The 113,758-nt window shown below is 66.6% G+C and carries 102 protein-coding genes and 3 pseudogenes (2 of these 105 running past the window's edge); 60 read left to right on the top strand and 45 right to left on the bottom strand.

The genetic code is table 11. From position 1 onward, the window contains the following. From BLR51_RS07345 to BLR51_RS07310, 8 genes are all read right to left on the bottom strand, one after another. A protein-coding gene (locus BLR51_RS07345) for a CaiB/BaiF CoA transferase family protein (RefSeq protein ID WP_089845469.1) crosses the window boundary here: on the bottom strand, positions 1–21 show its start. The gene continues 1,218 nt to the left of window position 1, outside the view; the window shows 21 of its 1,239 coding nt (coding positions 1–21); it begins with the start codon at positions 19–21; the stop codon falls past the left edge of the window. Next, positions 8–1,018 carry a CoA transferase gene (locus BLR51_RS07340; protein WP_089845467.1) on the bottom strand — a complete coding sequence of 337 codons (1,011 nt, stop codon included), beginning with the start codon at positions 1,016–1,018 and terminating at the stop codon, positions 8–10. The genes BLR51_RS07345 and BLR51_RS07340 overlap by 14 nt, the downstream gene beginning before the upstream one ends. After that, complete coding sequence (locus BLR51_RS07335) at positions 1,015–2,016, bottom strand: ABC transporter ATP-binding protein (protein WP_089845465.1); 1,002 nt, start codon at positions 2,014–2,016, stop codon at positions 1,015–1,017. The genes BLR51_RS07340 and BLR51_RS07335 overlap by 4 nt, the downstream gene beginning before the upstream one ends. Beyond that, entirely contained in the window at positions 2,013–2,990 is a 978-nt protein-coding gene (locus BLR51_RS07330; RefSeq protein ID WP_089845463.1) for an ABC transporter ATP-binding protein, read from the bottom strand. The genes BLR51_RS07335 and BLR51_RS07330 overlap by 4 nt, the downstream gene beginning before the upstream one ends. Continuing rightward, the gene (locus tag BLR51_RS07325; protein WP_230795697.1) at positions 2,987–3,895 is read right to left on the bottom strand and encodes an ABC transporter permease; all 909 of its coding nucleotides are present in this window, start codon (positions 3,893–3,895) and stop codon (positions 2,987–2,989) included. Before BLR51_RS07325 ends, BLR51_RS07330 begins: the two co-directional genes overlap by 4 nt. Beyond that, a complete protein-coding gene (locus tag BLR51_RS07320) occupies positions 3,892–4,830 on the bottom strand; it encodes an ABC transporter permease (protein ID WP_089845459.1) in 939 nt (312 codons plus the stop codon). Before BLR51_RS07320 ends, BLR51_RS07325 begins: the two co-directional genes overlap by 4 nt. A gap of 10 nt (positions 4,831–4,840) precedes the next feature. Further along, complete coding sequence (locus BLR51_RS07315; protein WP_089845457.1) at positions 4,841–6,430, bottom strand: ABC transporter substrate-binding protein; 1,590 nt, start codon at positions 6,428–6,430, stop codon at positions 4,841–4,843. Between the two features lie 102 nt (positions 6,431–6,532). Continuing rightward, entirely contained in the window at positions 6,533–7,687 is a 1,155-nt protein-coding gene (locus BLR51_RS07310) for a mandelate racemase/muconate lactonizing enzyme family protein (RefSeq protein WP_089845455.1), read from the bottom strand. Between the two features lie 399 nt (positions 7,688–8,086). Here BLR51_RS07310 and BLR51_RS07305 point away from each other — a divergent pair, with 399 nt between their 5' ends. The 7 genes from BLR51_RS07305 (at position 8,087) to BLR51_RS07275 (ending at position 19,078) form a co-directional block, all read left to right on the top strand. Continuing rightward, on the top strand, positions 8,087–9,097 hold the full coding sequence (locus BLR51_RS07305; RefSeq protein WP_165616764.1) for a LacI family DNA-binding transcriptional regulator: 1,011 nt from the start codon (positions 8,087–8,089) through the stop codon (positions 9,095–9,097). 525 nt (positions 9,098–9,622) lie between these two features. Beyond that, positions 9,623–10,768: a plasmid partitioning protein RepA gene (gene repA, locus BLR51_RS07300; RefSeq protein WP_165616763.1), complete on the top strand. Its 1,146-nt coding sequence runs from the start codon at positions 9,623–9,625 to the stop codon at positions 10,766–10,768. Next, on the top strand, positions 10,758–11,687 hold the full coding sequence (gene repB / locus BLR51_RS07295; protein WP_089845449.1) for a plasmid partitioning protein RepB: 930 nt from the start codon (positions 10,758–10,760) through the stop codon (positions 11,685–11,687). Before repA ends, repB begins: the two co-directional genes overlap by 11 nt. 207 nt (positions 11,688–11,894) lie before the next feature. Next, positions 11,895–12,995 (top strand): helix-turn-helix domain-containing protein, encoded by a 1,101-nt coding sequence (locus tag BLR51_RS07290; protein ID WP_242656676.1) that lies wholly within the window; start codon positions 11,895–11,897, stop codon positions 12,993–12,995. 738 nt (positions 12,996–13,733) lie between these two features. Further along, complete coding sequence (locus tag BLR51_RS07285; protein WP_089845446.1) at positions 13,734–14,777, top strand: tartrate dehydrogenase; 1,044 nt, start codon at positions 13,734–13,736, stop codon at positions 14,775–14,777. Between the two features lie 832 nt (positions 14,778–15,609). Continuing rightward, positions 15,610–16,425: a Hint domain-containing protein gene (locus tag BLR51_RS07280; RefSeq protein WP_165616762.1), complete on the top strand. Its 816-nt coding sequence runs from the start codon at positions 15,610–15,612 to the stop codon at positions 16,423–16,425. Positions 16,426–16,432: 7 nt separating this feature from the next. Further along, positions 16,433–19,078, top strand: coding sequence for a tetratricopeptide repeat protein (locus tag BLR51_RS07275; RefSeq protein ID WP_089845442.1), 2,646 nt, complete (start codon positions 16,433–16,435; stop codon positions 19,076–19,078). Between the two features lie 132 nt (positions 19,079–19,210). Here BLR51_RS07275 and BLR51_RS07270 read toward each other — a convergent pair whose 3' ends face one another. From BLR51_RS07270 to BLR51_RS07250, 5 genes are read right to left on the bottom strand one after another with little or no spacing between them, the layout of a single operon-like run. Further along, positions 19,211–20,983, bottom strand: coding sequence for an ABC transporter ATP-binding protein (locus BLR51_RS07270; protein ID WP_089845440.1), 1,773 nt, complete (start codon positions 20,981–20,983; stop codon positions 19,211–19,213). Further along, positions 20,976–22,055: an ATP-binding protein gene (locus BLR51_RS07265; protein ID WP_242656675.1), complete on the bottom strand. Its 1,080-nt coding sequence runs from the start codon at positions 22,053–22,055 to the stop codon at positions 20,976–20,978. Before BLR51_RS07265 ends, BLR51_RS07270 begins: the two co-directional genes overlap by 8 nt. Further along, on the bottom strand, positions 22,045–22,743 hold the full coding sequence (locus BLR51_RS07260) for a response regulator (RefSeq protein ID WP_089845438.1): 699 nt from the start codon (positions 22,741–22,743) through the stop codon (positions 22,045–22,047). Before BLR51_RS07260 ends, BLR51_RS07265 begins: the two co-directional genes overlap by 11 nt. Beyond that, complete coding sequence (locus tag BLR51_RS07255) at positions 22,740–25,850, bottom strand: multidrug efflux RND transporter permease subunit (protein WP_089845437.1); 3,111 nt, start codon at positions 25,848–25,850, stop codon at positions 22,740–22,742. Before BLR51_RS07255 ends, BLR51_RS07260 begins: the two co-directional genes overlap by 4 nt. A 24-nt stretch (positions 25,851–25,874) precedes the next feature. Continuing rightward, positions 25,875–27,035 carry an efflux RND transporter periplasmic adaptor subunit gene (locus BLR51_RS07250; RefSeq protein WP_089845435.1) on the bottom strand — a complete coding sequence of 387 codons (1,161 nt, stop codon included), beginning with the start codon at positions 27,033–27,035 and terminating at the stop codon, positions 25,875–25,877. A 292-nt stretch (positions 27,036–27,327) separates the two neighbouring features. On the opposite strand from BLR51_RS07250, the gene BLR51_RS07245 reads away from it, so the two are divergent. From BLR51_RS07245 to BLR51_RS07220, 6 genes are all read left to right on the top strand, one after another. Beyond that, entirely contained in the window at positions 27,328–28,542 is a 1,215-nt protein-coding gene (locus tag BLR51_RS07245; protein ID WP_089845433.1) for a winged helix-turn-helix domain-containing protein, read from the top strand. Positions 28,543–28,961: 419 nt separating this feature from the next. Further along, entirely contained in the window at positions 28,962–30,506 is a 1,545-nt protein-coding gene (locus BLR51_RS07240) for a calcium-binding protein (RefSeq protein ID WP_089845431.1), read from the top strand. Beyond that, positions 30,503–31,438, top strand: coding sequence for a calcium-binding protein (locus BLR51_RS07235; protein ID WP_089845429.1), 936 nt, complete (start codon positions 30,503–30,505; stop codon positions 31,436–31,438). Before BLR51_RS07240 ends, BLR51_RS07235 begins: the two co-directional genes overlap by 4 nt. A gap of 97 nt (positions 31,439–31,535) precedes the next feature. Further along, positions 31,536–31,907: a COG4315 family predicted lipoprotein gene (locus BLR51_RS07230; RefSeq protein WP_089845427.1), complete on the top strand. Its 372-nt coding sequence runs from the start codon at positions 31,536–31,538 to the stop codon at positions 31,905–31,907. A gap of 40 nt (positions 31,908–31,947) precedes the next feature. After that, entirely contained in the window at positions 31,948–32,469 is a 522-nt protein-coding gene (locus BLR51_RS07225; RefSeq protein WP_089845426.1) for a sigma-70 family RNA polymerase sigma factor, read from the top strand. Continuing rightward, entirely contained in the window at positions 32,469–33,254 is a 786-nt protein-coding gene (locus tag BLR51_RS07220) for an anti-sigma factor family protein (RefSeq protein WP_089845424.1), read from the top strand. The genes BLR51_RS07225 and BLR51_RS07220 overlap by 1 nt, the downstream gene beginning before the upstream one ends. A 43-nt stretch (positions 33,255–33,297) precedes the next feature. On the opposite strand, the gene BLR51_RS07215 is transcribed toward BLR51_RS07220, so the two are convergent. Continuing rightward, positions 33,298–33,780, bottom strand: coding sequence for a MarR family winged helix-turn-helix transcriptional regulator (locus tag BLR51_RS07215; RefSeq protein WP_089845423.1), 483 nt, complete (start codon positions 33,778–33,780; stop codon positions 33,298–33,300). Positions 33,781–34,227: 447 nt separating this feature from the next. Here BLR51_RS07215 and BLR51_RS07210 point away from each other — a divergent pair, with 447 nt between their 5' ends. Further along, a complete protein-coding gene (locus tag BLR51_RS07210; protein WP_089845421.1) occupies positions 34,228–35,019 on the top strand; it encodes an alpha/beta fold hydrolase in 792 nt (263 codons plus the stop codon). A gap of 91 nt (positions 35,020–35,110) precedes the next feature. Here the strand turns inward: BLR51_RS07210 and BLR51_RS07205 are convergent, their stop codons facing one another. From BLR51_RS07205 to BLR51_RS07165, 9 genes are all read right to left on the bottom strand, one after another. Beyond that, positions 35,111–35,998, bottom strand: coding sequence for a DMT family transporter (locus BLR51_RS07205; protein ID WP_089845420.1), 888 nt, complete (start codon positions 35,996–35,998; stop codon positions 35,111–35,113). A gap of 209 nt (positions 35,999–36,207) precedes the next feature. Beyond that, complete coding sequence (locus BLR51_RS07200) at positions 36,208–37,425, bottom strand: MFS transporter (RefSeq protein WP_089845418.1); 1,218 nt, start codon at positions 37,423–37,425, stop codon at positions 36,208–36,210. A gap of 717 nt (positions 37,426–38,142) precedes the next feature. Then, complete coding sequence (gene hydA / locus BLR51_RS07195) at positions 38,143–39,639, bottom strand: dihydropyrimidinase (protein WP_089845416.1); 1,497 nt, start codon at positions 39,637–39,639, stop codon at positions 38,143–38,145. A 38-nt stretch (positions 39,640–39,677) separates the two neighbouring features. Next, on the bottom strand, positions 39,678–40,460 hold the full coding sequence (locus tag BLR51_RS07190; RefSeq protein ID WP_089845413.1) for an SDR family NAD(P)-dependent oxidoreductase: 783 nt from the start codon (positions 40,458–40,460) through the stop codon (positions 39,678–39,680). Positions 40,461–40,480: 20 nt separating this feature from the next. Continuing rightward, positions 40,481–41,422, bottom strand: coding sequence for an NAD-dependent epimerase/dehydratase family protein (locus BLR51_RS07185; protein WP_089845411.1), 942 nt, complete (start codon positions 41,420–41,422; stop codon positions 40,481–40,483). Further along, positions 41,422–42,882 (bottom strand): amidohydrolase family protein, encoded by a 1,461-nt coding sequence (locus BLR51_RS07180; protein ID WP_089845409.1) that lies wholly within the window; start codon positions 42,880–42,882, stop codon positions 41,422–41,424. The genes BLR51_RS07185 and BLR51_RS07180 overlap by 1 nt, the downstream gene beginning before the upstream one ends. A 2-nt stretch (positions 42,883–42,884) precedes the next feature. Then, a complete protein-coding gene (locus tag BLR51_RS07175; protein WP_089845407.1) occupies positions 42,885–44,186 on the bottom strand; it encodes a TRAP transporter large permease in 1,302 nt (433 codons plus the stop codon). Continuing rightward, positions 44,183–44,773 carry a TRAP transporter small permease subunit gene (locus BLR51_RS07170; protein ID WP_230795659.1) on the bottom strand — a complete coding sequence of 197 codons (591 nt, stop codon included), beginning with the start codon at positions 44,771–44,773 and terminating at the stop codon, positions 44,183–44,185. The genes BLR51_RS07175 and BLR51_RS07170 overlap by 4 nt, the downstream gene beginning before the upstream one ends. A gap of 81 nt (positions 44,774–44,854) precedes the next feature. After that, on the bottom strand, positions 44,855–45,898 hold the full coding sequence (locus BLR51_RS07165; protein ID WP_089845677.1) for a TRAP transporter substrate-binding protein: 1,044 nt from the start codon (positions 45,896–45,898) through the stop codon (positions 44,855–44,857). Between BLR51_RS07165 and BLR51_RS28435 the strand changes: the two genes are divergently transcribed. From BLR51_RS28435 to BLR51_RS07155, 3 genes are all read left to right on the top strand, one after another. Next, positions 45,897–46,028 (top strand): hypothetical protein, encoded by a 132-nt coding sequence (locus BLR51_RS28435; protein WP_278184853.1) that lies wholly within the window; start codon positions 45,897–45,899, stop codon positions 46,026–46,028. The genes BLR51_RS07165 and BLR51_RS28435 overlap by 2 nt on opposite strands. Positions 46,029–46,198: 170 nt before the next feature. Continuing rightward, entirely contained in the window at positions 46,199–46,939 is a 741-nt protein-coding gene (locus BLR51_RS07160; protein WP_089845405.1) for a maleate cis-trans isomerase family protein, read from the top strand. Positions 46,940–46,964: 25 nt separating this feature from the next. Further along, positions 46,965–47,678: a GntR family transcriptional regulator gene (locus BLR51_RS07155; protein WP_207543583.1), complete on the top strand. Its 714-nt coding sequence runs from the start codon at positions 46,965–46,967 to the stop codon at positions 47,676–47,678. Between the two features lie 50 nt (positions 47,679–47,728). On the opposite strand, the gene BLR51_RS07150 is transcribed toward BLR51_RS07155, so the two are convergent. Both BLR51_RS07150 and BLR51_RS07145 read right to left on the bottom strand, forming a co-directional pair. Continuing rightward, complete coding sequence (locus BLR51_RS07150) at positions 47,729–48,718, bottom strand: TerC family protein (protein ID WP_089845403.1); 990 nt, start codon at positions 48,716–48,718, stop codon at positions 47,729–47,731. A gap of 285 nt (positions 48,719–49,003) precedes the next feature. Continuing rightward, positions 49,004–49,924 carry an extracellular catalytic domain type 1 short-chain-length polyhydroxyalkanoate depolymerase gene (locus tag BLR51_RS07145; RefSeq protein ID WP_089845401.1) on the bottom strand — a complete coding sequence of 307 codons (921 nt, stop codon included), beginning with the start codon at positions 49,922–49,924 and terminating at the stop codon, positions 49,004–49,006. Positions 49,925–50,179: 255 nt separating this feature from the next. Here BLR51_RS07145 and atpD point away from each other — a divergent pair, with 255 nt between their 5' ends. From atpD to arcC, 13 genes are all read left to right on the top strand, one after another. Continuing rightward, on the top strand, positions 50,180–51,586 hold the full coding sequence (atpD, locus tag BLR51_RS07140; RefSeq protein ID WP_089845399.1) for a F0F1 ATP synthase subunit beta: 1,407 nt from the start codon (positions 50,180–50,182) through the stop codon (positions 51,584–51,586). Between the two features lie 8 nt (positions 51,587–51,594). Continuing rightward, positions 51,595–52,002 (top strand): F0F1 ATP synthase subunit epsilon, encoded by a 408-nt coding sequence (locus BLR51_RS07135; RefSeq protein ID WP_089845673.1) that lies wholly within the window; start codon positions 51,595–51,597, stop codon positions 52,000–52,002. Continuing rightward, the gene (locus BLR51_RS07130; protein WP_089845397.1) at positions 51,999–52,280 is read left to right on the top strand and encodes an AtpZ/AtpI family protein; all 282 of its coding nucleotides are present in this window, start codon (positions 51,999–52,001) and stop codon (positions 52,278–52,280) included. The genes BLR51_RS07135 and BLR51_RS07130 overlap by 4 nt, the downstream gene beginning before the upstream one ends. Further along, a complete protein-coding gene (locus BLR51_RS07125; RefSeq protein ID WP_089845395.1) occupies positions 52,277–52,543 on the top strand; it encodes an N-ATPase subunit AtpR in 267 nt (88 codons plus the stop codon). The genes BLR51_RS07130 and BLR51_RS07125 overlap by 4 nt, the downstream gene beginning before the upstream one ends. Further along, positions 52,543–53,223 carry a F0F1 ATP synthase subunit A gene (locus BLR51_RS07120; RefSeq protein ID WP_089845393.1) on the top strand — a complete coding sequence of 227 codons (681 nt, stop codon included), beginning with the start codon at positions 52,543–52,545 and terminating at the stop codon, positions 53,221–53,223. Before BLR51_RS07125 ends, BLR51_RS07120 begins: the two co-directional genes overlap by 1 nt. After that, positions 53,224–53,478, top strand: a complete 255-nt coding sequence (locus tag BLR51_RS07115; protein ID WP_207543582.1) for a F0F1 ATP synthase subunit C — start codon at positions 53,224–53,226, stop codon at positions 53,476–53,478. Further along, entirely contained in the window at positions 53,475–54,224 is a 750-nt protein-coding gene (locus BLR51_RS07110; RefSeq protein ID WP_089845391.1) for a F0F1 ATP synthase subunit B family protein, read from the top strand. Before BLR51_RS07115 ends, BLR51_RS07110 begins: the two co-directional genes overlap by 4 nt. Then, the gene (locus BLR51_RS07105; protein WP_089845389.1) at positions 54,214–55,713 is read left to right on the top strand and encodes a F0F1 ATP synthase subunit alpha; all 1,500 of its coding nucleotides are present in this window, start codon (positions 54,214–54,216) and stop codon (positions 55,711–55,713) included. The genes BLR51_RS07110 and BLR51_RS07105 overlap by 11 nt, the downstream gene beginning before the upstream one ends. Then, positions 55,706–56,515, top strand: coding sequence for a F0F1 ATP synthase subunit gamma (locus BLR51_RS07100; RefSeq protein WP_089845669.1), 810 nt, complete (start codon positions 55,706–55,708; stop codon positions 56,513–56,515). The genes BLR51_RS07105 and BLR51_RS07100 overlap by 8 nt, the downstream gene beginning before the upstream one ends. Before the next feature lie 101 nt (positions 56,516–56,616). Next, positions 56,617–58,062: a YfcC family protein gene (locus BLR51_RS07095; protein WP_089845387.1), complete on the top strand. Its 1,446-nt coding sequence runs from the start codon at positions 56,617–56,619 to the stop codon at positions 58,060–58,062. Continuing rightward, a complete protein-coding gene (locus BLR51_RS07090) occupies positions 58,059–59,282 on the top strand; it encodes an arginine deiminase (protein ID WP_089845385.1) in 1,224 nt (407 codons plus the stop codon). The genes BLR51_RS07095 and BLR51_RS07090 overlap by 4 nt, the downstream gene beginning before the upstream one ends. Before the next feature lie 39 nt (positions 59,283–59,321). Beyond that, complete coding sequence (gene argF / locus BLR51_RS07085; RefSeq protein WP_089845383.1) at positions 59,322–60,323, top strand: ornithine carbamoyltransferase; 1,002 nt, start codon at positions 59,322–59,324, stop codon at positions 60,321–60,323. Position 60,324: 1 nt separating this feature from the next. After that, a complete protein-coding gene (gene arcC, locus BLR51_RS07080) occupies positions 60,325–61,290 on the top strand; it encodes a carbamate kinase (protein WP_089845381.1) in 966 nt (321 codons plus the stop codon). 40 nt (positions 61,291–61,330) lie between these two features. Here the strand turns inward: arcC and BLR51_RS07075 are convergent, their stop codons facing one another. Then, positions 61,331–62,062, bottom strand: coding sequence for a Crp/Fnr family transcriptional regulator (locus BLR51_RS07075; protein WP_089845379.1), 732 nt, complete (start codon positions 62,060–62,062; stop codon positions 61,331–61,333). A gap of 202 nt (positions 62,063–62,264) precedes the next feature. Between BLR51_RS07075 and BLR51_RS07070 the strand changes: the two genes are divergently transcribed. The 3 genes from BLR51_RS07070 (at position 62,265) to BLR51_RS07060 (ending at position 71,331) form a co-directional block, all read left to right on the top strand. Next, positions 62,265–62,501: a hypothetical protein gene (locus BLR51_RS07070; protein ID WP_089845377.1), complete on the top strand. Its 237-nt coding sequence runs from the start codon at positions 62,265–62,267 to the stop codon at positions 62,499–62,501. A gap of 179 nt (positions 62,502–62,680) precedes the next feature. Further along, positions 62,681–62,881 carry a hypothetical protein gene (locus tag BLR51_RS07065; protein WP_089845375.1) on the top strand — a complete coding sequence of 67 codons (201 nt, stop codon included), beginning with the start codon at positions 62,681–62,683 and terminating at the stop codon, positions 62,879–62,881. Continuing rightward, positions 62,878–71,331, top strand: a complete 8,454-nt coding sequence (locus tag BLR51_RS07060; RefSeq protein ID WP_242656674.1) for a glycoside hydrolase family 94 protein — start codon at positions 62,878–62,880, stop codon at positions 71,329–71,331. The genes BLR51_RS07065 and BLR51_RS07060 overlap by 4 nt, the downstream gene beginning before the upstream one ends. A 51-nt stretch (positions 71,332–71,382) precedes the next feature. On the opposite strand, the gene BLR51_RS27695 is transcribed toward BLR51_RS07060, so the two are convergent. Then, a complete protein-coding gene (locus BLR51_RS27695) occupies positions 71,383–71,538 on the bottom strand; it encodes a hypothetical protein (RefSeq protein ID WP_165616761.1) in 156 nt (51 codons plus the stop codon). A 435-nt stretch (positions 71,539–71,973) separates the two neighbouring features. Between BLR51_RS27695 and BLR51_RS07055 the strand changes: the two genes are divergently transcribed. Genes BLR51_RS07055 through BLR51_RS07035 form a run of 5 tightly spaced genes read left to right on the top strand, consistent with a single transcriptional unit; the run spans position 71,974 to position 75,520 of the window. Next, positions 71,974–72,165 (top strand): Thivi_2564 family membrane protein, encoded by a 192-nt coding sequence (locus BLR51_RS07055; protein ID WP_089845373.1) that lies wholly within the window; start codon positions 71,974–71,976, stop codon positions 72,163–72,165. After that, positions 72,155–73,231, top strand: coding sequence for an MlaE family ABC transporter permease (locus BLR51_RS07050; protein WP_242656673.1), 1,077 nt, complete (start codon positions 72,155–72,157; stop codon positions 73,229–73,231). Before BLR51_RS07055 ends, BLR51_RS07050 begins: the two co-directional genes overlap by 11 nt. After that, positions 73,231–74,004 carry an ABC transporter ATP-binding protein gene (locus tag BLR51_RS07045; RefSeq protein WP_089845371.1) on the top strand — a complete coding sequence of 258 codons (774 nt, stop codon included), beginning with the start codon at positions 73,231–73,233 and terminating at the stop codon, positions 74,002–74,004. Before BLR51_RS07050 ends, BLR51_RS07045 begins: the two co-directional genes overlap by 1 nt. Further along, positions 74,004–74,900 carry an MlaD family protein gene (locus BLR51_RS07040; RefSeq protein ID WP_089845369.1) on the top strand — a complete coding sequence of 299 codons (897 nt, stop codon included), beginning with the start codon at positions 74,004–74,006 and terminating at the stop codon, positions 74,898–74,900. Before BLR51_RS07045 ends, BLR51_RS07040 begins: the two co-directional genes overlap by 1 nt. Beyond that, a complete protein-coding gene (locus BLR51_RS07035) occupies positions 74,897–75,520 on the top strand; it encodes an ABC-type transport auxiliary lipoprotein family protein (RefSeq protein ID WP_242656672.1) in 624 nt (207 codons plus the stop codon). The genes BLR51_RS07040 and BLR51_RS07035 overlap by 4 nt, the downstream gene beginning before the upstream one ends. A 299-nt stretch (positions 75,521–75,819) precedes the next feature. Here BLR51_RS07035 and BLR51_RS07030 read toward each other — a convergent pair whose 3' ends face one another. Further along, a complete protein-coding gene (locus tag BLR51_RS07030) occupies positions 75,820–76,245 on the bottom strand; it encodes a hypothetical protein (RefSeq protein ID WP_089845661.1) in 426 nt (141 codons plus the stop codon). A gap of 270 nt (positions 76,246–76,515) precedes the next feature. Here BLR51_RS07030 and BLR51_RS07025 point away from each other — a divergent pair, with 270 nt between their 5' ends. From BLR51_RS07025 to BLR51_RS07005, 5 genes are all read left to right on the top strand, one after another. After that, positions 76,516–76,830, top strand: a complete 315-nt coding sequence (locus BLR51_RS07025; RefSeq protein ID WP_242656671.1) for a hypothetical protein — start codon at positions 76,516–76,518, stop codon at positions 76,828–76,830. After that, positions 76,827–77,171, top strand: a complete 345-nt coding sequence (locus BLR51_RS07020; RefSeq protein ID WP_089845367.1) for a hypothetical protein — start codon at positions 76,827–76,829, stop codon at positions 77,169–77,171. Before BLR51_RS07025 ends, BLR51_RS07020 begins: the two co-directional genes overlap by 4 nt. Positions 77,172–77,290: 119 nt before the next feature. Further along, positions 77,291–77,824 carry a hypothetical protein gene (locus BLR51_RS07015; RefSeq protein ID WP_242656670.1) on the top strand — a complete coding sequence of 178 codons (534 nt, stop codon included), beginning with the start codon at positions 77,291–77,293 and terminating at the stop codon, positions 77,822–77,824. Between the two features lie 11 nt (positions 77,825–77,835). After that, positions 77,836–78,027: a hypothetical protein gene (locus BLR51_RS07010; protein WP_165616760.1), complete on the top strand. Its 192-nt coding sequence runs from the start codon at positions 77,836–77,838 to the stop codon at positions 78,025–78,027. Positions 78,028–78,079: 52 nt separating this feature from the next. Further along, positions 78,080–78,976: a transglutaminase family protein gene (locus BLR51_RS07005; protein WP_089845364.1), complete on the top strand. Its 897-nt coding sequence runs from the start codon at positions 78,080–78,082 to the stop codon at positions 78,974–78,976. 145 nt (positions 78,977–79,121) lie between these two features. Here the strand turns inward: BLR51_RS07005 and BLR51_RS07000 are convergent, their stop codons facing one another. Beyond that, on the bottom strand, positions 79,122–79,436 hold the full coding sequence (locus BLR51_RS07000; RefSeq protein WP_089845362.1) for an FCD domain-containing protein: 315 nt from the start codon (positions 79,434–79,436) through the stop codon (positions 79,122–79,124). A gap of 191 nt (positions 79,437–79,627) precedes the next feature. Here BLR51_RS07000 and BLR51_RS27690 point away from each other — a divergent pair, with 191 nt between their 5' ends. Beyond that, a complete protein-coding gene (locus tag BLR51_RS27690; protein ID WP_165616759.1) occupies positions 79,628–79,786 on the top strand; it encodes a hypothetical protein in 159 nt (52 codons plus the stop codon). A 27-nt stretch (positions 79,787–79,813) separates the two neighbouring features. On the opposite strand, the gene BLR51_RS06995 is transcribed toward BLR51_RS27690, so the two are convergent. Then, entirely contained in the window at positions 79,814–80,707 is an 894-nt protein-coding gene (locus BLR51_RS06995) for a helix-turn-helix domain-containing protein (RefSeq protein WP_089845360.1), read from the bottom strand. 99 nt (positions 80,708–80,806) lie between these two features. Between BLR51_RS06995 and BLR51_RS06990 the strand changes: the two genes are divergently transcribed. Next, on the top strand, positions 80,807–82,351 hold the full coding sequence (locus BLR51_RS06990; protein WP_207543581.1) for a GMC oxidoreductase: 1,545 nt from the start codon (positions 80,807–80,809) through the stop codon (positions 82,349–82,351). 11 nt (positions 82,352–82,362) lie between these two features. Beyond that, on the top strand, positions 82,363–83,211 hold the full coding sequence (aroE, locus tag BLR51_RS06985; protein WP_089845358.1) for a shikimate dehydrogenase: 849 nt from the start codon (positions 82,363–82,365) through the stop codon (positions 83,209–83,211). A 25-nt stretch (positions 83,212–83,236) separates the two neighbouring features. Here aroE and pdxR read toward each other — a convergent pair whose 3' ends face one another. Then, entirely contained in the window at positions 83,237–84,691 is a 1,455-nt protein-coding gene (gene pdxR / locus BLR51_RS06980) for a MocR-like pyridoxine biosynthesis transcription factor PdxR (RefSeq protein WP_089845656.1), read from the bottom strand. A 212-nt stretch (positions 84,692–84,903) separates the two neighbouring features. On the opposite strand from pdxR, the gene BLR51_RS06975 reads away from it, so the two are divergent. Further along, a complete protein-coding gene (locus BLR51_RS06975) occupies positions 84,904–85,554 on the top strand; it encodes an FMN-binding negative transcriptional regulator (protein WP_089845356.1) in 651 nt (216 codons plus the stop codon). A gap of 9 nt (positions 85,555–85,563) precedes the next feature. On the opposite strand, the gene pdxY is transcribed toward BLR51_RS06975, so the two are convergent. The 6 genes from pdxY to BLR51_RS06945 all read right to left on the bottom strand — a co-directional run bounded on the left by pdxY (position 85,564) and on the right by BLR51_RS06945 (position 90,564). After that, positions 85,564–86,412, bottom strand: a complete 849-nt coding sequence (pdxY, locus tag BLR51_RS06970) for a pyridoxal kinase (RefSeq protein ID WP_089845654.1) — start codon at positions 86,410–86,412, stop codon at positions 85,564–85,566. Positions 86,413–86,425: 13 nt separating this feature from the next. Next, positions 86,426–87,106, bottom strand: a complete 681-nt coding sequence (locus tag BLR51_RS06965; RefSeq protein ID WP_089845353.1) for an MOSC domain-containing protein — start codon at positions 87,104–87,106, stop codon at positions 86,426–86,428. Between the two features lie 80 nt (positions 87,107–87,186). Continuing rightward, on the bottom strand, positions 87,187–88,158 hold the full coding sequence (gene bioB / locus BLR51_RS06960; RefSeq protein WP_089845351.1) for a biotin synthase BioB: 972 nt from the start codon (positions 88,156–88,158) through the stop codon (positions 87,187–87,189). Beyond that, positions 88,155–88,712, bottom strand: a complete 558-nt coding sequence (locus BLR51_RS06955) for a biotin transporter BioY (RefSeq protein WP_089845349.1) — start codon at positions 88,710–88,712, stop codon at positions 88,155–88,157. Before BLR51_RS06955 ends, bioB begins: the two co-directional genes overlap by 4 nt. A gap of 81 nt (positions 88,713–88,793) precedes the next feature. Then, positions 88,794–89,462 carry a GntR family transcriptional regulator gene (locus BLR51_RS06950; protein WP_089845348.1) on the bottom strand — a complete coding sequence of 223 codons (669 nt, stop codon included), beginning with the start codon at positions 89,460–89,462 and terminating at the stop codon, positions 88,794–88,796. 76 nt (positions 89,463–89,538) lie between these two features. Beyond that, positions 89,539–90,564: a LacI family DNA-binding transcriptional regulator gene (locus tag BLR51_RS06945; RefSeq protein ID WP_089845346.1), complete on the bottom strand. Its 1,026-nt coding sequence runs from the start codon at positions 90,562–90,564 to the stop codon at positions 89,539–89,541. A gap of 229 nt (positions 90,565–90,793) precedes the next feature. On the opposite strand from BLR51_RS06945, the gene BLR51_RS06940 reads away from it, so the two are divergent. The 6 genes from BLR51_RS06940 (at position 90,794) to BLR51_RS06915 (ending at position 96,842) form a co-directional block, all read left to right on the top strand. Then, the gene (locus BLR51_RS06940; RefSeq protein WP_089845344.1) at positions 90,794–91,777 is read left to right on the top strand and encodes a substrate-binding domain-containing protein; all 984 of its coding nucleotides are present in this window, start codon (positions 90,794–90,796) and stop codon (positions 91,775–91,777) included. Positions 91,778–91,843: 66 nt separating this feature from the next. Then, positions 91,844–93,349: a sugar ABC transporter ATP-binding protein gene (locus tag BLR51_RS06935; RefSeq protein WP_089845342.1), complete on the top strand. Its 1,506-nt coding sequence runs from the start codon at positions 91,844–91,846 to the stop codon at positions 93,347–93,349. After that, entirely contained in the window at positions 93,342–94,334 is a 993-nt protein-coding gene (locus BLR51_RS06930) for an ABC transporter permease (RefSeq protein ID WP_089845340.1), read from the top strand. Before BLR51_RS06935 ends, BLR51_RS06930 begins: the two co-directional genes overlap by 8 nt. Then, positions 94,334–95,362, top strand: a complete 1,029-nt coding sequence (locus BLR51_RS06925) for an ABC transporter permease (protein WP_089845338.1) — start codon at positions 94,334–94,336, stop codon at positions 95,360–95,362. Before BLR51_RS06930 ends, BLR51_RS06925 begins: the two co-directional genes overlap by 1 nt. Continuing rightward, entirely contained in the window at positions 95,362–96,210 is an 849-nt protein-coding gene (locus BLR51_RS06920; RefSeq protein ID WP_089845336.1) for a sugar phosphate isomerase/epimerase family protein, read from the top strand. The genes BLR51_RS06925 and BLR51_RS06920 overlap by 1 nt, the downstream gene beginning before the upstream one ends. Next, positions 96,210–96,842: a nucleoside/nucleotide kinase family protein gene (locus tag BLR51_RS06915; protein ID WP_089845334.1), complete on the top strand. Its 633-nt coding sequence runs from the start codon at positions 96,210–96,212 to the stop codon at positions 96,840–96,842. Before BLR51_RS06920 ends, BLR51_RS06915 begins: the two co-directional genes overlap by 1 nt. Before the next feature lie 83 nt (positions 96,843–96,925). Here the strand turns inward: BLR51_RS06915 and BLR51_RS06910 are convergent, their stop codons facing one another. The 4 genes and pseudogenes from BLR51_RS06910 to BLR51_RS06895 all read right to left on the bottom strand — a co-directional run bounded on the left by BLR51_RS06910 (position 96,926) and on the right by BLR51_RS06895 (position 100,938). Continuing rightward, a complete protein-coding gene (locus BLR51_RS06910; RefSeq protein WP_089845332.1) occupies positions 96,926–97,879 on the bottom strand; it encodes a GlxA family transcriptional regulator in 954 nt (317 codons plus the stop codon). 41 nt (positions 97,880–97,920) lie between these two features. Continuing rightward, positions 97,921–98,826: pseudogene (gene proX, locus BLR51_RS06905) on the bottom strand (glycine betaine/L-proline ABC transporter substrate-binding protein ProX); the annotation flags it as partial. A gap of 108 nt (positions 98,827–98,934) precedes the next feature. Next, a complete protein-coding gene (locus BLR51_RS06900; protein WP_089845330.1) occupies positions 98,935–99,921 on the bottom strand; it encodes an ABC transporter permease in 987 nt (328 codons plus the stop codon). 15 nt (positions 99,922–99,936) lie between these two features. Further along, on the bottom strand, positions 99,937–100,938 hold the full coding sequence (locus BLR51_RS06895; protein ID WP_089845328.1) for a quaternary amine ABC transporter ATP-binding protein: 1,002 nt from the start codon (positions 100,936–100,938) through the stop codon (positions 99,937–99,939). 38 nt (positions 100,939–100,976) lie between these two features. On the opposite strand from BLR51_RS06895, the gene BLR51_RS06890 reads away from it, so the two are divergent. The 4 genes from BLR51_RS06890 to BLR51_RS06875 are packed head-to-tail and all read left to right on the top strand — an operon-like array spanning position 100,977 to position 105,356. Continuing rightward, entirely contained in the window at positions 100,977–101,627 is a 651-nt protein-coding gene (locus BLR51_RS06890; RefSeq protein ID WP_242656667.1) for a GntR family transcriptional regulator, read from the top strand. Beyond that, entirely contained in the window at positions 101,624–102,538 is a 915-nt protein-coding gene (locus BLR51_RS06885) for a dihydrodipicolinate synthase family protein (RefSeq protein ID WP_089845323.1), read from the top strand. Before BLR51_RS06890 ends, BLR51_RS06885 begins: the two co-directional genes overlap by 4 nt. Continuing rightward, complete coding sequence (locus BLR51_RS06880; protein ID WP_089845321.1) at positions 102,535–104,019, top strand: aldehyde dehydrogenase; 1,485 nt, start codon at positions 102,535–102,537, stop codon at positions 104,017–104,019. The genes BLR51_RS06885 and BLR51_RS06880 overlap by 4 nt, the downstream gene beginning before the upstream one ends. Beyond that, positions 104,016–105,356: an NAD(P)/FAD-dependent oxidoreductase gene (locus tag BLR51_RS06875; protein WP_089845319.1), complete on the top strand. Its 1,341-nt coding sequence runs from the start codon at positions 104,016–104,018 to the stop codon at positions 105,354–105,356. Before BLR51_RS06880 ends, BLR51_RS06875 begins: the two co-directional genes overlap by 4 nt. Before the next feature lie 50 nt (positions 105,357–105,406). On the opposite strand, the gene BLR51_RS06870 is transcribed toward BLR51_RS06875, so the two are convergent. The 4 genes and pseudogenes from BLR51_RS06870 to BLR51_RS06855 form a co-directional block, all read right to left on the bottom strand. Continuing rightward, positions 105,407–106,510, bottom strand: a complete 1,104-nt coding sequence (locus BLR51_RS06870; RefSeq protein WP_089845317.1) for a mandelate racemase/muconate lactonizing enzyme family protein — start codon at positions 106,508–106,510, stop codon at positions 105,407–105,409. Between the two features lie 44 nt (positions 106,511–106,554). Beyond that, positions 106,555–107,641, bottom strand: a pseudogene (locus BLR51_RS06865) (FAD-binding oxidoreductase). Between the two features lie 4 nt (positions 107,642–107,645). After that, a pseudogene (locus BLR51_RS06860) lies at positions 107,646–108,887 on the bottom strand (aromatic ring-hydroxylating oxygenase subunit alpha). A gap of 453 nt (positions 108,888–109,340) precedes the next feature. Then, positions 109,341–110,246, bottom strand: a complete 906-nt coding sequence (locus tag BLR51_RS06855; RefSeq protein WP_089845315.1) for a LysR family transcriptional regulator — start codon at positions 110,244–110,246, stop codon at positions 109,341–109,343. A 202-nt stretch (positions 110,247–110,448) separates the two neighbouring features. On the opposite strand from BLR51_RS06855, the gene BLR51_RS06850 reads away from it, so the two are divergent. The 3 genes in view from BLR51_RS06850 to BLR51_RS06840 are tightly spaced (at most 13 nt apart) and all read left to right on the top strand, a layout consistent with a single transcriptional unit that may run on beyond the window. Then, on the top strand, positions 110,449–112,014 hold the full coding sequence (locus BLR51_RS06850) for an ABC transporter substrate-binding protein (RefSeq protein WP_165616758.1): 1,566 nt from the start codon (positions 110,449–110,451) through the stop codon (positions 112,012–112,014). A gap of 12 nt (positions 112,015–112,026) precedes the next feature. Continuing rightward, positions 112,027–112,950: an ABC transporter permease gene (locus BLR51_RS06845; protein ID WP_089845311.1), complete on the top strand. Its 924-nt coding sequence runs from the start codon at positions 112,027–112,029 to the stop codon at positions 112,948–112,950. Between the two features lie 13 nt (positions 112,951–112,963). Beyond that, on the top strand, positions 112,964–113,758 hold the start of the coding sequence (locus BLR51_RS06840) for a dipeptide/oligopeptide/nickel ABC transporter permease/ATP-binding protein (protein WP_089845309.1). 1,194 nt of this gene lie beyond the right edge of the window; 795 of the gene's 1,989 nt are visible here — the first part of the coding sequence; the start codon lies at positions 112,964–112,966; the stop codon falls past the right edge of the window.

The raw sequence follows: 113,758 nt of genomic DNA, 5'->3' as shown, positions 1-113,758 counted from the left end.
CAGCCCTTCAAGCACAAGCATGGCGGCGCTCCTCCTGCGGCAGTGCGGGTGTTTCGCTCAACCGGAATGGCGCGCCCGGCAGCACGTAATCCCGGCCCCCGATGGTGACCCGGCGCCAGTAGCCGCGCGCGGCGAGATGGCGGCTTTCGCGGATTTCAGAGATCCGGTAGGCGCGGGCCGCAATGATGTTCATCGCCTGAAGTTCGGCCACAAAGGCATCGGGGTCGCGGTCGGCAACCTTGGCCTGCACCAGATCGAAAAACGCCCGCCAGTTCTGCTGGCGCTCCGCCACCTCGGCAAATCGCGGATCGGTCAGGCATTGCTCCAGCCCTGTCGCCTTGCACAAGGCGGCGAAGCGGTTGGAATAGACCCAGAGGCAGATCCACGCACCCCGGCACTTGACCTCTCCGGCGGGAATGTCCTGATCGCCGCGACGCCGGTCGGTGCCGTTGTAGATGGTCTGCAGCACATAGGGAAAACACATCGTCGCCGCGACTTCCGCCGCGTCGATGCGGATGCTGTCCCCGCCCGCCCCCTGCCGCCTCGCGCGCAGCGAGGCGAGGATCTGGACATAGGCCGCCTGCCCCGCCGCGAAGGAGGCGCGCTGCGCCACGCCATAAAGCGGCTCGCGCCCGCGGATGCCGTTCGAGATCATCATGCCCGACTGCGCCTGAAGCACGATTTCCGGCGCGCGCCAGCCCGCCTTGGGCCCGGTATCGCCAAAGCCGGTGATGCGCACGGCGAGCGCCTCGGGGAACCGCGCCCGCGCGGCCTCTGCCGTCTCGTCGGGCGCGCAAAGCACCACATCCGGATCTGCTGGACAGCCGCGCCGCTTGCGCAGGTTGAGATGGATGTCGAGCGCGCGGCCCGGCTTTGCCCCGGCGGCGATGGTCGGGGAGGCGGAGCCCGCGTCCCCCAGCCAGACCTCGGCGCCAAAATCGGCCAGCAGCTTGCCGCAGAACTGGCCCGCGACGGTGCCGGACCGGTCCAGCACGGTGATGTCGGTCAGCGCACTCATGCCGCGGTGCTCCGGTTCGCGATGGGATGGGGCATGGCGAAATGGCAGGCCGTCACGCGGCCCGGCTCGACCTCGCGCAGGGCCGGGCGTTCTTTCGCGCAACGGTCCTGCGCCAGCGGGCAGCGGGTGCGGAAGGCGCAGCCCGACGGCACATTTGTCGGGCTGGGCACGTCGCCTTCAAGGATGATGCGCCCGGTGCGCCGCGAGGGATCGGGATGGGGCGCGGCGGACAGCAGCGCTTCGGTATAGGGGTGATGCGGGGCAGAATAAATCTGCTCCTTCGTGCCCAGTTCGACGATCCGCCCCAGATACATCACCGCGACGCGGTCGGCGATGTGACGCACGACGGCAAGGTCATGCGCGATGAACAGGTAAGAGAAGCCTTTGCTTTCCTGCAGATCCTGCATCAGGTTGATGATCTGCGCCTGAATGGAGACATCAAGCGCGGAGACCGGTTCATCCGCCACGATGAAGGCCGGATCGACCGAGATCGCCCGCGCGATGCCGATGCGCTGGCGCTGCCCGCCGGAAAACTGGCGCGGCTTGCGGTCCATGTAGGCGGGCGGCAGCCCCACCTGCCGCAGAAGCTCCGCCACCTTCTCCCGCCGCTCCTTGCGGGTGCCGGACAGTCCGAAGGCGTCCATCGGCTCTGCGATGATGTCGGCAATGGTCCGGCGCGGCGACAGCGAGCCGAACGGGTCCTGAAAGACCATCTGCATCCGCTGGCGCATCCGGCGGATCTGCTCGGATCCCATGGCGTTCAGATCCTCGCCCTCGAAGTCGATCTTGCCGCTGTCGGGCTGGATGAGGTGCAGCAGCAGGCGGCCCAGCGTCGATTTCCCGCAGCCGGATTCCCCGACCACGGCCAGCGCCTCGCCCTTCATCACCTCGAAGCTGACGCCGTCGACGGCGCGCACGGGGGGACGTTTCGGACCAAGGCTCATGCTGGTATCGGCAAAGGTCTTGGTCAGGTTCTCGATCTTCACAAGCACGCTCATGCCACCGCCTCCATGGCCGTGGCCCAGCAGGCGGCGCGATGACTGGGGCCCTGCGTGACCATCGGCGGCATTTCGACCGCGCAGCGGTCCAGCCGTTTGGGGCAGCGCGCGCGGAACGGACAGCCTTGGGTGATCGTCCCTGCCGGGGGCACCGAGCCCGGGATCTGGTATAGACGCTTTCGCGTGTCGGTCAGTGTAGGCACGGATTGCAGAAGTCCTTGCGTGTAGGGGTGACGGGGCCGGGAAAACAGCGTGTGGACATCTGCGTCCTCCACAACATGCCCCGCATACATGACGACGATCCGCTCGCAGACCTCTGCGACAACGCCAAGATCGTGGGTGATAAGCAGGATCGCCGAGTTCAGCCGGTCGCGGATGTCGAGCATCATCGCGAGCACCTGCGCCTGAATGGTCACGTCAAGCGCGGTGGTCGGCTCGTCCGCGATCAGCAGGCGCGGATTGCAGGCCATGGCGATGGCCGCCATGACACGCTGGCGCATCCCGCCCGAGAACTGCCCGGGATAGGCGTTCACCCGCGCCTCGGGATCGGGCATCCCGACAAGGCGCAGCAGGTCGATCACGCGCTTGCGCCGCTCGGCGGCCGGCATCCGTTCGTGCAGCAGGATCGCCTCCTCGATCTGCGCGCCGATCGTCATGACCGGGTTGAGCGAGGACATGGGTTCCTGAAACACCATGCCGATCTCCTTGCCGCGCACCTCGGGCATGTCGCGTTTCGGCAGCGCCAGCAGGTCGCGCCCGCCATAGAGGATCTCTCCGGACAGGCGGGCGGCCTCGGGCACGAGGCGCAGCACGGACAGCGCGGTCATCGACTTGCCCGAGCCGCTTTCGCCGACCAGTCCCACCGTTTCACCGGCGCCGACCGTAAAGCTGATGTTATGGGCGACCCGCAGCGGTTTGCTGGCCGGTCCGAAGTCGACGCAGAGATTGCGGATGTCGAGAAGCGGTTCGGTCATTGGCTGGTCTCCGGGTCGAGAACGTCGCGGATCGAGTCGCCGATGATCGAGATCGACAGCACGACGATGGTGATCGCGAGCCCGCCTGCCACGATCGGCCATTGCGTCGTGAACATGGCGTTGAGCCCGTCGCGGATGATGTTGCCCCAGGACGGGTTCGGCGGCTGGGTGCCGATCCCGAGGAAGGACAGCGTCGCCTCGATGCGGATCGAGCTTGCCGACCACAGCGCCATCAGCACGACGATGGGGGCCATGATGTTGGGCACGATGTGGCGGAAGATGATGACCGGGGTGCGGACACCTGCGGCGATGGCGGCCTCTACATAGGGTTCCTGCTTGATCGCGAGGGTCGAGGCGCGCGAGACGCGGGCAAAACCGGGGGTGAAGGCGGCGGTCAGGACGACGACGATGTTCCAGAAGCTGCCCCCCAGCGCTGCCGCCACGAGAATGGCCAGAAGCAGTTCGGGAAAGGCCATCAGCATGTCGACCACCCGCGAGATGACGCGGTCGATCCATCCGCCGAAATACCCCGCAGAGACCCCGAGAATGGTGCCGATGCAGGCCGCAAAGACCGGCGACAGCAGCCCGAAGATCAGCGAGTTGCGCGAGCCGTGGATCATCCGCGACAGCACGTCCCGCCCGAACTGGTCGGTGCCCAGCCAGTGCTCCCATGACGGCAGCTTGTTGATCTGCAGGATCGACTGCCGCAGCGGGTCATAGGGCGCGATGAGCGGCGCGAAGATGGCGACGATCACGAAGAGGATGACCACGGCCAGCGCGATACAGGTCGAAGGGCGTTCGAACAGGGCACGCCGGACGGTGTCGAAACGGCCGGGTTCGGCGGCCAGCACCTCGCGTTGGGCGAGATCCTCGGGAGAGGTTTCCTCCATACGAAGGTCGGTCATGATTTCATCCGGATACGGGGATCGACGAAGACATAGACAACGTCCATCACGAGGTTCACGAGGATCACGAAGAAGGCGAACATCATCACCCCGGCCTGAATGACCGGGTAGTCGCGTTCGCTGATCGCGTCGATGAGCAGCCGTCCGATGCCGGGGCGGTTGAACACCAGTTCGACAGCCACCGACCCCGACAGGGTCGCAAGGATCGAGATGCCGATGCCGGTGGACAGCGGAAGCATCGCGTTGCGCAGCCCGTGGCGGTAGATCACCCGGCCCTCCCGCGCGCCCTTGGCCCGGGCGGTGCGGACATAGTCACGGCCCAGCACCTCCAGCACCGACGTGCGGGTGAGCCGCCCCATGAAGGCCGATTTCAGCATCGCCAGCGTCATCGCGGGCAACAGGATGTGGTGCAGGCCGTCCCAGAAACCGGTGCCCGCGCCATTGATGGGGAACCAGCCAAGCTGGAGCGAGAAGACGATCAGCAGGATCGCGGCAAGGTAGAAATCCGGGATCGAGTAGCCGATCAGCGAATAGATCCGCAGCGCGTTGTCGGGGGGACGGTTGCGCCGGGTGGCGGCGAAGACGCCGAAGGGAATGCCCAGACACAGGCCCATCAGGACCGAGACGATCGTCAGATAGATCGTGTGCGGCAGGTTCCGCGCGATCAGGTCGGCCACGGGCACGTCGGAAATGAACGACCTGCCAAAATCCAGCCGGATCGCGTCCCACAGGAAGTAGATGTATTGCAGGGGCAGCGGCTCGTTCAGGCCCATGCGCTCGCGGAAAAGCGCAAGCTGGACCGGGTCCGCCATGGGACCCAGCGCGGCAAGCGCTGGATCCCCCGGAAGAATGCGCATGGCGATGAACACCAGCGTCAAGACCAGAAACAGCGTGGGTATCGCGTCTCCCAGACGGTAGAGGACATATTTCGCCATGCGCTGTGCCTCAGGCCGTCGTGATCGAAGCGCGGCAGAACCGCCAGTAGGCGTTGCCGCCCGTGACTTCGTAGCCCAAGTCGATGCGCGGATTGCGCGCGACGACAAAGGACAGGGTCGGCAGCCCGAACATCGGCAGATCCTCCTGGATCTTCAGTTCGACCTCACGCCCCTTCTCGATATAGCCCTCGAAGGAGGTCGCCTGCAGCATCTCCTGCAGCAGCGGATCGACCCCGTCCATCTCCACGCCGTAATGCGAGTAATTGCCGCCGCCGGTGCCTTCGGCATTCATGTTGGCCGCGGAAGAGGCATAGACGTTGTAGACAAACAGCGGGACCGGCGGCAGCGACCACGAGTTGATGTTCAGCGTGTTCGCGTTCTGCCGGTTGGAGCCGTGATACGCCGAATGATCCATGATGGTCAGCTCGATGTTCACGTCGATGGCCCGCAGCATCTCCTGAATGATGAGATGCTGGGTGGAATAGTCCTCGCGCTTGGAGGTGTTCACCGGAATGGTGAGCCCGCCGCCAAACCCCGCCTCCTTGAGCAGCGCCTTTGCCTTTTCCGGGTTGTATTCGTAGCGCAGCTCCTCGGGCAGGTCCTCTTCGCTGAAGCCGGTCGGGTAGTTCGGCGGATTGAGCGTGTAGACCATCCGCGACATCGGCTGCAGGGCGTCGACGATCATCTGCTTGTCGATGCCATGGGCAATCGCCTGACGCACCATCTTGTTCTGCAGCGGATCCTTCGACAGGTTGAAGAACAGCGTGTTGAACGAGCCGGGCACGGTCATGTCGAACTGCAGATCCGGCTTCTGCTGCTGCATCTGCTGGATCCAGCCGGGCTGACGTACCCCTTCGGCCATGTCGACCTCGCCCGAGATCAGCGCCAGCGTCCGCGCCGTCGTGTCGGCGATATAGAGGCACTCGACCTTGGCAATATTCGCAGGCTCGCCCCAGTAATCCTCGAACCGGCTGAGGAAGATGCCCTGCTCGCTGTCGAACCGTTCCAGCTCGTAGGGACCGGTGCCCACGGCCTGCGTGGCGAAGGCCTCGCCAAGCTCTTGCTCGGCCTTCTTGGAGATGATCATCGTCCGCCGGGTGAAGACCGTCGAGCCGAGGAACAGCGGATCGGGGTTCTTCAGGGTGACCGTCACCTCGTATTTGCCGGAGGGCTCGGCGCTGACGATGTTCTCGTAATTCGAGCTGTCGACGCCTTCGTCGCGGGCCCGGATGAACGAACGCGCCACGTCCTCCGAAGTCATCTCGCCATAGCCGCCATGGAACTGCACGCCCTGACGCAGGGTGAACACCCATGTCCGCGCGTCGTCCGAGGTGGTCCAGCTTTCCGCCAGCCACGGTTCGAACTCGTCCGGGGTCTTGCCGAAATCGCCATCCGCGGGCTGCGCGAGGTATTCGAACACCTGCGCGGCGGCCCAGCTGTCGGCGCCTTGGGTGATCTGGTTGGGATCAAGCTTGCGCGGGCCGCCCGCGGAATTGGCAAAGCGCAGCGTGTCCGGTTCGGCGGCGCGCACTCGCGGCGCGTAGAGTCCTGTCGCGGTGGCCGCCATCGCGGTCCCGAGTAGGGTCCTTCTTGTAATCATCTGTCCTTCTCCTCCCTTGGTATGTCCCGCGCTCCCGGTGGTTTCGGTTCGGGCGGGCCGTGCGTCCCGGGACCAGCGGGTCCGGGTGCCTTGCGTGACGCCTCACATGCGGCGCCGATCAAGCTCCTCGTCCTGCACCTGCAGGCCCAGCCCCGGACCCTGCGGCACCGTGAACTCCCCATTCTCGGGCCGTGGCGGATTGCCGAAAGCCACATGCATCCGGTCATCCGGATCAGCGAATTCGGCGGGTTTGGTGTTGTGCATCAGCGTCGACAGCACATGCAGGTTGGCCACATGCCCGATGCCCGGCTGGGTCTGGTGCGGCACCAGTTCGACCCCATGCGCAAAGCAGATCGCCGCGCATTGCATGAGACCGGTGATGCCCCCCATCTTGATGATGTCGGGCTGAACCATGCGCACCCCGGCATTGATCATGTCGACCAGCGCCTGTGTCGTGTAGGTCTGTTCCGCCGCCGACACCGTGATGTCGAGCCGCTGCGCAACCTCTCCCATGGCGCGCACGTCGTAATGCTGGACCGGTTCCTCGAACCAGAGATATCCCAGATCCTCCAGCGCCCGACCGACCCGGATCGCGCCGCCGACCGAGTATTGATTGTTGGCATCGAAGGCGAGCGGGAAGCCGTCGCCCACCAGCCTGCGCACCGCACGGGCCTTTTCGATATCGCCCGCGATGTCATGGTCCTGCCGCGTGCGGTCGCCATCCCAACGGATCTTGATCGCGGCGGGTGTCTCGGTCTTCCAGCGCGCCTCGACCGTGCGCAGCACCTCGTCGACGCTGCGCCCCGCGTTGCCCCCGACCGAGGCGTAGAAGGGCAGCGATGTGCGCCATGCCCCGCCAAGCAGCTTGTGGACCGGCAGGCCAAGGATCTTGCCCTTGAGATCCCAGAGCGCGATGTCCAGCGCCGCAAGCGCCCCCGTCACAGCACCTTCGGGCCCCAGCTTGATGTAGCGGTGCAGAAGCCTGTCCGAGATGACCGCCTGATCGAACGGATCAGCCCCGACAAGGCTGCCCGCAAAATCGCGCACGACCATCAGGCTGTGCTCTCCGCCCATCATCGGCGAGGCCTCGCCATAGCCGGTGAACCCGCCTTCGGTGCGGACCCGCACGAAGGCCGTGCGCCGCCCGGGCGGATCCCCCGGACGCCAGGTCACCTGAAAAGCCTCGATGGACGTGATCCTGTCGCCGCCGGACCGCGTGTGCAGATCCGGCCGCTCATGCGCCGTCGCGGTCAGCATGAGTATTTCCCTCCCTAGTCACCGGCATGGCCAGCTTCCTCGGCATCACGAAACCAGACAATGCTTCCGGATGCAACGATTGATGCTGTTTTTCAGAAAGGAAGTATGGAATGGACGTCCGGACTGGGTTGGCCCTTGCGCCGATCCGTACCCTAAATTTCTGAATTACAGGTGTTTAGTGCAAAATTCGGCCCGCCAGCCCACCGATCCGGAGCGCCTTCTGCGCCGGAACTTCATCCGCCCGCCTTCGCTGACGAACGTAACGCAGAAATGTGCATCCGGATGCAGAATCAGATTCTTCTGGTGCGCAAATGAATTTTCTCTATCACTATGTCGGCTCGCGGCGACCCGCCCGCCGCACGCGACGGACCATGCAAAGACGGCCGGGAACAGGGTTTGATGGACCATTCGAAATCCACCAAGAAGCCGATGACGTCGCGGGAACTGGCGGCCCTCATCGGGGTCAGCCAGTCCGCGGTCTCGCGCGCCTTCACGCCCGGCAGCAGCATCGCGCGCGACCTGCGCGAACGGATCCTGATGCAGGCGCGGGAATATGGCTACCAGCCGAACGCCATCGCCTCGATGCTCACCAAAAGACGCACGAATATCGTCGGCATCGTGGTGTCCGACATGCGCAATCCCTTTTACCCCGCGCTGATCGAGAAGCTCACGCAGGCCCTGCAGCGCGCCGGGCTGCAGAGCCTGCTGTTCAACGTGACGCCGGGCGCCGAGATCGAGAAGCAGCTGGTCGCGATCCATACCTACAATGTCGACGCGGTTGTGGTGATCGCCTCGACCATGCTGAATTCGCGCATGCTCACCCGCATCACCGAAGGCCGCAAGGCGGTGCTGCTGAACCGCATCGGCCACGAGGACATCGCGTCGGTCTGCTGCGACAACGCCCTTGGCGCGCGGCTGCTGGTGGATCATCTTTACGAGGCCGGGCACCGCAGGATCGGCCATGTGGCCGGGATGACCAGTTCGGGAATCGGGATGCTGCGTTACAGCGCCTTCACCTCGCGGCTCGCCGAGCTGGGAATGCGCCTGACCCGCACCGTATCGCACGAGGCGTTCAGCTACGAGGCGGGATGGGACAGCGCGCTGGATCTGCTTGCGGACGAACCGGACGCCATCTTCTTCACCTCCGACATCCTTGCGCTTGGCGGAATCGACGCGCTGCGCACCGACCCGCGAGGCGCGGGCGTCGGCGTGGTGGGCTTCGACGACATCCCGATGGCAGCATGGCCGAACTATTCTCTGACGACCTACCGCCAGCCGGTCTCGGCGATCGCCGAGACGACCACACGCCTGCTGACCGAAGACGGGCCGACAACACCCAAGCTCTATTCGCTCCCGGGCGAGCTGGTCATCCGCGCCTCAAGCGCTCCGCGGATCACCGGCGCAGAGTAAGCCCCACACGGATCGCGACACTCCGCAGGACGGCCCAGCGACATCTGACCGGTGCTGCCGGAACGGGGTCGTGCCGCCCTGCCCCATGGCCCGCAACATTCGGCCCTTCCGCCCGGTGGCGAGCCGTACTGTCACCCTAAGGGTTTTACTTCGGGGGGATGCAGGCGCTGACCATCAACCGAGTGACGGGTTGCGCTGGCCCGAGCACCTGACAAAGCCCTGTGATCGGCTTTGACCGCGTCACGCGAGAGAATCGTGCCGGATCTCCCATAGCGAGAGCGGAGGGCTTGGTCAGCGCAGGCAGCGCCTCGCTGCGGCGAAATCTTCATGCAGTTTCTGAGTTTATGCGCATAAACCTCTGGAATTTATCAACTTCCTTTCATCAGGCCCAAACGCGCTCAACGCGCCCTGCCGTCTCAACGGTTTAGGATGGATTTATCCGGGTTATCTGTTAAGGTAAGAAAAAATAAAACATACTTGAGGGCAGTGATGAGCGGGATTCGGGCATCTCAACGATTTGATGTCATGTCAAAGCGGCTTGGCAGCCGCTTGCGTGAACATGCGGAAGAAACCTTCCCGCCCGATGCCCAGAAAGGTCTGCGCCGCTTTGCCATGCGCGAGGCCGCCGAACTCCTTCGCATCAACCAGAACACCTTCCGCCATCACGTGTCAAACCTCGAAGGATTTCCCGAAGGGACGCTGGAGGGGGGCAACCGCCGCAGCTTTTCCGCGGAAGAGATGGTGGAGGCGCAACGGGTTCTGCTGGAGACCGGGCGCATCAAACCGGAGGAGCATCCGCACCGGCGGCCCGGCGAGACCTGTCAGGTTCTGACGGTCTTCAACCTCAAGGGCGGATCGGCAAAAACCTCCACCGTGGCGCATGTCGGCCAGCTGATGGGGCTGCGCGGCTATCGGGTGCTGCTGGTCGATCTGGACAGTCAGGCCAGCCTGACCAACCTCTTCGGCGTCACACCGGAACTTGACCCAGACATGCCGACCTCCTTCGACCTGATCCGGTCGGAAAGCCCCCTGCCCGCCTCGGAGATCATCCGCAAGACCAACTTCCCGTCGGTGGACCTGATCCCCGCCTCCATGGACATCATGGAATACGAATTCGAGGTGGCGCTCAGCTTCCGGAACGGCGCTGCAACCTTTCACAGCCGGATCCGCGAGGCGCTCGAGCCGGTGCTTGACCAGTATGATCTGGTCATCTTCGACACGCCGCCGCAGCTCAATTTCTCGGTGATCTCTGCCCTTTTCGCCTCGACAGGCGTGCTGATCCCGCTGAACGCCTCCATGCTTGACGTCATGTCGCTGGCGAGCTTTCTGGGCATGGCCAGCAACCTGATGGGCGTGGTTGAATCCCACGCCCCCGAACACGGGCTGAACTTCGTCCGCGTGCTCATCACCCGCTATGAAAACACCGACGGGCCGCAGGTGCAGATTTCCTCGCTGCTGCGCACCGTGCTTGGCGATGCGGTGCTGCCCGCCGAATTCCTGAAATCGACCGCCGTGGGCGATGCCGCGAACACCCAGCAGAGCATCTTCGAGGTGGAGCCGCGCGACGTGAACCGGCGAACCTATGAGCGGGCCATCGAATCCGTGTCCCGCGTCACCGACGAAGTCGAACGGGAAATCCTGAAGGCATGGGGGCGGACACATGGCTCGTAAGGTTTTTGGCGACTCGCTCAAGAATGCCATGGCGCAGACCGCGCAGCGCGAGGATGAGGCGTCCCTGCCCCGGACAAGCCCCACGGTCGCGCGGGCTCAGGCCTCGGTTCTGGAGGAGGACAAGAACGCGACACGGCTGCTTGACCCCGGCCTGATCCGCATGTCGGCCGTCATGGACCGGATTGATCCCTCCGATGGCCTGGACGAGCTGGTGGAGTCGATCCGCGAGCATGGCCAGAAGGTTCCGGTGCTGGTGCGCAGGCTGGCCGATGGCGGCTTCGAGATCGTTTATGGCCGCCGCCGTCTGCTCGCCTGCCGCGAGCTGGGCAAAAAGGTGCGCGCGACGGTCATGGAAATGACCGACGAAGAAGCCCTGATCGCGCAAGGTGTTGAAAACAATGCCAGACAGGACCCGTCCTTCATTGAGCGGGCGCTGTTTGTCGCTGGAATCATCCGCGAGCTGGGCAAGACCGAGGCGGCCAGAAAGAACGCCCAGACCGTGGCCTATCGCGCGCTGCAGATCGACGAATCGCTGGTCTCCAGAATGAACCGGATTGCGACCGGCATCCCGAACGAGCTGATCCGCGCCATCGGACCCGCCCATGGCGTGGGCCGCAGGAACTGGGAAAAGCTGTTCAGGCTCTGCGAGAAAGACCCGGCAAAAGCTGCCCGCATCAAGGACAGGATCCCCCGCGATGCCCCTGCCCCGGCCCGGCTGGAGGCGGCGATTGCGCTTCTGACACCCGCAAAGCCAACAAGGCCGGAGCCAAAGGTGGATGACCGCGTGCGGATGGTCCGGAAAGGCAACAAGATTACCCTCGACGTTCATCCCGATCTGATGCCGCGCATGGAAGACGCGATCAGAGACCTGATCGCGGAGCTTCTTGACCGCGGTCCAGACGGCATGAGCGAAGGGTAACACCCGCGCCTTGACCGCGGTCAAGGCGCCAAAAAAGAACAACGAGCAGAGAAAAGAAAGGAGGACCGGCCAGAAAAAGAAAGACCCCCCGAAAGCGGAGCTTCCGAAGGGCCTCAATTAGTCTCGACACCTGATTGATACCCGTAAAGCAAACCGATTTCAACACCGCTTGCGGTGAACGGGGAAGCTTTTTCTACCGAAATCATCATGAGACAGGCTTTTTCACCCCGAACCGCCGTGGCGGAACGATCCCCCCTGCCCTGCCGCAGCCCTTACGAGCTTCTCACCCCTGTGCGGTCGCTGCGGAAAGACCTTGGGCTGACGCCGAACGATCTCGCCGTGCTGTCTGCGCTGATCAGCTTTCTGCCCCGCGCAGACCAGGACAAGGCCAAGGCTGACGGGCACCCCCTGACCATCGTCTTCCCGTCCAACGCCGCCCTTGCGGATCGGTCGAACGGTCTGGATGAACGGACGCTGCGCCGGTGCATCGCCCGGCTTACGGGCTGCGGCCTGATCACGCGGCGGGACTCGGCCAATGGCAAGCGCTTTCCGCTCCGGTATAATGGCAGGATCCGGGATGCCTTTGGCTTCGACCTTCAGCCGCTGATCGACATCTACCCGACGCTGACAGACCGCTCGCGGCAGGTGACCGAGGAGCGTGAAAGACTGCGCTCCCTAAAAGCCGAAGCGCTTGCCCTGCGCGCTGCTGTCCTGCAGCAGCCGGACCTCGGTCAGGATGACCTGTCCAAGCTCGATGCGATCAGAACCCTGCTTCGCCGCGCGACATTGACCGTGGACACCGTCCTTGCCCTGATCCGCGATCTGCGCAGCTTCAACGTGGAAGCTGCTGTCGGCCATGGTGAAAGCGAGGCAGCAGATGCTCCCACGCTTCCCGCAGAGCAGACACCACAGGACGAACCTGTTGAGTCCGGTTGTCTGTCCGGCACGGACGGACAATCTGTCCGGCACATAGAGTCGAATAAGATTGATAAAAAAATGGAAAGGCCCGGTGAACAGCTGCATCTCCCTTCAGCTCAGAATGAAAAATGCCGAAACCCGGAGGAAATGGAATGGAACGAATTTCACCATGTCTCAGGGTTTTTTCCAGTAGCTCCACGCAACGTGCAGGCTCTAAAGGCTCTCCTCTTTGACCTCGGTGAATTGCTGAGAATAGGCGAGGGCAAAGTCAGGTCGTGCCTTATGCGGTCCGGACCGGGCAGGCTGCTGCTAGCCTTCGATCAGATGATCCCACGGGCAGGACAGATCAAGGATCCCGGCGCGTATCTTGAGAAAATGCTGTCGGCTTGATCCTTGCCATTGGCTTTCTTGACCGCGGTCAAGTCGCGCGGCTGACCGGTCACGCAAGACAGGCGTCAGGGGCCAGATCTGCGCAGTTTGCTGTCAGCAGAACGCCAACCGCAAAGAAGAGCCAAAGCCTTTCGTATTTTGATCAGGCATTCCACCGTTTCAACCAACTTGGCGACTATAGCGCAAGGAAACATCTCAGATGCCGTTTGTGCCACAAGCGCTGATCACCAAGTTGCACAACATCGGGAAGCAATCTCCGAGTCAGTCCCAGGCCATCCTTCTTGACCGCGGTCAAGAAGGCCCGTCCCACGCTGACCAACATGACCCACCTGCCCCAGCCAGCAAGCAGAGCAGCAGTCTGGTTACTGTTATAACATCCGAAAGAAGTGCGAGCGCCAATGAATGCTCCCGCCTCACGGCCAAAACGCCATGAACCGATCAGGCTGTGCCATGTCAGAACTCCCGCAGCAAATTCCGTCAGTACAGGGCTTTGTACAGATCGCGCAGCACGGACAGCGGTAAAGCCTGCCCCCGCAACCGGGGCACGGCGCAGCGATTGACCTTGGGCTGGCCAAGGAGCACGGTGTGGGGCACCCGCCAGAGGTGGTCGCGGGACCACACACTGTCCACCGGCGGCAGGAAGACCTCTGGCCTTGGCAGAGATTTGCGCAGAGAAGCCTGTCTTGCGACCTGTCGCCGCTCACCCGTCCTGATCGATCTGTAATTCCGGAGCTTCCCATGACCGCCTACCGCCTTGCCCTCATTCCCGGTGACGGGATCGGTGTCGATGTCACCCATGCCGCCATGCAGGTGCTGCACGCCGCCGCCAAGGATCGTTTCACGCTGGAGACCACCAGCTTTCCGTGGTCCTGCGCTTATTACCTTGAGCATGGCGTGATGATGCCCGCGGACGGGATCGAGACTCTGCGCAACTTTGACGCGATCTTCCTTGGCGCCGTGGGCTGGCCTGCGACCGTGCCGGATTCCGTGTCGCTGCACGGGCTGCTGCTGCCGATCCGCAAGGCGTTCAACCAATATGCCAATATCCGCCCGCACCGGCTGCTGGCCGGGGTCGAGGGGCCGCTGAAGGCGACGGGCTTCGACATCCTGTGCATTCGAGAAAACACCGAAGGTGAATATTCCGGGGCAGGGGGCAGGGTGCATCAGGGACGCGGCAACGAGGTGGCGGTGGAAACCGCGATCTTCACCCGCGAGGGCGTGGAGCGCATCCTGCGCTTCGGCTTCGAACAGGCGCGGGCGCGGCGCAGGCATCTGACCAGCGTGACCAAATCCAACGCCCAGAAATTCTCCATGGTGTTCTGGGACGAGGTGACGCGCGAGCTTTCCGCCGACTATCCCGACGTGACCGTCAGCCATATGCATATCGATGCCATGGCGGCCAAGATGGTGATGGCGCCGCAGGATCTGGATGTGATTGTGGCCTCCAACCTTTTTGGCGACATCCTCACCGATCTGGGCGCGGCCATTCAGGGGGGTCTCGGGTTTGCGGCCTCGGCCAATATCAACCCCGAGCGGGACGCGCCCTCGATGTTCGAGCCGGTGCATGGCTCCGCCCCGGACATCGCCGGGCACAACATCGCCAATCCCATCGCGGCCTTCTGGTCCGGCGCGCAGATGCTGGAGCATCTGGGCGAAGCCGAGGCCGCCCATGCCGTGCTGACCGCCATCGAGACCGCGACCGCCCGCGGCATCGGCATCCGCCCCGGGCTCAACACCACCGACGAGATCACCGGCGCCGTGATCGCCGCACTCGAGGCCTGAAAGGGGACACAGCAAGCCCTGTCGCCGCCGACATCCGCGCAAGCCTGTCTGATCGGGATTTCGGTTGCGCGGCAGGGCTGACCGATGGGGCAGGGGTCGTCTGTGCCGATATAAGAATGGACGATCCCGCCGCCTGACTTGCGGGGCGGGATCATCCTCAGCCAGCCGGAATTCCCCGTCTATCTGACGTTGGCGCTCGCCGCTCTGGCCTAAGGCGCGGGCAGGCGCATCCTCTGCCACGCCGGGGGTGTGCAAGCCGCCCTTCACCGGTGCCACCTGCGTGGGGGCACTGCTGGCCGAACAAAGAGCGCCAGAGATTCGTCTATCTGGGTCACCAACTTCACCGAAACCGCGCATGTGCTGGACAGCCGGGGCATCTGAAAGAGTCCGGGCTGCGATATGGCGCGGGTTGGTAAGCGAAGCGTTACCGCGTCGGTTCTGAGGTGAAAACTCCGGAAACTATTGAAAAGACGTAGTTTTTATGGAAGCGAAACGCCCAGTCAGGCACCGGTTTGGCCGGATGACCCCGTCTGAAACCCAAATGAGACAATCTGTATTAAATCGAAAGGGAATAAGCCTTGCTGTCGGTACGTCTTTGGATGCGTGATGACTGTCGCACGTCTTGGTGTCGAACGCTATCGCGCCTGAGGATGTGAGCGGGAGACAGAAAATTCAGGAATGGGCAAGCGAAGGGACGAGATGAATGGCTGATTTTACGGCTAACAAATATATCTATTTAAGCGTTGTGACCCTCTCCGACGGTACACTGAGCTGGAATTCGGCATCGGATCATTCCGCTACATATACGGTAACGGATGTCGGTGCTGATGGCGTGCTGACTGCAGGACAGGATTATTGGATCACTTCTGTATTTCTGTATAACGGATATACCGTCAATGTTAACGGCAAAGACTATGGCATCTTCGTATACAGTAATAACGGCTATATCCCCTACAACGATTCCACTGACGATCTGTCCTCTTTGGTCGGCACTGCGGGTTCGACCTCGAGCTATCAGCCTGCGCTGAGCACCGCCGCCAACTGCTTTCTGACCGGCACGCGGATCGCGACACCCTCGGGCGAGGTGGCGGTGGAGACGCTGCGGACCGGCGACATGGTGCTGACCGCCGATGGCCGCGCCGTTCCGGTGCGCTGGCTCGCGAAACAGACCATCGCCAATATTCCCTATGTCCTGTCGTCCAAGCTGGAACCGGTGCGGATTGCCGCAGGCGCGCTTGGCGCTGACCTGCCCGAAACCGATCTGGTCGTCTCTGCCGATCACGGGATGATCCTTGACGGTCTGGTGGTGAATGCCGGTGCAATGGTCAATGGCAGCAGCATCCGTTTCGTGCCGCTGTCCGAAATGCCAGCAAGTTTCATCTGGTGGCATATCGAGACCGAGGCGCATGACGTGATCCTTGCCAATGGCGCACCAAGCGAAAGTTTCATTGACTATACCGGGCGCAAGGCCTTCGACAATTATGCCGAATACCTTGATCTTTATGGCGCTGACCATCTGATCGCCGAAATGCCCGCCCCGCGCGTGTCAGCGCAGCGGCAGCTGCCCGCCAGCCTGCGCGCCCGTCTTGGCATTGCGGTCCCCGAGCCGGACATGGCCGAGATCGCGCATCTGATCCAGGCCGCCTGACAGCGGCATGCCCAAGCCTGACACAGCGCCCGACGCCGCCGTTCAGGACGCCTTCGACCGGGCAGGGCGCCTGCGCCGCCGCGGCACGCGCGCTGCGGCGGCACAGGCGATTGCAAAGGTTCTGACCATGGCGCCCCGGCATCCGGGGGCGCTGTGCCTGCGGGTCGATCTGGATCTGGCGTGGCGCGATTACGCATCGGCGCTGCGGTCGGTGGAAGAGGGCCTGCAGCTCTGCCCCGGGGAGGAGGGGCTGCTGGTGCGCAAGGGCGAGGTGCTGCGCCGCACCGGGGCGCCCGCCGCCGCGGTCAGCTTCCTGCGCGACATGGTGCGGCGCTGTCCGCTTTCGGCGCCGCTGCGGGCCGCGCTGGCCGAAGCGCTGCGCGAGACGGGTGATGCCGACGGCGCGGAGACGCTGCTGCGGACCATGCCCGGCGGCGAGGCGGGGGAGCATCTGGCCCTGATCGGCCGGGCCGAGGCGCTGCTGCAGGCGGGTGCCACGCAGGAGGCGCGCGCGCTGATGGAGCAGGCCGCCGCGCGCTGGCCCGAGGATCCGCGGGTGCTGCGGCTGCTTGCCAAGGTGCTGGGCCGGATGGAGGCCACGGCAGAGGCGATCGCCGTCTTGCGCAGGCTGCATGAGGCGCGGCCGGGCGACCGGCGGGTGCTGATGGATCTGGCGGGCAAGCTGCGGGCTTCGGGGGACAGCGCGGGCGCCGAGACCCTGCTGGACAGCCTGCCGGACTGGGCCCCCGAACAGCATCGGGCGCTGTCCGAGCGGGTGACTGCCGCGCTGGCGGTTGGCGAGGTGCCGGTGGCTCTGGCCTTGTCGGCGCGTCTGGTCGAGGGCTGGCCGCAGGATGTGGCGGCGCTGCGGCTCCGCGCGACGGCTCTGGGTCGTGCCCGCCGGACAGAGGAGGCGCTGCAGCTTCTGCGGCAGGCCATGCAGCTTGCGCCGCAGGACGGCGCGGTCCGCCTTGATCTGGCGCGCGCGCTTGCCGCGCAGGGGCATCACACCGAGGCGGAGAATCTGCTGCGGAGCCTTGCCCCCGACGATCCCCTGCGGCCCCGGGCGCTGGAGGGGCTGGCAGATCTGGCTTTGGACCGGCTGCAGGCAGCACCCCGGCGCCACGCGCTGGCGCAGGAGCTTCTGGCGGCGCTGCGGAGCGAGGCGGCACAGGCGGTCGAGGCGACGCTGCTCTCCAGCGGACGGCTGGACCGTCGCAGCGCGGTGCGGCTGGTGCAGCGCGCGCTGGCGTCGGGTGCGGACAATCCCGCGGGCCTCGCCGACAGGCTCTGCGCCCGCATCCCGCAGGAGCAGCGGCGGCTGTTCCGCGCGCAGTCGGCCAGCCTGCTACAAGGCTCCGCCGCGGCAATCGCCGTGCTGCGGCAGCCCCGTTCCGCGCCGCGCAGCCCGATGGAGGCGGCCTCGCTGGCCAGCAACCTTGCGCAGGAGGGGCTGTTCGCCCTTGCCCTGCGCTATCTGGCCGCCTGCCGTCGCCGCTGGCCGCAGGATGCAGACCTGCTGATCCGTCAGGCGCGCACGCTGTCCGGCTGCGGACGCGGCCCCGAGGCGCTGGATCTGCTGGCGCGCGCCGCTGCGGACCAGCCCGATCTGGCCGCTCCGCTGGAGCCGGTGCGGGGCGAGATCCTGTTCCAGATGGGCGCGCTGGATGCGGCGGATGCGCTGTTCGAAGCACTGGCCGGGGCGAACCCGCTGGGGCATCTGCGCAGCCGCCTGCAGCTTGCCCTGATCCGCAACGACCGGGCGCGGATCGACCGGCTGGCCGCGCTGATGGCGGACCAGCCGGGCAGCGGGGCGCGGGAGGTGATGCAGTTCAGCCTGACGATCCTCGGGACCAAGCGCAACGAGACCCTGCTGGAAGAGATCGCGGCGGGGCAGGGCGAGCAGATCCAGCCGGACATGGCGGAGCGGCTTCGGGACCGGGCCGCCGGGACGCTGTTCTTTTCCGCCGCGGCGGTTCTGGACAACTGGTGCCAGCGCCCCGAACCGGCGCCCCCGGCAGAGCCTGCGGGGGCCGCGATTCCGCGCGCCATCTTCCAGTATTGGGACCGCCCTCCCTTGCCCGACGCGCTTGGCAGGCTCACCGAGACATGGAAATCGGCGCCCGGCTTCACGCATGTGCTGTTCGACCGGACCGACGCGCTGCGGTTCCTGCAGCAGCATCTGGGGGCGCCTTGGGTGCGGGCGTTCCACATGGCCAACCACCCGGCGGAGGAATCGGACCTCATCCGTCTGTGCTGGCTGCTGGTCAGGGGCGGCGTCTATGCGGATACGGATGACCGCCGCCTTGCGCCTCTCGACCGGCTGCTGCTGCCAGCGCGGCGCCTGCTGCTTGTGCGCGAGCCGATGGGGTCGCTTGCCAACAATTTCATCGCGGCAGCACCGGGCCATCCGGCCCTAGGCCGCGCGGCGCTGATGGCCCGTGACGCGCTGCTGCGGCGCGAGAATGACAACACATGGTCAAAGACCGGGCCGGGCCTGCTGACCCGGGCGGTGGCACAGCATCTGACGGCAGCAGACAGCGGCGGCGCTGATCTGACGATCCTGCCGCAGCACGCCATCGCCCCCTTCGTGCAGGTCCACGTCCCGCAGCCCTACAAACAGACCAGCGCCTATTGGGCCAATGTCGCCTGACCCAAGACAGAAATGCCACCGGCTCTGCAAACCACCGAGCAGCTTGCCTTCCAGCGCACCGATGCAGGTTCTGTCGCCGGTTTTCCCCGGCCATCGCGACGGAGGTCATCATGTGCCGCGCCCCGGGGGTGTTTACGTGCCCACGAGCAGCCCGGCATAGATGCCGCCTTTCGCCGCCAGCGCCTCATGGCGGCCCGTCTCGACCACGCGGCCGCGATGCATGACCACGATCAGATCGGCATGACGCACGGTCGAAAGCCTATGCGCGATGGTGATGGTCGTGCGGCCCTTCGACATCGTCTCCAGCGCCTGCGACATCGCGCGTTCGGTGCGGGTATCAAGCGCACTTGTCGCCTCGTCCAGCAGCAGGATCGGCGGGTCGCGCAGAATGGTGCGGGCCAGAGCCAGCCGCTGCTTCTCGCCACCCGAGAACCGCGAACCGCCCTCACCGACCAAGGTGTCATACCCCTCCGGCAACCCGGCGATATGGTTATGGATCTGCGCCACCTTTGCTGCCGTGATCATCTCGTCCTTTGTGGCGCCGGGGCGGGCGAAGCGCAGGTTCTCGGCCACGGTGGCATGCAGAAGATAGGGTTCCTGCGACACCACGCCCAGCATCTGCGACAGCGTCTCAAAGCTCAGATCGCGCAGATCCACCCCGTCAAAGCGGATCGCGCCGCTTTCGACATCGTAAAGCCGCGCCAGAAGGTAGCCGAGCGTGGTCTTGCCCGACCCGGTGGGGCCGACGATGGCGACATGGCTGCCTGCCGGGATGGTGAGCGACACGTCATTTACCGCAGGGCCGCGCCCGTCGGTATAGGCAAAGCTGACATGGTCCAGCTCGACCTCGCCGCGCATCGCGGTGCGGGGGATGGTCACGGGGTCACTGCGTTCGGTGATCTCGACCGGCTTGTCGAGATATTCGAAGATGCGGGCAAAGAGCGCGCGGGTCTTGCGCGTGTCGCGGCCCACCTCCAGCAGCTGTTCGAACGGCCACAGGAGTTGTTCCTGAAGCGCGATCATCGCGACGAGCGTGCCGATGCTGGCCGGATTTCCGCCCTGCATCAGCAGGCCGCCCGCCAGCAGCGTCAGCGCGGGCAGGGTGGCCAGCGCAAAGCCGATCAGGGACCACTGCCATTCGCCCGCCGTATGCGACCGCACCTCCAGCTGTGCAAGATCGTGGGAAATACGGGTGAAGCGCTGCGTGAGCCAAGGGCCGCGCCCCATGGTGCGGGCCAGAATGATGCCCGGTGCCGACAGCGTTTCCTGCACCGCCGCCGACATGTCGGAGGCACGCGCCTGCTGCTGAAAGGTCAGCGCCTCGCGCAGCCGGGCGACACGGGCGCTGATCAGCACGGTCACCGGCACGATCATCAGCACGAAGAGCGCCAGCCGCCAGTCCAGAATGACGATCGCCACCGCCGTCATCACCACCGCGCTGAGGGACCGGCCAAGCTCGTTCGCGCTGTCGGTCATCAGGGACTGCAGCCCGGCGATGTCGCCCGCGATCCGCGCCTGCACGTCACCGGTGCGGGTGGCGGTGAAGAACCGCAGCGACAGCGTCTGCAGATGCGCATAAAGCCGGACGCGCAGATCATGCAGGATCGCCTGACCGATACGGGCGCTCAGCACGACCTGCAGCGCGCCGATCCCGGCGGAAGCCAGCGCCGCCGTGATCATGCCGCCAGCCAGCCAGATCAGCAGGGGCAGATCTTGCTGCGGCAAGGCGATGTCGATGATCGCGCGCAGAAGAAACGGCCCGGCAAGCCCGACGGCTGCTGCGAGGATCATCAACGCCACCACTGCCGCGATCCGCAGGCGGTAGGGGGCGAAGAGCCGCAGGACGCGCCGCAAGGAGACATGCCGCGCGGCGAGATCGTCGTAATTTTCGGGTCCGTCAGTCATCGGTCAGTCCAGCGGAGGAGGGGCGTTGCGGCAGGCGGATCTCCACGGTCAGGCCGGGGCCGGCCTGCGGGATGATCCGGGCCTCGCCGCCATGGGCGCGGGCGATGGCGCGCACGATGGGCAGGCCAAGGCCCGACCCGCCCCGAGCACGCCCGCGCGAGTCGTCGGCGCGCCAGAAGCGATCAAAAGCGCGCATCTGGTGGTCTGCGGAAAGCCCCGGCCCGGTATCGGAGCAGCGAAAGACCACGTCTTCGCGTTCGGTGCGGGTCTCGACATGCACGCGGCTTTGCGGTGCATAGCGGCGGCAGTTTTCCAGCACCGCGACACAGGCCTGATGCAGCCGCGTCTGGTCGGCCAGCACCGGGGCCGGGGCCAGCGACAGCGTAAGGGTGATCCCCGCCGCCGTCAGTTCGGCCTCCATCCCGGTCACTGCGGCGCCGACAGCCTCCGCCAGATCGAGCGGGCGATAGCTCAGGTCGAGCTGCCCGGCATTGCTGAGCGCGAGCGTGCGCAGTTCTTCGACCACGGCGGAAAGGTGGTCGACATGCGCGATCAGCCGGTCATAAAGCTGGGGCGTGGGCGCAAACACGCCATCCGACAGGCCCTGCAGACGGCCGCGCAGGATTGTCAGCGGCGTGCGCAGCTCATGGGCGATGGCGGAGTTGGAATAGGCCAGCTCGGCCTCGGCGCGGTCCAGCCGTTCGGCCATGGCGTTGAAATCGGCCATCAGATCCGCCGCCTCCCGGAAACTGCCCGGCGGCAGGGCGGCACGGGCAGAAAAATCTCCGCCTGCAATCCGCCGCGTGGCCCCGGCCACGGCGTTCAGCGGTGCCACGATGCGCCGGGCCAGACGCCAGCCGATCGCCGACGCGGTCAGCAGGCCAAAGGCCAGCAGCGTCAGCATCATGACCGTATCGGCGGTGCGCCATGCGGCCGGATCCTCGGGTTCGGGATAAAGCCATTCGTAGATAAACAGGAAATAGGCCATGAGACCCAGATAGACGATCAGCCCCGCGATCAGGGTCAGCGCGATCATGGTTCTGGAAATGCGCGCGTTGAGGTCAGCGGACATGGGCGACATCCAGACGATAGCCGATCCCGCGCACGCCTTCGAGCAGGCCCTCCCCTCCCGCTGCCGCAAGCTTGCGGCGCAGGTTGCTGACATGGCTGTCAACGGTGCGGTCCAGCGCCGCTCCTTCGGGAAGGCAGGCATCCACCAGATCGCCGCGGCTGAAGGCCCGGCCCGGACTGCGCGCCATATGGGCGAGAATGCGGTATTCGGTGGGGGTCAGATCCAGCGTGACCGGCCCTGCACCGCCATCGACCACCGCGCGATAGGCCTCGGGATCGACCGTCAGCGGACCAATGCGCAGCAGGTGATCGGGCGCCCGCCCCCTCGTGCGGCGCAACACGGCGCGGGCGCGGGCGATCACCTCGTGGGGGTTGAAGGGTTTGACCACATAGTCATCGGCCCCGATCCGCAGCGCCTGCAGCTTGTCAAGATCCTCGGCCAGCGCCGTAACCATGATGACCGGCGTTTCGCTGCGGCGCCGGATCGTGGCCAGCACCTCGTAGCCGTCCTGTCCCGGCAGCTTGATGTCCAAGACCACCAGATCGGGGCGCAGCATCTGGTGATGCGCGAGCCCGGTCGTGCCGTCACGGGCGCAGATCACGCGAAAGCCTTCGCGGGTGAAGTAGGTTTCGAGGATTTCGGCAATCTCGGGCTCGTCCTCGACGATCAGGATCAGGGCATCGGTCATGGCGCGGTCTTTCCGGTCTTGCCGCCCGACGCCCTGCGCGTCAGGCGGATGGTCACAACATAAAGCACGGGCACGAAAAATACTGCGAGAACCGTGGCGGATAGCATCCCCCCGAAGACGCCGGTGCCGATGGCATTCTGGATCTCTGCCCCCGCGCCCCGGGCCATCATCAGGGGCACAACTCCCAGAATGAAGGCAAGCGAGGTCATCAGGATCGGGCGAAGCCGCAGGCGCGCGGCCTGCAACATGGCCCGGTGCAGCCCCATGCCCTGCTCTCTCAGGTGGCGGGCATATTCCACCATCAGAATGGCGTTCTTGGCTGACAGCCCGATGATGGTGATCAGCCCCACCTTGAAGAACACGTCATTTTCCGTCCCGCGCAGCAGCACGGCGGCCACCGCGCCCAGCAGGCCAAGCGGCACCACCAGCATCACCGAAAGCGGCACCGACCAGCTTTCATAAAGGGCTGCCAGCACCAGAAACACCACCAGCATCGAAGCCGCCAGCAGCATCGGCGCCTGACTGGCCGATTGCTGTTCCTGCAGGGACTGCCCGGTCCATTCCACGGCGAAGCCCTGCGGCAGCGCCTGCGCCAGCCGCTCCATCTCGGCCATGGCCGCGCCGCTCGACACGCCGCGTGCCGCCGCGCCAGAGATGCGCGCGGCAGGATAGCCGTTGTAACGTTCAAGCTGCGGGGGCGTGCTTTCCCAGACTGGCGTGACCACCTCGGACAGGGGCACCATGCCGCCGCCAAGATTGCGCACCTCAAGCTGCAGAACATCCTCGACATGCATCCGGGCCGGGGCGTCGGCCTGCACGATCACCTGCTGCATGCGGCCATGATTGGGGAAATCGTTCACATAGGCCGACCCGATCGCGGTCGAGATCGTCTCGCTGATCGTGTCGAACCGCAGACCAAGCGCCTGCGCTTTTTCGCGGTCGATCTTCAGGGCGATGCTCATGCCGTCGGGCAGACCCTCGCTCATCACCCCGGTCAGCAGCGGGCTCGCCTCCGCCAGCCCGATCAGCTGATCCTCCGCCGCCTTCAGCGCGGCGGGTCCGGCATTGGCGCGATCCTCAAGCCGCAGCGAGAACCCCGAGGTCGTGCCCAGCGATTCAATCGCCGGGGGCTTCATGATCATCGCGACGCCTTCGGGAATATCGGCCATGGCAGCCTCGGCGGCAGCGATCTCCTCGTCCACGGTGGTCTTGCGCGCGCTCCAGTCCTTCATGCTGGTGAAGGCCTGCGCCGCATTCGGGCCAGAGCCGGAGAAGCCGAAGCCAAGGATCACGGTATTCTCGGTGATGTCGGGGCGGGTCGCGGTATGGGCCTCATAGGCTGCGATCACGGCACGGGTGCGTTCGGCGGTGGCGCCTGCGGGCAGTTCGAACATGGCCATGAAACTGCCCTGATCCTCTTCCGGAACGAACGAGCTCGGAACCCGCATATAGCCAAAACCCATCGCCGCGACCAGCGCGGCATAGATCACCAGCATCCGCCCGCTCCGCCGCAGGGTCCAGCCCACATGGCCCACATAGCGCCGGGTCAGCGCCTCGAACCGGCTGTTGAACCAGCCGAGGGCGCCGCGTTCCTCGTCATGTCCGGTCACGGGTTTCAGGAGCGTGGCGCAAAGGGCCGGCGTCAGCGTCAGCGCCAGAAAGGCCGAAAACAGGATCGAGACCGCCATGGACAGCGTGAACTGGCGATAGATCGCGCCGACCGATCCGCCAGCCAGCCCCATCGGGATAAAGACGGCGGCCAGAACCAGCGTGATGCCGACGATGGCGCCCGAGATTTCGCGCATCGCCTGTTGCGTGGCCGCTCTGGGGGACAGACCCTGACGCGCCATGATGCGTTCGACATTCTCGACCACCACGATGGCGTCATCGACGATGATGCCGATGGCCAGCACCATGCCGAACATGGTCAGCACGTTGATCGAAAAACCTGCGGCCCACATGACCGCAAACGTGCCCAGAAGCGCGATGGGGGCGACGATGGCCGGGATCAGCGTATAGCGGAGCTTCTGCAGGAAGAGCAGGATCACCAGAAAGACCAGCACCATCGCCTCGATCAGCGTCTGGATCACCTTGGTGATCGACAGTTTCACGAAAGGCGCGGTGTTGTAGGAGATGGAAACCTCCATATCCTCGGGCAGGGCAGGGCGCAGCTCTGCCAGCCGCGTTTCGATGGCCTCCGCAGTGCGCACGGCATTGGCGCCGGGGGACATCTGGACAGCGGCGGCAGCGGCCCCCTTGCCGTTGCTGCTGACGCTGAAGGCCGTGGTCTGCGCGCCGATTTCCAGCCGCGCGACATCGCCCAGAACCAGCCGTGATCCATCGGTATTGGCGCGCAGCGGGATGGCGGCAAAGGCCTCGACTGTGGTCAGCTGACCGCGGATCGTCAGCGGGGTCGACATGCGGGTGCCCGGAACCGTCGGCTCGTCGCCGACCCGGCCCGGCGTGGCCTGCGCGTTTTCGCTGGCAATCGCGTCGGTCACATCGGTCATGGTCAGGCCATAGGCGCCAAGCCGGGCCGGATCGACCCAGACCCGCATCGCACGGTCCGACCCGAACTGCTGCACGCGCCCGACGCCGGGGATGCGTTTCAGCTCCTCTGCCAAGCTGCGGGTCAGGTAATCGCCAAGGCTCAGCTCATCGGTCTTGCCGTCACGAGATCGCAGCGTGATGACCATCAGAAAACCGGACTCCGCCGCCTCCACCCCGATGCCGGAGCGGCGCACCGGGTCTGGCAGCAGGGCCTCGGCGTTCTTCAGCCGGTTCTGCACATCCATCTGGGCCATCTCGGGATCCGTGCCGGGCTTGAAGGTGACCGAGATATTGGCGCCGCCCGTCGAATCCACGCTGGACTCGTAATAAAGCACGTTCTTGACGCTGGAGAGTTCCTTTTCGATCGGGCGCACGACGCTGTCACTGACGGTCTGTGCGTCAGCCCCGGAATAGCTGGTGAAGATGCTCACGCTGGGTGGCGCGATGTCGGGGAACCGCGCGACCGGCAGCTGCGGGATCGCTGCGATCCCGGCCAGCGCGATGAATATGGCGATGACCCAGGCAAAAACCGGGCGGGTGATGAAGAACTGCGACATGATACCGGTCTTTCGGGGAGGGCTTCACGGATGGGGGAGGGCGGGCAGATCATCTGCCGCAACCGGCGTGACCTGCAGCGTGGTGCCGTCGGGCACGCGGTCCTGCCCGCGGATGGCCACGCGTTCTCCGGGCTTCAGGCCGGAGGTGACAAGGATGCGGCTGCCAATCCGGTCACCCAAGCGCACGTCGCGGCGCGTGGCCTTGGTCTGATCCGACACGACGACAACCTGCGCCATGCCGTCACCCCGGCGCAGAACCGCATCTTCCGGCACCAGCAGGGCATCTTCGGCAACCCCGCGCGGCAGTCTGGCACGGACATACATGCCGGGCAGCAGGGCAAGATCGGGATTGGCCACTTCAACGCGGACAGAGGCATTTCCCGTGCCGGGATCAACGATAACATCCGAGGATCTGAGCTGCCCCGCCCTCGGCTCTGCCCCGTCCCGGTCCGCCATGACCCGGACCGGCCCCAGCCCCGCCTCGGAAGCCAGCAGGATGGCGTCCAGCCCTGCGGCGGGCACCTGCAGATCGACAAAGACCTTCTCCAGATCCTGCACGACCGCCAGCGGCTTGTCGCCCCCCGGTGTCGCGAGCCCGCCAATATCGGCGAGCCCCGACGCGACATAGCCGTCTATCGGGGAACGCAGCGTGGCGAAGTCCAGATCCAGCCTTTTGCGCTGGACCACGGCGCGTGCCTCGGCAAGGTCTGCCGCAGCCAGCACCAGATCGTTGCGGGCGGCATCGTGTTTTTCCGGGCTCACCACGTGCTTCGCCAGTAGCGTGTCCGAACGGTCAAGCATCCGGCGGGCCTGTGCCGCGACCGCTTCCGCCCGCGTCAGGGCTGCCTCGGCCGCGCGCAGATCGGCGTCGAAAGGTGCCGGATCGATGCGAAAAAGCACGTCGCCCGCCGCCACCCGCATCCCCTCATCCACCTTCCGGTCAAGGATCAGCCCGCCGATCTGCGGCCGGATCTCGACCCGTCGATAGGCGGCAACCCGGCCGGACAATTCACGCTCCAGCACCACGCGTTCAGGCAGAACCGGTGTCACCGTCAGCTGAACGGTCAGGTCTGGCCCGCCGTCGCGTCCCTCCGCCTCGCTTGAAGGGCTGGCAGGCAGCAGGAAAGCAAGCGATCCCGCCAGCAGGGCAGGACCAAAGAGGATGAAGAGACTGCGGCGCGACATGGCGTGATCCTTGGTTTCGCAAGGCCCGCTGGTCGCACCGCTCCGTCGAAGAACCGCAGAGGTTTTGTGGAGATTGCGTGGAGACCGCTCCGATGCATGCATGAGGGGACTGGCCGCGCGGGATGCCGGTCATGCCGCCCGAGAGCATTCGCCGCTGGTCCGGGCGGCATCTGGGGCCGGGCAGGGGCCCTTGGCCACAGCAAAGGGACCACAGCCGCAAAAGCGCCACGATACGAAACGCCGCCCGAGCATGGCGGCTTGCCTGCGGTCCGCAGCATGGTAGGCCTAGCGCATGACCATGCCCGTTCTTCTGAACCCTCTCGCGCGGCGCCTGTTTCTGGACCGGCACGCCTTGGCCGAAGCCCCAACAGGGGCCGCGACCGGTGCAGAGCTTGCCGCGCTGATCCGGCGCATCGGCTTTGTCCAGATCGACAGCATCGCCACGGTCGAACGGGCCCATCACATGATCCTGTTTGCCCGGCGCCAGAGCTACCGGCCCCGCGCGCTGAAACCCCTGCTCGAACGCGACCGCAGCCTGTGGGAGCACTGGACCCATGACGCCTCCATGCTGCCCGTGGAGACCTTTCCCTATTGGCGGCACCGGTTTGACCGCAACGCCGAAAAGCTGCGGGCCGGCTGGCAGAAATGGTTCCCCGACGGTTACGAGGCGCGTTTTGACGAGATCCTGAACCATGTCGCCCGGCACGGGCCGGTCACATCCTCGGATATCGGCAGGGAGGAAGTGCGCAGCCGGGGCGGCTGGTGGGACTGGCACCCGTCAAAGACCGCTCTTGAATGGCTGTGGTGGACGGGAAAGCTGTCCGTCACGCGGCGCGAGGGGTTTCAGAAGGTGTACGATCTGACCGAACATGTGGTGCCTGCGCCGCTCCATGCCGACCGGATCCCGTTTGAGGCCATGGTTGACTGGGCATGTGCCTCGGCGCTGGATCATCTGGGTTTTGCCAGCGTCCGGGAACTGCAGGCTTACTGGAACGCGGCGCCCCCCGAGGCGGTAAAAGCGTGGAGCATCGCGGCACTGGCGCGCGGCGAGATCCTCGAAATTCTGGTCGAAGGCGCGGATGGAACCCGGCGCCGGGCGTTTGCGCGCCCCGATGTGCTGGACCGGGCCGATGCCGCGCCGGATCCAAGCCAGCGCCTGCGCGTGCTGTCGCCGTTCGATCCGGCTCTGCGGGATCGGGCCCGCGCGGAATTCCTGTTTGGCTTCCGCTACCGGATCGAGGTCTTCGTGCCCGAGGCGAAGCGCCGCTGGGGCTATTACGTCTTTCCGGTGCTGGAAGGCGACCGGCTGGTGGGGCGGCTGGATGCCAAGGCGGTCCGCACCGAATCCGTGCTGCGGGTCCGGGCCTTCTGGCCCGAGGCCGGGATCCGCCTGACCAAGGCGCGGGCCGCAAAGCTGGACGCAGAGCTTCAGCGGCTCGCCAGATTTTCCGGCTGCGACCGGCTGGAGTTTCTGCCCGGCTGGCAGCGCGATCACATCCTCCCCTGAAACGAAGACGGGCGGATGTCCCAGCCGCCTGCAGGCTCCCCGGCGGCACCGGCATGTCGCATGGGCCCGCTCCGCTGGCTGCAGCTTGTGTGCTCCTTCGCGGATGAAGGCCCATGAAGGCATCATCTGAAAGACACGCGCCTCCCGGCGCTGGCAGCCCTGCGGCGACACGATCAGCCCGGCATCGAATGTCTCGTCCTTTCCGGTGGCACCCAGATCCCTTGCACGCTGGCTCAGCCGGGACCGGACCTGCTCCACATCCCCGCTGCGGCGAAAACCGGGGCCGGCGGCTATGCCGGAGGTGACAAAGGCGGCGGCGGCAGTTGCCGGTGGTCCACGACAGGGTCGCGGGCGGGCTGTTGCTGCAACGTCGCGCAGGCCGAAACACACAGGATCAGGAACACTGCCAGGACTCGCATGTGGTGCGCGCGGGCTTTGGCAATGACATGGTGTCGATCGCGGGCGGCGAGGTCTATATCGACGGCGGTGCCGGGCAGGACGTTCTGTCGGCCAATGGCGTGGAAGTGGGGATCGCGGTCAGCCTGCATACCGGCGCCGAACCGGGCAGCGAGACGAATTTCGTCAGCGGCGGCGCCACGCCGGTGACAAGCTATGCCAGGCTTGCCGTCGCACAGGACGCGGACAGGGTGGGCAGTTCCGGGATCGGTCGATCCCTCGGTGTGACGCCGATCGCCGTGAGTGGGCCAAGCGACGGTGCCACGCAGCAGGGGACAGGGTTTGTCAATTTCGAGGATGTCATCGGCGGCAATGGCGATGACACCATCACCGGGAACGAGGTCGACAATGCGCTTCTGGGGGATGCTGGCAATGACAGCATTGACGGGGGTGCCGGCAACGATGTCGTCAATGGCGGCACAGGGGACGATACGCTGAAAGGCGGCGCGGGGCGGGACATCCTGCTTGGCGGCTCGGGCAATGATGTCCTTGTCGGGCTGGATCCGGAGGACGAGATTGATGGCGGCGCGGGCGTCGACACGCTCGACCTTTCCGGCGAGGTGTCGGACCGGACCATCGACATGACGCTTGGAGGCAGCGCGCATGGCGTGATCGCCAATGTCGAAGGGCTTCTGACGGGTGACGGGGCAGAGGGCAATGACACGCTGGACGGCCTTCAGGGCGACGATCTGCTTTACGGTGGCGCCGGGTCCGACAGCTTGCGCGGTGAGGCTGGCAATGACGTGCTGAGCACGGCCGTCACGACCGGCCCGGCCCGGCCCGGTCACGATGTTCTGGACGGCGGCGGTCACGATGCGGGCACGGCGGGGGATGTCGTTTCGTTCAATGCGCAACCGGCAGATTTTGGGGTTCAGGCGGACCTTGCCACTGGCGCGGCTGATGCCAGCCTATCCGGGACCGAAGGTCTGGTGGGCACGGACCTTGACGACCGGCTGTTCGGTGACGGCGCGGACAACCTGCTGGACGGGGAAGCCGGGGATGACCTGATCCTTGGCCGTGACGGCAATGACGCCCTGCTGGGAGATGCCGGGGGCGACACGCTGATGGGCGGCGGCGGGGACGATTATCTGGCCGGGGGCGACGGGCGGAACGTGCTGTCCGGCGGGGCAGGGGACGATACCTTCCTGCTGGATGGCGGGCAAAACCGCATCTTTGGCTGCGCGGGGCAGGATGTGGTCGAAGTGCAAAAGGTTATCGTTCAGGAAACAGATGCCAAAGGCCGGGTGATCCGTGAGGTCACGTCGGATTTCGATATCATCGAAGAGAACGGCACCCTGACCGTGCTCCATTATGCCGAGAGGGGTGGTGTCCTGACCGAACTTGGCCGGGCCGAGTTCGGCGCGGATGTCGAGACGATCTGCATCTTTGATCCCATCCCGTCAGATCAGGCCGCAACGCAGGGCTTTGACAGCCGCGACCGCAGGGTTGCGCAGGACATCGACGTTGCCACCCTGCCGAACGAGCTAAAACCGAGGGGCAGGATGTGATCGCTGTCCTGCCCGCAGACGAGGCAGCCCCGGAGGCGCCCGCTGACGACGGCATCCGCTTTTCCGTCAATCCCACGGCGATCTCTGCCGAGGGTCACACCGTCGGCAGCTATCTGCAAACCGCCCCCCTGTCGGATGGCGCGGTGGTCGTGGTCTATCTTGACGAAACCGCAGGAAATCGGCTGATGGTGCAGCGCCTGACGCCGTCGGGTCAGCACCAGTTCGGCGGCTCGGGCGATGAGGTGCTGACCGCCACGAACAAGGCCAGCTATCTGGTGGGCGGCTCGGGGCACGACCCGCTGGAGGGCGGCGCCGGAAGCGACCTGCTGATCGGCGGCGACCATGACGATGACCTTTTCGGGGGCCGCGGCGTTGACCTGCTCGACGGTGGGTCGGGCCGTGATCTGCGCGAAGGCGGAAAGGGCAATGACACCCTGACCGGTGGCCGTGGCGCTGACCGGCTTGAAGGGGGCGAAGGCGACGACATCCTGACGGGCGGCGCGGATGCGGACAAGTTCATCTTTGCCACCGATCAGGTTCGGCTGATCAACGGCAGCACGGAAACGCTGCAGGTCGTGCTGAGCTTTGGCCACGATGTCATCCCCGATTTTGACACCCGCCGCGACCGTATCGATCTGCGGCTGGTCAGCGAGGTCGACAGTTCTGATGATCTGGTGTTTGTGCAAGAGGGCGGCAACGTCCGGATCCTGATCGCCGACAGCTCGATCACGCTGGAAGCTCTGCACAGCACGGATGGCGGCCAACGACGTCCTCTTCTGACCACGGATCGCAGGGGGCTTGGGGGGCCCGGCCAATCTGCCACGCATCGGTTCGATGAAAAGGTGCACCCGATGCGTGGCCGATCCCTCCCCCGGACTGACCGGGGCCGTCCGCGACACGGGGCATCTGGCCGGTGCGGCAGCGTCTCATAAAAATATCTTCTGCCGCAGGATTATTGCCTGCCCGCCCGCGTCATTCACTTCAGGACGCCGCGATCTGCGGTGCGTCCAGCAACCCGGAGTGACCCTCATGAACCGTCTCATCCTCTCTCTCTGCCCGCTGATCCTTGCCGCGGGCGCCGCCATGGCTGATCCCGCCCTCACCGCCCAAGGCGCGGGCGGCGCCCTGCTCACTGATGCCGGGGGCATGACGCTTTATACCTTCGACAAGGACATGGCGGGGGTGTCGTCCTGCGCGGGCGACTGCGTGGCGATCTGGCCGATCCTTGCCGCAACGGCAGAGGACAAGGCCGAGGGCGAGTATGCCGTGATCGACCGGACCGATGGCGCGCGGCAGTGGACCTACAAGGGCATGCCGCTTTATACCTTCGCCAAGGATGCCGCTCCCGGGGATGTGGCCGGGGACGGGGTCAAGGGCGTCTGGCACATCGCCCGGCCCTGACCGCCTGCGCCCTTTGGACATGTGACGGAAAGCCCGGTCGATGAAGGTCCTTGTCGAGATCGAAGCTGCGATACCGGCGCTGCGGCGCTATGCCCGGGCTTTGATGCGGGACCGCGACCGGGCCGATGATCTGGTCCAGGACTGTCTGGAGCGGGCCGTTGCCAGCCGCCATCTGTGGCGCGGCGACGGCCCGGTTCAGGCGTGGCTGTTCCGGATCCTGATCAACCGCTACCGCGACCTGCAGCGCCGGTCCCCGCTGCCCGGGCATCTGGTCGCTATCGAGGATCTGGTGTCGGAACCTGCGCAATGCGGCGGCCAAGAAGGCGCGCTGGCGCTGCGCGAGGTGCATGAGGCCATCGCCCGCTTGCCCGTCGACCAGCGCGAGGCGCTGCTGATCGTGGCGCTTGAAGGCCGGAGCTTCGAGGAGGCCGCCAGCCTGCTGGACATCCCGAAAGGCACGCTGATGTCGCGGCTGGCCCGCGCCCGTGCCACATTGCGCGTGCTGACCGGACGCGGCACAGGGGCCGAGGTGGTGCCCGGACCAAGCCGGGGGAGGAGATGATGCCCGACAGACCCGCCCTGACCGAGACCGAACTGCTGGACTATGCGCAGGACGTCCTGCCGCCCGAGGACCGGGCCGCGCTGGAGGCGCGTCTGGCCGAGGATCCCGCCGCCCGCGCCACGCTGGCCGAATGGCAGCGGCAGGACGGCGCGATCCGGGCGCTTTACGATCCCGTCGCGCAGGAAGCCGTGCCGGACCGGCTGACCGACATCCTGCGCCGGGCGGCAGCGGAAGACGCCGGCGCGGAGCCTCCCCGCCGGTCGGGCAGGCGCGGCCTGATCGCGGCGACGCTTGCGGCGCTGGCGCTTGGGGCAGGCGGCGGCTGGCTCGCGCGCGATCTTGCGACGCCTTCCGCCGCCGCGCAGAGCCTTGCCGCCCGCGCCATGGGCGCCTACGCCACCTATGTGGTGGAGGTGGCGCACCCGGTCGAGGTGCCCGCCTCGGAGGCCGAGCATCTGACCACCTGGATGTCCCGACGGCTGGGCCACGAAATCCGTCCGCCGGATTTTGCCGCGGCAGGGTTCAGCCTGATGGGGGGGCGGATCGTGCCCTCGGATCAGGGGGCCGCCGCGCTTTTCATGTATGACAATGCCGAGGGGCAGCGCATCACGCTTTACATCGCGCCGCAGGGGGCCGGTCAGGAGACCGCCTTCCAGTTCGCGCAGGAGGGCACCACCCAGAGCTTCTTCTGGATGGACCGCGACCTGAGCTATGCCGTGGTGGGCAGCGTGCCGCGCGATCTGCTGCGGCGCATCGCCCTTGAGGCTTATGACCAGCTGATCTGAGCCGCCGCCGGACGGGTGGCTGCGGCGCGCGCAGGGCGGGCGGCTAAGCCCTGTCCTGCGGTGCCGGATCCCATGTGCCGATCTGGCCATAGATGGCATCGCGCAGGGCGGTGATGTCCCGGTTCAGCCGGGCAAGCTCCGACGCGGGTTCGCCCGAGGCGTCCAGCAGCGCCGCGCCCAGACAGCCTGCCCCACCGCGCAGCGCCCGGCCTTTGTCGGTCAGCGCGATCAGGACCTGCCGCTCGTTCTGCGGATTGCGGGTCCGGCGCAGCAGCCCCGCCGCCTCCAGCCGCTTCAGCAGCGGGGTCAGCGTGCTGGACTCCAGCGCCAGCCGCGCGGCAATGGCGCCGACGCTCTGACCCTCCTCCCGCCACAGCACATTGAGCACGAGATATTGCGGATAGGTCAGGCCCATCTCGTCCAGCATGGGCTTGTAAAGCCGCTGGATCGCCATGCTGGCCGAGTGGATGGCAAAGCAGAGCTGGTCCTCCAGCGGGACGGGGGGGGAGGGGCTGTCGGCTGTCATGACCTGTTCCTGACGGTGGCGGGATGCAGAAAAATATTATCACGATAATTTATCAAGGTTGCAAGCCGGTCCACCCCGCGCGGGTCCGGCGCGCCCGTGTTCACCGCCCATGCCATCGCGGCGCGCGGCTTTAATTCGGAAAATTTCCCCTGCTGCGGGATTATTCCTCCGCCGCCCGCGTCAGTCTTTTCAGGATGTCGCGCACTGCGCCGCATCCCGCCCCATGCCCTGCTGACCCTGTGGAGGGCAGGGCAGTCCCGGATCTGCAGCGGGACGGGGGCTGTGCAAGGTCTGGTGGTTTGACCAGTTCCTGAGGGCGTGGCGAGGCCTCTCAGGGAAAACAATATCGCGATAAGTTTTACTTTGACAAGTAGCCCCGCCTCGCTATAGACAAACAAATATCGCCATAACTATTATCGCATTAATCAGAATCGGAAGGACGATCCCATGACTTCGAAATTCAAGACCCTCCTTGCCGCCGCAGCCACGGCAGGGGCGCTCGGAACCGCGGGCCAGAGCCATGCGCAGGCCATCCCGGAGGATCAGCCGATCCGCCATGTCGTGCTGGTTCACGGCGCCTTTGCCGATGCCTCCGGCTGGCGCGGGGTCTATGACCAGCTGACCGCGCGCGGCTACAGCGTGACGCTGGTGCAGAACCCGCTGACCTCGCTGGCCGAGGATGTGGCGGCCACCAGACGCGCGCTGGACCGCCAGAATGCCCCCGCGATCCTTGTCGGCCATTCCTGGGGCGGTACCGTGATCACCGAAGCGGGCGTCCATCCCAACGTGGCGGGGCTGGTCTATGTCTCGGCCCTGTCGCCCGATGCCGGGGAAACCACCGCGCAGCAATATGACGGTTTCACCACCCCGCCCGAATTCGTGCTGGACATCGGCGAAGATCAGTATGGCTTTGTCGCGCCGTCCATGTTTCAGGCCGGGTTCGCCCATGATGTCAGCGATGCCGATGCCGCCTTCCTGCGCGACTCTCAGGTGCCGATCAGCATGGAGGTCTTCGGCACGGTGCTGGAAAATGCGGCATGGCGCAGCAAACCAAGCTGGGCAGTGATCGCCACCGAGGACAAGGCCTTTGATCAGGCCATGCTGCAGCACATGGCACAGCGCATCGGCGCCAAGGTGACCGAGGTCGCGGCGAGCCACGCCGTGTTCATCACCCAGCCCGAGGTCGTGGCCGATGTCATCGACGAGGCCGCCCGCACCGCCATAGTGCCCGGCAACTGAACACGGCCACAGCCCGACCGGAGGCGCGCTGCCTCCGGTCGGGCTCCGTCCGCTGCGCAGGGCTTCTGCGGCGCCCGAGGCCGCGCGGACCTCAGGCCCTGCGGTCGTTCCGGTGTTCGCGCCAGACCGTGAAGATGCCGCTGGCGATGATGATCGCCGCGCCAAGGAAAACCGGGGCCTCGGGGATCTCGTGCCAGACCAGCCAGCCTGCCAGCGTCGCCCAAAGCAGCGCGGTGTAATCCAGCGGGGCCACCACCACGGCGGGGGCCATGCGGAAGGCCTGGGTCATCAGCGTCATGCCAGCCGTTCCGAAAAAGGCGATGGCCGCGAACAGCCAGAGATCCGCCATGGGCACGGGCCGCCAGACGAAGGGCACCAGCACCGCGCTCAGCAGCGCCCCCGCGCCCGTCAGATACAGGAGCAGCGTCCAGACGCTTTCGCGCCGGTCCACCCAGCGGGCGCTGACCATGAGCAGGGCGTAGAACAGCGCCGTCGCCACCGGCAGCAGCGACACAAGCTGAAAGCTGGCAGCGCCCGGACGGATCGCGATCAGCACCCCCGCGAAGCCGGCCAGCACGGCCAGCCACCGCTTCCAGCCCACCTGTTCGCGCAGCACCAGCGCCGAGATCGCGGTGATGAACAGCGGCGCGACAAAGACCAGCGCCGTGGCCTCGGCCAGCGGAAGATACCGCAGGCTGGTGAAGAACAGAAAGGCCGCCGCCACCCAGACCACGCCCCGGACAAGATGCGCGACAGGCCGGTAAGAGCGCAGGGCGCGCGTCCCGCCCATCCGCAGGGCGATCCCTATCGCGAAGGGCAGCGCGATCAGGTTCCTGAGGAACAGCACCTGCAGCGGGGAATAGTCTGAGGTAAGCTGCTTGGCGACCGCGTCATTGATGCTCAGGCAGGCGACGCCCACACACATCATGAACATCCCCATCGTGACATCGCTGTGCCGTGCCTGAAGCGAGACCTGCATCCTGTTCCTCCATTGCTCCCCCCGCTCTAGCAGGCGCAGGCCCGGAGGCACACCGGCCCGCCCCCGATTTGCGCAAATTCCAGGCACCGGCAGCGGATCGCGCATCTTGGGCCCGGGGGAGGACGTGGGCCCGGGCGCCCCTGAAGCGCAAGCTTGGTGAGGCTGCAGCGCTCCGGTTGAGGGCGCGCCTGCCGGTCACCTCTGCCCCCTCAGGCGGGGTTGAGATCGCGCTGCACCCGCAGGGTGATCATCCAGCACCACAGCGCCATGACGGCACACCACGCGCCCATGACCGCCGCCTGAGCGGGAAAGCCGATGCCGCCGTCGATCAGGATCCCCGTGATCCCCGGCCCGATCGCGGTGGAAACGACCATGATCGTGGTGGCCAGCGACCGGATCGCGCCAAGATGCGCGGTGCCGTAGAGCACCGGAAACAGCACGCCCCAGAGCGAGCCCGCCATACCTTGCGTCATCCCGACCACGGCCAGCGCCAGATACCATCCGGTCACGCTCCCCGACGGGGCAATCAGCGCCACGCCCAGCCCCATGGGCACCAGAAGCCCCGGCAGCAGCCGCAGCGCGCCAAAGCGGTCCGCCGCCCAGCCCGCCGCGAAGGCCGCAACAACCGTGGACAGGCCAAAAGCCGTATAGCCCGGCGCCATCTCGGCCAAAGTCCAGCCCTTGACCTGCGCGATATGCGCCTGATGGAAGAAGATGACCGTGGTGATGAAGCCCGGCGTCAGCAGCACGGGCAGCAGAGCGGGCAGCAGCCAGTGCCGGACGGCATCCCGCCGCTGCCATTGCCGCCCGAGCAGGCCCGGGCTCTGGATCCGGGCCGCCTGTCCCACCGGGTCGCGGCCCTCGGCCAGAAGCCAGCACAGCAGGGGCGCCACCACCAGCACCAGAAGCGCGGCCACCAGCAGCCATGTGCCCTGCCAGCCAAGGACCCCGATCAGCAGGACCACCAGCAGCGGCATGAGGATTTCCCCGGCGGGGTGGCCCAGCGTGGTGATGGACACGGCCTGTCCGCGCCGCGCCTCGAACCAGCGCCCCATCGCCGTCATCGCGATATGGCTGAACATGCCCTGCCCGCAGAAGCGCAGCAGGAACAGCGACAGCCCCAGCACCGCCACCGACGGCGCCCAGGCCATTCCAAGCGCGGCGAGGGCGAAGACCAGTGCGACCATCGGGGCCAGCCGCGACAGCGGCACGCTGTCCGCCATGCCGCCCCGCCAGAACATCAGCCCCGCCGAGGCCAGCGTCGCGGCGGTATAAAGGCTGCCCCAGCTGCCATCGCTGAGACCGTGCTGGTCCTTGATGAAGACGGCAAAGAGCGAGATGAACCATGTCTGCCCGAAGGCAGAGGCGAAGGTCAGCAGCAGCCCGCCCCCAAGCCAGCGCAGGTTGTTGCGGAGAAAGGATAACATGCAGGGTCCGGTCAGAAAGGGAGGGCGGGGAGGATCCCGCAAGCCCCGATCTGTTTCACGATCCGGCGGGAGGAGCAACCGGAGGCGCCCCTCCCGCGACGGCGCGAGACGCCGGATCCCTTCGCGGCAGGGTCGGTTCCCACCGATCTGCCGGGCGGCGCAGGCCGCGACCCGGGGCAGGGGGCATGAGGGCGCATCCCGGGCGGTCCGGGGCATGCGCTATGGCGCGAAAGTGTGGGCTGAGGCGGGCGCCATAACGCCGGGCGGTGCCGCTTTGGCCTTGCGGCACGGCAGCAGGGACTGAAGCCCGGCGCAGCTGATCGTCATGGTCTGAGAAGGGGGAGGACGCGGCGACCCCCAGGGAGGAGGAGAAGAGGGTCGCCGCTGATTTCCGGGGCTCAGGGAGGAGGAGGAACCCCAGGAAACTTGGGACACATCGCTGTGTCGTTGTCCTTAATTAGCCAATGCCGCGTCGCGGCACAATGGTCAGTAGTGCAGACCTGACTTGTCCTCAGTGCATGGCAGCGCGTCTTTGCCAGAATTCCGCGCACCTGCCGACCCCCGCGCACTGGCCCCGCGCCCCGCCCGAGCGGGGGCCTGTGCGCGGGAAAACCATACGGTCCGCAATCCTCTGCGGTGGCCCGGAACGCGTTCCGGACAGGGCGCGGCGCCTGAGCCAAGGCCTGATCCCGGCTTCCGGGAGGGGCGGCGCGGCTCTCAGGTCTGCCCGGATCCCCGGCCCACCGTGTCGAACCCGTTCGGGACCACGCCCCGGGGGGCGATGGCCGCATAGGGGCCGCGCGCCAGAAACCGGCCGCTGCCGGGCTGCGCAAGAAGGACACCGTCCCGCATGACGATCTCACCCCGGCGGATCGTCATGACCGGCCAGCCCCGGGCGCGGTAGCCTTCCCATGGCGTGTAGTCGATGGCGTGCTGCATCTCGCCGACGGTGATGGTCCGTTCAAGCTCCGGATCCCAGAGCACCACATCGGCATCGGCCCCGGGCATGAGCGTGCCCTTGCGACCGCCCAGCCCGTAGCGTTCGGCGGCATTGGCCGAGGTGAGGCGGACAAAGGTGGGAAGGTCGATCCGCCCCGTCGACACCCCTTCGGAGAAGAGCACGGTAAGACGGTTCTCGATCCCCGGCGCGCCGTTGGGAATGGCATTGAAGGCCGGGGTGCCATCGGGGCGCAGCATCGCGGCCCCCTGCCCGTAGCTGGAGGCGCCGGGATCCTTCTTGGCAGTGGCGAAGGAAAAGCCGCAATGGTCCGAAGAGATGATGTCGATGGTGCCCGCGCGGATCGCTTCCCAGAGCCGGGCCGCCTCTGATCGGTCGCGCAGGGCCGGGGAGCAGACGAATTTGGCGCCCTCGAAATCCGGCCGTTCAAGGTCATCCACCCCATGGGTCAGGTAATGCGTGCAGGTTTCGGCCCAGACCTTCTGGCCGCGGGCCTTGGCGCGTGCAATCTCTTCGGCCACTTCTCCGCAAGACACGTGGAAGATCTGCAGGGGCTGGTCCACAAGTTCGGCCAGCGCCATCGCGCGCAGGGTGGCCTCGCGCTCGACCACCGGAGGACGGGCCCAGGCGTGATGCACGGGGTCGGTAAGCCCCGCCGCCAGCAGCGCCTCCTGCTGCCAGGCGATGGCGTCGAAATTCTCGCAATGGACGGTGACCAGCAGGCCAAGCCGCCGGGCAGAGGCCAGAACCTTGAGGAAGTCGCCATCGGTCAGGCGCAGCGGATCATAGGTCAGAAAGACCTTCAGGCTGCGGATGCCCCGGGCCGCCAGCGCGGGGATCTCGGTGGCCAGAACCTCGGGCGTCGGATCGGTGATGATCTGGTGGAAGGAATAGTCGGCCAGCGACCGTGCGGCGCGGGTTTCGTAATCCGGGGCGCTCTGTGCCAGCGTCTGCCCGCGCCATTGCGGCTTGAAGCAGATGAAGGAGGTGGTGCCCCCGGCCAGCGCCGCGCGGGATCCGGAGACGAAGCTTTCCTCCTGAACCGATCCGTCCGCGCCGACCTCCTCGATATGGCAGTGCGGATCGATGCCGCCGGGCAGGACCAGCCGCCCCGTGGCATCGATCTCTTCGCGGCCTTTGCCAAGATCGTGGCCGATGGCGGCGATGGTGCCGCCCCGGATGGCAAGATCAGCGGTGAAGACTTCGGCGGCGGTGACGATGCGCCCGCCTCTGATGACGATGTCGTAATCTGGCACGTTCGGCTCCTCGGGTTTGGGAAGGGGGGCGGGGCGGCTCAGGCCGCCATCCAGCCGCCATCGACAAAAAGCGTGTGACCGGTCAGATAGCTGGCCTCGTCGCTGGCAAGGAACAGCGCCGCGCGCGCCACGTCCTCGGGGCGGCCCAGCCGGGGCCACGGCGTGCGCTGTTCGGAATAGGCAAGCCAGCGCGGCTCTACCGCGCGGCCGCCCTTGCCAGTGAGGATCTTGCCCGGAGCCACGGCATTCGACACGATGTGCTGCGGCCCGTAATCGGCGGCGATCTGGCGGGCCATATAGGCGATCCCGGCCTTGCTGACGCCATAGGCGAAATCCTCGGGCGCCGAGACATGCCCGTGCTGTGACGAGATATGCACCAGCCGCCCGCGCGCTTCGGCGCGGATCTCCTGCGTCAGCATCTGGCGCAGCGCGGCGCGGGCACAGAGATAGGCACCTTTGAGGCTGACATCCATCACGCGGTCCCAGTCGGCCTCGGTGGTGTCAAGCAGCGGCTTGCCCGCGCGGAGCACGGCATTGTTCACAAGGATGTCGAGCCGACCATGACGGGTGACGGCCGTCTGCACCAGCGCCTCCACCTCGGTCTCGCGCGCCACGTCGGTTTTCACGAAGAGCGCGGATCCACCTGCCTCCGCGACAAGATCGCAGACGGGGCGGCCCCCCTCCACGGCCTCTTCGGTGATGTCGGCCACCAGCACATGCGCGCCCTCGGCGGCAAAACACTGCACGATGGCGCGGCCGATGCCGGAGGATCCGCCGGTCACGATGGCAACGCGGCCTGCAAGGCGTCGGGTCTGGGTCATGGGCGGGTCTCCTTCGGGGGTCAGGGGGCTGCGAGATGCTGCAGCCAGTCGGCGGCGGCCTCGGGCAGGGGGGTCGGGCGGCGGGGCACAAACGTGGCGAGCCGGTCCGTGGCAAGCGCGGGCCGGTCGCGGTCATAGCCGTAGCGGATGGACGGTGCCGCGGCATCGACCTGCCAGCGCAGCCCGGGCAGGTGCGGGGCAAGGGCCGCGCACCATGCGGGCAGGTCGGTGATGCGGCCCGCCCCCACATGCAGCAGATCCGGCAGCGGCCCGGGATGCAGCGCCAGATCCGCGATGGCGGCGGCGGCGTCACGGGAATAGCACCAGTCGGCGGGCACCGCGCGGGGCAGGGTCACGGGCTGGCCCGCCCGCGCCGCCATGAGGATCTGGTGATGCGGGCTCGTCACCTGTCGGCTGTCGGAAGCCTGTTCGAAGGGCCCGAAGATCGGGCCAAGCCGCAGCACCGACAGCGCGACGCCAAGCGGGGCGGCGAGCCGCTGCAGGCTCATCTCTGCGGCGAGCTTGCTGATGCCGTAAAGGCTTTGCGGCGCGGGGCGGCTGCGATCCTCGTGATAGCGCCCGTCAGGCTCGGGTGCTGCGGTGCCATAGACCGCGATGGAGGAGATCTGCAGCAGCCGTCCGACTCCGCAGGCTGCCGCCGCCTGCAGGAGCCGCACCGCCCCCAGCAGGTTGATCTCGAGGATCAGGTCGGGCTCTGCCGTCTCGCGCGCGGCATCGGGGGTAAGGGCTGCGGCATGAATCGCATGGGTCAGCCCCCGCCCGCGCAGCGCGGCGGCAAGGGCCACGGGGTCACGCAGATCGGCGGTGACGGCGGTCATTCCGGGCAGGATCTGCCGGGGCGGGTGCCGGTCAAGAGCCAGCACGGGCACGCCGCGGGCGGAGAGGTCGGCGCAGATCGCCGCCCCCACAAAGCCCGCCGCCCCTGTCACGAGCACATGCATCAGACCTCCTCTCCTCCGGGAATGTGTGCGCGCAGCGCCTGCGCGATCTCCTCGGCATGGGTCTGCGCCCCGGGTCCGGCCTGCCGGGCGGCGGCGGCCATGCGGGCGAGCCCCTCCGGCCCGGGCCGGGGGCTGCCCGCGCGGTGGCGGATCACGCCCGCGACCATGGTCATGACCGTATCGGCCCCGGTGCAGCGGCTGATCACCAGATCAAGCGGGTCGCAGTCGGGATCAAGCCAGACGCCGCGCGCCCGGCGGGGATCGATCGCCACCAGATCCGCGCAGAGCCCCGGCGCGATCCGCCCGCAGCCGGGCTGAAAGATCGCCCGGGCGCCGGTTTCCGTGCCCATGGCAAGGGTCAGGCGGTTTGCGGCACCCGGATCCTGCGGCGCGGTGCCTCTGGCCAGCAACCCGCCGAGCCGGAGTTCCGACAGGTAATCCTCGCTGTCGTCCAGCGCGCAATTGTCGGTGCCAAGCGCCACCGGCAGCCCCGCCTCGCGCCATGCGGCCAGCGGCGGCGCGCCGTTGAAAAGCCGCATGTTGGCGCCGGGATTGCTGACCACGACCAGCCCCAGCCGCAGGGCCTCGTGCAGATCCTCTGCCCGGGCCTGAGTGAAATGCGCGGCGCTGACGGCGGTCTCGAACAGGCCGAGCCGCTGCAGATGCGCCAGAACCTGACCCGCATAAAGCCTGTCCGCCGTGGCGCGCTGCGCGGGGGATTCGAGCAGATGGAAATGGATGCCAATGCCGCTGCGTGCCGCGTGCCGTGCGATGGCCCGCCAGCCCGCGTCGCTGACCCATTGCGGCCCGGCGGGACCATAGGCCAGCGTGATGGTCGGATGATCCGCGTAGTCGGCGCGGAGTTGGTCCATCAGATCCAGCGTGTGGTCAAGCGGCAGATAGGCGGGACGCGCCGCCGCCAGCAGGGCCTGCGCCCCCGGCGACAGCGCGGCGCGAAAGCGCGCCTCGTCCGCCGGGGGATAGACCAGCCCGCCCTGATCGGCATATCCCACACAGACCGTGGCGCGCAGCCCGGTCTCGTCATAGGCGCGCAGCACCCCGCGCAGTTCGGCCTCGTAATCGCCGGTGGCGTAGCTGTAATTGGCGTGCAGGGTGGCGGTCACGCCGTGGCGCAGCATCTGTTCGGCGGCGTGGCGGGTCAGCAGATAGGGATCCGGGGTGCCGCGCCCGCGCCGCCGCGCGATCCATGGCTCCAGCGCATCATCGGGATAGCCCAGCTGGATCTGGCTCAGCCCGCGCCCGTGCTGATGGGCGTTGACGAAGCCCGGCAGCAGGATCGCGTCGCCAAGCTCGGTGCGGGCCGCGTCCGGAAAGCGGGCGCGCAGCGCGGCGGGCGGTCCAAGCGCCGCGATCCGCCCCGCCGCCACCGCCACGGCACCGGGCCGAAGCGGCGGCGACACCGCATCCGGGATCACGCAATCGGCCTCGACAAGCTGCATGGTCAGAACAGCAGGCCCGGCAGCCAGAGCACCATCCCCGGCCAAGCGATCAGCAGCACCGTGAAGGCAAGCATGAGCGCCACGAAGGGCATCGATCCCCAGATCACGTCCATAATGGATCCCGTGCCTCGGACACCCTGCACGATGTAAAGGTTCATCCCGATCGGGGGCGTGATCAGCCCGGTTTCCATCATCAGCACGAGGAAGATGCCGAACCAGACCGGATCAATGCCCAGATGCACGACGAGCGGGAACACGACGGGCAGCGTGGCGATCATCATCGACAGGGTTTCCATGAAACAGCCCAGCACGAGATAGAACAGGATCAGCAGGAACAGCACCTGAATGGGCCCGGCACCCAGATCGGCCACGACCCCGGTCAGGGTCTGGGGAATGCCCAGCATGCCGATGACGAAGTTGAGGAAATGCGCCCCCACCATGATGAGCAGGATCATCGCCGAGATGCGCACGGTCGCGATCATCGACTCGTGCAGCAGGCTCAGGGTCATCCGGCGCTTGGCAAGCGCCACCAGCAGGGCGCAGCTGACGCCAATCGCGGCGGATTCGGTGGGCGTGGCCCAGCCTCCGTAGATCACCCCCATGACCACGGCAAAGATGGCAAGCGGCGGCAGGATGTCGAGCAGCGCGCGCAGCTTTTCGGCCATGGGCCGCGGCGGCAGGCTTGGCCCCGCCACCCCCGGATTCACCAGCGCGATGGCGGCGATCAGCGCCATGAAGGCCAGCGTCAGCGCGATGCCGGGCACGATCCCCGCCGCAAAGAGCTGACCGATGGAGGTGTTGGTCATGGAGCCGTAGATGATGATGTTGATCGAGGGCGGAATGAGGATGCCCAGCGTCGCCCCGGCGGCAATGGTCCCCGCCGTCAGCCGCTCGTCATACTTCCGTTCGGACAGGATCGGGATGGCGACATTGCCGATGGTGGCGGCGGTGGCCACGGACGAGCCCGACACCGCCGCGAAAAACGCGCTGGCGCCGATATTGGAATGCAGCAGCCCGCCGGGCAGCCGGCCCATCCAGTCCGAAAGCGCGCGGTAAAGCCCGTCTGCCACGCCGGACCGCACGAGGATCTCGCCCAGAAACACGAAAAGCGGGATGGCGGTTAGGATGAAATCGTTCTGCCCGCTCCAGATCTGGTTGCCGAAGGTCATGAGGATGGGCCAGCCCATCGTGCTCAGCGCGCCGATGAAGGCGGTCAGGAACATCGCCACCGCCACCGGCAGGCCGATCAGCATGAGCCCCAGCATCATCGAAAACCCCAGCAGGGCTTCACCCGGTCCGATCATCGTGCCCCCCGCGCCGTCATCCCGGCCTGTTCCTCGTCAATGACTTCCTTCAGCGCCTTGGGGCCGTAGAAGCGGTTCAGCCTGTCACGGTCGCGGGCAAACAGCAGCGCCGCGTGCAGGAACAGCGCGGTCGAGACCAGCGCAAAGACCGCAAGCCCGAACACCCAGACGCCCTGCGGCATCCAGAGCGGCGTCATCAGCGGCGTCCCCGAAAGCGACCGGAATTCGACGCTTTCCATAAGCGCGACCCAGCCCTGCCACGCCATGAACAGCGCCATCAGCATCGTGCCCAGCGTCGCAAGCAGGTTGAGCACGGACCCGGTGCCCGGCCCGGCGCGTTCGGTCAGAATCTCCACCCGGGTATGCGCCCGCTCCAGCGCGGCCAGCGAAAAGCCGAAAGCACCGATCATCGCCAGCGTATAGCCGCCAAGCTCGTCGCTGCCCTGAAGCGAGATATTGGCAAAGCGCCGCAGCAGCACCTCGACCGTGATGACGAGGGTCAGCAGCAGCAGCGCATATCCCGCCAGCAGCGCAAGCGCCCGCGCGGCGGGTGTCAGCGCCTGAGCGACCCTGTTTTCCTGTGGCATTCAACCTCTCCCGGGTTCGGGTAAAGGCTGTTGCGGGGGGCGCCCGATGCCCCCCGCAACAGCCCGTGACGGCCTGCGGGCCTAGCGGATGGTGAGGCCTGCGGCGGCACCGGCTGTCTCGTTCCAGGTCTCCGAACAGGAGGGATCGACGGCGTTGCAGGTTTCCTTCCACATCGGCAGCACCACGGTTTCCGCGACCTCCTTGATCCGGTCCCGGTCCTCTGCGCCGATCTCGACCAGCGTCATGTCGAAGGCCTTGTGATCGGTGCAGCTGTCGGCGCCGGTGTTGCAGGCCACCGCATCCTCATTGGCCGAAACCGCAAGATCCCAGAGCTGGTCTTCAAGCGTCTGGAATTCCGCCTCAAGCGCGGCCTGCTCCTCGGCGGAGAATCCGTTCCACGTGTCCAGATTGATGAAATGGCCCTGCACCGACCCGGAAACCGACAGCGGCAGCTGGTGGGTCGTCACCTCGGGCCAGTTTCCGGTATTGCCGGAGGTGGGGGAGGTCACGCCGCAGCTGACCACGCCCCGCTGCAGCGCCGGATAGACTTCGGAGAACTGCAGGGTGACCGGAGTGGCGCCGAGCGATTCCAGCATCGCCGACATGGAGGGCGTGAAGCTGCGCACTTTCTTGCCCGCCAGATCCGCCAGCGTCTCGATCGGCTCGTTGCAGTAGAACACCTGCGGCCCGAACGGCCAGAGCGTCAGCGCCTTGGCATTGAACTTCTCCTGCAGGCGCTGGTCGAAGGAGGAGCGATAGGCCTCGACCACGGTGCGCAGCGCGCCCATGTCGGTGGCGACGCCGATCAGGTCGATGCCTTCGAAGAACGGGTCATCCCGGGAGGCCATGCCGATCTGCACCGACATCACGTCGAAGGCGCCGCTGCGCAGCAGGCGCAGCGCGTCGGGGGCCTTTACCCCCACCACGTCCATCGGGTTGTAGTTCATCCCGATCTCGACCCCGGCCGCCTCGCCGAGCCCGTCAAAAAAGGCCTGCTCGATGGCGACCTGCTTGGTGTTCTGGGAAAAATTGCCCGCGACGCGGAGTGTGTCCTGAGCGGCCGCGAGGGCCGGAAGACCGACCAGAGCGGTCGAGATCAGGGCGGCGGTAAGAGATTTGCGCATGATGCTCCCCATGGATTGTATTCATTATCTTCTGGATGAAGGCTTTCAGAAGCCGCGCGCTGCGATCAATGCAAAAGCCCGGTCAGGGCGTGAGGTTTCTGCAAATGCTGAAGGTATGGTGAAAAAATAGGCGGAAATCGCCCATATATGGCGAAAAATCAGCCTGATCCTGACGTTTTCTGCGGTCAGGCACAGTTCTGGTTGCAGCCACAGGATGATTCTTGCCAAGAGGTGAAGCCATAGGGGAGTCGCCGAAAATGAATGCAGTTCCCCAAAGTGACGCATCAAATGGACTCTCTAATGCAGACACGCGATTCTTCCGGACCCACCCTGATCGGCATGCTGACGCCGTCCTCCAACACGGTGGTCGAACCGTTCACCGCAGCGCTTGCATGGCCGCTGTTTCCACAGGTCTCGGTGCATTTTGGCCGTCTGCGCGTCACTCGGATCGCGCTTGACGAAGGATCGGACCAGCAGTTCGCGATCGAGCCCTTCCTTGCCGCGGCGGATCTGCTGGCGGATGCGCGTGTCGATGTCCTTGCCTGGAATGGCACCTCGGCAAGCTGGCTTGGCTTTGACAGCGATGCGCGGCTCTGCGCGGCGCTGACCGAACGCACCGGCGCCCGGGCCACCAGTGCTGTGCAAAGCCTCAACCGGCTGCTCGGCACGTTCGGCGTGCGCCGTCTGGGGCTCGTGACGCCCTATACACCGGACGTGCAGGCGCGCATCATCGCGAATTACGCCGACATCGGCATAGAAACGGTGGCGGAGCGGCACAGCAACCGGTCGGACAATTTTTCCTTCGCCGAGGTCGATGAGGCCGAGATTGCCCGCATGTGCCGCGAGGTGGCCGAGGCCCGGCCCGATGCCATCGTCATCCTCTGTACCAATATGCGCGGCCCGTTTGTTGCCGCCGCGCTCGAACGCGAATTGGGCCTGCCGGTGCTTGATTCCGTGGCCTTCACGCTTTGGGGATGTCTGAAAGAGGCGGAAGTGGACATGGCGCCGCTCGCCGATTTCGGCATGATGTTCGCGAAGTGAGACCAGAAGGGCAGGGACAGGCGGCATGACCGACATGGAGAGCTGGACGGCGGCACCCGAGGATGCAGACACCCAGATGTCGCTGCACGAGACCCTCGTGGCCCGGTTGCGCCAGCTGATGATCGAGGGGCCGCTGGCCAGCGGCCAGCGCATCCCCGAGGCCGAGCTCTGCCGCCGTTTCGGCGTGTCTCGCACTCCCCTGCGCGAGGCGCTGAAGGTGCTTGCGGCGCAGGGCTTCGTCCTGCTCCGCCCCAATCGTGGCGCCATCGTCGCCCCCGTGGACCCGGCACAGATCGGGCCGATTTTCGAACTGAAGGGCGCGCTCGAGCGGCTGATTGGCCTGACGGCGGCGGAGCGGGTCACGCCTGCTGATCTTGATGCGCTGGCAGCGCTGCATCTTGACCTTGATGCCGCAGTCCGGCGCAGCGCGATCGAGGATTACACCCGCCTCAATTACGCCTTCCACAAGGCGCTGGCCCGCATCTCCGGCAATGCGCTGCTCTGTGAAAGCTACGAGACGCTGCAGCAGAAGATCTGGCGCTACCGCTTTCTGGTGAACGAAGATTTCTCGCGCGTGGCCGAATCCTTTGCCGAGCACGAGCAGATCATGATCGCGCTGCGGGCGCGCACCCCGCTCGATCTTGCCGCCCGGCTGGAGGCGCATAACCAGCGCACCTGCGACGCGATGATTGAGGCGGCGCGGAAGACGCTTGCGGATAGTGGCGCGCCCGAACGATAGGGCGCGCCTTGATCCGTGGTGGTCAGCCTCGGGTCTTCCGCTCTGTCGCGCTATGCGGGCGGGGTCTGCGCCTCGTCCTTGCGGGTCTTCCACAGGGAATAGACCACGCCTGCGGTGAGGATCGCGAAAGTGATGCCCAGCGACCAGACCGGCGGGAATTTCTCCCAGCCCATGAGATCGGCCACGAAGATCTTCGAGCCGATGAAGACCAGCAGCACCGACAGGGCATATTTCAGATAGGCAAAGCGCCGCAGGATTGCCGACAGCGCAAAATAGAGTGCGCGCAGGCCGAGGATGGCGAAGATGTTCGAGGTATAGACGATGTAGGGATCGGTGGTGATGGTGAAGACGGCGGGCACCGAATCCACGGCAAAGACCACATCGGCAAGCTCGATCACGATCAGCGCCAGCAGCAGCGGCGTGGCATAGCGCAGGGTCTTGCCGCTGACCGGATCGGTCTTTCTGACCACGAAATCATGGCCATGGATCTCGTCCGTGACCCGCATCCGCCGCTTGAGAAAGCGCACGAGCGGGTTGGTGGCCAGATCGTGCTCTTCCTCCTCGCCGCTCCGCAGCATCTTGATCCCGGTGAAGATCAGGAAGGCCGCGAAGATGTAAAGGATCCAGTGATACTGCTCGACCAGCGTGGCGCCGATCCCGATCATGATGCCGCGCAGCACGATCACGCCAAGGATGCCCCAGAACAGGACGCGATGCTGGTAAGCGGCGGGAATGGCGAAGAAGCCGAAGATCAGCGCGATGACGAAGATGTTGTCCAGCGCCAGCGTCTTTTCGACGACGAAGGCCGTCAGATACTGCGCCGCGGGCTCCGTGCCCATCTGCCACCAGACAAAGCCCGAGAAGGCGACGCCCAAGGTGATGTAGAAGGCCGATGTCCGCAGGCTTTCGGCAACGCCGATGACATGGTCATCGCGGTGCAGCACGCCAAGATCAAGCACCAGCAGGCCGATCACAAGCGCGAGGAAGGTGAGCCACATCCAGAGCGGCTGGCCAAGAAACAGGGTTAGGAGGATATCCACGTCAGACCTCTTCGGAACAGTTGGGCTCGAGGTCTGCGGGGGCGTTTACGGTCCGGGCACAACATCGAGCACACTCGATGCGGTCCGACATCACGAGACGTCAGTGTCTCGCCAGAGGGGCCCGGCCCGCAGCCGCCAAACTGGCCCCCGCAGCCCCGGAATGCAAGCCGCCGCAGCGGATATTTTTGCAAAGGCGTGGTGGTTCGGGGAAGACGCGACGGCCTCCCCTTCCGCCCAAGACCACCGGACCCGGTGGAGATGCGGTGCCGGGCCAGTTCCGCCGCCTTAGCGCGTGAGGCCCCAGAAATTCGCGATGTGGCGGGTGGAGGAGATGCCGACATCCAGCATGTATTTGCTTTCCTGCCCAAGACCTTCGTCGCCCTTTGCGCAGATCGGGGTGCCGTGGCCCATATCCTCGATGATGTATTCCTCGATCACCACCCGCCCGCGCGGATCACACCAGATCCGCCGCGCGGCGCCGTCGACCGTTTCGATCCGGGTCGGGGTTTCCGCAACCTTGTGGATCCTTTTCCACTGCCCGACGATCCGGTCGGCATTGGATCTGTCGACGGTCTCGTCGCTGCCGCCATGCCAGACAGAGATCGTGGGCCAGCGGCCGGTAAATCTCGAGGCGCCGCGGACCAGCGCGTGGAGCTTGCGGTCCGACGGGCTGCCAAAGCCTTTCATGCGGAAAAACGCCTGCATCAGGCTGTCCGCGCTGCGATAGGGGAGCCCGGCGATGATCGCGCCGCCCGCAAACACCTCTGGATAGGTCGCCAGCATCACGGAGGTCATGGCCCCGCCCGAAGACAGGCCGGTGATGAAGATGCGCGCCGGGTCGATGGCGTGATCCTTGGCCACCTGCCGGATCATCTGCCGGATCGACAGCGGTTCGCCGCCGCCGCGCCGGTTGTGCCGCGACTTGAACCAGTTGAAGCTGCCGATGGCGTTGTTGGTTTTCCGCTGCTCTGGAAACAGCAGCGCCACCCCGGCTTCGTCGGCAAGAGCCGACCAGCCGGAGCCCACGTCATAGGATTCGGCGGTCTGGGTGCTGCCATGCAGCACGACGACCAGAGGACCGTTTTTCGGAAAGCCCTTCGGGATATAGGTCTTTGCCGCCAGCGAGCCGGGATCGGTCCCGAATCCGTCAAGGACGGTCAGGTGATCGCGGAGGTCCGATTGTTGAGGAAGAGACTGATTTTGCATTGAATTTGGCTCCGTCGCGACACCCTTCGGGGTCAACGCCAAGTAATCCTCCCTGCATCCAAGGTAATGCTGCGATGCAGCAAGACCAGTGCGGCGGATGCCAGAACCGGATCTTACCTTGCGGCAGTCCTGCCTGCGGGGGCCGCCGCATGCCCGCCCGGCCCTGATGCATATCAGTGCGCGGGTCTGGTCATGAGCCTAGGCTCGGGCCTTCCCTGTGCGACAGGCGCGCAGCATCAGCCGAAAGGAGCCCCCATGCCCGCTGTGCTGTCCGAAGGGCGGGTTCATGCCGTGCGGGGTGCTGTCATCGATGTGCGCTTTGACGCGGGCACCCTGCCTGCGCTGAACGAGGCGCTGACCGTCGCATGGGACCGTCCCGAAACCCTGACGCTGGAGGTTCAGGGGCACCTTGACCTGACCACGCTGCGGGCGGTCGCGCTGCAGGCGACGGCGGGTCTGGCGCGGGGCGTCACCGTGCGCGCCACCGGCGGCCCCGTCACCGTGCCGGTGGGCGAGGCGGTTCTGGGGCGGCTGCTGGATGTCACGGGGGGCGTGCGCGACCTTGGAGAGCCGCTGCCCGCGGCCACGCCGCGCCGGTCGATCCATGCCGCGCCGCCACCGCTTGCCGCGCAGGCCACCACGACCGACCTGTTCGAGACGGGCATCAAGGTGATCGACCTGCTGACCCCCATGGCGCAGGGCGGCAAGGCCGCGATGTTCGGCGGCGCGGGCGTGGGCAAGACGGTGCTGGTGATGGAGCTAATCCACGCCATGGTCGAGAAATATCAGGGCATCTCGGTCTTTGCGGGCATCGGCGAGCGGTCGCGCGAGGGGCATGAACTGCTGACCGAGATGGCGGAATCCGGCGTCCTGCCCCGCACGGTGCTGGTCTATGGCCAGATGAACGAACCCCCCGGCGCGCGCTGGCGCGCGCCGCTGACCGCGCTGACCATTTCGGAATATTTCCGCGACACGAAACACCAGAACGTGCTGCTGCTGATGGACAACGTGTTTCGCTTCGTTCAGGCCGGGGCGGAGGTGTCGAGCCTTCTGGGCCGACTGCCCTCGCGCGTGGGGTATCAGCCGACGCTGGCCACCGAAGTGGCGCGGCTGCAGGAACGCATCGCCTCGGTCGCGGGGGCGGCGGTGACCTCCATTCAGGCGGTCTATGTGCCTGCCGACGATTTCACCGATCCGGCCGTGACCACGATTTCCGGGCATATGGACTGCGTGATCGTGCTGAGCCGCAGCTTGGCGGGGCAGGGGGTCTATCCGGCGGTTGATCCACTGGCATCCTCGTCCACTCTGCTGGATCCGGCTGTGGTGGGAGAGGATCATTACCGGACCGCAGGCGAGGTGCGCGAGATGCTGGCGCGGTTTGCCGAACTGCAGGACATCATCTCGCTGCTGGGGGTGGATGAACTGGGCAGTGCGGATCGCAGCGTCGTCACCCGCGCCCGGCGCCTGCAGCGTTTCCTGAGCCAGCCTTTTGCGGTGACCGAAGCCTTTACCGGCACGCCGGGCCAGTCCGTTGCCCGCGCCGACACGCTGGCCGGGTGTCGCGCCATTCTGGAGGGTGAGACGGACGCATGGGCGGAAACCTCGCTTTACATGGTGGGCACGCTCGCCGATGCGCGCGCGAAAGAGCAGGCCGCGCCATGAGCCGCCCCATGTCCCTGCGCATCCTGACCCCGCTTGCGATCATCGTCGACCAGCCGGTGCAGAGCCTGCGCGCCATGGATGCCAGCGGCAGCTTCGGGATCCTGCCCGGACATGCCGATTTCCTGACCCGGCTTGCGGTCTCGGTCGTCTCCTGGACCACGCCCGAGGGGGGCGCCCGGTTCTGCGCCGTGCGGGGCGGGGCGCTGACCGTGCGCGCGGGCAACGTTGCCATCGCCACGCGCGAGGCGGTGACGGGCGACGATCTGGCAACACTGGACCGCGAGGTGCTGGCCCGCTTCCGCGCCGAGCTGGACGAAGAGCGGATCGAGCATGTGGAAACCACCCGCCTGCAGCTGACCGCCATGCGGCGGATGCTGGCGCGGCTGCAGCCGAAACCAAGGGGGGCTGGGGCATGAGCGACCCGCAGGACACTGACCCGCTGCTTCGCGAAGTGCGCAGACATCAGGCGCGGCGCGCGGCTTGGCTGCGGGATGGCGATGCCTCGGTCGGGCGGCGTCTGGCGCAGATCGGCGTGCTGGGCTGGATCATCGTGGCGCCGATGCTGGGCGGCATCGCCTTGGGCCGCTGGCTGGACGGGCGGTTCGGCACGGATCTGTTCTGGACGGCGCCGCTGCTGCTGGTGGGGCTTGGGCTAGGCGGCTGGGGCGCGTGGCGCTGGATGGGCAGCGCATGACCGATCTGGCGATCCTTGGGCTTTGGCTGGCGGGCGGTGCCGTGGGCGGCCTGATCTATTTCCGCATGGTGCGGCAGAGTGCCGGGCTGCTGCTGTCGGGGCGGCGCGGCGCACCGCTGCTTGGCGGCGCGCTGGTGCTGCTGCGCATGGCCGGGATTGGCGGCGGGTTGTTCCTGGCCGCGATGCAGGGCGCCGGGCCGCTGCTGGCCGCCGCGCTTGGCCTGCTTCTGGGGCGTCATGCCGTGATGCGGCGGGCCGCGTGATGGAAAGCCCGCTGGAATCGCTGCCGCTGGTCATGCTGGGCCCGGTGCCGATCATGGCCTCGGTCGTGGTGACATGGGCCATCATGGCGCTGCTTGTGCTGGGGGCCGCCCTGCTGGCCCGCCGCCTGCGGCTTGTGCCGTCGCGGGTGCAGACCGCTGCGGAACTGCTGGTCGGCACGGTCGACAGCCAGATCCGCGACGTGACCGGTGCGCCCCCGGCGCCCTACCGGGCCTTTGTCGGCACGCTGTTCCTGTTCATCCTGATGGCCAACTGGGCCTCGCTGATCCCCGGCATCACCCCGCCCACCGCCACCATGGAAACGCCCGCGGCCCTTGCGGCGCTGGTGTTTGTTGCGATCATCCATTTCGGCATCAGGGGCGGGGGGCTGCGCGGCTTCCTGCGCGGCTTTGCCCGGCCCAACCCGGTGATGATCCCGCTCAACATGCTGGAAAGCCTGACCCGCAGCGTGTCGATGTTCGTGCGGCTTTTCGGCAACGTGATGAGCGGGGTCTTTGTCATCGCCATCGTCGGATCGCTGGCCGCGCTTCTGGTGCCGATCCCGCTCATGGTGCTCGATCTGCTGACCGGCGCCGTGCAGGCCTACATCTTTGCCGTGCTGTCGATGGTGTTCATCACGTCCGCCGTCGAAAAGGGCCAACCCGAACCCAAGGACATCTGAATGGAATATGTGAACATCGTCAGCATCGTCAGCATCGTCTGCGCCGCCTTTGCGGTGTCCTTCGGCGCGCTTGGCCCCGCGCTTGCCGAAGGCCGCGCGGTTGCCGCCGCGATGGATGCCATCGCCCGGCAGCCCGAAGCCGCCAACACCATCTCGCGCACGCTGTTCGTGGGGCTCGCCATGATCGAGACCACGGCGATCTACTGCCTTGTCGTCGCACTTCTGCTGCTTTTCGCCAATCCGATGATGCCATGACCTTTGATGTCTGGACGCTGGGATTTCAGGCGGTCAACGTGCTGGTTCTGGTCTGGCTGCTGCACCGGCTGTTCTGGACGCCGGTTGCCGCCATGATCGCCGCGCGTCAGGCCGCCGCCGCGACGCTGCTGGACGAGGCCGGGGCAAAGCGCGCCGAGGCGGAGGCGGCGCTGGCCGGGATCGCCGCGACGCGGGCGGGGCTTGCCGCAGAGCGTGACGCGATGCTGGACCGCGCCCGCCAAGATGCGGCGGCGGCGCGCGAGACCCTGCTGGCCGAGGCGCGGACCGAGGCGGAAGCCCTGCACGACACCGCCAAGGCGGCCCGCATCCGCGCCGCCGCAACGCTGAAGGCCCATGCGATGGACGAGGCACAGATGCTTGCGGTGACCATCGCCGGTCGGCTTGTGGCGCGGCTTGACGGTCCGGCGACGGAGGCGGCCTTTCTGGGCTGGCTGGTGCAGGGTCTGGCCGCGCTCTCTGGACCCGAGCGTGCCGCACTTGCCGCCGAGGATCTGGAACTGGTCAGCGCAACCGAACAGGACATCCCCGCGCAGGAGCGGATCAGGGCCGCACTTGCCACCGTGTTCGGCGCGCCGGTGGTCTTTGCCCTGCGCACCGATCCTGCGCTGATCGCGGGGCTGGAACTGCACGCGCCGCATTTCAGCCTGCGCAATTCGTGGCGGGCCGATCTGGCCCGGATCGCGGCAGCGCTTGGCGAAACGGATGGTCTGTCCGATGCCGCATGAGGCCCACTGGCTGACAGAGGCCACCGCGCGCGTGCAGGCCACCGGTCTGGGCCCCGCCGCCGAACACCGGGGCCGGGTCGAGGAGATTGCCGATGGTGTGGCGATGATCTCCGGCCTGCCGCAGGTGCGCCTTGACGAACTGCTGCGCTTTGACTCCGGCGCAGTCGGCTTTGCGCAGGTGCTGGAACCCGACCGGATCGGCTGCGTGCTGCTGGAGGCCGCAGCGGCGCCACAGGCCGGGGATGCCGTGCGGGGCACGGGGGATGTGGTCCGCGTGCCGGTCGGCCCCGGCCTGCTGGGCCGCATCGTCGATCCGCTGGGCCGTCCGCTGGACGGGCGCGGGCCGGTGGTGGCCGAGGCAAGCCTGCCGGTCGAACGCGAGGCCCCCGGCATCATCGAGCGGGATCTGGTGGTCCATCCGGTGCAGACCGGGGTGCTGGTGGTCGATACGCTTTTCGCCTTGGGGCGGGGGCAGCGCGAACTGATCATCGGGGATCCGGCCACCGGCAAGACGACGCTGGCTCTTGATACCATCATCGCACAGCGCGACAGCGACCTGATCTGCGTCTATGTCGCCGTGGGGCAGAAAACCTCTGCCGTGCGCCGGGCGGTGGATGCGCTGATGACCCATGCCGCCTTTGACCGCTGCATCGTCGTGGTGGCCGGGCCCGCGACCCCGCCGGGCCTGCAATGGATCGCGCCTTTTGCGGGCATGACCATGGCCGAGCATTTCCGCGACAGCGGCCAGCACGCCCTGATCGTGATCGATGACCTGACCAAACACGCGGCCACCCACCGCGAAATCGCGCTGCTGACCCGGCAGTCGCCGGGGCGCGAGGCCTATCCGGGCGATGTGTTCTACGTGCATGCGCGGCTGCTGGAACGCGCGGCGAAGCTGTCGCAGGCCAAGGGCGGCGGCTCGCTCACCGCCCTGCCGATTGCCCAGACCGAGGCGGGGAACCTTTCGGCCTATATCCCCACCAACCTGATCTCGATCACCGACGGGCAGATCGTGCTGGGCGCGGCGCTGTTTCAGGAGGGGCAGAAACCCGCCGTCGATGTGGGGGTGTCGGTCAGCCGGGTGGGGGGCAAGACGCAGGCGCCCGCGCTGCGCGACGCCGCGACATCGCTGCGGCTGGATTACGCGCAGTTTCTGGAAATGGAGGTGTTCACCCGTTTCGGCGGCACCATCGAACCCCGGGTGCAGGCACAGCTGACGCGGGGGGCCCGGCTGCGCGCGGTGCTGCGCCAGCCCCAGCACGCGCCGATGCGGCTGGACGAGGAAGTGGCGCTGGTGATGGCGGTGCAGGAGGGGCTGCTGGACGGGCTCGCGCCCGAACAGGTCGCCAGCTTCCGCAACCATCTTGCAGCGACGCTGGAGCCGGGTGCCGCCGCGATCCTGCGCAGGATCGCGGCGACCGGCACGCTTGACGGTGCGGACAGGGCGGCGCTGCTTGCCGCGCTGCGCAAGCGCGCCGCCGATGTCTGACGCCGATCTTTTCGCCCGGATCGACGGCATCCGTCAGCTGGGAAGCGTGGTGCGCGCCATGACCGGGATCGCGGGCGCCCGCGCCCGCACCGCCCGCCTGCAGATGGCAGCGGTCGAGATCTATGCCGCCACGCTGCACGACGCGGTGTCGCAGGGTCTGGCGGGGCCCGCTCTGGCGGAGGACAGGCTGACGGCGCGCCCGGCGCTGGTGGTGTTCTGCGCCGAGCAGGGCTTTGTCGGCGGGTTTACCGACCGCGTGCTGGAGGCGCTTGGCGCAGTGCCGCCGGAAACCGACCTGTTCCTGATCGGCAGCCGGGGTGTGGCGATTGCGACGGCGCGCGGCCTGCATCCGGTCTGGTCGGCTGCGATGCCGTCGCGATCCGCCAGCCTGCCCAAATTCGCGGACCGGCTGCTGGCGGCGGTGTTTGCGGACAGCGTGCTGCGCGCGGTGTCGGTGGTTCATGCGGTCTGGGCCCGCGGACAGGTCACGACCGACCGCCGCGTGCTGTTTCCGGCGCCGCGCGCGGAAGGGGGCGCCCCTTGTGCCGCGCCGCTTACCAACCTGCCTGCCGCCGATCTTGCCGCCGCACTCGGGCTTGATCAGCTGCACGCGGCGGTGACCCGGGCGGCCCTGCATGCCTTCGCCGCCGAGAACGAGGCGCGGATGGCCACCATGTCCGCCGCCTCGCGCCAGATCGAGGCCGAACTGGTCGCGCTGGACGCGCTTGCCCGTAGGCAGCGGCAAGAGGCGATCACCGCCGAGATCATCGAAATTGCCTCCGGCGCAGAGACCGGGCGCTAAAGCCTGCCGCGTGTCGTTGCGCGGACCTAACCTGCGTCAGCACGGCCCTGCCTCCGTCAGGCTAGCGTGATCCCGACGCGTCATCTCAGGGAAGCAGTCTCATGCCATCCACCGAAGAGCCCGCCGCGAAATCCAAGCTCCGTTTCCCCTCCGCCTTTACAATCCTCTTTGCCCTGATCGTCCTTGTGGCGGCGCTGACCTGGATCATTCCGGCGGGCCAGTACGAGCGCGTCACCTCCGAAGCACTTGGCAAGGAGGTGCCCGTGGCGGGCAGCTATGCGCCGGTGGAAGCGGATCCGCAGGGCATCTTCGACGTGATCCTTGCCCCCATCGCGGGCTTTTACGACCCCGTCACCTATGTTGCCCGCGCCATCGACGTGTCGCTGTTTGTCCTCATCATCGGCGGCTTCATCGGGGTGGTGACCGCAACCGGCGCCATAGATGCCGGGATCGCGCGGGCCATGGTCCGGCTGAAAGGCCGCGAGATCTGGATGATCCCGTTCCTGATGGCGCTCTTTGCGCTGGGGGGCACGACCTATGGCATGGCCGAAGAGACGCTGGCCTTTTACGTCCTGCTGATCCCGGTGATGATCGCCGCCCGATATGACGCGCTGACGGCTGTGGCGGTCATCCTGCTGGGCGCCGGGGTCGGCGTTCTGGGATCGACGGTCAATGCCTTTTCGACCGTCATCGCCTCGGATGCGGCGGGCGTGACCTTCGCAGACGGTTTGGCGCTGCGGCTGGTCATCCTTGCGCTGTGCTGGGCGGTCACGGTCGCCTTCGTGATGCGCTACGCGGCGCGGGTGCGGGCCGATCCGACACGATCGCTGGTCTATGACCGCAAAGCCGCGAACGAGGCGCATTTCCTGTCCGCAGCCCCGGCGCAGGCTGCGACCTTCACCGGGATGCACAAGATCGTCCTGATCCTGTTCGCCCTGACCTTTGGCGTGATGGTCTGGGGCGTGGTGCTGGGCGGCTGGTGGATGGCCGAGATGAGCGGCCTGTTCCTTGCCGCAGCGATCCTCGTCGGTCTCATTGCCCGGCTGGGCGAGGGCAGGCTGGTTGACAGTTTCGTCAGCGGCGCGCGGGATCTGCTGGGGGTGGCGCTGATCATCGGTCTGGCGCGCGGCATCGTCGTGGTGATGGATGCAGGCCACATCACCGACACCATCCTGCATGCGGCGGAAACCGGCGTCGGCGGCCTGTCGCGGACCGCGTTCATTCTGGTGATCTACTGGATCGAGGTCGGGCTGTCGTTCTTCGTGCCCTCCACCTCGGGCCTTGCCGTGCTGTCGATGCCCATTCTCGCGCCGGTGGCCGATTTTGCGCAGGTCAAGCGCGAGCTGGTCGTGACCGCCTTTGCCACCGCCAGCGGCATGGTCAACCTGATCACCCCCACATCGGCTGTCGTGATGGGCGGGCTGGCCATTGGCCGCGTCCCCTATGAGCGCTGGCTGCGCTTTGTCTGGCCGCTGCTCGTGGTCCTGACATGTATCGTCATGGCCGCGCTTGCGCTGGCCACCGTGCTGGGAGGCACCCCCACATGACCCTGACCTATGGCGTTCATTCCGAGGCGGGCGTGCTGCGCCGCGTTCTGGTCCACCGGCCCGGATCGGAAATGGCGCGGCTGACCCCGGCAAACGCGGAAAGCCTGCTGTTTGATGACGTGCTCTGGGTGAAACAGGCGCGCATCGACCACATGGCCTTTGTCGATGTCCTGCGCGACCGGGAGGTCGAGGTGGTGCTGCTGCGCGAGATGCTGGAGGTGGTCGTCGCGGATCCCGTGGCCCGCCGCTGGCTGCTGGATGCGCGGATCAACGACAATTCGGTGGGCGTGGGTCTGGCGCGCGATCTGCATGCCTGCCTGATGGAGTCGTCGGCCAATGCGCTGACCCATATCCTGATCGGAGGCATGAGCCGGACCGAACTGCCCATCCCCATGGCCGGGGTCGTGGCGCCGATGCTGCGCGACGAGGATTTTCTGCTGGCCCCGATGCCCAACCAGATCTTCACCCGGGACAGTTCGGCATGGATCTATGGCGGGGTTGCGCTGAACCCGATGTTCTGGCCCGCCCGGCGGCTGGAGACGCTGAACCTTGCCGCGATCTACCGGTTTCATCCCGATTTCAGGACTGCCGAATTTCCGGTCTGGTTCGGGGATCCGCTGACCGATCATGGGCAGGCCACGCTGGAAGGCGGCGATGTGATGCCCATCGGCAATGCAACCGTGCTGGTCGGCATGGGCGAACGCAGCACGCCGCAGGCGGTGGGACAGCTGGCGCGCGCCCTCTTCGCCGGGGGCGGGGCAGAGCGGGTGATCGCCTGCCAGTTTCCCCGCGCCCGGTCGTCCATGCATCTTGATACGGTCTTCACCTTCTGCGACCGCGATCTGGTGACGGTCTTTGCCGAGGTGGTCGACGCCATCCAGACCTATTCGCTGCGCCCGGACGGACGCGGGGGCCTGACCGTCACCACCGAGACCCGGCCCTTTCTGGAGGTGGTGGCGGGCGCGCTTGGCCTTCGGGCGCTGCGCACCGTGCCGACCGGCGGCGATGCCTATGAATCGCAGCGCGAACAGTGGGATGACGCCAACAACCTGCTCTGCCTCAGCCCGGGGGTCGTGGTCGGCTACGAGCGCAACACCCATTCCAACACGCTGCTGCGCAAGGCGGGGGTCGAGGTCATCACCATTTCCGGTGCCGAACTGGGGCGCGGGCGCGGCGGGTCGCACTGCATGTCCTGCCCGCTGATCCGCGATGCGCTGTGACGCGCTGCAAGGCGCCCGATTTCCTGAAAGGATGACCCGATGCCGCAAAATCTGCATGGACGCAGTTTCCTGAAACTGCTCGATTTTTCACCCGACGAATTGCGCCTTCTGCTCCGGCTTGCCGCCAGCCTCAAGGAGGCGAAGGCCGCCGGCACGGAAACCCAGCTTCTGAAGGGCAAGAACATCGCGCTGATCTTCGAAAAGGACAGCACCCGCACCCGCAGCGCCTTCGAGGTGGCGGCCTTCGATCAGGGCGCGCATGTCACCTATCTGGGGCCGACGGGCAGCCATATCGGCACCAAGGAGACCATGAAGGACACTGCCCGCGTCTTGGGAAGGTTCTATGACGCCATCGAATACCGGGGCTTTGGCCAGTCCGATGCCGAGGTGCTGGCGCAGTTCGCCGGGGTGCCGGTCTATAACGGGCTGACGGACGAGTTTCATCCGACGCAGATTCTGGCCGATCTGATGACCATGCGCGAATATACCCACAAGCATCTGTCGGACATCGCGTTCTGTTTTCTTGGCGATACCGGCGGCAACATGGGAACGTCGCTGATGGTGGGTGCGGCCCTGATCGGGATGGATGTCCGGCTCTGTGGTCCGCAAAGCCTCTGGCCCGACGCGGCGCTGGTGGATCACTGCCGCAGGCTGGCGGAAACCAGCGGGGCCCGCATCACCCAGACCGAGAATCTGGCCGAAGGGGTCGAGGGCTGCGATTATGTCTATACCGATGTCTGGGTGTCGATGGGCGAGCCGGACAGCGTCTGGGCCGACCGTATCGCCCTGCTGTCGCCTTTTGCGGTGACACAGGCGGTGATGGATCTGACCGGCACTCCGCACAGCAAGTTCCTGCATTGCCTGCCGGCCTTTCACAACCGCGACACGAAAACGGGCGAGAAGATCTTCCAGACCTATGGCATCGACTCCATGGAAGTGACCGACGAGGTGTTCGAATCCCCCGCCTCGGTCGTGTTCGATCAGGCCGAGAACCGGCTGCATTCGATCAAGGCGGTGCTTGTCGCCACCATGGGCGCCTGAGATGCGCATCGTGGTGGCCTTGGGGGGCAATGCCCTGCTGAAACGCGGCGAGCCGATGACCGCAGAGGCGCAGCACACCAATGTGCGCGTCGCGGCGGCGGCGCTGGCCGATCTTGCGCGCGATCATCAGATCATCGTCGCGCATGGCAACGGTCCGCAGGTCGGGCTGATGGCCCTGCAGGCCGCCGCCTATGCAACGGAGACGGTCTGGCCGCTGGATATCCTTGGCGCCGAGACGGAAGGCATGATCGGCTATCTGATCGAGCAGGAACTGATGAACGCGCTGCCACGGGGCACCGACTGTGCCACGCTGCTGACGCGGGTGGAGGTGGATCCGCAGGATCCCGCCTTTGACCAGCCCACAAAACCCATCGGCCCGGTCTATGGCCCCGAGGAAGGCCGCCAGATCAGCACCCGGAACCGCTGGTCGATGGTCGAGGAATCGAAGGGCAGGTTGCGCCGGGTGGTGCCGTCGCCGCTGCCGGTGGCCATTCTGGGGCTGAAGCCGATCCGTCTTCTGGTCGAGGCCGGGGTTTGTGTCATCTGCGCGGGAGGGGGCGGCATTCCGGTGGTGCGCGGCGCCGATGGCCGGATGGAAGGGGTCGAGGCGGTGATCGACAAGGACCGCACCTCGGCCCTGCTGGCAGAGGCGCTGCAGGCGGATGTGCTGCTGATGCTGACCGATGTGGAGGCGGTGTTCCGCGACTGGGGCGGGCCGGATCAGTCGGCGATTGCCAGCATCACGCCGGATGCGCTGGCGGCGATGAGCTTTGCTGCGGGCTCGATGGGGCCAAAAATCGCCGCCGCCTGCAATTTCGTGCGCGGCGGTGGCACCATGGCCTGCATCGGGCGCCTGCAGGATGTGCGCGACATCGTGGAGGGGCGCGCAGGCACGCAGGTGCGCCTTGACCTTCTGGCGCCGGATCACCGCTCAGTGACCGAACACCGGTGCGCCCGGCTGTCCTGATGCCAGGCTGACGCAGCGGGGTGACGCCCGCTGCGCCGCGTCACTTCAGCAGCGGGCCGTCGTGATCAAGATAGGTCTTGTCGAAATCCGCCAGCAGCACCAGCGCGTCAAGATCGTGGATTTCCACATGGCCGTGCTGGAAGGTCACCAGCCCTTCCTCGCGCAGTTCGCGCAGCACGCGGTTCACATGCACGGCGCTCAGCCCCAGCGCATCGGCCAGCAGGTATTGCGACAGCGGGCAGTCATAGCCCGAGGTGGTGCCCAGCCCCACCAGTTTCAACCTTGCGCCCAGTTCCAGCAGGAAATGCGCGGTGCGTTCCTTGGCATCGCGGCGCCCGATGCCCACCAGATGCTCCACCACCATCGCCTCGTCCCGCGATGCCGCCCAGAGCATGGCCGTGGCCAGCCGCGGTGTGTTGCTGAAGGTTTCTAGCAGGTCGCTGGCCAGCACTTCGGAGGCTTCCAGCTGCGTGACGGGTTCGATGTTGTGATCCGACGTGCGGAACAGCACCGACCGCAGGCCCAGAAAATCGCCCGGGATCTGGAAATCGACGATCTGCCGCGTGCCCCCGGTCAGAAGCTTGTAAGAGCAGGCCCAGCCCGAGGCCAGAATATAGGCGGACTGGTTGGTCTGGCCCTGATGCACGATGTCCCGCCCGGCGGGAAACTGCTTCTTGCGGGCATGAAGCTTGTCGATGGCCGTGATCTCTGTCGCGGACAGGGCGACGAAGGCGCCAAGTTTGCGCGCGAACGGGCTTTGCAGGGCGGTCAATTCCGACGCTCCTTTGCTGGCAGATGTCTGGGGTCAGGCGTGTGGCGCCGGGGCGCCGGGACGGCGGCCGTGCCGATACGGTCGGTCAGACTGATCTGCCTCAGTGCAGGATACCACACAACTGCGAGACAGGTGGAATGTTCCTGTCCCGGACCTCCTGTCCCGGGGCCTGCCCCTGTAAGGTCATGTAAGGTCACACCAAATGTCAGAAATTCACGATGTCCCCGGTACGGCGGCGCTTGCCATCTGCGAATCGCTCCTGCTTGCGCTGAACGACCGCAACATTCTGCCCGAACACGAAATCCTCGGCATTCTGCGCGATGCCGCCGCCGCACATTCCAACGATACCGGCGCGGATGGTCAGGCGGAGCTTCACGAAGCCGTCGCGGCACTGATCAACGGCATCATCCTTGGCGGAAACTCGGTCCGCCGAAGGTAACGGCGGGATCTGGCGCAGGGCGCCCGACAGACCCGGCGGCACTGATCCATGATAGCGCGGACGCAGCTCAGGACCGCTAGTCCTGACCACACACCCCTGCCTTTCCCCCATCACCTGCGCCGCGCGGCATGTCGGGGACCATCCCCCTCCGTCGCCGCCCGCGCCCGAAAGGACCTGCCATGAACTGGAATCAGATCGAGAACAACTGGGCGGCCATGACACGGCGCGTGCGGCCGGACTGGACGGCGCCCGCCGCCGCGAATGCCGCAGACGACCGTGCGGACAGTGGCGCAGCCGGGGACGCCCCCGGTCTCACCGAGAACAGCGCCGCCCCGGCTCCCACGGCGGACACGGCCCTCCTTCCTCGTGAGCGCGCGTGAGCGCAGCAGGCACCGCATACGCCCTGCGCCAAGCCGCCAGCCGGATCACCGGACTCCTTCGGCCTGAAACCGGCCTGTGGCGCGACACGACCGCGATCCGCTCCGAACTCTTCGGCACCGAACGGCTGGAGCATCATGCCCTGACGCTGGCTGCGGCACAGACCGTGGCCCGCGTTCCGGGGCGGCGGGTGCCCAAGCTGACCGCGCGCGTCAAGAACAACGCGCATTCCCTGCTGGGGGCATATCTGGGCTGCGCACGGACGGTGGAGGCCGGGCGCGCCATCACCCCCGCCGCCGAATGGCTTCTGGACAATTTCCACCTTGTCGAACAGCAGCTGCGCCAGATCGACGACGATCTGCCCGAAGGGTATTACCGGCAGCTGCCGAAGCTGGCTGACGGCCCCTTTGCGGGCTATCCGCGCGTCTTCGGGCTGGCATGGGCCTATGTCGCCCATACCGACAGCCTGCTGTCGGAGCCGGTGCTTGCCGCGTTCGTAAAATCCTACCAGCAGGTCAGCCCCCTGACGATCGGGGAACTGTGGGCCGTGGCGATCACGCTGCGGATCGTGCTGATCGAGAACATGCGCCGCCTTGCCGACCAGATCACGCTGGGCAACAGCCAGCGCAGGATCGCCGATGACATCGTCGACCGGGTGCTGGCGGCCCGCAAGGATCCGGCACAATCCCCGCAGGCGGCGCTGCGCGCCGCGATTGCCGGGCTGGAATCGGCACCGCTGGATGAAATCCTTGCGGCGCAGATCGCCAAGCGGCTGCGCGGCTTTGATCCGTCCGACACGCCGCTGCACGCATGGCTGGCGGATCGCCTGCACCATCAGGGATCCTCCATCGAGACCGTGGTGCAGAACGCCCAGCTTCGGCAGGGCGCGTCCAACGTGACGATGCGCAATATCGTCACCAGCATGCGGCTTGCCTCGGAACTGGACTGGGCGGATTTTGTCGAGGATGTCAGCCTGATCGACAGCCGCCTGCGGGCGAAGTCCGATTTTGGCCAGATGGATTTTGCCACCCGCAACAGCTACCGCACCACGATCGAGGTGCTGGCGCGCGGCTCCGGCCAGACCGAGATCGCCGTGGCGCAGGCAGCGCTGGATTTTGCCGCGCTGCATGACGAGGCGCGTGACCCCGGCTTCGGCCTGATCGGCCCCGGGCGCCCGCGCTTTGAACGCGAGCTTGGTTTCCGGCCCGGCCTGCGGCTGCGCGTCGCGCGGACGGTGGGCCGTCTGGGGCTGCCCGGCTATCTGGGCGCCATCGCACTTGCCACGGCAGGCATTCTTGCCCTCGCGCTCTGGCTCAGCGGGGCGGGCGGGCTGGCGCTGATCCTGCTGGCACTCACCGGCCTGCTTGCCGCCTCCGAAGCTGGCACCGGGCTGGTCAACACCGCCGTGACCCGCATCCTGCGCCCGGATCTGCTGCCGGGGCTTGATCTGACCGCCGGGATTCCGCCGTCGCTGCGCACGCTGGTGGCGGTGCCGGTGCTGCTGCAGGATGCCGATGATCTTGCGGCGCAGATCGACCAGCTTGAGGTGCATCACCTATCCAGCACCGGCGGCGCGCTGCATTACGCGCTGGTGTCGGACGGGCCGGATGCGGCCAGCGAAACCACGCCGCAGGACGCGCCGCTGATCGCGGCGGCCCATGCGGCCATGGCCCGGCTCAACGCCCGCTATCCCTCCGATCAGGGCACCCGGTTCCTGTTCCTGCACCGGCGCCGGCTCTGGAATGCCTCGGAAGGGGTCTGGATGGGCTGGGAACGCAAGCGCGGCAAGCTGACCGAGCTGAACCGCCTGCTGCGCGGCGCCACCGACACCAATTTCCTGCCGCAGACGGGGGTGCCGCAGGAGGTCCGCTTCGTCATCACGCTGGATGCCGACACCCGGCTGCTGCGCGATACCGTGGCACGGCTGATCGGCAAGATGGCGCATCCGCTGAACCGCGCGGTGGTCGATCCCGTCAGCCGCCGCGTCACCGGCGGTTATGGCATCATCCAGCCCAGCGTCACCCCAGCACTGCCCGTCGGCAGCGAAGGATCGGTATTCCAGCGGGTCTTTTCCAGCCCCGGCGGGATCGAACCCTATGCCGCGGCCACCTCCAACATCTATCAGGATCTGTTCGGCGAAGGCTCCTTTACCGGCAAGGGCATCTATGACGTCGATGCCTTCGCCGCCAGTCTTGCCGGGCGGGTGCCGGACAACACCCTGCTGTCGCATGACCTGTTCGAGGGGGTGTTCGCGAAGGCGGGGCTTGCCTCGGACATCGACGTGGTGGACGCCTTTCCGGCCCGTTACGATGTCGCCACCCGCCGCCAGCACCGCTGGGTGCGGGGCGACTGGCAGCTTCTGCCGTGGCTGCTGCGCTCGGGGAGCGGGCTGTCCGTGCTTGGCCGCTGGAAGATGATCGACAACCTGCGCCGCGCGCTTGTGGCGCCGCTGACGCTGGCTGCACTGGCCACGGGCTGGCTTCTGCCCCTGCCGGTGGCGGCGGTCTGGACGGTGGCGGTGCTGGCGATGCTGGCCCTGCCGCATCTGCTGGGCCTGCCCTTTGCCGTCCTGCCGGGGCGTGCCGGGATCACCTCGCGCAGCCATGTCGCGGCCCTGCTGTCGGAAACCCGCAGCGCGCTGGCGCAGATCGCGCTCAACACCACGTTCCTGCCTGACACGGCATGGCAGATGCTGGATGCCTGCCTGCGCACGCTGATCCGGCTGGGCGTTACCCGGCGGCATCTGCTGCAATGGGTCACTGCGGCCTCCACCGGTGCCAGTGCCCGGCCCGGCCTGACCGCCCAGTATCTGCGGATGGCGGGGGGGCTGGTGCTGGGGCTTGGCGTCTGCGCCGTGGCGCTGACGCGCAATCCCGGCATCTGGCCGGTGGTGGTGCCCTTTGCGCTGCTTTGGCTTGCAGCCCCCGCCATCGCGCATCGCATCAGCCTGCCGCAGCGCGACCGCGCCGCGCTGCCGCTGGGCCAGCCCGAGGCGCAGGCCCTGCGTCTGATCGCCCGTCGGACATGGCGCTATTTCGAAACCTTCGTGACCGAGACCGACAGCTTCCTGCCCCCTGACAACTTTCAGGAAATCCCGGCTCCGACCGTGTTTCACCGCACCTCGCCCACCAATATCGGGCTTTATCTGCTGTCCGTCACCGTCGCCCGCGACATGGGCTGGATCAGCCAGACCGCCGCCGTCACCCGGCTGGAGCAGACGCTGGCGACGCTGGCGCGGATGCCGAAATTCCGCGGCCATCTTTACAACTGGCATGACACGCGCGACCTGCAGGTTCTGGACCCGGCCTATGTGTCTTCGGTGGACAGCGGCAACCTTGCGGGCCATCTGATCGCGGTGGCGCAGGCCTGCCGGGACTGGCAGGACAGGCCGCTGGACGAGCCCGCCCGCCGCGCGGGCCTGTCCGACGCGCTGGCGCTGGCACAGCAGGCGCAGACCGCCGAGCTGTCGCCGCTGCTGGAGCGGCTGCAGGCCGCCATGGCGCGGGGCGATGGCTTTGCGCTGCTGCAGCCCATGGCCAGCGACGCTGCGGCCAAGGCCCACGTGCAGGATCCGGACAGCGATCTGGCCTTCTGGTGCGCCGCCCTACGGGACTGCATCGCGGCCCATCTGGAAGACACGGCGGCCGAGAGCACACCGGATCTGGCCCGCGTCGAGGACCGCGCCCGCAGCCTTGCCCTGTCGATGGATTTCGGCTTTCTGCTCGACCCCGAGAAAAAGCTGCTGTCCATCGGCTTTGCCGTCTCCACCAACACGCGCGATCCGAACTGTTATGACCTGCTTGCCTCCGAGGCGCGGCTGGCCAGCCTTTTTGCCATCGCCAAGGGCGACGTGCCGACCCGGCACTGGTTCCGGCTGGGCCGCGCCGCAACGCCGGTCGGCGCCGGATCGGCGCTGATTTCATGGTCGGGCAGCATGTTCGAATATCTGATGCCGTCGCTGGTGATGCGGGCCCCGGCGGGGTCGGTGCTGGAACAGACCAACCGGCTGATCGTCAGGCGCCAGATCGCCTATGGCGCCGCGCATACGATGCCATGGGGCGTGTCGGAATCCGCCTATAATGCCCGTGATCTGGAAATGACCTATCAGTATTCCAACTTCGGCGTGCCCGGGCTTGGCCTGAAACGGGGGCTGAACGAAAACCGGGTCATCGCACCCTATGCCACCGGGCTTGCCACCATGGTGGACCCGCGCGCGGCGCTGCGCAATTTCGACCGGCTTGCCGAAATCGGCGCCGGGGGCCGCTTCGGCTTTTACGAGGCGGTGGATTTCACCGCAAAGCGCCTGCCTGCCGACGCGGATCATGCCATCGTGCAAAGCTTCATGGCGCATCATCAGGGCATGACCATCGCCGCCATCGCCAACACGCTTCAGGCCGGACGGCTGCGGACGCTGTTTCATGCCGAACCGATCATCCGGGCCGTCGATCTGCTGCTGCAGGAACGGGTGCCGCGCGATGCCACCGCCGCCCTGCCGCGCGCGGGCGCCGTGCAGGTGACGGCGGCAGAGATCTCTGACGCGCCGGTGGTGCGCCGCTTCGATGCCCCGGCTGAGGGCATGCCGACCGGGCATCTGCTGTCGAATGGCAGCTATGGCGTGGCGCTGACCCCCACCGGCGGCGGCTACAGCCGCTGGCGCGATCTGGCCATCACCCGCTGGCGCGCCGATCCGACCCGGAACACGCTGGGGTCGTTCATCTTTGCCCGCGATGTCAGGACCGGTGCGCTCTGGTCCGCCGGGGTGCAGCCCACGGGTGCCGATGCGGACCGCCATTCCGCCACCTTCTGCGAACATCACGCAAGCTTCGTGCATCAGGGGCGGCGGCTGAGCATGACCACCGAGGTCGTGGTCTCTGCCGAGGACGATGCCGAGGCGCGCCGCGTCACGCTGACCAATACCGGGGGCCGCGCGCGAGAGATCGACCTCACCTCCTATGCGGAACTGGTGCTGGCCCCGCCCGCCGCCGATCTGGCGCATCCGGCCTTTTCAAAGCTGTTCGTGGTGACCGATTTCCTGCCGGAACTCGGCGTCATCATCGCGACCCGCCGCCGCCGCACCCCCGCCGATCCCGAAGTCTGGGCGGCGCATATCGCCGTGGTCGAGGGCAAGGAAACAGCCCCCCTGCAGCATGAAACCGACCGGGCGCGGTTCATTGGCCGCGGACGCGACATCGGCACGGCGGCGATGTTGCAAAGCCCGCTGTCGGACACCACCGGCACCGTGCTCGATCCGGTGTTTTCGCTGCGCCGCCGCGTGCTTGTGCCCTCTGGCGGGATGGTCCGCGTGACCTTCTGGACCGTGGTGGCCGCCACGCCAGACGCGCTGCTGGATCAGGTGGATCGCCACCGCGATCCGTCCGCCTTTGAACGCGCGGTGACCCTGTCCTGGACGCAAGGTCAGGTGCAGCTGCGCCATCTTGGCGTCAGCTCCGCCGCCGCCGCCGATTTCCAGCGCCTTGGCGGCATGATCCTGCGCGACGATCCGCGCCTGCGCGGCACGGGAGGCCAGATCGAAGCCGGGCTGGATCTGCAATCGTCGCTCTGGCCCATGGGCATTTCCGGCGATCTGCCGATCCTGCTGTTCCGGATCAGCGACCCCGAGGATACCGCCGCCCTGCACGAGGTTCTGGCCGCCCATGAATACCTGCGGATGCGGCAGCTGGATGTGGATCTGGTCATCCTGAACGACCGCGCCGCCTCTTACGTTCAGGACATGCAGATCGCCATCGAGGTTGCCGTGCGCTCCGCGCAGTCGCGCCCCCGCAGCGACGCGCCCCGGGGCGGTGCCCAAGGCGCCATCCATGTGCTGCGCGCCGATCTGGTCACCTCCGGGCAGCGCGCGATGCTGGTCGGGGTGGCCCGGGTGATCCTGCTGGCCAGCCGGGGCAGCATCGGCGACCAGATCGACGCGCTGGCGCCCGGGGCACCGCTGAGCCCGGACACGCCCGCCGCGCGGGCCCTCCTGCCCGAGGCGAAAGCGGATGCCAGCGCGACCGGCACCGAGGGTCTGGAGTTTTTCAACGGCACTGGCGGCTTTGCCGAGAATGGCCGCGAATATGTCACCGTGCTGCGCGACGGGCAGACCACCCCCGCGCCGTGGATCAACGTCATCGCCAATCCGTCTTTCGGTTTTCAAGTCTCTGCCGAGGGCAGCGGTGCTGTCTGGGCCGAAAACAGCCGGGAAAACACCCTGACGCCGTGGTCGAACGACCCGGTCCGCGATCCCGCCGGCGAGGCGATCTATCTGCGCGACAGCGACAGCGGCGCGCTCTGGACCCCGACCGCGCTGCCGATCCGGGGGCGCGGCACCTATGTCGCGCGGCATGGCTTCGGCTACAGCCGGTTCGAACACGGCGCGCAGGACATCGCCGCCGAGATGGTGCAGTTCGTGCCGATGGAGGATCCGGTCAAGATCACCAAGCTGACCCTGCGCAACACCGGCAAGACCGTGCGCAGGCTGACCGTCACCGCCTATGCCGAATGGGTGCTTGGCCCGTCGCGGGCCGCAACCTCGGCCCATCTTGTCACCTCCGCCGATCCGGTGACGGGGGCGATTTTTGCCCGCAATCCCTTTGCCATGGCCTTTCCGGGCCGCGTCGCCTTTGCCGATCTTGGCGCGGACTGTGCCAGCCTCAGCGCGGACCGGACAGAGGTGCTGGGTGCGGCGGGCAGCATGGCCGCCCCCGCAGGCATCGGGGCAGCACCCCTGTCGGGGCGCACCGGACCCGCGCTTGACCCCTGTGCCGCCCTGCAGCGCCATGTGACGCTGGCCCCCGGCGAAACGGCGACGGTGGTCTTTCTGCTGGGGCAGGCCGCCGCGCCCGAGGCGGCGCAGGCGCTGATCGAGCGCCATCGCGCAACCGATCCCGACACCACGCTGGCCGCCGTGCGGCAGCACTGGACGGATCTGCTGTCCGGCGTGCAGGTCGCCTCGCCCGACAGGGCGATGGACATCCTGCTGAACGGCTGGCTGCTCTACCAGACGCTTGTCTGCCGGATCTGGGCGCGGGCCGGGTTCTATCAGGCGAGCGGCGCCTATGGCTTCCGGGACCAGCTGCAGGACGGCATGGCCCTGACCGCGCAGCGCCCCGACCTGACCCGCGCCCATCTGCTGCGCGCGGCCTCCCGGCAGTTTCCCGAAGGCGACGTGCAGCACTGGTGGCTGCCGCATTCGGGGCAGGGGGTGCGCACGCGGATTTCGGATGACCGGGTCTGGCTGGGCTACGGCGTGGCGCAATATGTGGCGGTGTCGGGGGATGCCACGATCCTTGACGAAGAGCTGCCCTTTCTGGACGGCCCCGCGCTGCCGCCGGGGGCGCATGACGATTTCTTCCTTCCCACCGTGTCCGAAACCCGTGCCAGCCTATTCGAGCATTGCGCGCGCGGCATCGATCAGGCGATTGCGCTGACCGGCGCCAATGGCATGCCGCTGATCGGCACCGGTGACTGGAACGATGGCATGAACCGGGTGGGTGAAGGCGGCAGCGGCACCTCGGTCTGGCTGGGCTGGCTGCTGGTCGCCACGCTGGACGCGCTGATCCCGCTGGCGAAAGACCGCGATCCCGCACGGGCGCGGCACTGGAGCGCGCATCGCGCGGCGCTGGTGCAGGCGATCGAACGCGACGCCTGGGATGGGGCATGGTATCGGCGCGGCACCTTCGACGACGGCACGCCGCTGGGATCGGCTACATCGGAAGAATGCCGGATCGACAGCATCGCGCAGTCATGGGCGGTGCTGTCGGGTGCGGCGGATCCGGGGCGGGCGGCCACGGCCATGGCCAGCATGACCGAGCATCTGGTCAGGCGCGATCCGGGCCTTGCCCTGCTGTTCACGCCGCCTTTCCACAACACCCCGCTCGATCCCGGTTACATCAAGGGCTATCCGCCGGGGCTGCGTGAAAACGGCGGACAATACAGCCATGCCGCGATGTGGGCGATCCTTGCGCGTTGCCGCATGGGCGATGGCGATGCGGCGGGGGATCTGTTCGCGCTGGTCAACCCGATCAACCACGCCCTGACCGCAAAGGAGGCCGCGCGCTACAAGGTCGAACCCTATGTGGTGGCGGCAGACGTCTATTCCACCGCGCCGCACGAAGGCCGGGGCGGCTGGACATGGTATACAGGTTCTGCGGGCTGGATGTATCGCGCCGGGATCGAAGGGCTGCTGGGGCTGACGCGGGAGGGGCCGGAGATCGTGCTTGCCCCGTGTTTTCCGAAACACTGGCCCCGGATCACGGCCACGCTGCGGCTGGGGCAGACCCATCTTGCGATCACCATCGACAATCCCGGCGGGACCGGAACGGGCGCCGGATCCGCGCAGCTGAACGGTGTCGCGCATGCGGTCGAAAACGGACGGCTGCGGCTGCGGCTTGTTCCCGGCAGGCAGGATCTCGTGCTGACGCTGGGAGGAGGGCGGGTCCCAAGCCAGCCCTGAAAAATCGGCCCCACCGCGTGAGGGAACCCGCGGTGGAGCCGTCCGGCAGGGTCAGCCTTTACGTGGCGGGACTTTCCGGTTGCCGAATGCCTTGAGAAACTCGCCATCCTGCGGTTTGTTGGCGGCTTCACGGGTTTTGTATTCGCTTGGCTGCTTCACGCTTTTCGGAGTGAGGGAAGCGGCCTTCTTTTTCTTGTTCTTTTCCATGTATCGACCTTTCGAAGCGAGGTGTTCAGAACGTTCTCAGCATCGGTAGCAGGCGTTTTCCGGTGGCAATGGCAGCGGTCCCTGCTGCGGCATCTCCGCAGGCGGGACCGTCCCGACGGGAGTCGGACCGGCAACGCACAGCCCGACAGTAGCGCCCCCCCTGACGGGCGATACAACATGGATCAGTCCCGGGGGCGCGACGGGGCAAAAGCCAAAGCCGGGGACAGGATGTTTCCGGCCTGCGGCATCCGGGCTGATCCAGGTAAGTGCGGCGTGGCCCCAGCCTGCGATGATGGGATTTCGGGGGTGCAGGCCGTGCAGGCAAAGGGGCGATGCTCCGCGCTGCGGCAGGCAGGCTCCGCTCAGGTGCCGGGCGTGGATCCCTCCTCCGGGTCCGGGCCCCGCACCGGCGCCACTCTTTCAGGAAGGTTTGTCATGTCCCTTGTCAATCTCGTTGTCACGCTGGTTCTGGTGGGTGTGGGGCTGTGGGTGATCAACACCTATGTCCCGATGGATCGCAAGATCAGGCAGATCCTGAACGTGGTCGTGGTGATCTTCGTGATCATCTGGCTGCTTTACGGGTTCGGGCTGATGGGCAACATGGGCGCGATGCGCGTTGGCGGCTGACACGTCCCGTGAGGCTCCGCTGGCGCTTGCCGGTCCGGTCACGCTCGGCACCCTGGACGAGACCGGCGCGCGCCTGCGCCGGGCCAAGGCCGATGTTGCGGTCGATCTGTCGGCGGTCACGGCGCTTGATACCGCCGGGGCTTGGCTTCTGGCCTCGTCGGGCCGGGCTTTTGGCGGGGGCGACGCCGCGCAGACCCTGCTGCTGCGCACCGTGCAGGACGCGCTGCCTGCCCCCGCCAAGGCGCCGCGCCGCAAGATGCGGTACCGCGCGGGGGACGGGCTCGCCTCTGTCGGCATGGCGGTGGGCCGCCTGCTGGCGGCGACCGGCGAAAGCCTTGGCTTTCTGGGGCTGGTCATGGCGCGGCTTTCCGGCCTGCTGCTGCGGCCCCGGCGGCTGCGGCTGACCGCACTGGTCCATCACATGCAGGAGGTCGGGCTGAACGCCGTGCCCATCGTGGCGCTGATGGGTTTCCTGATCGGGGTCGTGCTGGCGTTTCAGGGCGCGGCACAGCTGCGCCAGTTCGGGGCAGAGGTCTTTGTCGTCGATCTGATCGCCGTGTCGATCCTGCGCGAGCTTGGCATCCTGCTGACCGCGATCATCGTGGCCGGGCGCTCTGCCTCGACCTTTACCGCCGCCATCGGGTCCATGAAAATGCGCGAAGAGATCGACGCGATCCGCGTGCTGGGGCTGGATCCTATCGCGCTGCTGGTGCTGCCGCGCTTTCTGGCGCTGGTGATCGTGCTGCCGATCCTTGGCTTTGTCGCCAGCCTGTCGGGCCTTTTTGGCGGCGGGCTGATGGCGTGGATCGAGCTTGGCATCACGCCCAGCCAGTTCCGGACCCAGATGCTGGCGGATGTCAGCGCGGCGCAGGCGCTGGTGGGTCTGGTCAAGGCGCCGGTCTTTGCGGCGATCATCGCGCTGGTGGGCTGCCATCAGGGGTTTCAGGTCAAGGGCGACGCGGAATCGCTGGGCCTGCGCACCTCGCGCGCGGTGGTGATCGCGATCTTTCTGGTGATCGTGATGGATGCGCTGTTTTCCGTGTTCTTTGCGGTCTGGGGGATCTGATGCCGACCGAAACCGTCATTGCGATCCAAGGCCTGACCAACAGGTTCGGCAAGACCATCGTGCATGAGAACCTGTCGCTTGACGTGCGGCGTGGCGAGGTGCTGGGCGTGGTCGGTGCCTCTGGCAGCGGCAAATCGGTGCTTCTGCGCAGCATCGTCGGGCTGATGACCCCCAGCGCCGGGCAGATCACGCTGCTGGGGACCGATGTGCTGGGGGCCAGCGCCGCCGACCGCGCCGCCGCTGGCGCCCGCACGGGGGTGATGTTTCAGGATGGCGCGCTGTTTTCGGCCCTGACTGTGCGCGAGAATGTCGAGGCCCCGATGCGCGAACGCCTGAAGGTCGATCCGGTGACGCGGCGGGCGCTCGCCGATCTGCGCATCGCCATGGTCGGCCTGCCCGCGACGGCGGGCGATCTTTATCCGGCGGCGCTGTCCGGGGGGATGCGCAAGCGGGCCGGGCTGGCGCGGGCCCTGTCGCTGGACCCCGAGATCCTGTTTCTGGACGAACCCACCGCCGGGCTGGATCCGATCAGCGCCTCGGCCTTTGACACGCTGCTGATCTCGTTGCGTGACGCGCTTGGCCTGACGGTGTTTCTGGTCACGCATGATCTCGACACCCTGCAGGCCACCTGTGACCGCATCGCCGTGCTGGCCGACCGCCGCGTGCTGGTCACCGGCACCATGGCGGAAATGCGCGATGTCGCCGATCCTTGGGTGCATGCCTATTTTCACGGACCGCGCGCCCATGCGGCGCTGGCGGCGGCGGAGGGCTGATGGAAACCCGCGCGCGCTTTGTGCTGATCGGCCTCTTCACCATCCTTGGCCTTGTCGCCATGCTGGGCTTTGTGCTGTGGCTCGCCAAGGTGCAGATCGACCGCACCTATGCGCAATACGACATCCTGTTCGGCACCGCTGCGGGGCTGAGCCAGACCGCCGCCGTCCGCTATAACGGGGTGGATGTGGGCAGCGTCGTGGCCATCGCGCTTGACCGCGACGACCCGGCCCTGGTGCGGGTGCGGATCGAGATTTTTGCCAGCACCCCCGTGCGCACCGACACCATCGCCACGCTGGCCTCGCAGGGCGTGACGGGTGTTGCCTTCATCGCGCTGGAAGGCGGCAGCGCCGGGGCCGACCGGCTGCAGGCCGTGCCCCCCGCCGAACTGCCGGTGATCCGGTCAGAGCGGTCGGTGGTGCAGGATCTGATGGTCACCGGCCCGGATCTGCTGGCCGAGGCGACGGCGCTGATCGCCGAGGTGCGCAGCTTTGCCTCGCCGGAAAACCGCGATGCGGTGGCGGGGATCCTCGTCAACCTGCAGCAGGCGACCGGGCGCATCGATGCGCTGGCCACCCGCGCCGAGGCGTCGCTGACCAAGGTCGATGGCGTTCTTGATGCCGTCGAATCCGGGCTTGGCGCCACCGACGGGCTGCTGGCGCGCGACATTCCCGCGCTGATCGCCGATCTGCGTTCTGCCGTTGCCAGCACCACCGGCGCAATGACAGCCCTGCGCGGTGTCGTGCAGGGCGAAGTGCCCAGACTGTCCACGCAGGCTGGTGCCCTGATCCAGCAGACCAGCGGCGTGATCGCCACGTTTGACGCGCTTGCCCGCCAGATCGCCAGCGACCCGGGGCGGTTTCTGCTGGGCAATGAAACCCCCGAATACAGGAGATGACCACGATGATGTCGCGCCGCAGGATACTGTCTCTGTCCCTTTTTTCGGCTCTGCCCGGCTGCGGCGCCCTGACCGCCGTGTCAAAGGCCAGCGAGCCGCTGGACACCTACACGCTGTCGCCGCTTACCTCGGGCCCGCCGCAGCGCGGCGGCGAGGGCCATCTGGTTGTCGAACTGCCCACCTCGGGCGGGGAGCTGGCAACCGACCGCATCCTGATGAAGGTCTCCGCCCGGCAGGCCGAATACCTGCCCGAGGCGCGCTGGTCCGAACCGGCCCCGGCGATGATGCAGACGCTTCTGCTGACCGGGCTGCTGTACAGGGGCGGGCTTCGGCTGGTCAGCCGCGCCGGGGCGGGGCTGATGCCGGATTTTACGCTGATGACGGAGCTGCTTGCGCTGCAGGCGGAACTGCCCGGCCCGGTGCCGGGATCGGCGCGGATTCATGTTGCGGTGCAGCTGACCCTGATCCGCGAATCCGACCGCGCGATCGCCGGAACGCGGCGCATCGACAGCATGAGGACGGCCCCCTCCGACAGCACCGCGGCACTGATCGCCGGGCTTGATGAGGCCATGCAGATGGTCTTGGCAGAGGCGGTGGACTGGGTGCGGGGCGCGACGTGACAGCGGCCCGGGTCACGCTTGCAGCTGGTTCGCAGACAAAAGGCGTGCCAACATGCCTGCCCTTTGCGGGGCTGGCATGTTGGCATGTCTCTTGCTACCCGGAACCTGAGCCGCCAAACACGCAGCGGCCACAGTTCAGAGTGCCGGGGCCAGAGGCCGGCCGCACTGATGCAGGTTAGTGCCCGCGCGGCCCATGGGTCGTTTTTTTGACAAAAACGCAAGGACTGGCCGCCGCTGTGGATCTGACGCGGCGGCGCCTTGGCATCCCCGGCAGCAAGAGGCGCGGGATGCCTGAAGGTTCATTCGCCGGACCCGAACAGGCCGCCGAACAGAAGCTGCGCCACAACAAAGAGGATCGCGAGGATCGTCCAGATCGCGGTGCCTGACCCCAGACGGCCAGCGGCAAGGGGGGCAGCCTGCCATGTCGGCGCGGTTTTTGGCGGCGTGTCGGGCAGCAGCAGGGTCAGTTCCTGCGCGACCGTTCCGTGATCGCGCCCCAGCGCGGGCACGTCCCAGACCTTTGACAGCAGCAGACCCAGCCGGACGCGCGCCGCATCCCGGCTCAGGGCGACAAGGGCGGCGGTTTCGGTCCATGGATCCAGTCCCAGCCGCGCCAGCGCCGAAAGCACCGTCACGCTGGATCCCTTTCTGTCCGTGCCGACAGGCGCATAGAGAAACCGCTCGAATTCTTGGGGATGCGGGTAGAGACCACGGAGTCGGGTCATCATCATTCCGTTCATGGGTTGCGGGCGCGCATTGCCCCCGTGTTTTCCGGAGCCTAGGCGCGGACCGGCTCCGGCGCGCTTACACAGGTCAGTGCCTGTGCCGCATCCTGCGCGCCGGGGGCGTGTGTGGCCTTTCGAAGGCGGGACTAACATGTGTCAGCGCCCCGCCCGTGATTCTGACCTAGAAGAGTGGAAGTCGTTCAACTGTGCCGGTCCTCAAGCCGAGGAGGTGCGGAACGTGTCAATTTGCCCACATGACGGAGACCTAGGATGACCATGCGGTCTGCCAGATCGACGGTGACGTTTTCCAATGCCTTTGCCCTGCGGGAATATGCGGGGCAGCTGCCCGCAGGCGATTACGAAATTATCGTCGAAGAAGAGCTTCTTGAGGGCTTCAGTTTTGAGACGTGGCTGCGGACGGCGACCTATCTGATGGTGGGCCACAGCGACAGCCAACCCGGTCTTGCCGAAATGCGCGCGGTTTCCGACCGGGAACTGGTCGCCGTGCTAAGCCGGGACGGGGCCATGACCCAGACCAGGCAAAACAGCGAAGCGGCGCTTTCTCCGCTGGAGGACAGAACATGACCACTCCCGACTGGCTGAAGCCCGGACTTTACGGCGCGCTGACCGGCGCGATCCTTGTTGCCGCCCTTGGCTTTACATGGGGTGGCTGGGTCACCGGCAGGACCGCGAACGCGCAGGCCATGGAAATGTCGCGGGGCGATGTCGTGGCCTCCATGGTGCCGGTATGTCTGGACATGGCGCAGCAGGATCCGGCGCGGGACGAGAAGATGGAAACGATCCGGGCCGCATCGTCTTATGAACGGCGCAATGCGCTGATGGCGGGCGGTTGGGCGACGGTGCCGGGAACGGACGGCCCGGACCGGGATATCGCGCAGGCCTGTCTCGCGGCGCTCGAACTTTGATCGTTGCGGGGCCATCGGGACTGCCCGCGCCCGTGACATCCAGACCTTTGGACCGGCCCCGCGCCCCGGTCGGAAACAGGGGGCAGGCTGCCCCCGCCCTATGGGAGAGACCGCACCAAATGGAAAACCAGATCAGCAAGACGGTGGCCGTCTTTTCCCGCCCGTTCACCGTGCCGGGATTTGGCGACACGCTGCCCGCCGGGGAATACGAGATCGAAACCGAACTGATGTCGCCCCCCGACAGCCAGCGCGCCGAGGCATGGAAAGCCTCCGTGCTGGTCAGGCTGCATCCTCTGGTGTCCCATCCCGGGCTGACGCGCACGCTGACCGTGTCGCTGGCGGATCTGGATCACGCCCGCGCCAAGGACAAGCTGTCGGGCCGGGCGCTGTCGGATTTCTTTCTGGAAGAGATGCTTGTCGATCCGATGGTGCGCCTTGTCATGCAGGCGGACGGTGTGTCGGAAGCGGATCTGCGGCATCTTTATGCCGGAAACCTGACCACGCCGCCCGGCGAGGGCGCGCCGCATTTCGGCCCGCAGGATGACCCCAAGCGGCACAGCGCGGTGCCCGAGGCTGCGGCGGGTGTCGCCAGTGTGTCGCCACAGGTGGGGGCGGCCCCCCTGACCCTGCCGTCCGGAGGCACTTCCTCATGAGACACATGGCCATGACAGAGCAGTCCGCCCCCGAGATTTCGCCGCCAAGAGCCGCGGGCGATGTGCCCCGCGAACGCCGCTGCCTGCGCTGCAGCACCGTCTTCTGGAGCGAAGGTTTCGGAGAGCGGATCTGCCGCCGCTGCAAGGGGCTGAAGGCATGGCAGAGCGCGCTTTCCGGCCCGGTCTCCTCCCGCCGCCGCTGACCCGGAAGCGGCGCACGCGCCGCTTTGCCCTCATAACAGACTGGACTCCATCTTGTTTCGCCTCGAAACCTTTCACAAGACCACCTACCGGTACCGGCACAAGGTTCTGCTGGGGCCGCACCGGTTGATGCTGCGTCCCCGCGAAACCCGGGAACTGCGGCTGTTCTCGCACAGCCTGACCATCACGCCGCAGGCCACCGTGACCTGGTCCCATGATGTTGCGGGCAATGCCATCGCCACCGCCACGTTTGACGCGCCGACGGATCATCTTGTGATCGAAAGCCGGGCAAGGCTGGAACTGACCGCGCCGGAATGGCCGGTCTTTGCCATCTCCGCCTCTGCCGCCAGCTATCCCTTTATCTACAGTGCCGATGACTGGACGGATCTGGGCGCGCTGACCGTGCCGCAATATGCCGATCCCGATGGCCGGTTTTCCCGCTGGGTCGAAGGGTTCGTGATGGGGCGTCCCACGGACACGCTGTCGCTGCTGAAGGACATCAGCAATGGCGTGTTCACGCAGATGTCCTATCAAAGCCGCGAAACCGAAGGCACCCAGTCCCCGATCGAGACCATCGACCGCGGCTGGGGCTCGTGCCGCGACTTTGCGGTGCTGCTGGCCGAAGCCGCGCGCAGGCTGGGTCTGGGCTCGCGCATCGTCTCGGGCTATCTCTCCGATCCGGAGGGCGGCAGCGTCGGGTCTGCAGGCGCCGGGTCCACCCATGCCTGGGTCGAGATCTATCTGCCCGGCGCGGGCTGGATCGCCTTTGATCCGACCAATCGAAGCGTCGGATCCCAGAACCTTGTGCCGGTCGCGGTCGGCCGCGACATTCATCTGGTCGTGCCGGTGTCCGGCAGCTTTTCCGGAGACCCGAACGCCGTCCGCGATCTGTCGGTGGAGGTGTCGGTGCGCGTCGGCAGCCACAGCATGGCGCAGCGGCAGGACGCCTGACCGAACTGCCGGACCGGGTTCCGGGCTTTGACCTTCAGCCCCCGACGCGCAGCGTCTGCCGCCCCCGGATCCCGGACCCGACCTTGCCGCGCCAGCGCACCCTGCTGACGCGGGTTTTCGTGCCGGCAGGGCATTGCGGCTGCGGCTACATCCGGGCCAGCAGATCGTCGCGCGCGGAATCGCAATGTTCCTGCACCGCGCGGACCGCCTGATCGATGTCGCGCGCGCGGACAGCTGCAACAATGCTGCGATGCTGGCGCACGATGTCGGCGATCCGTTCGGAGATCTGCGCGACGCGGTGGCGCAGGCTGATGACCAGATCCCCGCAAGCTGCAGCAGCGCCTCGCGCACGCCGCATGACCCCGACAAGGCCCGGGCCCTGCTGGCCGAGGCCGGATACGCGGATGCGTGCAGCTTCGGTATTGCAGCAACGCGGACCAGTCCTCGCAGCAGCGCGCATAGATCCTCATGGAGCAGCTTTTGTGAGCCCTCGCATAGGGGCGCACATAGAGCGGCGACCTCAATCTAGGCACATGCCCCTTCTGACGGCAGAAGCGGCCGATGGGATGCGCGCCACCACCACCTGCCATTGCAGCGACACAGGGCGGCAGCCTAGCCGGAAATTCCAAAAGCCGATGTCGCTGGAGGCGCTTGCGAAACACGACCGCTTCTGCGGTGTCCAGCCCGGTGAGACTGCAGGCGGTCCTGACCGCCCCCAGCCTGCTGCTGACACCGCATATCGCGGGCGGCACGCAGGAAAGCCTGCTGCGCCGCAACCTGATCGGATTTCCCTGCAGGCCCGGAACTTAGCGCCTGCGGGTCTGGCGGTGATCCGGGCTATTTCCGCATGGGAAAGCCTCCCTCGGGGCAGGGGTCGCCGCGGGACCGGAAGTCGCGGCGATAGGCGGAGGGGGTGGTGCCGGCGGTCTGCCGGAACTTCCGCGCCAGATGCGCCGCGTCATGGAAGCCGCACTGTTCCGCGATGGCCGACATCTGCTGGTCGGTCCGGGCCAGCAGGGTTGCCGCCCGCCCGATCCGCAGCCGCGTCACATAGGCGCTGACCGACAGCCCGGTGCTGCGCCGGAAAATCCGCTGCAGCTGGCTTTCGGTGACATGCGCCAGCGCGCAGAGCGGCGCGAGCCGGATCGGCGCGTCGAGGTTCTTGTGCAGATAGGCCAGCACCGCCTCCATCCGCCGCTGGTCGCGCGGCAGGCCTTCGGGCGCCAGTGCCGTGGCGGACAGGGCCCGCCGGTCGGTCTGCTGCGACAGGTCGAGCAGGATCCCGGTCAGGCGCAGCGCCCGCTCTGCCAGCGGCAGATCACACAGATCAAGGATGCGGGCGCGGATCTGCGGGGCCGGGCCAAAAAGCACCCCGCCTTCGGCCTCTGCCAGCAGGGCCGAGATGGGCCCCAGTTCCGGCATCACCCGCAGCACGGACCGGATCCAGCTTTCGGTGAACCAGCAGACCACGGCGCGATGTTCCGCCGCCCCGTCCGCAAGGTCGTGCGAGTGCCAGGCATGCGGCAGGTTCGGGCCGATCAGCGCCAGATCACCCTCGGAATAGGGGGCCACGTCGCTGCCCACGAACCGCGTGCCCCGGCTGCCCAGCGTCAGCGTCAGTTCGTATTCGGGATGGTAGTGCCAGTTGAAGCCGAATTCCGGCAGGCGGCGGTCATAGACCAGACAGCTCTGGCGTTCGGGGATCGTGACGGCTTCGAACCAGGGCTGCATCCTGTCTCCTTCCTCATGCGGCAATCGTACAAGAAGACGCAGGGGTTGGGAATGGTGCCAGAGCGGGCAGCGGCTAGGTTGGGGAGGGAGGAGCCCGGCATGAACGACATAAGGCAGCAGCAGATGGACAGCCCGCAGGTCATCGTGATCGGCAGCGGGGTTGGTGGCGGCACCGTCGCGCTGCAGCTGGCGCGCGCCGGGATGCGCGTGCTTCTGCTGGAACGCGGCAAGGCCCTGCCGGACGAGCCGGAACCGAGCGATGCCGAAGCGGTCTTCGTTCAAAACCGCTACCGGACGCAGGAGCAGTGGCAGGACGAGACCGGGCGCCGCTACCGCCCCGGCCAGTATTATTACCTTGGCGGGCACACCAAATTCTACGGCACCGCCATGTTCCGTTTCCGCGAGAGCGACTTCGCCGAAACGCAGCATGAGGAGGCCGTCTCTCCGGCGTGGCCGGTCAGCTATGCCGAGCTTGAATCGTTCTACACGCAGGCCGAGCAGATCTTCGGGGTCAGGGGCGCTGCCGGAACCGATCCGACAGAGCCGTGGCGGCAGGCGGATTACGCCCATGCGCCCGTGCCGCATGCGCCGCTGATCGGGCGTATGGCGGAGCGGCTGGCGGGCGCCGGGCTGCACCCGTTCCATATGCCTGCGGCGGTGGATTACGGCCCCGGCGGGGCCTGCACCCTCTGTGGCACCTGTGACGCTTTCGCCTGCCGCTTCGGCGCCAAGGGCGATGCCGAAACGCGGCTGATCCGGCAGCTGCAGGCCATGCCCAATGTCGAGATCCGCACCGGAGTCGAAGTGCGCCGTCTGCTGCATGACGCACAGGGGCGGCACATCACCGCTGTCGAGGTGCTGCGGGACGGCGTGCTGCAGCACATCGAGGCCCCGCAGGTCGTGCTGAGCGCGGGCGCGGTCAATTCGGCGCTGATCCTGCTCCGCTCGGCCACCGACCGCTGCCCCGATGGCCTTGCCAACCGGTCCGGCGTCGTGGGGCGTTATCTGATGAACCACCACCTGACCGGGCTGATGGGCGTCCTGCCGTTCGAGATCAACGCCACGCCCTTTCCCAAAACCCTGTCCGTGAACGATTTTTACGGCGGCATTTCCGGGGATCCGATGGCGCGGGGCAATATCCAGATGCTGGGCAACATCCGCGGCCCGATGATCCGCGCGGCCTATCCCGCCACGCCAAAGCCGCTTGCCAACTGGCTGGGGCGGCACAGCGTGGACTGGCTGGTCATGTCGGAAGACCCGCCGCTGGCCAGCAACCGCGTGCGGCTTATGCCGGACGGCACGCCCGAGGTCACGTGGCATCCGGCCGATCTTTCGGCGCATGACCGCTTCGTGCGGCATGTCCGCAGGCTTCTGCGGCGGATCGGGTTTCCGCTGGTCCTGCGCCACAGCTTCGGGATCGAGGCCCCGTCGCACCAGTGCGGCACCGTGCGGATGGGCGACGATCCGGCCACCTCTGCGGTCAACGCGCTGTGCCGCGCCCATGACCATCCCAACCTTCACGTGGTGGATGCGGGCTGTTTCCCGTCCTCCGCCGCCGTGAACCCCGCGCTGACCATCGCGGCCCAAGGGCTGCGCGTCGGCGCCCATCTGGCGCGCAGCCTCGGCACCTCTGCCGCTGCCTGAAAGGATCTCCGATGTCGCATGATTTCCTCCAGCCTCTCACCGGCTCCTTTGCCTGCCCCGCCGCCGAGAACCCGACCGTGGCCATGATCGAGGCCGCGTTCAGGCATCACGGCCTGCCGTGGCGCTACATCAACTGCGAAGTGGCGCCGGAGGATCTGGGGGCTGCCGTGGCCGGGGCGCGGGCCATGGGCTGGCGCGGCTTCAACTGCTCCATCCCGCACAAGGTCGCGGTGATCGACCATCTTGACGGGCTGGGCGACTCCGCCCGGATCATCGGCGCGGTGAACACCATCGTCGCCCGCGACGGCAAGCTCATCGGAGAAAACACCGACGGCAAGGGCTTCGTCCGCGCCCTGAGGCAGATCTGCGATCCTGCCGGACATCGTGCGGTGGTGCTGGGGGCAGGCGGGGCGGCGAGGGCCGTGGCGGTGGAACTGGCGCTTGCGGGCGTGACCCATCTGACCATCGTCAACCGCAGCGCGGCGCGGGGCGAAACCCTGGCGCGGCTGATCACCGAAAAGACCCCGGCAGAGGCCGTGTATCATCCGTGGGACGGCACTTTTGCCATCCCCGCAGGAACCGGCATCGTGGTGAACGCCACCTCTGTCGGCCTTTACCCTGATGTGGAGGCGACCCCGGACATCGACCACGACAGCCTGCAGCCCGACATGGTCGTGTCGGACGGCATCCATAATCCGCCGCGCACGAGGCTGCTGCAGGCGGCGCAGGCGCGCGGCTGCCGGACCGCGGACGGGCTGGGGATGCTGGTCGGCCAAGGCGTGATCGGGCTGAAATACTGGACAGGGATTGATGCGGATGCCGAAGTGATGCGGCAGGCACTGCTTGACCTTGATCTGTAACGAGGGCGGGGCCCGACCGGGCGCATCATAGCCGCGCGATGACCTCTGCAAGCAGATCGACGCCTTTCTCGATCTGCCGGAGGCCAAGCGCCGCGTAGCCCATGACCAGACCGACGCGGTCCGGTCCGCCTGCCGACCCCCCGTAAAGCGGCGAGATCGGGTGCAGCCCGAGGCCCAGGCGCCGGGCGGCTGCGATCACGTCCGGCTCCCGCGCGCGGGGGAGATGATCGAACCAGACGACGACATGCAGCCCGGCCTCTGCCCCCTGCACCCTGATGCGGTCGCCGAAATGCCGCCGCAACGCCGCCAGCAGGGTGACGCGCCGTTCGCCGTTCAGCCTGCGCACCCGGCGGACATGCCGCTCGTAGCTGCCGGTTTCGATCAGGCGGGCCAGAGCCTCCTGTTCGGCAATGGGGGAATGCCGGTCGGTGATCTGTTTGGCGGTGCCGAAAACCGGGACCAGTTCGGGGGGAACCACCAGATAGCCGATGCGCAGCATCGGGGAGAGCGTCTTTGACACCGTGCCAAGATAGATGACGGCGGCATCGGGCTGGAGACTGTGCAGCGGCGGAACCGGGTTGATGTCATAGCGATATTCGCTGTCGTAATCATCCTCCAGCACATAGGCGGAGCGGGCACGCGCCCAGTCCAGAAGCTGGTGCCGACGCGCAACCGGCATGACGCCGCCAAGCGGGAATTGATGCGACGGGGTCACATAGGCCAGCCGTGCCTCGACAGTCTCCAGATTTGCCGTCCTCATTCCGTTCGCATCGACATCGATGGCAACCGGCGTGGCGCCGGTCGCTTCGAAGACCTGCCGCGCCATCCGGTAGCCGGGATCCTCCATCACGAAACGCTCGCGCGGGTCCAGAAGCAGGCGCGCGCAGAGATCAAGACCCTGCTGCGAGCCGTTGACGATCATGATCTGATCCAGATCGCAGCGTATCGTCCGGGCCCGCCACAGATGGCCCTGCAGCGCTTGACGCAGGCGCAGCGATCCGCGCGGGTCGTCATAGGCCAGCCGCTGCGGCCGTCTTGCCAGCGCCTCGGTCAGGGCACGCCTCCAGAGGAGGCTGGGAAAATCTCCGGGTGCCAGATCGCCATAGCGGAAGTCGATCTGCGGCGCGGTCGCAAGGTCGCCTGTCCAGGGCAGGGCCGATCGCAGACGGTCGCCATAAGCCGACAGACGGACCGGACCGGATCGCGGCGCGGCGGGCTCGCTGGGTGCCGGTCTGACCGGCGAGGACACGACGCGGGGCCGCCTGCCTTGCGTGATCTCGATAAAGCCTTCGGCGGCGAGCTGTTCCAGTGCGACCGTGACGGTTGTCCGCGCAACGCCAAGCTCGTCCGCCAGCCCGCGCGAGGACGGGATCTGGCTTTCCGGCGGGTAGACGCCCGCGATGATCTGGTCGCGCAGCGCCTCATATATCTGCCGGGCTCCCGGTTTGCCCCCGCGCCCGTCCGCCCTGAACTGGACCATCTCAATTTCTGCCAACTGGACGTTTCATCTGATCCAGTTTGCCGCCACCCTGCCGGAGATCCAAGAGAAGGTTCGAGTGTCATGATCAGGACAGGCCCGCCCGCCACCGCAGCGCCGCACACCGCCCCGTCAGCCGTGGCGATGCCGGGTGCCTGACACGTCGCCCTTTCCCGAGAGCCGACATTTTTTCACCGCCACCGACAGGACGCCGCATGTATGTCCCGCCCCATTTTGACGAGCCCGACCGCGCGGTTCTTCATGACCTGATCGAAAAGACCGCGCTTGGGGTTCTGGTCACCCACGGCGCAAGCGGGCTTGACGCAAATCACATCCCGTTCGATCTGGACCGGACGCAGGGAAAGCACGGAACCCTGCGCTGCCACGTCGCGCGCAGCAATCCGGTCTGGACCGATGTCACGACCGGCGACGAGGTGCTTGTGGTGTTCCGCTTGGCCGACGCCTATGTGTCACCAACATGGTATCCAAGCAAGCACGAGGCCCACAAGCAGGTTCCCACATGGAACTACCTTGTGGCGCATGCCCATGGGCGCATCACCGTTCAGGATGACGAGGGCTTCGTCAGGCGCAACGTGGCCCGGCTGACCCGAAGACACGAGGCAGATCAGCCCGTGCCGTGGAAGATGGGGGATGCGCCAAAAGACTTCACGGCGGCTCTGGTCAAGGCCATCGTCGGCCTTGAGATCGAGATCACCCGCCTTGTCGGCAAGGCCAAGCTGAGCCAGAACAAGACGGCGCAGGATATGCGGAGTGCGGGGGAGACGCTTGTTGCCCAAGGGGACCGGCAGATCGGGCAGGCGATGCTGGATGCTGCCGCCCGCAAGCCGACCGATCCCCGGCCCTAGGCTGTTGTCTCAGCCGGGGGCGAGGGTCAGCAGCGTGCGGCGGAATTCCGGCTCTGTCAGCACCACCTCTCCCGCGCCAAGCGCCCGCGCATGGGTCAGGGCGCGGGAGGTCAGGCTCTGCGCCATCTCGATGGCGGCGGGCAGGCCAAGCCCGCGCGCCACCCCCGCCACGATCAGCCCGGCAAAGAGATCGCCGGTGCCGGGCAGGGCAATCGGCAGGTGCGGGGTCGGGTGGCGGCTGGTGCCGTCGGGGCCAAGCCGCACGCTTTCGATCTGGCCGGGGGCGGTGTCCTCCAGCCTGCAGCCGGTGACGATCAGCTCCGTCCGTTCTGGCAACGACAGCCCATGCCGGGCGGCCCCCAGATCGGCCAGAGTGGCAACCCGGTGGCCGGTCAGCCATGACAGTTCAAACGGGTTGGGCGTGGCGATATCGGCCAGCGGCAGCAGCCGGTCGCGCATCACATCGGCGATGGCCTCTGGCACGTAAAGCCCCGGCCCGGCATCGCCCATCACCGGATCACAGAGATAGATCAGCCGGGGATTGGCCGCCTTCGCCCCGGCCACAAAATCGGCCACCTTCCGGGCCACCTCGACCGAGCCGATATAGCCGGTGAGGATATAGTCAGCGCGTTGGGGCAGCCCGCGTTCCTGCGCCCCCAGCAGCAGGTCGGCAAACAGATCCGGGTCAAGCGCCCGGCCCCGCAGCGTGGGATAATCGGGCGTGTTCGAAAAGATCACCGTGGGGATCGCCGCCACCTCCAGCCCTGCGGCCTGCATCGGGAACAGCGCGGCAGAGTTGCCGACATGGCCAAAGACCACCTGACTCTGGATCGAGATCACGAAGGGGGGAGGGGTCATGAAGAAATCCGGCTCATTCGGGGCCATCCAGTCGCTTGGTCCAGTCTTCGACACGACCGCTGTCCAGCCGCCGCACGGCATATTTGCGCCAGCCTTCGGCCAGAACGTCAAGTGCCGCAAGGCCCTGCAGTTCGTCCCGGTTCAGCCGGTCGACATAAAGCGCGTGCCACAGCCGGTGCAGGGTCCAGTCCGGGGCGATGCGGTCCAGCAGATCGAGCCTGTCGCCGGGGGCGACGGTGCCGGGCTGCAGCACGCGGTAATACCAGCCGGTGCGCCCGCTCTGCTGCACCCGCCGCGCCATGTCCGGGGTGTCGAAGCGGCGGCTCAGCTTCCAGCAGGGCTGCCTGCCTTGCGACACCTGCACCAGCGCCGTGCCCAGCCGGAAGATGTCCCCCACCGCCACCGTGGTCTCGGTCAGCCCGAAGGTGGAGACATTTTCGCCAAACCCGCCCGGCCCTGCCAGCGCGGGCAGGGCGCCCAGTTCGGTGCGCCAGTCGGCGTAATGCTCCGCCGGGTAGTGATGCACCGCCTTTTCCACCCCGCCATGCACGCGCCGGTCGGCCTGTTCGTCACCCTGCAGCCCTTCGGCGCCAAGGGCGAGGGGCCGGTCCACCGGGCGCTTCACGATCCCGCTTCGCGCAGGGCTGCCGGGCAGGGGGGCGGCGGGGCCGGTCAGCAGGGTGATCGTTGTCATGCGGGGCCTCTTGGCGGTGTCGGTCCTGCCCTGACCTCGCCCGCAGGCGCATCCGGGATCAAGCGAAAAGACGGCGGGGGCTAGTCCGCCGCCCCCTGCCGGGCCGCAGCCGGGGCGACCTGCATGCCGAGCCGCGCCAGCAGATCGGCATCCTGCCAAGCTGCCGGGTTGCCGGTGGTCAGCAGCTGGTCGCCCACAAAGATCGAATTCGCCCCGGCGAGGAAGCACAGCGCCTGCAGCTCGTCGCTCATCCCCGTGCGCCCTGCCGACAGGCGCACCACCGAGGCGGGCATCAGGATCCGCGCCAGCGCCACGATGCGGACCAGCGCGAAGGGATCAACGGGTGCTGCGCGGCTTTGCACCGGCACGCCTTCCACCTTGGTCCACAGGTTCACCGGCACGCTGTCGGGATGGGCGGGCAGGGTGGCCAGCGTCACCAGCATCGCGATGCGGTCGTCTTCCGCCTCGCCCATGCCAAGGATGCCGCCGCAGCAGACCCTGATGCCGCCCCGGCGCACCGCGTCGACCGTGTCGAGCCGGTCGGCCATGGTCCGGGTCGTGGCGATCCGGGCGTAATAGTCCGGCGAGGTGTCGATGTTGTGGTTGTAGAAATCCAGCCCCGCCGCCTTCAGCCGCGCCACCTGACCGGGGGAGAGCATCCCCAGCGTCATGCAGGTTTCCAGCCCCAGATCGGCGACGCCGCGCACCATGTCGCAGAGCCGGTCCATGTCGCGGTCTTTGGGGCTGCGCCACGCGGCCCCCATGCAGAACCGCTGCGCGCCTGCGGCCTTGGCCCGCCTTGCTGCCGCCAGCACCTCCTCGGTGGCCATCAGCTTGGTCGCCGTCACCCCGGTGTCGTGATGCGCGGATTGCGAGCAATAGCCGCAATCCTCGGGGCAGCCGCCGGTCTTGATGCTGAGCAGGCTCGCGGTTTCGATCACGGTGGGGTCGAAATGGCGGCGATGCAGGGTCTGCGCGCGGTGCAGCAGGTCGGGAAAGGGCAGGGCGTGGGTCGCCCGTGCTTCTGCCATGGTCCAGTCGGTCCGGATCATTGGCCGCGCGCCTTGATCCGGCTCAGGCCGGACAGAAGCGTGGCCGCCAGCGCGATCTTGACCAGATCCCCCAGCAGGAACGGCACGACGCCGGTGGCCAGCAGCTTTGACGCCGGCACGAAGGCCGCAAGCCATGCCATCCCGGCGGCATAGACCACAACAAGCCCCGCCAGCATCGCCAGCCCCCGGCCCAGCCAGCAGCGCCGCTGCGCCAGCGCGCCGATCAGCCCGGCGGCAAGCAGATAGCCCGCCAGATAGCCCCCCGTCGGCCCGGCCATATAGGCAAGCCCGATGCCCCGCTCGGGCGTGCCCGAAAACACCGGCAGCCCCAAGGCCCCCGCGCCCAGATAGGCCAGCATTGCCGCCACCCCAAGGCGCGGGCCAAGGGCTGCGGCAACCGCGAACACCGCCAGCGTGTGCAGCGTCATCGGCACCGGCCAGAACGGGATCTGCACCTTGGCGCCAAGGGTGATCAGCGCCGCGCCACACAGCGCGAGCACCAGCCCGCGCCACAGGGGCGCTGCGCGGGACAGGGAGAGGGTGAGCGAGGACATGGGCGGACTCCGTTGCAAGATAGCGGTTCTATCTATAGTTACGAAGACGTGTCGCGCGCCAGCAATCCAGATTATAGATAATTAGCCAAGAATCTCGTAAGTCTCTCTGGGGTCGGCATTTTTTGTTGCCGCCTTGCGCTTGCCGATCCAGCCGACATGCCGGGCCAGCGTGCTGCAGGCCAGATCGGTCTGGCCCTTGCGCAGTGCCTCCAGAATGGCGCGGTGGTCGTGATCGGTGCGCGCCTCCCAGTCGCGCCGCCACGCGGCGAACAGAAAGCGGGCGCTGGCGGCCTGCAGGTCGTCAATGGCGCGCAGCAGGCGCGGCATCTGGCAGGGCGCAAGGATCAGCCGGTGGAAATGCCGGTTCGCCGCCTCCCAGTCGCGCACCGTGGCGGCGCTGTCGCCGCGCCTTGTAACCTCTTCAGCCTCCGCCAGAATTGCCCGGGTGAGGTGGGGCGCCGCATGGCGCAGCGCCAGCCTTTCCAGACTGGCCCGCATTTCGGCGACCTCGCGCAGTTCGGCCACGTCGAAGTCGGTGACGCGGAAGCCGCGGCGCGGCAGGCTTTCTGCCAGACCCTGCGCCTGAAGCTCGCGGAAAGCCTCGCGCACCGGCACATGGCTTGCGCCGAATTCCGTGGCGATATGGTCCTGCCGCAGCCGCGTGCCGGGCGCAATTTCGCCGGTGATGATGCGGTCCGCCAGAATGCGGGCGATCCGCGTGGCGTGGGTGTCTTCGGGGGCGTGTTGCATGGATTATAGATAATTCAGCCGCAGCAGGTTGTCGACGTGGATCTGCGAGCCGCGTTTAGACGGAGGCAGGGCCGGATCAGCGCAGGGGCGCGGGATAAAGTTCGGGCTGCACCATCTCGATGACCGGGGGGCTCGCCTCGTCCAGCAGGGCAAAGGCCCTGTGCACCAGCATCTTGTGACGCTGCCGCATCATATGGACCGGGAAGCGCAGAAGCTGCCCGTAAGGTTCGTAATCGAAGACGCCGAAGGAGCAGGAGGTCAGTTCGGCCTCGGGCAGGGTGGCCAGAAAGCGCAGCGCGCCCTCGAACACCGAATCGGAGTTGATGAACAGCCCGCGCGGCAGACCGCCCAGCCGGGTGTAAAGCGCGCTGATCGAGGCGGTGGCCGCGTCAAGATCATAGGTCTGCGCGATGATCTGATCGGGGTCGAGACGCCCGAGATGAGCATAAAGCGCCTCTGAAAAGCCCTCCACCCGGTTGCGGGTCGAGGGTAGCAGACGGTCGCCCCCCACAAAATAGATCGTGTCGCGGGGCGACGCCCCGATGGGCACGTCGCGGGCGCGCATGCTTGCGATGATCTCGCGGGTCAGGATATGCGCCCCGGTCCGGCTGTCGGTCACCACCGAGGGCGCGATGGCGCAGGGCTGGTCGACAAAGACATGGGGCACCTGCGCCGCCGTGCAGTGACGGCTGAGATCCTCTGGCGCCACGGATCCGACAAAAAAGATCGCGTCGATATTCCATGCGGTCAGGTCAGAGACGGTGCGGCGTTCCTCCTCGGGATCGCGCGCGGTCGAGATGATCACCGGGCACTGGTTGCGGGCGCGGACCTCGGCGGAAAAGGTCTGCGCGATGTTGGAGAAGAAGCGGTTGTATTCCGGGATCAGCAGCGCGACCAGACCCGAGCGCGAGGTGCGCAGCGCGCGCGCCTGCAGATTCGCCGAATAGCCCTGTTCCTGCGCGATGGCGATGATCCGCTCGGCGGTGACCTTGGCGATGCGGCGCTTTTTCCACGTGCCGTTCAGCGCCGCCGAGACGGTCGACGCCGAGGCACCGGCCTTCTGGGCGATGTCGTAAATCGTCTCTTTCTGCAGTTTTGTCATAGGGTTGGCAGTCTCGATCCGGGACGTTTCGACAGAGGTCGCAAAGGGCTGTTGACAGCATGACCGGAAATCGGCTTCTCTTGCAACATCGATTGCGCAACCTGAGGAAACTCAGCAGCATCCCGCAGCCACGACGCCCGGAAAGGTCGCGTGGTTTTTTCGGCGGAATTAGCACAATCGGTTGTGCACGTTCAGGAGGGCGCGAAACCTCGCGCCGAGGGAGGAAGACATGACGAAATTGACCGGAATGGTCAGCGCGCTGGCGCTGACCTTTGGCCTTGCCACATCTGCCAGTGCGGAAACCTCCATGGGGATCGTCGTCAAGATCGGCGGCATTCCGTGGTTCAATGCCATGGAAGACGGCATCACCCGCCGCGCCGAGGAACTGGGCGTGACGGCAGAGATGATCGGCCCGGTTTCCGCCGATCCGGCGCTGCAGGTGCAGGCCATCGAGGATCTGATCGCCAAGGGCGTCGACGTGATCGGCGTGGTCCCCAATGACGAGGCGGCGCTGGAGCCGGTGCTGCAGAAGGCGCGGGACGCGGGCATCATCGTGATCTCGCACGAAGGGCCGGGGCTGGAAAATGTCGACTGGAATTTCGAACTGGCCTCTGCCGAGGGGTTCGGCGAGGCGCATGCCAAGCTGCTGTCCGACAAGACCCCCGAGGGCGGCACATATGCGGTCTATGTCGGCTCGCTGACGGTGCCGCTGCACAATGCATGGGCTGATGCCGCAATCGCGTGGATGGCAGAGAACCGCCCCGATCTTGAAATCGTCGGCGACCGGTATGGCGTGGCCGAGAATGTCGATGACAGCCGGTCCACCGCGCTTGACCTGATCGCGGCCAACCCGGATCTGAAGGGCTTCCTTGCCTTTGGCAGCCAAGGGCCGATCGGGGCGGGACGTGCCGTGGAAGAGCGCCGCAAGACCGGCGAGATCCACGTCATGGGGCCGTTCTCTCCGGGGCAGGGCCGCAAGATGATCCATTCCGGCGTGCTGACCGGGGGCTTCATGTGGAATCCGGCACAGGCGGGCGAGGTTTTTGTCACGCTCGGCGACATGCTGGTGCGGGGCGAGACGCTGGAATCCGGCATGGATGTGCCGGGCCTCGGCGTGATCGAACCGGATGCCGATGCGCGGGACATCATCACCGACAACCTGCTGGAAATCAACGCCAGCACGGTGGACGACCTCGCCGAAAAGGGTCTCTGATCCAAGGCGCCCTGCGGGCGGGGCTCCGGTCCTGCCCGCCTTTCCTTCATGTCCCATAGGTGAACCATGACAACTGCCCCGGCAGAACGGTTCGCGCTGCGGCTCCACAAGGTCTCGAAGGCTTTCGGCGGGGTGCAGGCGCTGAACAAGATCGATTTCGAGGTCCGCGCGGGCGAGGTGCACTGCCTTGCCGGCGAGAATGGCTGCGGGAAATCCACCCTCATCAAGGTGGTGACCGGTGTCCACCAGCCGGAAAGCGCCGATCTGATCGAACTTTTTGGCGCGCGCGTCGACCGCATCACGCCGGTGCAGGCTCGGCAGCGGGGCGTGTCGGTGATCTGGCAGGATCTGGCCCTGTTCCCGCATATGAGCGTGGCCGAAAACATCGCCTTTGACGACCTTGTCGGGCTGCGGCCCCGTTCCGTGCGCTACCGCGAGATGAGCGCGCGGGCGGGCGAGGTGCTGGAGCGGCTTGGCGTCTCCCTGCCGCTGACCGCGCCGCTCAACGATCTGTCCATCGCGCAGCGGCAGGTGGTGGCCATCGCCCGCGCGCTGATGAACGACGCAAAGCTGATCTTCATGGATGAACCCACCGCTTCGCTGACCCAGTCCGAAACGGACCGGCTGCTGGACATCGTGCGCAAGCTGTCGGCGGATGGCGTGGCCGTTGTCTTTGTGTCGCACCGGCTGGCCGAAGTGCTGGAGATCGCCGAGCGCGTCACCGTCGTGCGCGACGGCAATCTTGTGGGCGTCTACCCGACCGAGGGCATGACGCAGGCGCGGCTTGGCGAGCTGATGACCGGCCATCTGATCGAAAACAAGGTCGATGCCCGCGACCTGCCCGATGCGCCCGTGGTGTTCGAGGCCCGTGGCCTGAGCCGTCACGGCGAATTCGAGGATGTCTCGCTGACCATCCGGGCGGGCGAGGTTCTGGGGCTGACCGGGCTCATCGGGGCAGGGCGGACCGAACTGGCCCATGTCATGATGGGCATGCGCCGGGCCGATGCGGGCAGCATGACGCTGGAGGGGTCGGCCTTTCGCCCCGGCTCCATCCGCGAGGCGATCGCCAAGGGCATGGCCTATGTGTCGGAGGACCGGCTGTCGCTGGGGCTGCTGCAGAAACAGTCCATCGCCGACAACACGGTGATTTCCGTTCTCCGCCAGCTGACCACCGCCAGCGGGCTGATCTCTGACCGGCGCAAGGCCGATCTGGTGCGGCACTGGATCCGCGAATTGGGGGTCAAGATCGGCGCGCCGGAGGATGCGATTTCCACCCTGTCCGGCGGCAACCAGCAGAAGGTCGTGCTGGCGAAATGGCTGGCGACAGAACCGCGGCTGCTGATCCTCGACAGCCCGACGGTGGGCGTTGATGTGGGCGCGCGGGCGGGCATCTTCCGCATCGTGCGCGCGCTGGCCGAGCAGGGCCTCGCCATCCTGCTGATCTCGGACGAGGTGACCGAGGTCATGCATCATTCCGACCGCATCCTGCACATGGCCGATGGCCGCATCGTGCAGGCTTACGACCCGCGCACCGTTTCGGTGCCCCAGCTGGAGGAGCGGATCTATGCGTGACGCCTTGCGCAGTCATACGATCGAGGTGCGCCTTGCGGTAGTGCTGGCGGTGCTCTGCATTGCCCTGTCCCTCAGCGCGCCGCAATTTGCCACCCTGCCCAACCTGACCTCGCTGCTGAACAACAGCGCCGTGAACCTGATCTGGGCGGTGGGTCTGCTGGTGGTGCTGATCGCCGGGGGCATCGACATTTCCTTCGCCGTGGCCTCTTCGGTGGTGCAATACGTCGCGGCGCAGCTGCTGATGAGCGTCGGCGGCGGCAACTGGCTGCTGGGATTCCTGTTCTGCGGCTCTCTTGGCATCCTGCTGGGCCTGCTCAACGCTTGGCTGATCCATGGCTTTCGGATCATCTCCATCGTGGTGACCATCGCCACCTTCAACGCGTTTTTCGGGCTGCTGATGTTCTTCAGCGGCGGGCGCAACATCTACAACCTGCCGGACTGGTGGACCGCGCGCATCTTCATCTTTGAACATGAGAACGCCCAAGGGATCTGGTCGGAACTGACGCTGTCCGTCGCGGTGATGATCGGCTGCGTCATCGCCACATGGGCGCTGATCCGGCGCAGCAATATCGGTCGGCAGCTTTACGCCTTTGGCGACAACCCCGAAGGCGCGCGCCGCGCGGGCGTGAACATCGCGGTGATGCAGGGCGTGGCCTTCGGCTGGATGGGGCTCATGGCGGGGATTGCCGGGCTCTGTCAGGTGAACATCGTCAAGGAGGTGGTGCCAAACGCGCTTTACGGTCGCGAACTCGACGTGCTGGCGGCGGTGGTGCTGGGCGGCGCCCGTCTGGGCGGCGGCAAGGGCACGATCCTTGGCTGCATCCTTGGGGTGATGTTCGTGGCGGTCACCCAGAACGGGCTGAACCTGCTGGGCGTGTCGCCCTTTGCCTTCCAGATGATCATCGGCGCGGTGATCCTCGTGGCCATCTCCACCGCCAATATCGATCTCAGCCAATTCTTCCGCAACAAGGAGGCCCGGTCGTGATGAGCGACACCAGACGCCTGCCCGGCCTCAAGGGCTTCAAACACCTCAAGACAGGCGGCCCCGCCGGAGAGAACCTGTCGCTGCTGGTCATGCTCGTGCTGCTGGTGGTGGTCTTCGCCATCGCCTCGCCGCGCTTCCTGACCGGGGCAAACCTTGGCTCCATGGGCTTCCAGATGCCGCTGCTGGGCCTGCTGACTCTGGCCATGCTGGCCCCGATCCTGTCGGGCGGGCTGAACCTTGCCATCGTCTATACCGCCAATATCAGCGGGCTGACGCTGGCCTGGACGCTCATGCAGTTCGGCGGGCCAGAGGCGGGCATCCCCGCCTTCATCCTCGGCTGCGCGCTCGCCGTGATCGTGGGCGCGCTGGCGGGTGCGGTGATGGGGGGCGTCGTGGCCTATGTCGGCGCGCATCCGATTCTCGTGTCGCTGGCGATGATGATCTTCCTGCGCGGACTGGGCGAATTCCTGACCCGTGGCGGCGACATTTCGGGCTTTCCCGACCACATGCACACGCTCGGCCATGGCAGCGTCATGGGCATTCCGGTGCCGCTGATCCTGTTCGCGGTGATCGCGCTTGGCTGGCATGTGCTGCTGCGCCGCACGCCGCATGGCTTTTCGGTCTACATGACCGGGTCGAACCTGAAGGCGGCGGAATATGCGGGGCTGAACGCGAAGCGCACGCTGGTGCTGATCTATACCCTGTCGGGCGTGCTCTGCGCCATTGCGGGCATCCTCATGGCCGCGCGGTTCAGTTCGGTCCGCGTGGGCCATGGCGAAGCGATGCTGCTGATCACCGTGCTGGCCTGTTTTCTGGGCGGCATCGATCCGTTCGGCGGCCATGGCCGCGTGGCACCGGTCATCCTCGCGCTGGTGATCCTGCAGGTGCTGTCCTCGGGGCTCAACCTTGTGGGGGCGAACCAGCATCTTTCGACGGCCGTCTGGGGCCTGTTCCTGATCGCGGTGATGGTGCTGCGATCCGGCCAGATTCAACGATACATCGGACTTCTTTCCCGAAAGGACACCTAATGGAAGGCTTTGGCGTACACACCAGCATGTGGACGATGAACTGGGACCGCGAGGGCGCAGAGCGCGCCGTGACGGGGGCCCTCAGCTACGGCGTCGATTTCATCGAGATCCCGATGCTGCGCCCGGCAGAGATCGACACCGCCCACACCGCAGCGCTGCTGGAGCGGAACAACCTGCGCGCGGTCTGTTCGCTGGGTCTGCCGGAACAGTACTGGGCCTCGGTCAATCCCGAAGGCGCGATCGACTATCTCCGGCTTGCCATCGACAAGACCAAGGCCTGCGGCGCGGAGGCGCTGTCGGGGGTGACGTTCGGGGGCATCGGCCAGCGCACCGGATCGTGGCCGACGCAGGCCGAATATGACAACGTCGCCAAGGTGCTGGATGCCGCCTCGACATATGCGAAAGAGGTCGGGCTGCTTTTTGGCATCGAGCCGGTGAACCGCTATGAAAACCACCTCATCAATACCGGCTGGCAGGCGCGCGAGATGATCGAACGCGTGGGGTCGGACAACATCTTCGTCCATCTCGACACCTATCACATGAACATCGAGGAAAAAGGCGCCGCCAACGGCATTCTCGACTGCCGCGATTACCTGAAATACATCCACCTCAGCGAAAGTGACCGTGGCACCCCGGGAGAGGGCTGCTGCGACTGGGACGAGGTCTTTGCCACGCTGAAGGCCATCGATTTCAAGGGCGGGCTTGCGATGGAAAGTTTCATCAACATGCCCCCGGAGATCGGGTTCGGGCTGGCGGTCTGGCGCCCCGTTGCCAAGGATCACGAGGAGGTCATGTCCAAGGGGCTGCCCTTCCTGCGCAACAAGGCCGCCCAGTACCGGCTGATCTGATGGCGCGACATGTGACCATGGAGGGTCTCCTGACGGAGGCCCTCACCCTGCTGGAGCAGCCTGGCCGCCGGATCATGGCCATCGCAGGCGCGCCGGGTTCGGGCAAAAGCACCACGGCGCAGGCGCTGCAGACGGGGCTGGCGCGGACCCATCCCGGGCTTTCGGCGATCCTGCCCATGGACGGGTTTCACTACGATGACGCGGTGCTGCACGACATGGGGCGCCGCCCATGGAAGGGCGCCCCGGACACGTTCGATGTGGGCGGGCTCGCCTCGGTGCTCGACCGGCTGCGGACGGGGACCGAAACGGTGGCGGTCCCGGTCTTTGACCGCGATCTGGAGATTTCGCGCGGATCGGCGCGGCTGATCACACCCGGTGTCAGGCTGATCCTGTGCGAGGGCAATTATCTGCTGCTGGACAGCGCCCCATGGGACCGGCTGGCCGCCTGTTTTGACAGGACGGTCATGGTGGACGTGCCCGAGCCGGTTCTGGCCGACCGCCTGCGCGCACGCTGGAGCCATTACGATCTGACCGAAGACCAGATCCGCCAGAAGCTGGAAGGCAACGACCTCCCCAATGGCCGCACCGTCCGCACCAGAAGCCGCCCCGCCGATCTTGTCCTCACCCAGTGACCCACCGCGTCGGCGGCAGCCCCCAAGACGGCGCGGAGGCCTGATCGGATCCGGGAGGAGCAAGACCGTCACCGGTGTGGAGCCTAGGCCCTGCGGGTGCGCTGGGTCATTTGCGTTACCCCATAGGCGGTGCGGTAGGTGCGGGAGAAATGCCCGGCACTGTCGAAACCGCAGGCCATGGCCACGTCGATCACCGACATTTCCGTCTGAAGCAGCAGGTTCCGGGCGCGTTCCAGCCGCATCTCGATGTAGTATTTCTTCGGCGAGGTGTTGAGGCATTTGCCGAACAGCCGCTCCAGCTGCCGGGTGGAAATGCCCGGTTCGCGCGCGATGGCGGAGGTCGGCCATGGATCGTCCATCCGGCCCGCCATGCTGGCGATGGCGGCAGACAGATGGCTGTTGCGCATGCCGTTTCGCGACTGAAGCGACACTTTCTGCGCGACGGTCGACTCCCGCACGGCGTTGTAGACCATCTGGTCGGCCACGGCGACCGACAGGTCCAGCCCGTGATCCCTGGCGATCAGATGCAGCATCAGATCCGCCGTCGCCGTCCCGCCGGAGGCGGTGATGTGGCGTTCATCCGTGACAAACACGTTGCGCACCAGCGTGACGTCCGGAAACTGCTTCATGAAGCTGTCGTGGTAGTCCCAGTGGATCGCCGCTTTCTGTCCATCAAGGAACCCGCCTTTGGCAACGATCCAGCTGCCCGAACACAGCGCCCCGATCCGGCTTCCGCTGAGCCGCAGCTTGCGCCGGACCGCTGCCAGCAGATCGCCGTGATCCTTGCTCTGCATGTTGATGCCGGACAGGAGGAACAGCCGGTCGCACTCGGGCAGCGCGTCAAATCGGTGATGGGTCTGGATATGGGTGTCATCGGAACTGCGCGCGGTTTGTCCGTCGAGCGAGGCATAGGACCAGCGGTACAGCGGTTTGCCCGAAATCAGGTTGACGATGCGCAGCGGATCCACCCCGCAGGCAAAGGCGATATGGGTGAAGTCGTCGACAAGGGCAAAGACGAAATGCTGCGTGGCGGTCATGGGCCACGATCCTTGCTGGGGCCGCGCGGCACAGGATCGCATCAATTCGCGACGGCGGCGCGGGCGGCGTCAAGCCAGCTGTCGTAATCGCTGCGGTTTTCCTCGATCCATGCGTCCACATGGCGGTCGATATCGGCGGAGCTGTCTTCGCCTTTCGACATCAGCAGGTTCTGCGCGGAAATGTCGTTCACGTCGAGCCGGGCCATTTCGAACAGCCGGGCCGCTGCGGAGTTTTCGGCAAGGAATTCGTCACGGGCGAGGATATACATGGAATCCACGGCAAAGCCGAGGTTGAGCCCGTCGATTTCGGTATCGGCCTCGACCCCGTCCGGCAGCGAGGTATAGGGCACGGACAGCCATTCCACATGCGCGCCGGGCACCAGTTCGCCCGACACCCAGTAGGGGGTCCATGTGAAATAGAGGATCGAATTGCCCGAAGCCAGACGCGCGATCGAATCCGCCATCAGGGCGTTATAGGATCCCTGATTGTGGGTGACGGTGTCGCGCAGGCCGTATTCGGTCAGGTGGTGTTCGATGACCCGCTCGCAGCCCCAGCCCGGCACGCAGCCCGCCAGATCGGCAGTGCCGTTGCCATCGGCATCAAAACGCGCGGCGACGGCGGCATCGGAGAGCTGGCCGCTATCGGTCACTCCGGCATCATAGCTGGCCTTGTCGACCAGATAGCCCTGCAGCATGCCGTCGACAAAGGGGCCGACGCGTTCCAGAACCTCTTCGCCACCGGATTCGTCGAAAAACGCCTGATGCAGGTTCTGCCAGTGGATCGGGTAGAAATCGCCATCCCCGGTGCCCACCGACAGATGCGCGGTCTGAATCTCTGTTTCCAGCGGCGTGGCGACGGTATAGCCCAGATCTTCCAGCGCGCGGAACAGGATGCGGCTCTGGAAATAGTCCTCGGTGATAAGGCCGATCACCGGGCGAACGGTGACGCCTTCGCCGGGTCAGTCCTGAGCCAGAGCGGCCCCGGCGAGGGTGGTGGAGGCGGCCAGCGCCCCGAAAAGCGTTCTGCTGAACATGTGGATAATCCCCTGTTTGGTTCAGTTTGTTGTTGTCTTGAGGTCGGGGGCCTGCTGCGGCAGCGCATCGGCGCGCGACGGGATCAGGCGCAGCGCCAGCCCCACCGGCTCGCCCTGCCACCAGTGCCGGTGTCCCCGGTCGCGTCCGGACTGTCTCAGGCCCTGCGAAATCCGGTCCAGCACCACGGCAAGGATCACGATGCCCAGCCCGCCGACAATGGCCTTGCCCGCATCAGGCCGCCTCATGGCGCGCAGCACCTCGTTGCCCAGCCCGCCGACCGAGATCATCGAGGCGATGACGACCATGGACAGCGCCAGCATGATGGTCTGGTTGACCCCGGCAAGGATGGTGGGCGTGGCCAGCGGCAGTTCGACCTTGACCAGGATCTGCCGCGGGCTCGCGCCAAAGGCCTGCGCCGCCTCGACCACCGAAGGATTGACCCCCCGGATGCCCAGCGAGGTCAGCCGGATCAGCGGCGGCAGCGCGAAGATGATGGTCACGATCACGCCGGACACGTTGCCGATCCCGACCAGCATGACCACCGGCACCAGATAGACAAAGGCGGGAATGGTCTGCATCAGATCCAGCACCGGGCGCAGGATTTTTTCGAACATGTCGCTTTTGGCGGCAAGAATGCCAAGCGGCAGGCCGATCACGAAACAGGCGATGACCGAGGCGATCACGATGGCCAGCGTGGTCATGGCCAGCCCCCATGCGTTGGGATCCAGCAGGCCAAGCGCCACAAGGCACATCCCGACCAGCACAGCGGTGCGCGCGCCGGCGGCCTGCCACGCGATCAGCGCGATCAGCGCCAGCATCACCAGCGGCGGCACCGCGTGCAGCCCGGTGTCGATGGCAACGATGAGATCGTTGAGCACCGTCTTGATCGGCTGAATGACCTCGCGGTTGGAAATCGCCCATTGCTTGATGCCGTCGGCGCTGTCGGCAATGCCGAAATCGACCGACGAGAAGGGGTCCAGAATGTTGAATGTCTGATCTTCGCCCATGGTCCGGTTCCTTGGTTATGCCGCCTGGCCTGTCGGTGCGGTGTCACCCTTTATGCCGCGCAGCAGGGCATTCTTGGTGACCACGCCCATCGGCTTGCCGTCGATCTTGACGATGATCGGATGCTGGGTGGCGATCGACAGATCGACGAGCTGGTCCAGCGACTGGTCGGGATGGGCTTCGGGCCATGCGTCCAGATCCAGCGGACCCTTGCGCTGTGTATCGGCGGCGACCGGCTCCATGAACTTTTTCGCCGAGATCAGCTCCAGCTTGGAGATGCCCGCGACAAAATCGGCCACATAGTCATCGGCGGGATTGGTCACGATGTCCTCGGGGGTGCCGATCTGGACCAGAACCCCGTCCTTCATGATGGCGATGCGGTCGCCGATGCGGATGGCCTCGTCCGGATCATGGGTGATGAACAGCGTGGTCTTCTTCATCTCGGCGGAAAGCGCCATGAACTTGTCCTGAAGCTGGCGGCGGATCAGCGGATCCAGCGCCGAAAACGGCTCGTCCATCAGCAGGATCGCGGGATCGGCGGCGATGGCGCGGGCCAGACCCACGCGCTGCTGCATGCCCCCCGACAGTTCGTCGGGATATTTCCGTTCCCAGCCGTTCAGTTCGACCGCCTTGATGGCGCGCAGCGCGGTCTGGGTGCGGGCCTTCACGTCATGGCCCCGCACCTGCTGGCCGAAGGCGACGTTTTCCAGCACGGTGCGATGCGGCATCAGCGCCATGTTCTGGAACACCATGCCGATCTTTTCGGCGCGCAGCACGCGCAGATCCTTCTGGGACAGATCGTTGATGTTCTGGCCTTCGATATGGATCGTGCCGGATGTCGGTTCGATCAGCCGGTTGATGTGGCGGATCAGCGTCGACTTGCCGGAGCCGGACAGGCCCATGATGCAGAAGATCTCGCCCCGGCTGACCGAAAAGCTGGCATCGCGGACGCCCACCACACAGTCGTACCGATCGCGGATCTCCTCCTTGGAAAGCCCGCGCGTCTTGACGGCCTTCAGCGCCTCGTTCGCGCGCTGGCCGCATCCTGACCCAGGATTTGGAACCCGGCGCCTATCTGGACGAGGTCAACCTTGCCGAAACCTACGAGATCTCGCGCCCGCCCCTGCGGGAGGCGCTGAATCAGCTGGCAGGGGAAGGGTATGTCGTCCTTTACAAGAATCGCGGCGCGCAGGTTGCGCCGATGACCCACAAGACGATGCGCAACGTTTTCATGGCGGCACCGATGCTTTATGCGGCGGTGACACGTCTGGCCGCCGAAGGCGCGACCGAGGCCCAGATCATGCGCCTGAAGGATACGCAGACGCTGTTCCGCAAGGCCATCCGCGACGGGGACACCGCCGAACGCGCGCTGATGAACCAGCGCTTTCATGCCATCATCGGCGACATGGCGGACAACGAATTCCTGACCCCCAGCCTGCGGCGTCTGCTGATCGACCACACCCGCATCGGCATGTCGTTTTACAACCCGCGCAACCAGTCCATGGCAGCACAGCGCAGCGTCGCCGCCGACCAGCATGACCAGTTCATCGAGCTGATCGAGAAGGGCGATGTCGATGGCGCCGGGCAGCTGGCCATCGACCACTGGGAGCTGTCCAGAGCCGAGATCGAAAGTTTTGTCACCCCAGTGGGAATGCAGATTCCGCTTGGCCGCGCGCCGGGCGACCTGAGCCAGAAAGGTGCCTCATGATATTCGAAGGCAGCTATACGCCCGTGATCACGCCGCATCGCGAGGATGGCAGCGTGGACCGGGAGGCGCTTGTGGCACAGATCGAGTATCTGATCGCCTCGGGGGTCCATGGCCTTATCAACGGGGGCTCCACGGGCGAATACTACGCCCAGACCCTTGAGGAGCGGATGGAGCTTGCCGGTTTCGTCAAGGACGTGGTGGGCGACCGCCTGCCGCTGATGGTGGGCACCGTGGCGATCCACCAGCCCGATTCCATCGCCATGGCCGAACATGCTGCCCGCATCGGGGCCGCGGCCCTGCTGGTGGGCTCGCCGCCCTATGCGGTGCCGACCGAGCGCGAAAACGCGCTGGCCATCGACCGTGCTGCCGATCTGCCGATCATGCTGTACAACTACCCCGGCCGCATGGGCATCACCATGGGCGAGGAATTCCTTGACCGGGTGGGCCGCAGCCGGAATTTCTGCGCGATCAAGGAAAGTTCGGGCGACATCAACCGCGTGCATCTGCTGGCGCGGGACTATCCGCATGTGCAGCTGTCCTGCGGGATGGACGATCAGGCGCTGGAATTTTTTGCATGGGGCGCGCGCAGCTGGGTCTGCGCGGGATCGAATTTCCTGCCGGGTGAACATCTGGCGCTGTGGCGGGCCTGCGCGGTGACGGGCGATCACGACAGGGGCCGCCGGATCATGTCGGCGATGATGCCGCTGATGCGGGTGCTGGAACAGTGCGGCAAGTTCAGCCAGTGCGTCAAGCATGGCTGCGAGATGATGGGGCAGTATGCCGGGCCGCCGCGCCCGCTGCTGAAGCCGCTCAACAAGGATGACAAGCGGCAGCTGGAACAGGTTGTGCGGGTTCTCAAACGCACCGTGGCCAAGATGGAGGCCGGAACGCAGGCGGAGGCAGCCGAATGAGCGATCTTCTGACGACCGAGGAATACAAGGCCATCGCGGCGGGGCTGGACCTGCCGACACAGGCCTTTGTCGATGGCAGCTTCCGGCCTGCCAGATCCGGCAGGACCTTTGACGGCGTGAACCCCGCCACGGGCGCGCTTCTGGCAAAGCTCGCGGCCTGCGGCCCCAATGACGTGGATTTTGCCGTGCAGAAGGCCCGCGACGCCTTCGAGGATGGCCGCTGGTCGCGGCTGCATCCCGGCGCGCGCAAGGAGGTGCTGATCCGGCTCGCCAAGCTGGTCCGGCGCCATGCCCGCGACTTGGCGGTGATGGAAAGCCTCGATTCCGGCAAGACCATCTATGACTGCGAAACCGTCGACCTGCCCGAGACGATCCACTGCCTGACATGGCATGCCGAACTGATCGACAAGATCTGCGATCAGGTCTCGCCCGCCTCGGACAACCATATCGCCATGGTGGTGCGTGAACCCGTGGGCGTGGTGGGGCTGGTGCTGCCGTGGAACTTTCCGCTGCTGATGCTGGCATGGAAGATCGGCCCGGCGCTGGCCGCTGGCTGTTCGGTCATCGTCAAGCCCGCCGAGGAAACCTCGCTGACCGCGCTGCGCATCGCCGAACTGGCGATGGAGGCGGGCGTGTTCAACGTGCTGCCGGGCAGCGGCCCGGATGTGGGCGAACCGCTGGGCCGTCACATGGATGTGGACGCGGTGTCCTTCACCGGCTCCACCGAAACCGGGCGGCGGTTCCTGCGCTATGCGGCGAAAAGCAACCTCAAGGAAGTCACGCTGGAAATGGGCGGCAAGACTCCGGCCGTGGTTCTGGACGATGCCGAAAACCTTGATCGGGTTGCGGCGCATGTGGTCAATGGCGCGTTCTGGAACATGGGCGAGAACTGCTCGGCCTCCTCGCGGCTGATCGTGCAGAAGGGCGTCAAGGACGCGCTGCTCGATCGGAGCAAGGCGCATGCCCGCGAATGGCCGATGGGTGATCCGCTGGATCCGCAGAACCGGGTCGGGGCGCTGGTCTCTGCCGCGCATTTCGACAAGGTCCGGTCCTATCTGGGCAAGGGCCCCAAGGGGGTGATGGGCGGCAGGGCCGAGGCTGGCTTTGTCGAACCGACCATCCTCGAGGTCGCGCCCGATGCCCCGCAGGCGCGCGAGGAAATCTTTGGCCCGGTGCTGTCGGTGCTGACCGTCGACAGCTTCGACGAGGCGATCGCGCTGGCCAATGACACCGAATATGGTCTGGCCGCCTCGATCTTCACCGCCAATATGAAACGGGCGATCCGGGGCGCGCGGGCGATCCGCGCGGGCACGGTCACCGTCAACAGCTTTGGCGAGGGCGACATCTCGACCCCGTTCGGCGGCTTCAAGGCCAGCGGTTTCGGCGGACGCGACAACGGCATCCACGCGCATGACCAGTATACCCAGCTCAAGACGATCTGGGTGGATCTGTCCGACGATGCGGATGAGGCCGTGGCTTGAAGCACCTGCGTGCAGACCGTCTGCCGGCCCTTCAGGGGCCGGCTGCCTGGAACCTGATCCTGGGGCCAGCGCCCGAACGCGTCCCCCTGACCGGCGCGCGGACGGCGGATGTGGTCATCGTGGGCGCGGGCTTTGCCGGGCTTTCCGCTGCCCGACGGCTGCAACAGATCGACCCCCGCGCCGCCGTCACGGTGCTGGAGGCGGGGCGCATCGCCGAAAGCTCGGCGGGGCGCAATTCGGGGTTCATGATCGATCTGCCGCACGACCTCGCCTCGGAGGATTATGCCGGGGCGGGCGATGACCGCGCCATGATCGGGCTGAACCGGCAGGCCATCGCCTTTGCCTTCGGGACGGTCACCGATTACCAGATCGACGCGCATTTCTTCGACCGTGCGGGCAAGGTGAACGGTGCCGCCAGCGCCACCGCCCATGCCCATAACCAGAGCTATGCGGCGCATCTGGCCTCGCTGGGCGAGCAGTGCGAAATGCTCGACGCGCAGGCGATGGTCCAGCTGACCGGATCGCGGCATTATCTGGGGGGGCTTTACACGTCCGGCACGGTGATGCTGCAGCCTGCGGGCTATATCCGGGGGCTTGCGGCGGGGCTGGCGCGCGGCGGCGTGCAGATCCACGAACAAAGCCCGGTGACGGCGCTGACCCGCACCGGCGACAGCTGGACGGTGACGACGCCGCAGGGGCAGGTCAGCGCGGGCCGCGTCATCCTGACCGTCAACGGCCATCTGGAAAGCTTCGGTTTTGAAAAAGGCCGGCTGATGCAGATTTTCCTTTACGCGGTGATGACGCCGGAACTGGATGCCGAGGCACTGGCCCGGCTGGGCGGGCAAAGCCGCTGGGGCATCACGCCTTCGGATCCGATGGGCACCACCGTGCGCCGGATCGACAGCGGACAGGGCGGCAACCGCATCGTCACGGGCACCTGTGCCACGCTGGCCCCGGACCGGCGGATCGGGCCGGGGCATGTGCAGCGCGCCGCGCGGGTCATGCAGCAGAAATTCGATGCCCGCTTTCCGCAGCTGCGCGGCATGAAGATGGAACACGCCTGGGCCGGGCATCTGTGCCTGACGCTGAATGGCGTGGCGGTCATGCGCAAGCTGGACGACGGGCTTTATTCCGGCTGCGTGCAGAACGGGCTTGGCACCGCGCGCGGCACGCTGACCGGGATTGGTGCGGCGGAGCTGGCCTGCGGCGTCGAAAGCGACATCACCCGGCATTTCACCGCCGAAGCGCCACCCAGACGCCTGCCGCCGCAGCCGTTCCAGCAGATCGGCGGCAATGCCGTGCTGCGCTACAAGGAATGGCGTGCCCGCCACGAATGACAGCCCGTGCCGCGCGGCGCCTGTTCGGGGCCCCGCGCGGCAGGCCGGTGTCAGGCCGAAAGCAGGGCGGCGCCGAACAGGCTTTCATCGGGTGACACGCCCAGACCCGGCCCCAAGGGCCGCGCGATGTGGCCATCCCTGATGCTGATGCCGTTTTCCGCGTCATAATGCCCGTCGATATAGGGCGCGGCGAGCCACGCTCCCTCCATCCGCTGGGGGGCGACGGTGGCCGCCATATGCACGCAGGCCGCCGCGATGATGTCGCCCCCCCATGAATCGTCGCAGGTATGCGGCAGGTTGCGCGCCGCGCACAGGTCGCGGAAGGCGCGCATGGGATGCAGCCCGCCGATCCGCGTGATCTTCATCCCGAACCCGTCGGCAAGCCCGGTGCCCGCCGCCGTGATCGCGGTGTTGAGGCTGGTGGCGGTTTCGTCCAGATAGATCGGGTGATGGCAGAGCGAACGGATTTTCTGCAGATCCTCCAGCGTGTCGCAGGGCTGTTCCAGCACCATCGGAATATCGGCGCAGTCCCGGCTGATCCGCAGCGCGTCGCGCGTGGTCCAGCCCCGGTTGCCGTCAGCGGCCAGCGTCATGCCGGTGTCGCGGATCGCCTGCCAGACCTTGCGCAGCGCCTCGATATCCAGCGCCACGTCGCGGCCGCCCAGCTTGACCTGAAGCCGGGGATAGCCTTCGCGGGCCTTTTCGGCGGCGATGCGCGCGGCCTCGTCGGGGGCGGCCACGCCGATGGAGCAATAGGAGGCCACCCGGTCGGTCAGCGCCCCGCCCAGCAGGTCCGACACGCTGACGCCAAGCTGCCTGCCCCACAGGTCATGCGCGGCGATGTCCACCGCCGCCTTGGCGTAATTATGCCCGCAGAGCAGCGCGTCCATCCGGCGGGGCCGCGGCAGCGGCAGCGCCTCGCAGCCGATCAGACCCGGCGCCATTTCCGTCAGCGCGGCCAGCGCGCCCCGGGCATGGGCCTCGGCATAGGTCGGCCCGACGGGGCAGGTTTCGCCCCAGCCTGCGGTGCCATCCTCTGCCACCAGCTTGACCAGCGTGGTGGTCAGCGACCAGACCTCGCCGCTGGCAATGCGGTAGGGGCCGTTGGTCACCGGCAGCTCGTATTGAAAGAGGTGGATTTCCCCGATCCGCATGAAAGGAACTTTCCGGGCGTGAAGGGGGAGAGGGGGGGCGTGGTTCAGAGATCCAGTGCGACCGCCCCGATGGGTTTCGAACAGCAGGCAAGGATATATCCCTCGGCGATGTCCTCTTCGGAAATGCCGCCGTTATGGACCATGTGAACGTTGCCCGCGGTCTTTCTGACCTTGCAGGTGCCGCAGACCCCGAAGGTACAGCCCGAAGGGATGACGATCCCCGCGCCGCGCGCCACCGCCAGAACGGTGTCGGTCTGGGTGCAGCTGGCCTTTACCGCCGACCGGGCAAAGGCGATGCTGGCGGCGGCCTCCTCGTCGGGGATCACATCGTCATGCTGCGGCAGCTGGTCTTCTTTCCGGACCGGCGCGCCAAAGCTTTCCTGATGATACCGCGCCATGTCGAAGCCAAGCGCGATCAGCATTTCCCGCACGGCATCCATGAACGGCTCAGGGCCGCAGCAATAAACCTCCCGTTCCAGATAGTCCCCGGCGATCAGCCCGATCATCAGCTGGTTCAGCCGCCCGCGCAGCCCGGTCCAGACCCGGTAAGGATCGTCCTGTTCGACGATGAAGACCAGCCGGATCGACGGCACGCGCGAGGCCATCTGTTCCAGCCGCTGCCGCGCGATGATGTCCTGCGGGCGCTGCGCGCAATGCACGAAGGTCACGTCGATATCGGTGCCGCGATCGTAAAGATAGGTGGTCATCGCCAGCGACGGGGTGATCCCCGAGGCCGCCGAGATGAACAGGTATTTCTTCCGTCCGGCGCGCGGCAGGGAAAAGATCCTCGCAGGACCAGAGGCGCGCAGCCGCATCCCCGGCGTCAGATGATCGAGCCATCCAGCGCGTGCCCACGCTGCCCGCCTGCGCCTTGACCGTGACGGAAAGGGTCAGCGGACGCGAGGGCGAGGAGGAGATCGTGTAGGTTTTCCAGACCGTTCCGCCGGGCAGCGGCAGGTCCAGCGTCACGAACTGCCCCGGCTCATAGCGGAACTGCGACCCTGACGGCGACACGAACCTGAAGCTTGCGGCGTTGGGGGCCTCGGGCACCACCGAGCAGCACAGAAGCTGTTCGGCATCGGTCCAGATCCCGGGCTCGGCTGCGGCGGTCAGGGCGGATGACAGCGCCATCGCCCTATTCCGCTGCAAGCGGGCTGGCAGTGCCGGTGATCGCCCGGATCATCGTCGCGGCATACCAGTCGACGAACTGGATGTTGTCGCCTTCATGGGTCGGCGAAGAGGGTCCGGGCTGGTAGGCGGGGGACCGGATGCCGCGCTGGTTGTTTTCCACCACCTCGCGGTCCTCGTCATTGGTGGCGATCCAGACTTCGGTCAGCCGCTTCAGGTCGTAATCCTGCCCCTCCACCGCATCCTTGTGGACCAGCCACTTGGTGCAGACTTCGCTCTGGGTGGCGCTGATCGGCGTGACGCGGAACAGCAGGATGTGGTCGGACAGGAAATGGGTCCAGCAGCCCGGATACTTGAACTTCAGCAGCGCGCCGCCATCGCGGAACGGCAGCGAGGAGTTGGGTTTGGTCACCGCCACCCTGCCGTCCATGGAATAGCTTTCGGCGGTGTCCAGCAGCGGCGTGCGCACGAAACGCCAGTCGCCAAGCTCGGCGATCTTGTAGGCCGAAGGCGCGCCCGCAGCTTCGCAGCGCGCGCTGTGCTGCTGCTGCAGGCCCGCGATCTCGCCCGACCCGTCATTGCCGATGGTGCGCGGATCCTCGGGGAAGGTGCGGCAGAGCGAGGGGTGATTGCCGGCGCAATGGTAACATTCGCGGTTGTTTTCCCACACGAGCTTCCAGTTGCCATTCTCGATGATGGTGCTTTCAAAAGCGACCTTCGAGTTTTCCAGATCATGCGGGGCAAGATAGCGTGCGGTTTCGGCGGCCAGCTCTTCGAGGGGCGGCGCATCCTCGGCAAGGCAGATATAGACCATGCCCGACAGGTGGCGGCAATGCACCGGCTTCAGCCCGTGTTTGGTCGCGTCAAAGTCAGGGCCCATGTCGCGCGCCCAAAGCAGCCGCCCGTCCAGTTCATAGGTCCACTGGTGATAGGGGCAGACCAGCTTTGCGCCGGTGCCTTTCTTGCTTTTGCACAGCACAGATCCGCGATGACGGCAGGAATTGTGGAAGGCGCGGATGTCGCCATCGCTGCCGCGGACGATCACCACGGAATAGACCCCCACCTCGGGGACGACATAGCTGCCAGCCTTGGGGATCTCGCAGGCGGGGATCGAAAACAGCCAGTCCCGATACCAGATCAGATCAAGATCGACCTGAAACACGCCGGGATCACACTACAAATTCTGCGCAAGCGCATGGTCCGGCTTGCGCCGCATCAGGGTGGACAGAACCTCGGACGGCAAGAGCATCGGCATCTCCTTTGGCTTGGTCCGGCGCGGCGCGTCTGAATCCGGGGCTGGCTGTCATGTGGGGAAGGACGGTGTGTCGGTCCTCCGGTCCCGTGCCTTGGTGCCGCAGGCTCTCATGCCGTGGTCCGGCGCATGGCGGGAATTGCGACACGGACCACCAAAAATGCGACCGCCCCGCAGCCCGGATCTTGGATCGGGGGCATGGCATGCCACCGCGCAACGCCGGAGCGTCACCTCCTGCCGCAGCTGTAGCGAGCGGGGGGAGGGCAAGATCCGGGGGGTGATCCTTGGCCGGAGCGATGCGGGCCGGGCCAAGCTGCAAGCCCGCCCCACGTCAGGCTGACGGACGCGCCAGAAGGCGTGAACCGGAGCCCCGCTCTAAAATATGCATATCAAACCGGCATTTTTACGGCCTGCCGGGCAGTGGTGCAGAATGGATCCATAACCTGCGGTTCATGGGGCGCGGGGAGTGTCCCGGCGCGGGGCGGTGACCTGCAGCAGGTGATCGACGAATTTGCGCGCGATCAGCGACTGCGGCTTGAGCGGGTTCTGCAGCAGATAGATCGGCACCGAGATCTCTTCGGCCAGCGGGCGGACGACGATTCCGGCCCCGTCAAAAAGCCGCGCCGATTCCGCGTCGACGATGCCCAGCCCGTGGCCGTCGGCAACCATCCGGCACAGCATCGCGCCGATCGCCACCTCGATCCCGCCCTGAACCGGATGTCCGGCCATCAGCATCAGCGCCTCGAACTTGCGGCGGATCTCGTCGGCGGTGCTCAGCGACAGGATGCGTTCTGCCGCAATCTGGTCGAGCCGGATCTGCGCGGCCCCTGCCAGCCGGTGCCGCGGCGGCAGCACGCAGACCGCGTGCAGATCGAAAAGCCGTGTCTTTTCGATGGAAAGATCTTCGTTTCTCGCCTGAGAGATGCCGATGTCCAGCTCGCCCCGCGCCACCCGCTGCACCGTCTCCGGAGAGCTGAAGGACCGGAACGACAGCGACAGGTCGCCATATTCCCTGAGAAAGTCCGAAATCGCCTCGGGCAGCCACGCGATGGACAGGGCGGGAATGCAGCTGATTTCCAGCCGGGCATGTTCCAGCCGCGCCAGCCCCTGCGCATAGCCTTCGAGATGGCTGAAGCTTTCGGTCAGCCGCGCCGCCTCCAGATAAAGCGACCGCCCCTCGTCGGTGGGCTGCAGCCCCTTGGCGCCGCGCCGGAACAGCCGCACCCCCAGTTCCGTCTCCAGCAGCTTCAGCGATTTGCTGACGGCGGGCTGCGACAGGCCAAGCCGGTCCGCCGCGGCGGTGACGGACCCCGCTTCCAGCGCGGTGACGAAGATCTCGCATTGTCGGTAATTCATGCCAGAGCATAACTTCAGGATATAGAGCCCCGTCAATCATAATTTGACAGCAGGGGTGCGGCTTGGCCAAGCTGGTCCTACCCAATGCCGCGAGGCGACCGCAGAACGCCGCCCGACAGCTTGGGACAATCCGGATCTTCTTGAACGATCTCCGTGGCCTGTCGCTTCGGAGGCCAGAAACCTGATGCCAACGGGAACCGCCATGAACCAGATCCTTTCTGCTGTCCGATCTTCCTTCCGCGCCCGCACTGTGGCCGCCTCGCTGCTGCTGGCGACGGCGCTGCCGCTTGCCGCCATCGCCGCCCCCGAGGGCGAGCTGCGCATCGCCGTGGGGGCCGATGCCACCACCTTCCATCCGCATGTGAATTCGCTGCCCGTGGGCAATACGGTGGACGGGCTGGTGTTCCAGCAGCTGTTCCGCATCGATGCCGACAACAAGGTGGTGCCCGCGCTTGCCACCGATTACGGCTGGTCCGAGGATGGCATGACCTTCACCGTCAGCTTCGAGACCGGGCACAGCTTCACCAATGGCAGGCCGGTCAATGCAGAGGCGGTCGCCGCCTCGTTCAACCAGCTGCTCGATCCTGACAGCGGCTCGATCTATGCCGGGCTTTATGCCTCGCTCGGCAAGGCCGAGGCGCAGGGCGAGGATACGGTCGTCTTTCACATGGCCGAACCCAATGGCCATGTGCTGATGCTGCTGGCCAACAGCGCCGCCGGGATCATCGACACCGAAGCCAATGCCGAGATGGGGGCGGAATATGGCCGCAAGCCGGTGGGCAGCGGTCCCTACATGGTCGAGGAGTTCATCGGCGGCGAGCGGTTCACTCTGGTGCCGAACCCCGATTACAAGGGCGCGCGCCCGGCCACGCTGGAACGCGTCACCTTCATGGCCGTGCCCGAGGACGGCTCGCGCATGGCGCTGCTGGAGACGGGCGAGGTCGACATCGTCGACCGGGTGCCCGCGGAATCGATCCCGACCATCGACGCGCTTGATAGTGCCTCGGTGATCCTGCCCGACAGCATGTTCTCCATCTCGATGGAGATGGTGCTGCGCGGCCCGCTCGAAGACAAGCGGGTGCGCGAGGCGCTCAATATCTCCATCGACCGCGACGGCATGGTGCAGGGCATCCTCGGCGGGCTCGGCACGCCGTCGCAGGGACAGGTGGGCCCCGGCACCGAGGATGCGCTGCGCGTGACCTTTGAACCCAAACCCTATGATCCCGAACGCGCCAAGGCGCTTCTGGCCGAGGCCGGGTTCGGGCCGGACAGCCCGCTGGAACTGCGGGTGAACTGCCCCAACGGCCGCTACATCAAGGACTCGCAGGTCTGTCAGGCGCTGACCGGCCAGTGGCAGGCGATCGGCGTCAAGGCCACGCCCAACGTGCTGGATCTGCCCAGCTGGTCCGCGGCCCATCAGGTGCCGATCGAAGAGCGCAGCTATGACATGTCGATGATCGGGCGGGCCACGGCGGGCATCGATTTTACCGTCTATCGCCTGTTCCGCAGCGGAGTGTCCGCCAACACCACCGGTTTCAACAACGCGCGGGTCGACAGCCTGCTGGCCGAAGGCCGGGCCACCACCGACCTTGAGGAGCAGAAGAAGATCTACGCCGAGATCCAGCAGATCGTCTGGGACGAGATGCCCTTCGTCTTCCTGTGGTATCAGAAGCAGGCCATCGGCATCGCCGACACCGTCACCGGCTTCACCATCCGCCCGGACGAGACGATGCTGTTCGACACCGTCCAAGTCTCGGTCGACGGCTGAGGACGGCGGGCCATGTTCATCCTCAGACGTTTCGCCGTCGCCATCCCGACCCTCTTTGTGGTCAGTCTGCTGGCCTTCTGGTTCGTCGACCTGATCCCCGGCGATCCGGCGCTGCACCTTGCGGGGAACATGGCCACCGAAGACGAGCTTGCCGACATCCGGCATCACCTCGGGCTCGACCGCCCGCCGCTGGAACGCTACATGCTGTTCCTGCGCGGCGTGGTCGATCCCGAGATCGCCACCTCGTTCCGGACCTCGCGCCCGGTGGTTCTGGAAATCACCGAGCGCATGCCCAAGACGCTGATCATCGCCATCGGCGGGCTGGTGATCGGGCTCGCCTTCGGGGTGGTGACGGGCGTCATCTGCGCGCTGCGGCAGGGCGGGTGGTTCGATGCCGTGGTGACGGTGCTGACGCTGGCGGGCATTTCCATGCCGATCTACTGGCTGGGCCTGCTCTGCATCTGGCTCTTTGCGGTGAATCTGGGCTGGCTTCCGGCGGCGGGGGCGGCGACGCCTGCGCATTACGTGCTGCCGGTTCTGGTGGTGGCGACCCGGCCCGCCGCGCTGTTCAGCCGACTGGTCACCGCCAACCTCCTGGAGGTGATGGGCAAGGATTACCTCGACACCGCCCGCTCCAAGGGGCTGTCGGAACATGTGGTGATCCTGCGCCATGCGCTGCGCAATTCGCTGATTGCCGCCGTCAGCGTGGCGGGGGTGCAGTTCGGCGGCATGCTGGGCGGTTCCGTGGTGACCGAAACCGTCTTTGGCGTGCCCGGACTGGGGCGGCTGCTGGTCAGCGCCGTCAGCAGTTCCGACTATCCGGTCATCCAGTACAGCGTGCTGATGTTCGCGGTGTTCTTCGTTCTCATCAACCTTGCGACGGATCTGCTCGGGCAATGGCTCGACCCGCGGACGCGCGATTACACCGCCGCGTGAAAAGGGGCCTCCGATGACCATGACACATCCTTCCGCCGCAGCGCCCCGCGCAGGCCTGCTGATGCATCCGCGGCTGGCCACCCTGCGCCGCATCGCCCGCGCGCCGAAAGGCCTGATCGGGCTGCTGCTGGTGGGCTTCATGATGATCCTTGCGCTGTTCGGTGCGTGGCTCGCGCCGCAGGATCCTTACGCGCAGAACTTCATGGCCACGCTGCAGCCCCCTTCGGCGGAGCACTGGTTCGGCACCGACCAGCTGGGCCGCGACGTGTTCAGCCGCATCCTGCTGGGCGCGCGGACCTCCATCGGCATCGGCGTGGGCGGCGTGGCGGTGGCCTTTGTCATCGGCGTGCCGCTGGGGCTGGCGGCGGCCTATCTGCGCGGCACCTTCGACAGCCTGCTGATGCGCGGCGTCGACATCCTGCTGTCCTTTCCCGACATCGTCTTTGCGCTGGCCATCGTGGCGATCATGGGGCCCAGCACGCTGAACGTGATCCTTGCCGTGGGCATCGTGTCGGTGCCGGTGTTCATCCGCACCACCCGCGCCGTCGCCATGAGCACCCTTGCCGAACCCTTTGTAGAGGGCAGCGTCTCTCTGGGCTGTTCGCCGCTGCGGGTGATGGGGCGGCATGTCCTGCCCAATATGGGCGGCATCCTTGTCACGCTCTGCAGCCTGCTTTTCGCCTCGACCCTGCTCAACGCCTCCGGTCTGAGCTTTCTTGGCCTCGGCACCCAGCCGCCCGAACCGGAATGGGGCACGATGCTGGGCGAAAGCCGGTCCTACATCCGCACCCATCCCTATATGGCGACC

Source organism: Salipiger marinus, from assembly GCF_900100085.1.
GTDB lineage: Bacteria > Pseudomonadota > Alphaproteobacteria > Rhodobacterales > Rhodobacteraceae > Salipiger > Salipiger marinus.
This window is presented reverse-complemented; position numbering and strand designations above follow the sequence as displayed.

What these genes read in the sequence shown, in the direction of transcription:
- BLR51_RS07340 (WP_089845467.1), bottom strand. Translation starts at nt 1,018, where the DNA reads ATGAGTGCGCTGACCGACATCACCGTGCTGGACCGGTCCGGCACCGTC.
- BLR51_RS07335 (WP_089845465.1), bottom strand. Translation starts at nt 2,016, where the DNA reads ATGAGCGTGCTTGTGAAGATCGAGAACCTGACCAAGACCTTTGCCGAT.
- BLR51_RS07330 (WP_089845463.1), bottom strand. Translation starts at nt 2,990, where the DNA reads ATGACCGAACCGCTTCTCGACATCCGCAATCTCTGCGTCGACTTCGGA.
- BLR51_RS07325 (WP_230795697.1), bottom strand. Translation starts at nt 3,895, where the DNA reads ATGACCGACCTTCGTATGGAGGAAACCTCTCCCGAGGATCTCGCCCAA.
- BLR51_RS07320 (WP_089845459.1), bottom strand. Translation starts at nt 4,830, where the DNA reads ATGGCGAAATATGTCCTCTACCGTCTGGGAGACGCGATACCCACGCTG.
- BLR51_RS07315 (WP_089845457.1), bottom strand. Translation starts at nt 6,430, where the DNA reads ATGATTACAAGAAGGACCCTACTCGGGACCGCGATGGCGGCCACCGCG.
- BLR51_RS07310 (WP_089845455.1), bottom strand. Translation starts at nt 7,687, where the DNA reads ATGCTGACCGCGACGGCGCATGAGCGGCCGGATCTGCACACGCGGTCC.
- BLR51_RS07305 (WP_165616764.1), top strand. Translation starts at nt 8,087, where the DNA reads ATGGACCATTCGAAATCCACCAAGAAGCCGATGACGTCGCGGGAACTG.
- repA (WP_165616763.1), top strand. Translation starts at nt 9,623, where the DNA reads ATGTCAAAGCGGCTTGGCAGCCGCTTGCGTGAACATGCGGAAGAAACC.
- repB (WP_089845449.1), top strand. Translation starts at nt 10,758, where the DNA reads ATGGCTCGTAAGGTTTTTGGCGACTCGCTCAAGAATGCCATGGCGCAG.
- BLR51_RS07290 (WP_242656676.1), top strand. Translation starts at nt 11,895, where the DNA reads ATGAGACAGGCTTTTTCACCCCGAACCGCCGTGGCGGAACGATCCCCC.
- BLR51_RS07285 (WP_089845446.1), top strand. Translation starts at nt 13,734, where the DNA reads ATGACCGCCTACCGCCTTGCCCTCATTCCCGGTGACGGGATCGGTGTC.
- BLR51_RS07275 (WP_089845442.1), top strand. Translation starts at nt 16,433, where the DNA reads ATGCCCAAGCCTGACACAGCGCCCGACGCCGCCGTTCAGGACGCCTTC.
- BLR51_RS07270 (WP_089845440.1), bottom strand. Translation starts at nt 20,983, where the DNA reads ATGACTGACGGACCCGAAAATTACGACGATCTCGCCGCGCGGCATGTC.
- BLR51_RS07265 (WP_242656675.1), bottom strand. Translation starts at nt 22,055, where the DNA reads ATGTCCGCTGACCTCAACGCGCGCATTTCCAGAACCATGATCGCGCTG.
- BLR51_RS07260 (WP_089845438.1), bottom strand. Translation starts at nt 22,743, where the DNA reads ATGACCGATGCCCTGATCCTGATCGTCGAGGACGAGCCCGAGATTGCC.
- BLR51_RS07255 (WP_089845437.1), bottom strand. Translation starts at nt 25,850, where the DNA reads ATGTCGCAGTTCTTCATCACCCGCCCGGTTTTTGCCTGGGTCATCGCC.
- BLR51_RS07250 (WP_089845435.1), bottom strand. Translation starts at nt 27,035, where the DNA reads ATGTCGCGCCGCAGTCTCTTCATCCTCTTTGGTCCTGCCCTGCTGGCG.
- BLR51_RS07245 (WP_089845433.1), top strand. Translation starts at nt 27,328, where the DNA reads ATGACCATGCCCGTTCTTCTGAACCCTCTCGCGCGGCGCCTGTTTCTG.
- BLR51_RS07230 (WP_089845427.1), top strand. Translation starts at nt 31,536, where the DNA reads ATGAACCGTCTCATCCTCTCTCTCTGCCCGCTGATCCTTGCCGCGGGC.
- BLR51_RS07225 (WP_089845426.1), top strand. Translation starts at nt 31,948, where the DNA reads ATGAAGGTCCTTGTCGAGATCGAAGCTGCGATACCGGCGCTGCGGCGC.
- BLR51_RS07220 (WP_089845424.1), top strand. Translation starts at nt 32,469, where the DNA reads ATGCCCGACAGACCCGCCCTGACCGAGACCGAACTGCTGGACTATGCG.
- BLR51_RS07215 (WP_089845423.1), bottom strand. Translation starts at nt 33,780, where the DNA reads ATGACAGCCGACAGCCCCTCCCCCCCCGTCCCGCTGGAGGACCAGCTC.
- BLR51_RS07210 (WP_089845421.1), top strand. Translation starts at nt 34,228, where the DNA reads ATGACTTCGAAATTCAAGACCCTCCTTGCCGCCGCAGCCACGGCAGGG.
- BLR51_RS07205 (WP_089845420.1), bottom strand. Translation starts at nt 35,998, where the DNA reads ATGCAGGTCTCGCTTCAGGCACGGCACAGCGATGTCACGATGGGGATG.
- BLR51_RS07200 (WP_089845418.1), bottom strand. Translation starts at nt 37,425, where the DNA reads ATGTTATCCTTTCTCCGCAACAACCTGCGCTGGCTTGGGGGCGGGCTG.
- BLR51_RS07190 (WP_089845413.1), bottom strand. Translation starts at nt 40,460, where the DNA reads ATGACCCAGACCCGACGCCTTGCAGGCCGCGTTGCCATCGTGACCGGC.
- BLR51_RS07185 (WP_089845411.1), bottom strand. Translation starts at nt 41,422, where the DNA reads ATGCATGTGCTCGTGACAGGGGCGGCGGGCTTTGTGGGGGCGGCGATC.
- BLR51_RS07180 (WP_089845409.1), bottom strand. Translation starts at nt 42,882, where the DNA reads ATGCAGCTTGTCGAGGCCGATTGCGTGATCCCGGATGCGGTGTCGCCG.
- BLR51_RS07175 (WP_089845407.1), bottom strand. Translation starts at nt 44,186, where the DNA reads ATGATCGGACCGGGTGAAGCCCTGCTGGGGTTTTCGATGATGCTGGGG.
- BLR51_RS07170 (WP_230795659.1), bottom strand. Translation starts at nt 44,773, where the DNA reads ATGCCACAGGAAAACAGGGTCGCTCAGGCGCTGACACCCGCCGCGCGG.
- BLR51_RS28435 (WP_278184853.1), top strand. Translation starts at nt 45,897, where the DNA reads ATGATGCTCCCCATGGATTGTATTCATTATCTTCTGGATGAAGGCTTT.
- BLR51_RS07165 (WP_089845677.1), bottom strand. Translation starts at nt 45,898, where the DNA reads ATGCGCAAATCTCTTACCGCCGCCCTGATCTCGACCGCTCTGGTCGGT.
- BLR51_RS07160 (WP_089845405.1), top strand. Translation starts at nt 46,199, where the DNA reads ATGCAGACACGCGATTCTTCCGGACCCACCCTGATCGGCATGCTGACG.
- BLR51_RS07155 (WP_207543583.1), top strand. Translation starts at nt 46,965, where the DNA reads ATGACCGACATGGAGAGCTGGACGGCGGCACCCGAGGATGCAGACACC.
- BLR51_RS07145 (WP_089845401.1), bottom strand. Translation starts at nt 49,924, where the DNA reads ATGCAAAATCAGTCTCTTCCTCAACAATCGGACCTCCGCGATCACCTG.
- atpD (WP_089845399.1), top strand. Translation starts at nt 50,180, where the DNA reads ATGCCCGCTGTGCTGTCCGAAGGGCGGGTTCATGCCGTGCGGGGTGCT.
- BLR51_RS07135 (WP_089845673.1), top strand. Translation starts at nt 51,595, where the DNA reads ATGTCCCTGCGCATCCTGACCCCGCTTGCGATCATCGTCGACCAGCCG.
- BLR51_RS07130 (WP_089845397.1), top strand. Translation starts at nt 51,999, where the DNA reads ATGAGCGACCCGCAGGACACTGACCCGCTGCTTCGCGAAGTGCGCAGA.
- BLR51_RS07125 (WP_089845395.1), top strand. Translation starts at nt 52,277, where the DNA reads ATGACCGATCTGGCGATCCTTGGGCTTTGGCTGGCGGGCGGTGCCGTG.
- BLR51_RS07120 (WP_089845393.1), top strand. Translation starts at nt 52,543, where the DNA reads ATGGAAAGCCCGCTGGAATCGCTGCCGCTGGTCATGCTGGGCCCGGTG.
- BLR51_RS07115 (WP_207543582.1), top strand. Translation starts at nt 53,224, where the DNA reads ATGGAATATGTGAACATCGTCAGCATCGTCAGCATCGTCTGCGCCGCC.
- BLR51_RS07110 (WP_089845391.1), top strand. Translation starts at nt 53,475, where the DNA reads ATGACCTTTGATGTCTGGACGCTGGGATTTCAGGCGGTCAACGTGCTG.
- BLR51_RS07105 (WP_089845389.1), top strand. Translation starts at nt 54,214, where the DNA reads ATGCCGCATGAGGCCCACTGGCTGACAGAGGCCACCGCGCGCGTGCAG.
- BLR51_RS07100 (WP_089845669.1), top strand. Translation starts at nt 55,706, where the DNA reads ATGTCTGACGCCGATCTTTTCGCCCGGATCGACGGCATCCGTCAGCTG.
- BLR51_RS07095 (WP_089845387.1), top strand. Translation starts at nt 56,617, where the DNA reads ATGCCATCCACCGAAGAGCCCGCCGCGAAATCCAAGCTCCGTTTCCCC.
- BLR51_RS07090 (WP_089845385.1), top strand. Translation starts at nt 58,059, where the DNA reads ATGACCCTGACCTATGGCGTTCATTCCGAGGCGGGCGTGCTGCGCCGC.
- argF (WP_089845383.1), top strand. Translation starts at nt 59,322, where the DNA reads ATGCCGCAAAATCTGCATGGACGCAGTTTCCTGAAACTGCTCGATTTT.
- arcC (WP_089845381.1), top strand. Translation starts at nt 60,325, where the DNA reads ATGCGCATCGTGGTGGCCTTGGGGGGCAATGCCCTGCTGAAACGCGGC.
- BLR51_RS07070 (WP_089845377.1), top strand. Translation starts at nt 62,265, where the DNA reads ATGTCAGAAATTCACGATGTCCCCGGTACGGCGGCGCTTGCCATCTGC.
- BLR51_RS07065 (WP_089845375.1), top strand. Translation starts at nt 62,681, where the DNA reads ATGAACTGGAATCAGATCGAGAACAACTGGGCGGCCATGACACGGCGC.
- BLR51_RS27695 (WP_165616761.1), bottom strand. Translation starts at nt 71,538, where the DNA reads ATGGAAAAGAACAAGAAAAAGAAGGCCGCTTCCCTCACTCCGAAAAGC.
- BLR51_RS07055 (WP_089845373.1), top strand. Translation starts at nt 71,974, where the DNA reads ATGTCCCTTGTCAATCTCGTTGTCACGCTGGTTCTGGTGGGTGTGGGG.
- BLR51_RS07045 (WP_089845371.1), top strand. Translation starts at nt 73,231, where the DNA reads ATGCCGACCGAAACCGTCATTGCGATCCAAGGCCTGACCAACAGGTTC.
- BLR51_RS07040 (WP_089845369.1), top strand. Translation starts at nt 74,004, where the DNA reads ATGGAAACCCGCGCGCGCTTTGTGCTGATCGGCCTCTTCACCATCCTT.
- BLR51_RS07035 (WP_242656672.1), top strand. Translation starts at nt 74,897, where the DNA reads ATGACCACGATGATGTCGCGCCGCAGGATACTGTCTCTGTCCCTTTTT.
- BLR51_RS07030 (WP_089845661.1), bottom strand. Translation starts at nt 76,245, where the DNA reads ATGACCCGACTCCGTGGTCTCTACCCGCATCCCCAAGAATTCGAGCGG.
- BLR51_RS07025 (WP_242656671.1), top strand. Translation starts at nt 76,516, where the DNA reads ATGACCATGCGGTCTGCCAGATCGACGGTGACGTTTTCCAATGCCTTT.
- BLR51_RS07020 (WP_089845367.1), top strand. Translation starts at nt 76,827, where the DNA reads ATGACCACTCCCGACTGGCTGAAGCCCGGACTTTACGGCGCGCTGACC.
- BLR51_RS07015 (WP_242656670.1), top strand. Translation starts at nt 77,291, where the DNA reads ATGGAAAACCAGATCAGCAAGACGGTGGCCGTCTTTTCCCGCCCGTTC.
- BLR51_RS07010 (WP_165616760.1), top strand. Translation starts at nt 77,836, where the DNA reads ATGACAGAGCAGTCCGCCCCCGAGATTTCGCCGCCAAGAGCCGCGGGC.
- BLR51_RS07000 (WP_089845362.1), bottom strand. Translation starts at nt 79,436, where the DNA reads ATGCGCGCTGCTGCGAGGACTGGTCCGCGTTGCTGCAATACCGAAGCT.
- BLR51_RS06995 (WP_089845360.1), bottom strand. Translation starts at nt 80,707, where the DNA reads ATGCAGCCCTGGTTCGAAGCCGTCACGATCCCCGAACGCCAGAGCTGT.
- BLR51_RS06990 (WP_207543581.1), top strand. Translation starts at nt 80,807, where the DNA reads ATGAACGACATAAGGCAGCAGCAGATGGACAGCCCGCAGGTCATCGTG.
- aroE (WP_089845358.1), top strand. Translation starts at nt 82,363, where the DNA reads ATGTCGCATGATTTCCTCCAGCCTCTCACCGGCTCCTTTGCCTGCCCC.
- pdxR (WP_089845656.1), bottom strand. Translation starts at nt 84,691, where the DNA reads ATGGTCCAGTTCAGGGCGGACGGGCGCGGGGGCAAACCGGGAGCCCGG.
- BLR51_RS06975 (WP_089845356.1), top strand. Translation starts at nt 84,904, where the DNA reads ATGTATGTCCCGCCCCATTTTGACGAGCCCGACCGCGCGGTTCTTCAT.
- pdxY (WP_089845654.1), bottom strand. Translation starts at nt 86,412, where the DNA reads ATGACCCCTCCCCCCTTCGTGATCTCGATCCAGAGTCAGGTGGTCTTT.
- BLR51_RS06965 (WP_089845353.1), bottom strand. Translation starts at nt 87,106, where the DNA reads ATGACAACGATCACCCTGCTGACCGGCCCCGCCGCCCCCCTGCCCGGC.
- bioB (WP_089845351.1), bottom strand. Translation starts at nt 88,158, where the DNA reads ATGATCCGGACCGACTGGACCATGGCAGAAGCACGGGCGACCCACGCC.
- BLR51_RS06955 (WP_089845349.1), bottom strand. Translation starts at nt 88,712, where the DNA reads ATGTCCTCGCTCACCCTCTCCCTGTCCCGCGCAGCGCCCCTGTGGCGC.
- BLR51_RS06950 (WP_089845348.1), bottom strand. Translation starts at nt 89,462, where the DNA reads ATGCAACACGCCCCCGAAGACACCCACGCCACGCGGATCGCCCGCATT.
- BLR51_RS06945 (WP_089845346.1), bottom strand. Translation starts at nt 90,564, where the DNA reads ATGACAAAACTGCAGAAAGAGACGATTTACGACATCGCCCAGAAGGCC.
- BLR51_RS06940 (WP_089845344.1), top strand. Translation starts at nt 90,794, where the DNA reads ATGACGAAATTGACCGGAATGGTCAGCGCGCTGGCGCTGACCTTTGGC.
- BLR51_RS06935 (WP_089845342.1), top strand. Translation starts at nt 91,844, where the DNA reads ATGACAACTGCCCCGGCAGAACGGTTCGCGCTGCGGCTCCACAAGGTC.
- BLR51_RS06930 (WP_089845340.1), top strand. Translation starts at nt 93,342, where the DNA reads ATGCGTGACGCCTTGCGCAGTCATACGATCGAGGTGCGCCTTGCGGTA.
- BLR51_RS06925 (WP_089845338.1), top strand. Translation starts at nt 94,334, where the DNA reads ATGAGCGACACCAGACGCCTGCCCGGCCTCAAGGGCTTCAAACACCTC.
- BLR51_RS06920 (WP_089845336.1), top strand. Translation starts at nt 95,362, where the DNA reads ATGGAAGGCTTTGGCGTACACACCAGCATGTGGACGATGAACTGGGAC.
- BLR51_RS06915 (WP_089845334.1), top strand. Translation starts at nt 96,210, where the DNA reads ATGGCGCGACATGTGACCATGGAGGGTCTCCTGACGGAGGCCCTCACC.
- BLR51_RS06910 (WP_089845332.1), bottom strand. Translation starts at nt 97,879, where the DNA reads ATGACCGCCACGCAGCATTTCGTCTTTGCCCTTGTCGACGACTTCACC.
- BLR51_RS06900 (WP_089845330.1), bottom strand. Translation starts at nt 99,921, where the DNA reads ATGGGCGAAGATCAGACATTCAACATTCTGGACCCCTTCTCGTCGGTC.
- BLR51_RS06885 (WP_089845323.1), top strand. Translation starts at nt 101,624, where the DNA reads ATGATATTCGAAGGCAGCTATACGCCCGTGATCACGCCGCATCGCGAG.
- BLR51_RS06880 (WP_089845321.1), top strand. Translation starts at nt 102,535, where the DNA reads ATGAGCGATCTTCTGACGACCGAGGAATACAAGGCCATCGCGGCGGGG.
- BLR51_RS06870 (WP_089845317.1), bottom strand. Translation starts at nt 106,510, where the DNA reads ATGCGGATCGGGGAAATCCACCTCTTTCAATACGAGCTGCCGGTGACC.
- BLR51_RS06855 (WP_089845315.1), bottom strand. Translation starts at nt 110,246, where the DNA reads ATGAATTACCGACAATGCGAGATCTTCGTCACCGCGCTGGAAGCGGGG.
- BLR51_RS06850 (WP_165616758.1), top strand. Translation starts at nt 110,449, where the DNA reads ATGAACCAGATCCTTTCTGCTGTCCGATCTTCCTTCCGCGCCCGCACT.
- BLR51_RS06845 (WP_089845311.1), top strand. Translation starts at nt 112,027, where the DNA reads ATGTTCATCCTCAGACGTTTCGCCGTCGCCATCCCGACCCTCTTTGTG.